Genomic DNA, 115,343 nt, shown 5'->3' on the forward strand with positions numbered 1-115,343 from the left:
CAGAAATCGCTTTTGACGGACCCAGCGGTGAAAAGAAGGCAAAGACAGAACGCTATGATGCTATTTTGCTGGATGTGATGCTTCCGGGGAAAACAGGCTTTGAGGTCTGCCGGGAACTGAGACGCACTTTGCGGCTGCCTATCATTATGGTGACAGCTAAAAAAGAAGATATTGACAAAATCAGGGGCCTTGGGCTGGGTGCGGATGATTATCTGGTAAAACCATTCAGCCCTGCGGAATTAGTGGCTCGGGTAAAATCTCATATCCATATCCACAACCTGCTTTTGGAAAACCAGGAAGAAAAAGAGGAGACGGAGATCACTTATCAGAACCTAAGCATACTTCCGAGATCCAGGATGGTATATCTGGATCAAAAGGAGGTGGTCCTTGTGAATAAGGAATTTGAACTTCTGCTTTTTATGGCGGAAAATCCCAATATCGTCTTTTCTAAAGATACGCTTTTTGACCGGATATGGGGCATGGATTCCATGGGGGATGCCGCAACCGTGACTGTGCACATTAACCGTCTGCGGGAAAAACTGGGTAAAAATGTTTCAAAAACGCAGTTTATTGAGACTGTCTGGGGGGCGGGATACCGCTTTCGGATCAATTGATAATAGAAGATAAGGGAGTGCAGAGATGATAGGAGTAAGAGAGTTTATAGAATATATGGACAGTGGGAAAAAAGTGATCGGCGGCACCAAGATACATGAGTGTATGGACAGACTGTCACAGGAAGCTTTGCAGCTGACAGCAGAATTAAACGGTTGCTATCATACCCCGGAAGAAATCCGGGTTTTGATGGAACGGTTGACCCAAAAGCCGGTGGATGAAAGTTTCAGGCTCTTCCCGCCCTTTTATACAGACTGCGGGAAAAACCTTACTATTGGAAAACATGTGTTTTTTAATTCCGGATGTAAGTTTCAGGATCAGGGCGGGATCACTATCGGTGACGGTTCACTGATCGGTCACAATGTAGTCCTTGCAACCCTGAACCACAATCTGGATCCCGAGCATAGGGGGGATATCATCCCTTCACCGATCCATATTGGCAGGAATGTCTGGATCGGTTCAGGAGCCACTGTCCTTCCGGGGGTTACGATTGGTAACGGGGCAGTGGTTGCGGCAGGGGCGGTGGTCACGAAAGATGTCCCTGATAATACCATTGTGGGCGGTGTGCCGGCTAAAGTAATGAAAACAATTACGGCGGGATCGGACTTTGACCACGTGTATACGGAAGAACCGGCGATATCAATGAGTGATGTATGAAAAGAACCTGGCGTGAAGGAAGATATGCTGGACGACCTTGTGAAGAGCACTCTCATGATGGAAGGCGGTTATAAAGTGCTGACACAGTCCCTTGTTTCCATGCTGGCAGTGGTTCATATACCCGGGCTGGAGCTTGATATTCATGGGGAAGAAGCCGAAACATTCGCTGACATGCTGGAACAAGAGGGATTCTGTGAGACATTTCATGAATATAAAGAAAAACAACATATGGGGTAAAGTAGGAGCATCTGGAATTATAAACGGACCATTCCAGATGCTCTGTTTATAAGATGATTCCATAAATATATATATGGAAAAACTATGCAAATGCATTATTTATAAATATTTGTTATTCTATATAGCCAATGATATGATAAAAGCAGTTAAGGAATGTGAAAGGATCAGTTTAGAAATTGTTTATCTTTTTGTTAGCGCCATGTTATCCGCAGATATTACAGTATAACTTGAAAGCAGCGAGGCTGCTGTAAAGTCAGCTGCAGACAGCGGTATCGTTTGTGGGTATCTGCTTTGATCAGATGAGGAAAGGAAGTACAGGAAATGAAGAGAAAAATATACATGGCATTCCTGATGTCACTGGCAATTGGCGCGCTTACCGGATGCGGACAGAATGTAAAGACATCTGAGAGTACCGTACAGTCCGAAAACGCAAGAGGAGAAAACATGGGAAAGAATCACATTGAGCCGGACACAAAGATCCAGGTACTGGAAGAAGGGCTGTCGGTAGTTCGCTTTGAAGGCAATTATGGATTTGATGAGTTTTTAGGGCAGGGAGGTGCGTCTTCTGATGATGAAGTTGTAGAGTATTTAAGCAGTGCACTTCTGTCTGATATACCGGGACTGCTCATGGGTCAAAACCCATTCGGATGCAGCACCCTGTCTGTAAAAAATTCAGAAGGGGGAAACCTCTTTGGAAGAAACTTTGACTGGAATACCTGCAATGGGTTGATCGTAAGCTCCAGACCGGAAGAAGGATATGCCTCTGTTTCCACAGTCAATACGGACTTCATACAGGCCGGTGGATTGGATATTTCAAGTCTGCCCGATACTGCGCAGGCCATCATTGGACTATATGCACCTTTAGACGGCATGAATGAAGAGGGGTTTGCAGTGTCCGTCAACATGATCGAGGATGACCAGACTATAGAGCAGGATACGGATAAACCGGATATTACAACCACAACAGCCATTCGCCTGCTTCTTGATCGGGCAGCAAATGTGGAAGATGCCATAGATCTCCTTTCTCAGTATGATTTCCATGCCTCCATGGGGATGATGATACATCTGGCACTATCTGATGCGGAGGGCAACAGCGTTGCTGTAGAATATGTAGACAATGAGATGGTGGTGATAGAAACCCCGGTTGTTACAAACTTCTTTCTGGCAGAGGGTGAGAAATACGGCATTGGAACTGCCCAGTCCCATACCCGGTATGACATTTTGAGTGAAACACTAGAACAGGAAACCATGACAGAAGCAGAGGTCAGGGATGCGCTTAATAGCGTGAGCAAAGAGAACTTCGGTGAGTTTGAATCAACGGAGTGGAGTATTGTCATGAATCAGGAAACAAAGGAACTGACCTATTATCATAGGGAAAATTACGATCAGGGGTATACCATATCGGTGGAATAAAGGAGGAACGTGATGAACTATGTAAAAACACTGTTGGATCTATACCGCTTAAAGAGGCAGGCAAAGCTGAATGCAAAACGGATGCGTGTTCTGCAGGAGAAGAAACTCCGGACGATGCTGCACTATGCATGGGAAAACTCCGCCTATTATAAAAGGACCTTTGAAGCAGCCGGTATCACAGAGGAGCAATTGGATGATCTGCCTCTTTCCTGTTTTCCAACCATAGATAAGAAAGTTTTTTTGGAGCATTTTGACGAATTGGTAGTACCGCAGGATTTATGTTTGAGGGAGCTTCGTGAATTCGATGCAGTAGTATCGGCAGACCGCAAGCCATACAAAGGGAAGTACCATGTGGTACATTCCTCCGGAAGTACCGGAAAGCCCGGTTATTTTGTATATGACGAGGCAGCATGGAACAGTATGCTGTTAGGCATGATACGGGCCGCGCTCTGGAACATGTCTATGCCCCGGATCCTGTCTCTCCTGGCAAAACGCCCCAGAATTGTTTATATTGCAGCGACCAACGGCCGCTATGGAGGCGCGATGGCAGTGGGGGATGGAATCGACGGCGTAGGGGCGAAACAGATGTATCTGGATATCAAAACGCCGCTGAACGAATGGGTCCGGCAGATAAAAGCATTTCAACCTAACATTATAATTGGTTACCCTTCAGCAATCAAAATATTGGCAGAGCTTGTAGAAAAAGGAAACGTGGAGGTAAATGCAGTACGGGTCATTTCCTGCGGGGAGCCTCTTGGAGCAAGCCTTAGGAATTATCTGGAGAAAAGCTTCCGGGCAGAAGTAGTCAATTTCTATGGAGCCAGTGAATCCCTTACACTAGGCGTGGAAATGAATGCAGAGGACGGCATGCTCCTATTTGATGATATGAATTTTATTGAAGTGGAAAGCGGCGTGATGTATCTAACCTGCCTGTATAATTTTGCGCAGCCATTGATCCGTTACCGAATTTCCGACAGCCTGGTTCTGAAGGCGGCAGAAGAGGGCAGCCCGTATCCATTTACAAGAGCCGTTGGTCTGCTGGGGAGAAATGAAGATATCCTCTGGTTTGAAGACGGTTCCGGGAACAAGGAGTTTTTGCATCCGCTTGCGATTGAAGGTTTTTGCATGGAAGGACTTTTAGACTACCAGTTCCGGCAGGCAGGGAAGGACGCATTTGAGATGTATGCGGAAATTTCTGGCTCTGTCTCCAAAGAAGCGATCCGCACAGAAATGCTTGAACAGATGAGACAGATCCTTTTAGAAAAGAATTTAGACTATGTACAGTTCTATGTGGTTTTTGTGGATGAGATCCTTCCGGACCCAAGGACAGGCAAAAAGCCCCTGATCCTTCAGAAAGGAGAGACTTGGCAGGATGAAAAAAGCGTTATTGCGGGGTAGGCGGCTGAGCAAAGTATTTGCACAGGGACAGGTAAAAAATAAAGTGTTAGACCGGGTGGATGTGGATATTTATGAAAAGGACTTCACCATCATCATGGGTTCCTCCGGGGCAGGAAAATCTACTCTTTTATATGCCTTAAGCCGAATGGATACAGTGACGGAAGGAACCGTCACATATAAGGATAAGGAACTCGCCCGTATGAAGGAGAAGCAGATGGCAAAGCTTCGGGCAGAAGAATTTGGCTTTGTATTCCAGCAGACCCATCTGGTCAGCAGCCTGACACTCTTTGAAAATGTGGCGGTGGCAGGTTTTTTGAGCAAAAAGGGCAGTAGCGGGGAGATACAGAAACGGGCACGGACTTTGCTCACCCGGATGGGAGTGGAAAAAGCGGAGGACCGTCTTCCCGCTCAGGTATCCGGCGGTGAGGCACAGCGGGCAGCGATCGCAAGAGCTATGATTGGGACCCCGGGTCTGTTGTTCGCGGATGAACCTACGGGTGCCCTAAACAGATCACATTCCGGGGAGGTTTTAGATTTGCTTACAGGATTAAACCAATCCGGACAGAGCATCCTGATGGTAACCCACGATTTGAGGGCAGCGGTCAGAGGGAACCGGATTTTGTATCTGGAGGATGGAAAAATCCTGGACGAACTGGAACTGCCTGCCTACAAGGGAGCGGAGGACAGACACAGGGAAAGCAGAGTCAGCCAATGGCTCTCGGAATTACAATGGTAGGAGGGGGAATATGGAAAACAGAATCTTATACAGGGCCGGAATCAGAAAGCATAAAGGCAGCCTTCTGGGAATTGCCGTTCTGCTGTTTTTGGTTTCACTCTCCTTGTCCACCGTCCTCACCATATATCTTGGAGGTGGCAGTTATATCCGTCAGGAGATGCAAAGAGCAGGGTTTGGAAACCTGACCGCATGGGTGGCCGGCGTGCCGGACATGGAACTGCTGACAGGCAGTATAAAGACACAGGAAGGGATCGAAAGGACGGAAGTACAGAACCTGATCTTTTCTGATTATGAGGCAAACGGTGTGGAATCAGACAGTGAAGGACAGTTGATCCCGTGGACCACCGGGGAAAAAACATATCGTTTCTTTCGGGATGATTTCTCCGGCTACAGGGAGGCTCCAAATGAGGTCGCGGCGGGAACGGTCTATGTATCGCCTTCTATGGTTTCCATTATGGACCTGCAGATTGGAGACAGCATCACATTTTCCATTGCAAGAGGCGGACAAAACGTAAGCTTTACGGTTGCAGGATATTATGAGGACCCCTTCATGGGAAGTTCCATGATCGGGATGAAAGGGTTTTTGATTGCAGAGACAGATTATACAGAAATCCTTCAGAGCATTGCAGAAAATGGCATGGACAGCCTGGCCAGAGACGGTGCGATGATCCATATTTTTACCGAGGACGAAAGCAATGCCAGTATATCTGACATCAGCCGGCTCCTCAATGAAAACACCCCGATTTCCCGGTATACGGAATCCATTCACAGTGCGGATGCCATCGAAGGTTTCATGGGGATCCTTCAGAATGCATTCTGTGGTCTTTTGACAGCGTTTGCCCTGATTCTCCTGATTGCGGCCATGGTGGTTCTGGGGCATAGTATTACCGGTGTGATCGAACAGGAATATAAGAATCTCGGAATACTAAAAACCGTTGGGATGACGGGAGGCCGGCTGATCCGGCTGCAGCTTGTACAGTATCTGACGATTATGCTTGTGGGAATTTTACCCGGGATCCTGGCAGCATTTCCGGCAGCCAAGGTGGCAGGAAGGATGACACTTACCACAACCGGCGTCCTTCTGACTGCAGATTTACCGGTACTGCCATGTCTGGCAGCTTTTGCAGTAATCCTGCTTCTGCTTATAGGATTTACAATCCTGAAACTGAGAAAGATCATCTCTGTCACACCCATGAAGGCCATTCGGGGTGAAATAACAGAAATAAAGTGGAAGCCGGGAAAGACATTCCGGATGAAAGCAGAAGGGCTTCCCTTCCGGTTAGCCCTGCGTCAGCTTCTGTCAGGAAAAAAGCGGTATGTGAGCGCCTGCCTGATTGCCGTACTGCTTGTGTTTTTTGCTTCTCTGGCCGGGCGGATGAATGGCTGGCTGGGGCCGGAGGGGAAGGGGATGATGGATGCTTTTAACCCGGCGGATCTGGACATTGGCGTGCAGGCTCTGGGCGAACTTGACCCGGAGGAGATGGAGAATATGGTACGCTCTTTCACTGAAATTACGGACAGCTATCTTCTTGCTATGCCAAGCGTATCCGTAAATGGTACGAATTATACCGCAAATGTGATCACCGAGCCGGAACGTTTCCATATCAGTCAGGGAAAGACCAGCAGAAGGGCAGATGAGGTGGTACTGACAGAGACAGCCGCCTCCGATCTGGGGGTATCCATTGGCGGGAAGGTGACGATCCGTGGTGATGCGGGAAGCGGGGAATTTACGGTTTCCGGAATCTATCACTGTGCGAATGACATGGGAGCTAACATCGGCATGAACCGGGAAGGATATCTTTCCATCGGGCAGGATTCCCCCCAGCTTTGGTGCCATCATTATTTTCTTGCAGACACATCACAAAGGTCGGCAGTTACGAAGGGGCTGACGCAGGCTTACGGCGGTGATGTGCATGCCCATGAGAACTCCTGGCCGGGGCTTTTCGGGATCATCTCGGCTATGCGGGGGCTTCTGGTATTTATGTATGGGATGATCGCAGTATTTGTCTTCATTGTGACGCTCATGACCGGAAGCAAGATCCTGGCGGCAGAGCAGAAAGATATGGGCATCTATAAATCCATTGGATGTTCTACCGGAATGCTGCGAGTCACATTTGCACTGCGGTTTGGGATTGTGTCATCCATTGGAGCGGCAGTGGGGACCTTATTGGCAGCAATCCTTACAGACCCGTTTGTTTCCGCAGTGATGCGGCTTGCGGGAATCAGTAATTTTGCTTCGCACCCTTCAGTTTTTAAGATGATCATACCGGGTTTGATCGTTATCCTCTTATTTCTTGGATGCTCTTACCTGGCGGCAGGCAGGATCAAAAAGTCGGATATGACAGTATTGACAGCAGATTAGAGAAACAGATACTATCCCTCTCGAACAGGTCAAGCGGGATTTGCAAACTGTTTCATGGAGCGCAAAATGCGCAGAAAGGAGACCTTATTGAACATTGGCAGTTCAATAAGTATAGATCATGAAGAATAAAACAGTAAAAAAAACGATAGCAATGGCAGTTGGAATCATGTTATCCGCTGCAGTTCTTGGAGGCTGCGGGCAGGATGAAGAAGTCCGGGATACCGGGAGTAATGGTCAGAGTGCTGCAAATGCAGGTACAAGTTCAAACGCAGGAACAGAGTCCGGCACGGAAGCTGACGATTCGGCAGACGATCAGGCAGTAAGCGGGGTATCAGAACTGGAGGTTCGGTTTGGGGACGACGGAGAACCGTTCATGATGCGGCTGGAAGAGAATGAGACAGCGGAGGCAATCGCCCGCTATGTGGGAACATCGGACTGGAGGCTTCCGATCTATGAGCGGGATGACGATGCTGATTATGATGTCATGCAGTATTACGATGTCTCCAGCAGATACGACATTCCTTCCAATCCGGAAACGGTGACTTCTGAAAAAGCAGGAGAGGTATATTACTCCGACCCCAACCGTATCGTACTTTTTTACCACGATGCAGAGATTACCGGGGAATATACCAAAATAGGAACGTTTGATGCAACAGACGAGTTTGTGACGGCAGTAGAGGAAAACCCGGTGTTAGAGGGATGGGGAAACAAGATCGTACAGATCGCCCAGCCATAATAGGAATTGGAATATGAGAAAGGAGGGCAGGGATGGGCATTGACTGAGTTGGGGGCAGGGCATTAAGAAGAATGGAAAAAATAATGCAGAAAAATAAAATAAATCATATTGCAAATAAAAAGGAGAATAAAAATGCAGGAAATGAAAGAAATCAGACAAGAGTATTTAACAGGAGAACGTCCGCTTTTCAAAGGCCGGAATTTAAAAATATTTAATACCATATTTACGGACGGGGAATCACCGCTTAAGGAAAGCGATACTATTGAACTTTATGGAAGTATGTTTAAATGGAAATATCCGCTCTGGTATGCGAAGAATATTTTGGCTGAAGACTGTACATGGTTTGAGATGGGCCGTGCGGGAGTTTGGTATACCGACAATATCACGGTGAAAAATTCAATCGTTGAGGCGCCAAAGAATTTCCGCCGTTGTCATGGAGTGACACTTCAGAATGTGCATTTCCCTAACGCAGCTGAGACTTTATGGAACTGTGACGGGGTAACCATGGAGCAGGTTAGCGCAAAGGGTGACTACTTTGCCATGAACAGTCAGAACATGAAGATTTATGATTTCGAGTTGGTTGGAAATTATTCCTTTGACGGGGTGAAGAATATGGAGATCCACCGTGCAAAGCTGCTCTCCAAGGATGCTTTCTGGAACAGTGAGAACGTTACGGTATATGATTCCTTCATATCCGGGGAATATCTCGGCTGGAATGCCAAAAATCTGACCCTGATCAATTGTACCATAGAGAGCCTGCAGGGCATGTGTTATATTGAAAACCTTGTCATGAAAAACTGCCGTCTGCTGAATACCACGTTGGCTTTCGAGTATTCCACTGTGGATGTGGAAATCGACGGGAAGATTGACAGTGTTATGAATCCGTCAGGCGGGATTATTAAGGCAGATCATATAGAAGAACTGATCATAGACAAAGATAAGGTGGACCCTGATCAGACAGTCATTACCTGCCGCATGAGTAAAACTGCAGAACAAATGGCGGGATAATTACAGTGACAACAGGATAAACACAGAAAGAATACATATGGGGATTACAGACTTTACAGGAGGTGTTTTGCCATGAAAAAAATAGTGTCCTTTCTTTTGGGCGGAATGCTGCTGCTCTCGCTTTCCGCCTGCGGCAGCAATTCCGAGCATGTATCTGATAACACAGATTCCGCTCAGACAGAGCCAACGATAGAATCTATTTCTGAAACCCAGACGCCGGAATCGGAGGAAATAAATTCTGAACCAAAGGAAAACCATGCCGACGAACGACAGATCCGGGTGAATGGCAAAGACGGACAGAATATCGTATTCCGGTTAAATGACAGCACAGCCGCAAACACACTGTATGAACAACTGCCTCTTTCTATTCAGATAGAGGACTACAGCGATAATGAAAAAATATTTTATCCTCCGGCTGAACTGGATACCAGCGGTACTCCGCTGGCCGAAGGTCCGGCCGGAACGCTTGCATACTATGCGCCCTGGGGCAATGTCGTTCTTTTCTATGGTGAGTGTGGAGGCGCCAGCGGTCTGTATGAACTTGGAGAAGCAGTGTCAGGTGCAGACCGGATTGAAACCCTGTCCGGAGAGATCCGGATAGAAATTGTAGAAGATAACTAAGATAATTGTTTGTCCGATGAATATACAACAGGACAAGGAAGGAGAACGGCAGATGGGCAGTTTTATTTTAAAAGGGATTCTTATCGGTCTTCTCTTTGGCATGCCGGCCGGAGCGGTTGGGGCCATGACCGCACAAAGAACCCTGAACTACGGCATGAAAGCAGGATTGTTAACGGGTCTTGGTTCCTCTGTGGCAGATTGTCTTTACGCCTGTATCGGTGCTTTCGGACTGACCCTGATATCCGACTTTCTGCTCCAGTATCAGAACATCATAAATCTTGCCGGAGGTTTCCTGATACTGGGAATGGGTATCCGTATGTTTCAGGTAAAAAACGGCGGGCAGAAAAACCCATCGGACGGGGCTGGAGGCATTCGGATGTTTGTCACCTCCTTTGCCGTGGGAATCACAAATCCGGCCGCCATTCTTATGTTTCTGTTTGCCTTTTCCTGGTTTGGCATCCAGGGTCAGACCGGCCTAAAACACGGGATATGTCTGGTATGCGGCGTATTTATCGGAACATATTTTTGGTGGGGGTTGCTGTCCGGCATAGTCACAGTGCTGAAGAAAAAAGCGAAAAGTAATCGTTTTCCAATCATGAACCGTGTATTTGGGACGGTCCTAAGTATTTTCGGTGCGGTGGTGCTGGTGGGAAATTTTATAGACTAGAGATATATCCCATGAAGTTTACCAAAAACTATACGCAGTTGGCAGCATTGAGCATACTCAATTCGTTTGGAGTTTATTACGTCAGTACTCTCACTAACGGAGGAAAGTCCGCAGAGCATAGAAAACACAGACGAGAGTGAAGAAGAGGATATGCAGGAAACGCCTGAGGACAGCCCTGAGAAAAGGGAAAGCCATCCACAGAAGAAAACGAAGGCAGCAAGGAGGAAACAGGAGGTACACAAATGCAGGAATTAGTGATCGAGATAGACGGGAAGCGGTTCCCGGCCACACTATATGACAATGAAACGACGCATGCACTTATGGAGCGACTTCCCATGACACTTGACATGGAGGAACTGCATGGAAATGAAAAATTTAATTATCTGGACCAGAGTCTTCCGACGAATCCCGAAAATGTGGGCAGCATACGGACAGGAGATATTATGCTGTTTGGCTCCGACTGTCTTGTTCTGTTCTACGATGATTTCAACACTTCCTACAGCTATACAAGAATCGGTCACATCGAAGACGAGGATGCTTTTGTCAATGAACTCTCAGGTGGTACGGTAGGAGTTACTTTTAAAGCAGGAGAATAGGAGGGGAGACAATGGATTTTCAGTTTGATGAAAGCGTGGACCGCAGAAATACAGGTTCTATGAAATGGGATGTGGCAAAAGGGGAACTGCCCATGTGGGTGGCTGACATGGATTTTAGGACAGCACCTGGAATTATAGAAAAAATTACCGAGAGGGCAACACAGGGAGTATTTGGATATACCGTAGTGACGGATGAATGGTATCAGGCCTATCAGACATGGTGGAAAAAGCGGCACGATTTTGAGATCCGGAAAGAATGGCTGGTTTTCTGTACAGGTGTGGTGCCCGCCATTTCCAGCATTGTCCGGAAAGTTACGACCGTCGGGGAGAATGTTGTAGTATTGACTCCGGTTTATAATATATTTTTTAATTCTATTCTAAATAATGGAAGAAATGTGCTGGAAAGCAGACTCAAGTATGATGGGAGCCGGTATCGGATCGATCTTGACGATCTGGAAGAGAAACTTTCCGATCCCCAGACGACCCTTTTTATTTTATGCAATCCCCACAACCCCGTGGGGAAGATATGGGAAAGGGAAACATTGGAAAGGATTGGAGACTTATGCAGCAAACATCATGTGTTGGTGCTTTCTGATGAAATCCACTGCGACATAACGGAACCGGGATGGGAGTACACACCGTTTGCTTCGGTATCTGAAAACTGTCGCACAAACAGTATTACCTGCGTGGCACCCACAAAGGCATTTAATCTGGCTGGTCTTCAGACAGCCGCGGTCATCGTCCCGGACGATCATTTAAGACATAAGGTCAGCCGTGGGCTTAACACGGACGAGGTGGCAGAACCAAACGTATTTGCTGCCATTGCGCCGATTGCTGCATTTACCTGCGGCGGAGAGTGGCTGGATTCCCTGCGTAACTATCTGTGGGAAAACAGAGCCTTCGCAGAGGAATATATCAAAAAAGAAATAAAAGGCATTTCCCCGGTTTCTGCCAGGGCGACCTATCTGCTTTGGCTTGACTGCCGGAACATGAGCGGGAGTTCAACCCAATTCTGCCATTTTATCCGCAGTCACAGCGGCCTTTATCTTTCTGACGGAAATGAATACAGAAATGGGGAGGGATTTCTCCGCATGAACCTTGCCTGCCCGAGACAGCAGGTGGAAGATGGACTGAAACGTCTGAAAGAGAGTGTGGCTGCTTATGAGAGTTTGGCAGAGAAGCAGTTCTAAAAAAGGAGGCAGAGGAAAATGAGAAAAGGGATTTTTGCACTGATATTTTTGACCTATTTGGGAATCAGCAGCCTGTCAGGCTGTGGCCGCACGGGGCAGGAGCAAAACTTAGGGAAAAAAGAACAGGAGACGGAGCACGGAGAACCTGACGATCAAAAAGCCCGGCAACAATCCCCACAGGATGGGAATACAGAGACAGAGCGTAACACAACCGGAAAGGAAGCTGATATCACGACTCCGGCTGTATATATGACTGCCGCCATCAGCCCTGACGGGTTAATGGGCGTTTATCAGGCACTTCAGGCATCCCCGGAGGGAAAGGTTGCGGTTAAATTATCCACCGGCGAGCCGGGCAGCAATTATCTCAGGACAGACCTGATCGCTGATTTGGTACAGTCTCTGAATGCCTCCATTGTGGAATGCAATACAGCCTATGGCGGCTCCCGGGCAAATACAGCTATGCATTATCAGGTGGCAGAAGACCATGGATATACGGAGATCGCGGATGTGGATATTATGGATGAAGATGGCTCTATGATACTGCCTGTAACCGGTGGAAGCAATCTGACGGAAAATTATGTGGGAGCGAACTTTGCCAATTACGACTACTATGTGATTCTGTCTCATTTTAAAGGGCATAGCATGGCAGGATATGGTGGTGCAATTAAAAACATTTCCATTGGAATCGCTTCGGCGGAAGGGAAAGAGCATATTCACAGCGGAGGTACGGGTGGCAGTATCTGGGGCGGAGAACAGGATGCCTTTTTAGAATCTATGGCAGAAGCGGGAAAATCAGTTGCAGATTATTTGGGTGGAAATATCCTCTATATAAACGTGATGAATCGGCTGTCTGTAGACTGTGACTGTGACGGGAATCCGGCAGAACCTGATATGCATGACATCGGGATTCTTGCATCCTTTGATCCGGTTGCACTGGATCAGGTCTGCGTGGACTTGGTTTACGGAGCAGAAGACGGAAGCTCCCTCATAGAGCGTATTGAGCCCAGAAACGGTCTCCATACCTTGGAGCATGCAGAGGATATGGGGCTGGGAAGCCGCCAGTATCAGCTTATTTCTATTGATGAATAAGAAAACACCCTATTTTATAGAAGCTTAAGAGGTGATGGCTTATAGAAATGATAAGAAGAGAATTTATATATCTGTGGTATTATTTCAGCGTTCAGTTGGAACAAATCTTCGGTTACTGGGTGCTTGGCATAGTTCTCGGTTCTTTCATCTCAGTCTTTGCCAAAGATAAAATCCATTCTGCATTCTCCGGGATTTCAGAGAAAAGGCTGGGGGTTCTTGGGCTTATCCCGGCCAGCCTGCTGGGGATTGCTTCACCTCTCTGCATGTATGGCACGATCCCCATTACTGCCTCTTTTTCACAAAAAGGGTTAAAAGATGATATGCTGGCGGCTTTCATGACGAGTTCTATCCTCCTAAATCCCCAACTGTTGATATACAGCGGTGCTCTGGGAACCAAAGCACTTGTGATACGTTTTGTATCCTGCTTTTTATGTGGTGTTGGTGCAGGAATCTGTGTCCGTTATTTCTTTCATGGCACAGGGTATTTTAAGTTTACGGAATTTAAACCGGCTGCCGGGCGGGATACGGACCCGAACCTTTTTACCAGGCTGCTTAAAAATATAGGCAGGAATATCAAAGTGACCGGCAGGTATTTTCTGCTGGGGATACTTCTGTCCGCACTGTTTCAGCGTTATGTTCCGGCAGATATTTTTAAAAGTCTGTTTCAGGAAGAAAAAGGATTCGGCATTCTGATGGCGGCTGCCATAGGGGTTCCACTATATGCATGCGGAGGAGGGACAATCCCTCTTCTGCAGCAGTGGCTGGATTCCGGGATGAGCATGGGTGCAGCAGCGGCGTTCATGATAACGGGGCCGGCTACAAAGATTACGAATGTAGGGGCTTTAAAAATAGTGATGAGCTTGCGTCATTTTGTTCTGTACTTCGTGTATATCGTCCTTTTTTCTTTTGTTTCAGGGCTGCTGATCGAACATTTTTGAGTATAGGGCAGGAATGGAAGAGATCAGGAATATAACGGATCAAGGGTTGATCCCTGTCCATTGGGCCGGCTTTGTTCTATCCAGACATGCATGGGATGACCCGGCAGAGCAGCTCACCACTATAGCTGCCGATCCAGAGGTATCTGTAGCTACACTGAGAATCGGAGAGATTGTCAACTTTACTGATATGTATCATTATCAGGAAAAGTGGCGGCGTGAAATCTTGTGAATGTGCGTATAGATGAAATCGAATACAGTATTTATCATGGAGTATTGATTGCTGCGAAGGGGGCATCAGAGAATAAACTTAGAATATGCGAAATCAAGAAACGAGAAAAAATGTTAAAAATAAAAAATTAGGCTTCGTTTTTGACTTAGAAGTGTGGAAATAGGTAAGAGAGGAAAATTCTCTTACCTATTTTTAAATTGTACAACTGCAGAGTATTCTAAAACATAAAAATGATTGCACAAAAGAAAATAGGTTTGAACCTTGAAAATCAAATACTCATTCATCAAACACATTCCCATTGTTTTTAAACAAATGTGAGCCCTTCTGTAACCACGCGAAGACCTGTCAAATATCTTTTTTGGCAGAGAGCGGTTCCCGGCAGACAGATAAAGTCAGGCTGCTCCTGACAAGGCGAGGACCGGCAATGGGGATAATGATACTCCCGTCCAGTCATAGCCCGAGCGTTAAGAGCGTCCCCGGCAATGAGGGCGGCGGCCGGAGAACCTGGCCGGGGTAAAAATACTCGTGGAGCTGATTCGCAGCCAGCCGTTTGATGTTTTACTTGGAGTGATCCGATGACAGCTTGGAAAGTCGGGGACAAATTAAGCTGTTAATACATAAAAAAACAGGGAGGAGGAACATTCTATGGAAAAATTCAGGCGCGGAGATATCTTCTATGCGGATCTGAATCCTGTAACAGGGTCAGAGCAGGGAGGTACACGGCCTGTATTGATCATTCAGAATGATAAGGGGAACAAGTGCAGTCCAACAGTAATTGTAGCGGCCATCACCGGCAGCAAAAAAGCAAGGCAGCCCACCCATGTATTTGTACACGGACTGCCATACCCGAAACATGATTCCACAATATTACTCGAACAAATCCGTACAATTGACAAGCACAGACTGCAAAAATATCTTGGGAAGATCACGCCTGCGATTCAGAAAAAAGTAGACAAGGCATTGACCGTCAGTATTGGAATCCGGGTTTCGTAAGCAAGGGAAGCTATCATACTGTACAAGCAGAACATCATAAATTTTATCAAGTGAGCTGTATTTGTTTTTGGCTGATAGGTAAGAGGGTGAATTTTGTGGCGGAGAAAAAAGAAGTTTATCAGGTTGAATTGAGGTTTTCAGGAAAGCAGGCTTTGAAAGAACTGCTGATAGAAATACTGCTGGAAAAAATTTGTACATTTGATGGCTATGTTAGAACAGATTATAATAAAATATAGCCACTGCAGGTAGTCTGATTTTGGAAAGGAGAATATATGGAAGGCAAAAGGCTACCTGATTCCAAATATTATTCAGCAGCACTTTATATGCGTCTTTCCAGGGATGATGATGGAGACAGCGAAAGTTCAAGCATTACAAACCAGAGAAAGATGCTCAGGGCTTATGCACAGGAAAATCGGTATTTAGTCTATGATGAATATATAGATGACGGTGTTTCCGGTACGACCTTTGAGAGACCGGGATTCAAACGGATGATTCGGGATATTGAGGATAAAAAGGTCAATATGGTCATTACGAAAGATCTATCCAGACTTGGCCGTGATTATATTCTTGCCGGTCAGTATACGGAGATATATTTTCCGGCAAAAAAGGTGAGATATATTGCAATTAATGACGGGTATGATTCTGAGAGTCCCTATACGGATATTGCTCCTTTTAAGAATATTATCAATGAGATGTATGCCAGAGACATCAGCAAAAAGATCCGTTCATCATTCTTGACCCACATGAAAGAGGGGGCCTATATAGGGGCATATGCTCCTTATGGATATCAGCGGGACCCGGAGGATAAGCACCATTTGATCATAGATGACGTGTCCGGTGAGATCGTGAGAGAAATCTTCCAAAAAGCGGGAAACGGGGAACTGCCGGTACAGATAGCAAGGGATTTAAACAGACGAAAGGTATTAACACCGGCACAATATCGTTGTCTCCGGAATCCTGATCTGAACATAGAAAATTTCTCGAAACGGCAGGAATGGACCTCTTCTACCATAATAAAAATGCTGAGAAACGTTGTCTATGTAGGGGATATGGCTCAGGGGAAAACCACAAAAGTTTCATTCAAAAGTGATATGACAATAGCAAACTCCAAAGAGGACTGGTATATAGTGAAAAACACCCATGACCCATTAGTCAGCCGCGACTTATTTGAATTGGCTGCACGGAGGAGTAAACTGCGGACCTGCTGCCAAAAGGGAAAATTCCACAATATCTTTACCGGTATGGCAAAATGCGCGGACTGTGGAAGAAATATGTCTGCAGTCGGCACACGTAAAAAAGGTGCAGTTGCTAATCTTGCCTGTGGCGGATATAAGCTATATGGGAGCAAAGAATGCAGCAATCATTTTATTGATTATGATACCTTGTGCAGTATTGTCCTTACCAGTATTCAGGAGCTTGTTCGGGTGTCACAGCAGGACGAAAAAGACATACTGGAAAAGGTACAGAACCGTATGAAAAAGCAAGTTTCCTTCACAGATAAAGGAAAAGAAACTGCCTCTTTGAAGAAACGCAGCCGCGAACTGGATATATTAATTGAGAAATTATATGAGGATTATGTTGCAGAGATTATTAACGCAGACAGACTGAAAAAGATGCTTCGGAAATATGAGTCTGAAAGTGAAGAGATTTCGGAAAGACTGGAGGCTCTAAACAATCAGGATAAAAGCAGAGAGCAGGAAAATCCAATCAGTAAATTAAAAAAATTACTGAATGATATTGCAGAGCCCACCGAACTTACCGAAGACCTGTTGTACCGGTTGGTTGATCATATTGAGATTACCCAGGGAAAATATGAAAAAAAAGATAACACAAAGATAAAGAAACAGGAAGTGAAAATCTATTTTCGTTTCAATCATGCACCATTGAGCAGGACCTATACCATGTGATACTGTACTTGAGATTGTTACGGTTTTAGAGCGCTTTTTGTAGTATATTGTGCAAAACTGTACATGATTGTATAAAAATAAGGGGTTTTACAGCGGAAATAGCATACAGATACCAACCACCCACATGGTAAGCGCCTGTTTCCCGCAGGCACGGCATTTCTGAAAACAATGGTCCAGGTTAAAGGCTACACGGGGAAGGTATCCGTAATCCTCCAGCAGAGTAAAAAGCGGAAAGAAAATGGCCATGGGGGGAAGCATGACACTTACAACCCAGGCAGCAACCCGGTATACTCCGTAAATCAGAACCTGGCAGAAAATTTCGGGAAGGCCAAGCGTAATAAGCCCACGGTAAAAATGCGGTTCCAGCCAGAACAGCCCTTTGTTCAGCAGATCAGACGGGACATTGGCCCCCACAATGGTGATCCAGAAAATGCAGAGAAGGAAAAGCAGCATAATGGGAAAACCAGTACATTTACTGGTGAAAACCCTGTCCAGTTTCCTGTCTTTTCTGGCATAATCGGGATTTTCCAAAGTGACGCAGGCTTTGCAGATACCTGCTGCCTGCTGGACATAGGTGCCGCAGTATTCCGCGGATGCACAGCACATTTCCGCATTCTGACAGTAAATATCAGGAATTGGGGTGACGGCTTTTTTGTTGGACAGGGCGTCTTCAATCCCGCCGAATATGCGTTCAAGGCCCTTTCTGCTCCTGGCAGCTATGCCGATCACAGGAATCTTCAGCTCCTTATGAAGACGCTGAAAATCTATCCGGATGTGCTTTTTCCTGGCCTCGTCCATGAGATTTACGCACAGCAGCACATGTGGTGTCACGGCACAAATCTGGAGAACAAGATTGAGGTTCCTTTCCAGACAGGTGGCGTCGCAGACAGCGACCACCACATCCGGATGACTCTGCAGTATATAATCCCTGGAAATCTCCTCCTCACTGGAGCGGCAGGAGAGAGAATAACACCCGGGCAAGTCTACAAAACGATATTCTTTTCCGTGAAAGACGCGGTTCCCGGCAGCACATTCCACTGTCTTGCCGCACCAGTTTCCGGTATGCTGATGCATGCCTGTGAGTGCGTTGAATACAGTGCTCTTGCCTACATTGGGATTGCCGATCAATGCTATATTACGGAGTGGAAACTCCTTTTTCATTTCTTTTTTCAGAACTAATCACCTCTTAATTCATATCAACTCAAGCATGTTACAGCACGCTTTTGTCTTTGATCTTTTCAACAAGGATCAGAGAAGCCTCTTCTTTTCTCAAGGCCAGGACAGCTCCCCGGATCAGAAAAGCTCTGGGACTTCCAAAGGCGCTCACTCCAACACAGGTAACTTTGGTATTTTCGATCAACCCCAAATCCATAAGGCGTTTGATGGTCTGCTGCTGCGCCGTACTGGCGTTGTCTGTCTGAATTGTTTTAACGATCCCTGACTCGTCGGGAGACAGGGTAAAGAGCGGAGTAAGAGACATTTTTTCCTCCATTTCAGGCCGGGAAATCCCGGACGGGAGAATCTATTGTATAGTATGCAGAGGGAAGAAAGAAGTTCTGTTTATAGATTCTTTTCTTGCGCTTGTTTCCTGTAATTCATTGGTGACTTACCAGTGATCTCCCTGAAAATCTTAGAAAAATATGCAAAATTCCCATACCCAACCTGAATTGCTACTTTATTGACAGGCATACGGCTTTCTGCCAGAAGACTGCATGCTGCAGAGATGCGTTTTTTTGTCATATACTGCATGAGTGACATCCCTGTTTCTTTTTTAAACAGCCTGGACAGGTGATCAGGGCTGATGAATACAAGATCTGATAAATCATTCCGCTGGATATCTTCCGCATAGTGGGTATCCAGATAATTCCGAATGATATCTACAGCACTTTTTGAGTTATCTGTGATATTGGCATAGCAGAGTGCGCGTTCGATCAGATAGCTGCAGTAAGCGTACATATGATCAATACTTCTGACTGCGTTTTGATACATCTGGTCACTGTCTCTGTCACCGAAAAGCCGATGGGCCTGGATCTCCTTCTGTTTTAAAAAACTGTAGACCATCTGGGCAAAATCCTGACGGATTTCCTGCATATTTTCCTGTGTGAGAAGGGATGCTTTTGACTGCAGAAATGTGTACAGGCTTCTTTTCAAATCTTCTTTGTCTGCTGACTGCAGCAGTGTTTCCCAGAGTCTGATTTCAGACTGGGTACAACTGGTGCCCCGCGGGAGGGTATGGGTTTTGTGCAGGATTCTGCCTTTTCGGTCCATGGTGCTGTCCAGCAGATTTCCGAGTTCGGATATTTCCTGATATATATTCTTATAAGTAACGGCACTGCCTGCGCTGATGCAGAGTTTCATGTGCATGAATTTTTCCGCAGTTTCCTGCAGGACTTCAAGCTGTTCTTCCAGAGGGGAGATGTCAGTCTCCGGTCCGTTTATAATACTCACCACTGCCAGCCAGCGGCCCGGATGCAGAGCAATGACACATCGGGGCAGCAACTGTTCCTGTTCCAGAATCTCGTAACCTACATTTTTAACCGCGTATTCCCACATGGGGTCATCTATTTGGTTGTGCTTTGCATCCTGAAAGGCCTCGATCAGAACAGGTATGAAAAGCTGTGTTTCTTTGTAACCCAGTTTCCGGGGCAGGGAATAAACTTCAGCCAGAGAACCTCTGGCAGATTTGCTCCAGAAATATTCCGCTGTGTTTTTTTCTTCATCCAGCCAATATTGGCGGTACTTCTTGGCATCACTTAACTGATGGGATAGTTTCAGTCGGTGCACTGCTTTCTTTACAGCATTTTGCAGAGGTTCTGCAGAGACCGGCTTTAACAGATATTCCACTACATTCAAGTCTATGGCACGGCGGGCATACTCAAAACGGGCAAAGCTTGTCAATAGAATACAGGGAATGCCTGTTCCTGATCTCTGCAGTGTTTCCATGAAATCCAGTCCGCTGCTGCCCGGCATTTCAATATCACATATAATGATATGCACAGGAACCTGTGCGATCATTTTCAGTGCAGAGGCGGAATTCTCTGCGGTATAAACTTTGTCAAATCCAAGTGCACTGTAATCCAGTATTTCTTTTAGATCCTGCAGCATCAGGATATCATCATCAACCAGCAGTATATTCATTCTTATCCTCCTTACAGGGGAGATGCAGTTCTGTAACAGCGCCTCCCAGTGGGCTGTTGTATAATTTCATTACGGCATTTCCATGATAAAACAGCTTCAGACGTTTTGACGCATTGGCAATTCCAATATGGGAACTGCCGTTTCTTTCCAGGTCTTTTCCCTGGTTCCATATACGCAGACAGTCTTCGGGGTATCCTGGGCCGTTGTCTGTGATAAATACGGTCAGCATTTCCTCCTGAGCGGATGTTTCCGTGAATTCGATCAGAGCGGAGATACTGATTTCCATTTTTTTATCTGACGTGATTCCATATTTTACGGAATTTTCCACAAAGGTTTGAAGTAGAAGAGGTGGTACCGCCTGACACAGGGCTTCATCCTCTGCAAAAATTTCATACCGGAAATGCTCCGGGTAACGGATTTCCATAATAGACAGATAATCCCGAAGATGATCCAACTCTTGGCTGAGTTTTACGAAAGATACATCACTTTGGAAAATATATCTCAGATAGCTGGCAGTAACTTCACTTAACCGCACCACATCCTGACAATTTCCATGACAGGCCATGGAGTGGATCAGATTCAGGCTGTTCAGGAAAAAGTGTGGCTTGATCTGCATCTGCATATAGTCCATCTGTATTTTCTGTCGTTCCAGTTCGTTTTCGTAGGCATTGATCCGCAGACGGTTAATTTCTTTTGTAAGGTTATTGAACTGCCGGCTGGCTGTGGATAATTCCTCCAGTTCTGAACTCATTTCCAGCAGCACGGGTTTATCCGGGTCATAACGTTTCAATCTTTCCGTAAACTGGCTGAGGGGCTTCAGTATTTTTTTCTGTGTGTAGGACATGGTGAGTATCACAGTGCTTAACAGTACAACAATAACCACCAGAACACCGGTCTGAAACAAGACAGCCTGCTCAAACTGTCCGTAATCTTTGATAAACAGCTTTAATTGAAAGCCGGTGTCCGATACAGAAGAATCTACAGCCAGCCACCGTTTTCCTTTGTACCAGAAGGGGCCGCTGCCGGCGAGGGCTTTTTGAGGAGGAAGGTTTTCACGGGACAGGTTTTCAGTACCTGCGGCAAGTGTTCCGTTTTCAGTAAACAATACAGGAAAGCTGATGCTTTCGGGATAAATATCCAACAGAGGTTTTATGAGGGCTTCGGCGGGTATACAGCTTCCGTTCCACACATCATGATACTGGTACAGGCGGACAGCATAATAAGTATCACCTGCCGGAAGCAGAGTCCACTGATCAGATACACTGCTTGGATGGTAACCGGAATCCAGGAGACGTATTATGGCGTTTTCAAGTTCTTCCCTCTGGGAATAGGCAATATACCTGGAGTGTACAGCGGTTAAAAATTCCCTGCTGTCTGAAAAATAATAGAAGAGAGAGTATTCGTTGCCGGAGTTACCTGAGAGATAGAACATGCTGTCAAGAAGGGTCTGTCGTGCCTGTATTCTGGCAAGGCTGTCTTCGCTTTGCGCTTGAGACAGAACCATATCCTGACCCTGTGTTACCAATGTCTGCTTCAAATGCTGATTCAGTAAGAAAAAGTTATTCTCCACCTGTTCCATACGATTCTGTACCATAACACTGGCACTCTGGGCAGTCTGCGTTTGGACCATGTGGATAGCCCACAGACTGACACTGATTTCCAGAGCCGTGGCAGCCATGATCATAAAGAGCAGAAGTTTGTGCCGTCCAAATGCGGAATGTGTTTTTTTCTTACGTTCTTTTTTCATATATACCCTTCCCGGATTTATGCCTGTAATTCTATATGGATTTATAGTAATGTTTAATTATACACGTTTGAAAATGTGAATTCAATCACGAAAGCGATGGAAAATTATAAGAAAAACGACGTAATTTTGTGCTTTGAAAAGGAGCACGGTTTTGTGATAAAAGGATGTCGGTTTTATAATTGAAAGTAAAGAAGACCGGAAGTACAATGAAGTCACAAAACAGGCAGACGCCTGGAATTACAAAAAGGAGAATGAAGATGAAAACGAAATGGATCGCAGGACTTATGACTTCCGTGCTGGCAGTTTCCATGCTTGCCGGATGTGGCAGCTCTTCGGATACAGGGGAGAAAAGTAAAACGGAATCAGCCGGAAATGAACAGAAGGACGGGGAGGAACCTTATACGGTGACCATGATGTTCATAGGAAATACCCAGGATGATGAACAGAAAGTGGAGGAGGCCATCAACAAGCTGACGGTGAAGGACCTCAATATGAAGCTGGATATTATGCTGGTACCCTGGGCAAATGCCAATGAGCAGCAGCGCCTGATGCTGTCAGGAGGGGAGAAGCTGGACCTGATGGTGGGACAATCATATCAGGCAGCTAATTTTGTTTCCACCCAGGCGGTGTATGATCTGAGTGAAATGATAGACAAGTATGGCACTAATATCAAGGAAAATATGGGTGACAATGCAAAAGTAGCCAATATTAATGGATTTGTCTACGGAATTCCAAATGTCTGTGATTGGTACCGTCAGGCATCCATCATGGTGAGAAAGGACTGGCTGGAGGAAGCCGGATTCAAAGAAGAGGATATCAAAAGTGTTGATGACCTGGAAGGGATTTACGAGGTGGTAGCCAAAAATCACCCGGAAGCCGCTATGCTGGCTATGGGTAAAGGACAGAAATTTGATTCAGACTGGTATCAGTGTGATCCATTAGGGGACGGCTACGGGGTACTGCTTAATTACGGGGAGAAACCGGTGGTGGAAAACTGGTATGCCAGTGACGCTTACAAAGCCTTCCTGGACCGCCAGTACCGCTGGGCACAAAAAGGATGGATAGGAAAAGATGCGGCAACGACCACAGATTCTATTGAAGTACAGATGAGCAACGGCAAGGCGTTCAGCCTGGTTTCCACCTACCAGCCCGCCATTGCCAATGAGGCTTCTGTTGCCTATAAGACAGAGATGGCAGTGGTTCCGCTGTATGATGCTTTCACAACCAGCAGCTTTACCGCAGGATTCTACTGGGCAGTGGCGCGCAACTCCGAGCAGCCGGAAAAAGCGTTCCGGATGCTGGATTACATTTACGGAAATCCGGAAGTGGCTAACCTTCTGAACTGGGGTATTGAAGGGGAGCATTACAAACTCACAGAGGACAAACATGTGACATTCCCTGACGGAATGGATAAAAACAGTGATCCTTATAACGCTTATTTTGGATTCATGCTCCCCAATCAATATATATCTGATGTGTGGGAAGGGCTTCCCCTGGATGTGGGAGAGCAGGTCACCAAACTGAACGAAGAGGCAAAGAAGTCCTGTGCTTACGGATTCACCTATGACGGAACCGCCCTGGCTAATGAACTTGCTGCTTTGGACAATGTGAAGGGTCAGTATATAGATGCTTTGAATACCGGTTCTGTTAACCCGGATGAGGTTCTTCCACAGTTTCTGGCAGATTTAAAGGCTGCGGGACTTGACAAAGTCATGGAAGCCAAACAGCAGCAGTTGGACGACTGGCTGGCAAAACAGTAGGCCTAAAAGCAGCAGTCACCTGGAAACCTAATACTGAGGCGCCGCAGAAAAAGGCGGCGCCTCTTTGAACTACAGGAGGAAATTCTTATGTCGAATACTGCTGTCTGTCACCATCGGACGGGAAAAGGCTGTTTCAAAAAATGGAAACGCTGGATTCCCCTTTATCTGATGATGCTGCCCGGACTTGCATATTTGTTTATTAATAATTACATACCTATGGCGGGATTGATCGCCGCGTTTAAAAATGTGAATTTTGCGGACGGAATCTGGAACAGTGAGTGGGCAGACCCACTGCTGAAAAATTTTGAATATCTGTTTGTGACAAAAGACGCATGGATCATCACCCGCAATACTATTTTATATAACCTGGCTTTTATTGTCATCAACACAGCTGCGGGAATTTTTATCGCAATCCTTATCTGCGATATTGCATCCCGCAAATTAAAGCGGCTGTACCAAAGTTCTATATTACTGCCGTTTTTAATGTCATATGTTATTGTTTCTTACATTGTGTTCGCTATTTTATCCAATGAGAATGGCCTTCTGAATAAAAGCCTGCTGCCTGCCCTTGGTATGGAACCTGTGCAGTGGTATGCCTCTGCGCAGTATTGGCCCTTTATTCTGATCCTGGTAAATTTTTGGAAAGGTATGGGCTATAACTGTCTCATTTATATAGCTTCCATTAACGGGATAGACCCCTCTCTCTATGAGGCCGCCAAGCTGGACGGGGCAGGGCGCTGGCAGCAGATCAGGAATGTAACACTTCCGGGAATCAAAAGCAGTGTCATTACCCTGACCATGCTGAATATCGGACGGATCTTTTATTCTGATTTCAGCCTGTTTTACCAGGTACCGCAGAATTCCGGACTGATATATTCCACCACGAATACACTGGATACCTATGTTTACCGCGCGCTTCTGAACTCAGGTAATATCCCCATGGCGGCAGCCGCAGGATTCTATCAGTCTTTGATCGGCTTTGCAGTTGTGCTGGCGGCAAACCTGATAGTCAGGAAGATCAGCCGAGAAGACGCGCTATTTTAAGAGGAGGAAGGAACAGATGCATATCAGCAAAAACGAAAGAGTTTATCAGATATTGGCTAATATTTTTTTGATTTTACTAGTAATTGTGATCATACTGCCTTTCCTCCTGTTATTCCTATCATCCATAACAAAGGAAGGGACCTTGGTACGGGACGGGTACACTCTGTTTCCAAAGGAACTGAGCCTGGAGGCGTACAGGTATATTTTTGTTAACAGTAATAAAATTTTCAGGGCTTATGCCATAACGATAGGCGTGACCATAGTGGGAACTGCGCTGCATGTGTTTTTATCATCCATGCTGGCTTATCCCCTGTCTCTGAAAAAACTGCCGGGGCGTAGCTTTTTTTCCTTTTTTGTTTTTTTTACCATGCTGTTTAACGGAGGTCTGGTGCCCACTTATATGATGTATACCGGCACCTTTCACATCAAAAATACGATTTTTGCTATGATCGTCCCCGGATTTTTGATGAGCGCTGTGAATGTACTGCTGATTCGGACTTATTTTTCCAATAATATCCCGGAAGCTCTTTTTGAAGCCGCAGAGGTGGATGGAGCAGGGCATTTTACAGTATTTACAAGAATTGTGCTTCCCCTGGGAAAGCCCATTTTGGTGACGGTTGGGTTGTTTGCAGGCCTTGGGTACTGGAACGACTGGACAAATGGCCTTTATTATATATCCGATCCGGATCTGTGGGGAATACAGAATTTGTTAAATAAAATGATCAGCGACATTCAGTTTCTGCAGAGCGGCAACTCCACAATTACCACAGCCATGTCTATGGGCCCCCTGCCAAGCACCAGTGTCAGAATGGCTATTGCGTTTATTGCCATGGTGCCTATTTTAATCTTGTATCCGTTTCTGCAGAAATACTTCGCAAAGGGAATTGCAATGGGAGCTGTAAAGGGGTGAGTGCGCCCGGAAAAGGGAGGAATAGAAAGGAGAGCATCAGATGAAAAAAATATGTTTGATCCCAAAGCCTCAGGTATATATACAGGAGGCAGGTTATTTTACCGGCAGGGCGGCAGTGCAAAGGGAAAGCCTGCCGGGGGAACTGCTGGCACCGCTTGCTTCTGTCTGGCCGGAGATAGTAGGCACAGAAGGGAATATAAAGTTTACAGAAAAGAGGGAAATGCAGAAAGAAGAGTATGTTATGGAAATTGCGGAGGAGGGAATGGAGATTTCTTATGGTTCACCTGCCGGAGCCTTTTATGCCATGATGACTCTGCGCCAGATTGTGCTTTCCTGCAAGGGAAAAATAGAGTGCTGCCGTATAGAGGATCATCCCGGACTTTCTGACCGGGCTGTGATGATAGATATTTCCCGGGGTAAAGTACCTTCTGTGGAGGGTTTGAAAGCAAGCATCGATTTATTCGCAAGTCTGAAGATAAACCAGCTTCAGCTCTATGTGGAGGGCTTTTCTTTTGCTTATCCTTCTTTTCAAAAGCTTTGGGAAAAAAGGGCAAAAGATTATCTGACGCCGGCGGAAATAAAGGAACTGGACGCCTATTGCGCGGAGCGCTTCATAGAACTGGTTCCCAATCAGAACTGTCTGGGACATATGACCGCCTGGCTGGAGACGGAAGATTTTGGGCGGCTGGCGGAGAATCCGGGAGGGCTTCAGATTAAAGGAACCGTACTTCCGCCTACTACTATGGACCCCTCGAACCCGGAATCCCTGGAGCTGATCGAGCGAATGCTGGATGATTTGTTACCCTGTTGCTGCTCACATATGTTCAATGCGGATTTAGATGAGACATTTGACCTGGGATATGGAAAAAACAAAGAAAGAGCAGAAAAAGAAGGTGTTGTAAGTATATACCTTGACTATGTAAAACGGCTCTGTGAAAAAGTCCGTGAGCGCGGGCATAAGATGATGATGTGGGGGGATGTTCTCAGCAAGGAGGAGGATGCTGCCGGAAAATTGCCGAAAGATATAATCGTTCTTGACTGGGGATATGAGACGGAGCATCCGGTGCGTAAAAGAGCTGAAAGACTTTGCGACGCAGGTCTTGAATTTTATCTTTGTCCAGGTACAAACAGTTGGTGCAGTTTTACCGGAATCACCGACAATATGATGAAATGCATCGAGAATGCAGTGTCTGCTGCCTATGATTATAACGCCAGGGGACTGATGATCACAGACTGGGGAGATTTCGGACATCTCCAGTATTCCCTGTTTTCCCTGCCCGGATTTCTGTATGGGGCTGCAGGGGCCTGGAACAGGGAGCTTGTAAAAGAGGAGGAACTTGCGGAAGCACTGAGTCGGTATGTGTTCATGGATGAGACAGGTACTTTCGGGCAGATATGTCTGGATGCAGGTCGTTACAACAGGAGAGAAGAGTTCTTATTCCCGTGCCGGACCCTGGCATTTATGACACTCCAGACCGGTTGTGTCAGCCGGGAGCAGTTTGATATTTCTATTAAAAATATGGTGGATTCCATGCGCTTTTTTGTGGAACCATGTGTGTATCTTCCCTGTGAGGAGGCGTACGCAGGGCGCAGGGAGATGGAGGAGAGAGCTATTCTGGAATACTTGGATTCTCTGACAGAACAGGCGGAGAAGTCACTCCCCGCATGTCGTGATGGTGAACTCTTAAAAGAGGAGATGAAAAACGGACTTGCCATGGCACGGGCCGCCACTCGTACCAGAGCATTTTGTTATGGACTAGAACGCGGCACCGGACTGGAGGCGGAGATTGAGGCGCTATGCAAAAAGCACAGAGAATTGTGGCCAAAGAGAAATAAAACCGACGGTCTTGAGGACAGCCTGCGGGGATTTACGTCTCTTCTTGCGCAGATAAAAGAAAAAACAGAGACAACGGAGTCATAAAAATATGAAAACAGAAAAATTGAAAAGTCTTTTGGACAGCATGACGCTGCAGGAAAAGATTGACCAGATGCTTCAGCTCACAGGGGCCTTTTATCAGGATGCAGACAGTGTTCTGACGGGACCGGATGAGCAGCTGGGGATTACCGGGGAAGATGTGAGTATGGCTGGCTCCATATTGGGAACCTGCGGAGCGGAGAAGCTGATGAAAATACAAAAAAATTATATGGAAAAACATCCGCACCACATTCCGCTGCTGTTTATGATGGATATTATACATGGCATGAAGACCATATTTCCCATACCACTGGGGCAGGCAGCATCCTTTGAGCCGGAACTTGCAAAAAGATGTGCAGCGGCAGCGGCAAAAGAGGCGGCAGTAGCGGGTCTTCATGTGACATTTGCACCAATGGTGGATTTAGTCCGGGATGCCAGGTGGGGGCGGGTCATGGAATCTACCGGGGAGGATCCATGGCTCAACAGCCTTTTTGCAAAGGCTATGGTGGAAGGATTTCAGGGGGATGATTTAAGCAGGCCGTATAAGGTGGCAGCCTGTGTGAAACATTTCGCAGCCTACGGGGCGGTCCAGGCGGGAAGAGAATATCACACGGTGGAGCTGTCTGAACACACACTCCGTGAGTACTATCTTCCGGCTTATCAGGCCGGAATTGATGCGGGAGCTGCAATGGTCATGACATCATTTAATACCATTAATGGTATTCCGGCCAGTACAAACAGATGGCTGATGCGGGATGTTTTGAGGGAAGAGATGGGATTTGACGGGGTGCTGATTTCAGACTTTTCCGCTATTTTAGAGACGATTGCGCACGGAAATTCCAAGGACTGCCGGGAGGCAGCGGTGAAAGCAGTCCAAGCCGGTGTTGATATTGATATGATGACGAATGTCTATACCGCCAATTTGAGGGAGCTGTCAGAGGAAGGTATGGTAGAGAAAGCCCGGATCGACCAATCTGTCATGCGGATTTTAGAACTTAAAAATAAACTGGGACTATTTGAAAATCCTTACAAAGATGCAGATGCCAAGAAGGAAAAGGAGATACTTTTGTGTGAGGAACACCGGGCGCTTGCAAGAGAGGCTGCTGTAAAGTCCTTTGTTCTCCTTGAAAATGATGGTATTCTGCCTGTGAATACGGAAAAAAGTACTGCGTTCATCGGACCATATACAGACAGCAGACAGATAAAAAGCAGTTGGGCTTTTACCGGGGATGATAAAGACTGTGTGAGTATAGAAGCGGCTGCCCGGGAGGTTTTTGACCGCAGCCGTACGGAATACAGAAAAGGTTCTCCTGTGCTGGGAACTGATAGTAAAGGGAGTGAGAAGAGACTAACTGGATTTACGGGGGATGAATTTGGAATGCTGACCCGGGAAGAAGAAGAGGAAATGCGAAAGGAAGCTGTGGAGGCAGCAAAAAAAGCTGAGACAGTCATTATGCCTTTGGGAGAACACTATCTTCAGAGCGGTGAGGCTGCCAGCCGTGCACAGATATCAATCCCTGAGGTGCAGATGGAGCTTTTCCGCGCAGTGTATGAGGTGAATAAAAATATTATTGTGATCCTGTTCTGCGGCCGCCCTCTGGATATCAGGGAAATCACTGAGAAGGCCAGAGCCGTGCTTGTGGTGTGGCGTCCCGGAACGGAGGGGGGAAATGCCGTAGTGGATGTACTGACCGGAAAAGAAAACCCTTCGGGCAGGCTGCCTATGAGTTTTCCATACTGCGTGGGCCAGGTGCCTGTCCATTACAATGAGTTCTCTACAGGAAGGCCGAATCAGAAAGGGGTGCAGGAACGTTTCCGCTCTAAATATCTTGATATTCCCAATGAACCTCTTTATCCTTTTGGCTATGGCCTCGGATATACCAGGTTTTCTCTGTCACAGATAAGACTGGATAAACGGAAGTTTAAGGCAGGGGAAACTATCCAGGCAAGTGTAAATCTGAAGAACGTGGGGACGTGCAAAGGGACGGAGACCGTTCAGTTTTATATCAGAGATGTGGCAGCCAGCGTTGTGCGTCCGGTAAAAGAACTGAAGGGATTTGAAAAAGTGACCTTGGAACCGGGAGAAGAGAGGACGGTCAGATTCTCAATAGAGGAGCCAATGCTCAGATTCCATACAGAGAACCACCAATTTGTCAGTGAGGCCGGAGAATTCCTGGTTTTTGTAGGGACGGACAGCAGGACAGAAAATCAGGCAGGTTTTATACTCTGCTGAGAGGGGAGCCAGATAGGTGCGGAAGAAACCTGTTACAGAAGAATGTAAACTTAAAAATAATAAATAGTTGACAATTAAAGACGGATTGTTTATACTTCTCCTATGTGAAGAAAAAAGTATTTCTTAACGGAGGAAAAGTATATGGAAACAGCAATGCCCAATAAAAACAAAAAAATAAGCATCAGACAGATGACCATGATCGCGCTTATGACAGCGGTGACCTGCATCTTAGGTCCTCTTGCCATACCGCTGCCGTTTAGTCCCGTGCCGATTAGTTTTACCAACCTGGCAGTTTATTTCAGTCTCTTTGTGCTTGGAGCCAATTCGGCAACGGTCAGTTATCTGGTTTATCTGCTCATTGGAATGGTGGGACTACCGGTATTCTCTGGTTTCACCGGAGGTTTTGCGAAAATGGCAGGACCTACAGGGGGATATCTGGTCGGTTTTATTTTCATGGCATGGATCGCCGGATTTTTTGTGGACAGATTTCAGGGAAAAAGAGTGCTGCAGGCAGCGGGAATGATACTGGGAACTGTGGTAGCATACATATTCGGAACCGCATGGTTGTGCGTGCAGTCGAATCTGACATTTGGTGCGGGTCTGGCTGCGGGCGTGATTCCTTATATACCGGGTGATCTCATTAAGATCGTGGCAGCATTGGCTGTGGGGCCGGCACTTCGGCAGGCTGTGAGACGAGCAGCATAAGTCAAAGACCCCACAGCAAGTTCACGGGGCATCAATCTTGTAACGCGGCAGAGCTGCGGGGTATTTGATCCTCGCGGCAGTCGCCAAATATCCATGCAAGCATGGCTGCTTGGCTCGTTGCTCGCGGGAATAAAAAGATCAGGATTTAAAAGACAGTGTGATACAGGCACTGTCTTTTTTTTATGCGGTGCGCAGAAAATACATGGATTTTCTTAAATAACTGTAAAAAACACATGAAAAATATAAGGGGAATTTTCTGAATATGCGTTATAATAGACAATAATATTATGGGCGGAGGGAGAAAATGTATAAGGTATTGATAGTCGAGGACATGGACCTGACAAGAGAAGACTTAATTAGCCTGATTGACTGGGAGCGATACGGTTTTGAACTGCTTCCCGACGCAAGGAACGGGAAAATAGGGTTGGAATACGCCAAACGGTATCGCCCGGACATTGTAATAACAGATATCAAAATGCCTGTCATGACAGGCCTTGACCTTGTGGAACAGATGAAAAAAGAAAATATAGAGGCGGAAGTCATACTTCTGACCGCTTATGAAGAATTTGAACTTGCCAAAAGAGCACTTCAGATGGGTGTCAGAACGTTTGTACTCAAATATGAGATTGATGAGGAAGTGCTTCTGCGAGAACTGAACGGCTGTATTGAAGCATTGAAAACAAAGGAAAATATGCGAAAAGTCCGAATGAAACAGTATTTGGAAACAATTCTGGCGGGTAAAAATGAGATAAGCAAAAGCGATGAGAGCATATTAGAGTGCATAGGAAAAAGTGTCTTGATCCTATTGGAACAAATCGGAAAGCCTCTCATGTACCCCGACGAGGAGGGGATAAGGGAACTGATCGAAACGGAGATACCCGGTTCAAAGCTCCGGGTGATGAAGAATGCAGGAGGCGGGATCCTGATATTTTACAGGGTGCACTCTTTCGTCTCGGAGATGCACCTGGATAGCCAAATAAAGGAATTTGTGACAAAGGTGCAAAGCCTGTTTTCTTCACATATGGGGTTGTCAATGGCAGCATCCGTAGGCGGTATGATAAGAAAAAATAAGGATATACTGCCCGCAAAAGAGGAAGCAGAAAAAATCATGAAAGGCCGTGTCTTTCACAAAGGAATCTGTATTTTGGATCAGGTGCCAAAGGATGAAAAAGCGGAATTTCCGGTGGAAATAAAAGAGGTAATGAAACTTATCGAAGAAAATCTTGAGAAGGATTCCTATGAAAATCTTTCAAATTCTCTTGAAAATACCCTGTGCCGGAGTGTGATCAGAACCGGTAATCTCTATATTTGGCGCAAAGTATCCGAAAAGCTGCTCTATTTCATTATGCACCGGTGTGCAGTGATGGAACAGCCGGAAATAGAAGAGCGGCTGGATAAATTCAAAAGAGAATTTCAGAAAATGGATATCTATAGCTTTATAAAAGAATATGAGGGGATCATTGGAATGCTGGAGACCAGTGCGGATCATAAATACTCCGGAAAGGTCCGTTATATCAAAGCTTTCATTGAGCAGCATTACAGCCGCGATATCAGTCTGGGTGATGTGGCGGATGATTTGGGTATGAATGCCATATATCTGTCCCAGCTCTTTAAAAGAGAGACAGGTTCCACCTTTTCCGCTTATCTGACCAGGGTGAGGATTAACCATGCGATCCGTCTGCTGAGAACAGGAGAGTACAAGATTTACGAAGTCAGTGAAATGGTGGGGTATCAGACTGTCCAGTATTTCAGCAAAGTATTTAAAAAAGAAACCGGAAAAAATCCTAAGGATTATTAAAGGACGCGCGCAATGCAAAGGATTATTAAAGGAACGCGCGCAATACAAAGGGGAAAAGGTTATGTTTTATCAAAAAAAGTCTAAAATATACAAAAGGCTTCTGCTCATGGTGCTGAGCGCCATTATGATCTGTGTGGTTCTGTGCAGCGGTGCGGTATATCTGTATCTGAAGCCATTGATCGAAACTTCACTGGTTGAGAAAAACAGGTCCATGATATTAAAAATGGCGGAACAGGTATCTAATTCACTGGAAGAGATCAGTTTGTACGCAAGCAATATCACATTTGACGAGACTGTTCAGAAAGCCTTTGATGAGAAAACACACCGCCGGGAAGGCAGTTATGAATACTATTCCGTTATACAGACACTGGAGAAAAAATTAAAGGAATACCAGATCTTAAGAGACAATATCATTCTGGATATCTTTGCTGTGGACAGTGACGGTATTGTAATGGAGACCAGATACCAGTACGAACAGCTCATGAAGGAAGACTTGTATGAAAGGCTGCAGACAGACCATATAAGCGGAGAATTTCTGGTGCCGCATATGGTGAATTATTACAGGTCCTACGGTGAAAAAAATACAATTGCCTATGTAAATGATATTTTTGATAAGTCACAGATCGGGGTGAAGAGAGGTAAATTGTTCATCCTGGCGGATGTGGAAAAGATCATTTCACCCCTTGTATTTGACGAAGATGAAATCGGAATGGAGCTTCATGACCAAAGCGGCAGAGTGATCTACAGCAATGTAGATTCCGGCTTGGAAGGGGTACTTTCAGAGAAAGAATATTATAAAGACAACATAGGAAGCCACGGATGGTACATCTGCTACCAGGTGGCAAAAGGGGACATTTCAGGCACCATGCGGCAGATGAATAATATTGTTATCAGTATTATAGTCATCAGTCTTCTGGTCATGCTGAGCCTGGTGGCAGGTCTGGTGCAGAGGATCATCACGCCTCTTGACACCCTTGTGAGAGGGATGCAGAGCGTAGCCGGAGGCAGCCGTGAGGAGCGGATCGAGATCCATACAGGGGATGAATGTGAGCAGGCTGCCAATGTTTTTAATTCTATGGTGAAAAGTATCAATGAACACACAGAAAAACTGCTGTTAAGTGAGAAAAAGCAATATGACTCTCAGCTTAAAATGCTGTCCTATCAGTTAAACCCACATTTTATCTATAACACACTGAATGCCGTGATCTGCCTTGCCAGAAAACAGGATTATCAGGAGATCATCCGCCTGACCCGTTCATTTATCCTGCTTCTCCGTTCCCTGCTCCTCACAGACTTGCAAGCCATGGCATCAGTTGAGGAGGAGAAGGAATATATCTGCCGCTATGTGGAGGTACTGCAGATTTGTTATAAAAATATTCCCAATATCAAGTGGGAGATTGACGAAACCTTGCTGTCCAGGCAGATCCCGCGGATGATTCTCTATCCCCTGGTGGAAAACAGTATTTTTCACGGTATCATTCCAAGCAATACCTCGTCACTGCTCAGAATCGTGATCGCCCAAAAGGACGACCGGATAAACATAATCGTTGAGGATGACGGGGTAGGATGTACGGAGGAGGAGAGGGAAAGCATCAGACTTCGTCTGGAAAGCGAGCGCACCGGGGGGCACATCGGCATGTTTAATGTAAATGGAAGACTGAAGCTGATTTATGAGGAAGTGCAGCCCTTGAAAATGGAGATGCGCCCGGGAGGCGGAACTATTATTTCCTTTGCGTTCAGTAAACCAAGAGAAGAAAGAGATGTGTGATGATATATGTATAAAATTACAAAAAATATATAAAAAATGACAAAAAAGCAGATGATTTACAGTGTAAAAGTAATAGAAACTAAGAAAATAAGTGTAAAAAGTATAAAAAATCCAAGGATACCCATATTTTTATGTGCGGGTTATACAGTTATACTGAGGATGTAAAAAAGATGCGTGAACAATAAAGGAGGAAAAGGAAATGAAGAAAAAGATGATCACTATTTTCATGGCATCCATGTTGGCAGTTACATCTCTTGCGGGCTGTACATCTTCAGAAAATGAAAAGAGCGGAGAAAGCGGAGCAAAAGAAGAAAGCAAAAGCGAAGAGGGAGACCGGGAAATTACCATTTGGTGCTGGGATACCAGTGACAATGGGAAGAAGATGAATGCCGGATTTACGGAAGCTACCGGAATTAAGGTAAATATGGTTGCCGTGGAAAGCAAAGATATGACACAGAAACTGCAGACCACGCTTGCCAGCGGCGGGGAAATGCCGGATGTTGCGTGGCTGGAGGCTACCTACAGAGGAAAACTGCTGTCTCTGGATATCTGGGAAGACATAACAAAGGACCCCTATAATTTTGACACCAGTCAGGTGCTGGACTACCTGATCCCTCTGGAGACATCAGAGAGCGGACAGTATGTGGGGCCGGAATGTCCCTCCGTGGCCGGCATGGCCTATAAACGTGAACTGGCCAAAGAATATCTCGGAACCGATGACCCGCAGGAACTGGAGGCAATGCTCTCAGACTGGGATTCCTTTATTGAAAAAGGAAAAGAAGTGAAGGAAAAATCAGGAGGCCAGGTATTCATGCTCTCCAGTATCGGAGCCGCAGGGCAGATGCTTATGGGACAGTCCACAGAACCTTTTGTGGATGGGGATAAGATCAATCTGGAAGCATCCATGAAGCCTATTTTTGAAAAACTCATAGAAATGAAAAAGGCCGGGATTGTAGACGTGCTGGATTTCAGCTCCGCGGAGGAAGGTGCTTCCTATGCCGGGGAGAATGATATTTTCTATCCATGCGCTAACTGGTCCGTTGAATTTACCATCAAACCCAATGATAAGGACGGACAGGGACGCTGGGGCTTCATGCTTCCTCCGGGAGGTCCGTTCCCCTGGGGAGGAACTGTAATGGGTGTTCCAAAGGCAGGTAAAAATAAAGAGGCAGCAGCAGAATACGTGAAATTTATGTTTGGTTCTGAGGAGGGAGCAATTCTGCAGAGGGACTGCAAAGGTAATTTTTCACCCTATAAACCGGTTTATGAGCAGACAGATTTCTACAGCAGAGAGGACGAGTACTTTGCCGGTCAGGATGTACTGCAGGCAATTGCCCAGGAGGTTCTGCCAAATATAAAGGGAGTAAGGGAACCAAGCAAATACGACCAGGATATCAATGATGCATACAATCTTGCCCTGAAAACCATCAACGCATCCGTGGACGGCAGTATCACCGCAGATGAACTGATCACGTCCATGACAGATGAGCTGCTCATCAAACAGCCGGATCTGGAAAAGTAAAAGGACTGCCGGAAGTGATCTGCCGGCGGCTATGAGGCTGTGAACCATTACAGTATAGGGAAAAGGGCCTGAAAAGCAGGTCCTTTTCTGATAAAGGGGGAAAATTAACATGTCTAAAAAAAGTGCACCGTATGCAATGATCCTGCCGTATTTTCTGCTCTACATTGCATTTGGCCTGTTTCCCATTCTGTTTTCTCTTGGTGTCAGTTTTACAAGCTGGGACGGAATCGGAGAGATGACTTTTGTGGGGCTTAAGAACTATGTGCGGGTATTTACACAGGATAAATATTTTTATAAGTCACTATGGAACACCTTGATCCTGCTGGGCATCAGTACACCTATACAGATTGCCCTGGGACTCCTGACTGCAACCTTTTTAAAGGACTTTTTCAAAAAAACACAAAACGGGCTGCAGCTGATCAACTTCCTGCCATACATAACCACACCCGTTGCGGTGGGTATCATATTCCAGCTTATGTTTGACTGGAAAAGCGGAGTTGTCAATGCATTTTTGAACCTGTTCGGTGCAGAATCTGTCTACTGGCTGGGTCACGCGTGGACAGCACGGGCAGTGGTCATCTTTATGCTCATATGGAAAAATTACGGGTATAAAATGATCATGTTCCTGTCAGGTCTCTCCACGATTCCGGACGAATTATACGAGGCGGCTAAAATTGACGGGGCTTCCTGGTGGGCCAGATTTACAAAGATCACCATTCCGCTTCTAAAACCTATTTTCGTTTTTGTTATCATTACCAGTGTGATCAACGGGTTCAAACTGTTTGATGAGCCGCAGCTCTTGTTTAACTCGGCCGGGCAGCCCACAGGAGGACCGGACCGCTCTGTTATGACCGTTGTAATGAAATTCTATGACAGTTCCTTTAAGAACTTTGAATTCGGTTACGGTTCCGCACTGGCATACTGTCTGTTTCTGGTGATCGCTGTGGCATCACTTGTGTTATTCCGTGTGGTTAACGGTAAGAAAAAGGAGGATTGAGAGTATGAGAAAAACTTCCTGGATACGGAAAATACCCATGTGCCTGTTTATGCTGGTCCTGTCAGTCTGTGCTCTGCTTCCTTTTTACATGATGATCATCATGGGCACACACTACAGTGAGGATTTGTATACGGGTGTAAAACTGTTTTTTGGTAAATATTTTGTTCAGAATTTTCATGCAGTCATGCGGCAGAATTTCCTGCTCTATTACGCAAACAGCCTGATCGTAGCATGCTGCAACACCATCGGCGGCCTGCTTGTCAGTGCTCTTGCGGGATATGCCTTTGCAAAATACGATTTCAAAGGAAAGAAGCTGCTTTTCGCCGTAGTTGTGGCGACCCTGGCAATCCCTCAGCAGCTTGGCCTTGTGGGATTTGTAATGGAGATGAGATGGATTGGGATGAATAACACGCTGTTCCCGCTGATCGTATCAGGAATGGCAAATGCTTTCGGTGTGTTCTGGATGCGCCAATTTATAGAAAGTTCGGTTCCGGATGAGATCATTGAGAGCGGAAGAGTGGATGGATGCAAAGAATTCGGTATTTTTTTCCGGCTGATCATGCCCATCATCAAACCGGCCTTGATCACCATATTCCTTCTGTTCTTTTTATGGTCCTGGAACAATTATATGACACCTCTTGTCATGATAAGCGACCAGAAATATTATACCATTCCTCTTTCCATTGCCCTGATCAGCAGTGAGTACAGAACCGATTATGCGGCAAGGATCCTGGCGCTGTCCATGGGTACCATCCCCATTTTGATCCTGTTTGCCTTTGGCTCCAAACATCTGATTCGCGGACTGGTAGCCGGCAGTGTAAAGGGGTGAGCGGCGGTATGAAAAGAGAAAGAATACTTACAGATAATTGGTTCCTTCAGGAGCAGGGAAGCAGGGAATCTATGAGAATACCCAGCATGCCTATGCAGGTCCATGATATTTTATATCATTACGGAAAAATAAGCGATTCCTATCAGTGGGGAAAGACCGAAGACTGCCGATGGGTCAATGATAAGACCTGGATATACAGTACAGATTTCCGGATCTTATGGTGCAGCACGGATCATGCATCCGAGGAGAAGGTGAGCGGAGAATATGTTCTGCTGCTGGAAGGGCTGGATACGTTTGCGGAGATCCGGGTAAATCAGGAATTGGCAGGCAGACATAATGACTGCTATCTGCCGTGCAGACTGGACATTTCCGCACTGGTAAGGCCGGGACGGAATACACTTGAAATTATATTCCGTCCTGTTGGGGAGGTGCTGAAAGAAACAGAAGAGAAGTATAAGGATGTTTTGGCAAAGGGAACGGTGGAACCCTGTCGTTTTCTGAGAAAAACCTTTCATGATTTTACTACATATTTGGGAAATGATCCGGATTTTTATAAGGTTGGGGTATTTGGAAAGTCTGTGTTATATGAAATACCTGACAAACTGCGGCTGGAAGAAATGGATGTGGATTATGCGCTGAATGAAACGCTTGATACGGTGAAGCTCCATGTCTATCCTGTAGTGGCGGGAGAAGAGGACAGCATTATTACAGACCGCGTCAGGGTAAGTATCCTGTACGGCAAAGAACGGATATGGGAACAGGAAAAGAACGCCGGCGAGGGCTTTTTTACAAGGATAGAGAATGTGCATCTGTGGTGGCCGGCCGGTTACGGAACCCCTGATCTGTATTGTGTGCAGGCGGATTTAATAAGGGGCGGACAGGTCATAGACACATGTCAAAAACAGATTGGATTTAGGAAGATCACGGTGCAGGGTATGCTGGATTTCCAGGTTAACGGAAAGACGGTTAAGTTATGGGGCGCCAATCTGACACCGGATCAGGGTTATACACTCTGTGAAGATACAGAGAGAATCCGGCGGCTCCTGAACCTTGCCAAGGATGCCCATGTGAATACGCTCCGCATTTGGGGGGAAGGGACAGCTTTTGGGGAATTTCTCTACAACTTCGCGGATGAAAACGGTATTCTTTTGTGGCAGGAATTTTTCTGCGGACATGCTCAGTACCCGGATGTGGAATATGTGAGAGAAAAGATACTGCAGGAAGCAGAACATATGATCAGGAGCAGGAAACACCATCCATCCATACTGCTCTGGTGCGGAGGGAATGAATGCTATCTGAGCCGTGATTTTGCAGCACCGCAGGAGAAATATCTCATGGCAGATTTTTTTGAATATGATTTGAAAAGGCTGTGCTTAAGGCTGGATCCCGACCGGTATTACCATGTGAATTCCCCGTTTTTCGGCAGCTATTCCAACGAACCCGGAAAGGGTGACACCCACAGTTATACCAATTCCTGGTATGTGCCGGGGAGCGATCATCCTATCTTTGCCAGTGAAAATCTGAGAGTATCGTTTCCGGGTGTAAAGACCCTGAAACGTTACCTGAAAAAGGATACACTTCCAACACCGACTGTGCAAAGACATGGCGGCCTCCCATGGCCCAAGGAATATGAATCTATTACCTCTGCAGAATCCTGGAAAAAGATACCTTCCATAGAGGCGTTTTACGAGGCAGAAAGCCCCGAGGAAATGGTCTATCAGTATGGGGCAGCGGCGGGACAGTATATCAAAGATACAGTAGAACGGTACAGAAGAGGAAGAAAAGCAGAAGCGGGCACAGAAGACAGAATTTGCAAAGGACATTTTATATGGAAGTGGAATACTACATTCCCCCATATATACAGTTCTGTGCTGGACTTTTATCTGGAGCAGAAAATGCCTTACTATTATCTGAAAAGAGCGTATGAACCACTCAGTGTACAGGTAGAGGCAGCGGATCATCTGCATGTATGGCTTGTAAATGATACAGGGGTATCTGCAAAAGGACGGATCACGGCGGAACTTTTTGATATGCAGACCAACTGTTATGTGAAAAAGGAAGAATTTCCGGTAATATGTAAGCCGGGTGAAAGTGCTTATGCGGGAAGGTTGGATTCTTTCGGCCAGTTTACACGGGATAAGATCGTGAAAGTTACTTTCTTTGATACAAAGGGAACGGTGACAGCCCAAAACCATACTTTTGTTGATATTGAGAGGCATCTTGCATTCCCTCAGTCAGGACTTGAAATATGGAAAGAGAAAGATGAGATCTGTCTCAGAGCAAAGCGGTTTGCCAGAAGTGTGGAATTGTGCGGGGAGGAAGATGGAGATGCCTATTGGTGGGATTTTCAGGATAATTATTTTGATCTGTTTCCCGGTGAAGTTAAGAGGGTTGGATATGGGAAAACGCACAGAAGCGGAAGAATTATGGCAAAAGCTGTATATGACGAAAGGTATGTGGAACTGAATGTTTAAGACTTCCGCAAGGCGTTCCCGGCGGGATGCGCAAGAGAAGGATGATCGCAAGCGGCCGCGCTTCGGCGCGGGAATGGCAATCCGGGCGTATCGTTCGGAAATGCCGCCTGTTATGGAGTATTGTTCGGAAATGCCGCCTGTCATGGCGTATTGTTCGGAAATGCCGCCTGGCATTAGAGTACAATTTAAAAAATAAAAATCTGGAGGAATGAACTATGGAATATACAAGATTTGGAAAAACGGAGTTGAAGGTATCAGAAATCGGGTTTGGCGCGTGGGCTATCGGCGGCTCCGGATGGGGAGAAGGCTGTGATGATGCCCTGTCCATGGAGGCACTTGCATGTGCATGGGAGGAAGGTGTGAATCTGTTTGATACCTGTGATTCCTATGGAAACGGGCACAGTGAGGAGCTGATCGGTAAATTTTTAGCAGGGAAACGCCACGAAGCGGTGATCGTAACAAAGGGCGGTACTAATTTCCGGGTGCCCGAAAGAAGTAAAAATTTCACCAGAGAATATCTGAAAATGTGCCTGGATGAGAGTCTCAAAAGACTGCAGACAGACTATGTGGACGTCTACCTTCTTCATGTACCGGATGCCGGATGGCAGGACAAAGAACAGGTGCTGGATACCATGAAAGAGCTGAAGCAGTCAGGAAAAGCCAGATTCTGCGGGCTTGCCATGTGGGGCGCTGCGGATACCCTTCATGCCTTCGAGAAGGATAAAGAAGGAGTCATCGAGGCGCTGGAATGCCCCTTCAATATCCTAAATAAATCCAATCTGGAAGTAGTGGAAATTGCCAGACAGAGAGATATTCCGGTTCTCACCAGCCAGCCTCTGGCAAGCGGTATTCTGACCGGAAAATATGCAGTGGACACTAAGTTTTTACAGGGAGACAACAGGGCAGGATTCTGGACGGCAGAGCGTTTTGCAGCAGTGGAAAAGGATATGGAGATCATCCGTGCCTGTGTCAAAGAGCCTGTACAGAACATGGCACAGCTTGCCCTGGCCTATGCCCTGAACTATCCGGGAATCTCCTGTGTGATCCCGGGTGCAAAAAATGCATCCCAGGTCAAAAAGAATGTATCTGCCAGTGGGATTGTGCTGGATGCCAGCGTGATGGAAAAATTAAAAGGGACAGAAGGGTTTGTGTTCTGATTGGGTGTAATATTTTATGAAAAACGTGGAGCTGGTAAGCGGGTGGAGTCTGAAAAAGGTTGGTAAGGAAACGGACCGGATATCGGTTGAAGAAATATTTGAAAGGAAACCGGATAGGACGTTTGTTGAGGAACGGTCAGTTTGGGAGAGGGACTGGATATCCATTGAAAAGATGCCTGCACAGGTACAGGATGTTTTGTATGACCATGGTTTCCTGCCGGAAGAATTCAGGCTTGGATGGTGTGAGAAAGCGCTTTTTATAGGAGAATCGGACTGGATATACCGATGCAGCTTTTCAGGAGAAAAAGGCAGAAAATGCCGGATACGGTTTCAGGGGCTGGATACCATAGCTGATATTTATCTTAATGGCATAAAACTGGGAAGGTGTGAGGACTTTTATCTTCCTGCAGAGTTTGATATCACAGATATACTGGAACAAAAGAATACCTTGTATCTGCATTTTATCAGTCCTATTTCTTATATGAAGGAACAGGAGTGGGAGGATAAATGGAACGGTTCTGTGCTGCGCTGCAAAACGGTCAGGAAACCGATCCACGATTTTCCGCCGGAAAAAATAGAAAAGGGAAGTAACTATCAGGGGGCCGTACCTTACTTTACACCGGTAGGCGTTTATGGTCCGGTTTTTCTGGTGTATCATGAGGAGGAAGAGATAAAGGAAGATTTCATAGAGGCCGGGCTTAAAGAGGATGGAAACGGCGTGCTCACTATAGAGATGAGAGGCACAGGCAGACCGGATACCCTGACGGTATACTGGGAGTTTCCCGGGGAATGCGGAGTCGAAACACAGAGCAGAAACGGGAGACAGAGTTTCAGTCCTGATATAAGTTGTGACGGCTGGCATATCCGGGAAGAAATAGCAGTGGATACGCCGCCTTTATGGTGGCCCAGAGGGTTCGGGGAACAGAATCTGGCTGAAATAAGTATCGAAATCCAAAAGGATGGGAGAGTCTGTGACCGCATACTGAAAAGGATAGGATTTCGCAGAATCCGGATGGAAGTACCTTTTGCATATTGTATCAATGGCAAAAGGGTCAGATTATTTGGCGGAAGCCTGGATCCTCTGCAGGGGTACACCCACTGTTATCAGCCGGAGCGGGAGCAACGTCTGTTCGAGATGGTGGAGAATGCCAATATGAATACGCTTCGTATCTGGGGAGAAGGCATACCGTTGCCGGATGAATTTTATGATGAATGCGACAAACGGGGAATCCTTGTCTGGCAGGAGTTCTTTCTGGGACATGGCGCCTATCCTGACAGTGAAAAAATAAGGGATTTCTGCAAAAAGGAAGCAGAATATCTAGTGAGACGGCTCAGGCATCACCCTTCCCTGCTTCTGTGGTGTGGAGGGAACGAAACCTTAATGGGAGCTGAATTTCAGGGATGTTTTCCCTATGGAAAAGAGATTTTTCTGGAGGATTTTCCGGAGATTGTGGAGCGCCTTGACAATAGCAGATATTATCATCCCAATTCCCCGTATGGGGGAGAGTGGGCCAATGACCCGAGGGAGGGAGATTTGCATACCTATGATTGTGTGTGGGAATACCCTTATAAATCCTATCCGAATTTTATCAGTGAGCATATCAGAACGGCGCCTCCGGTGAGACACAGTCTTGAAAAAATGATCCGGGGAAGCATTTGGCCTGAAGGATTTACAGGACAGGTTTTGCCCGGAAACGGAAATATTATGCCGGATACCTGGGTGGAACGGAGTCATATCTCAGCACAGGGACAGCGGAAAACCGGAGATTACTGGGAGTTTTACGATGCAGAGAATGCAGATGATCTCCTGTATCGTTTCGGTGCCGCTTATGGAAAAGAAATCAGGAGGTACGGCGTGCAGGTAAGGATCGGAAGCAGAAATCCGGAAGTGTTTTCCGGGCGTTCTAAAGGGTATTTTGCCTGTAAACTGGTGGATACATGGCCTAAGATCTACTGTGCTGCCATTGATTTTTTCCAGGAAGGTTATATTCCCTACTACACTCTGAAACGGGTATTTTCACCGGTGCTGCTGTGTTTTCAGAAAGAGGAGAGCATTCGTCTGTGGGGTGTCAATGACTCTGCAGCAGACGTATCAGGAACTGTTAAATATGGAATTCTCAACTTGATAAGCGGGCAGACAGAAAAGATAAAAGAGAAAAAAATAACCGTGACTCAGGGTGATGCAGTACCGGTTGATGATTTGGCGGATCTTCACTTTTTTTCAAAGGACTGTATTTTGTTTGCGGTTCTCTGCAGAGAGGATGGAGAGGAGCCGGTGGTATGTATTGATTATGTAGATATTGAAAGACATCTGGAATTTCCGGAACCCAATTTAAAATTGGAACTGAGCGGGGATGAATTGGTGATCACAGCAGAACGGTTTGCGCGCTGTGTACAGATTGCCGGTGAACAGGATGGAGACAAGTTCGGCTGGCTGTTCACAGATAACTATTTTGATATGCTTCCGGGACAAAGGAAAAAGGTGAAAGTTCTGGGGAATAAGGAGTACGGGACGCTTTATGTGAAATCCCAGTATGGGTGCTGCAGAAAAATCGTAACAGTTCAGACAAGCTGAACCGTTACGCATCCAGCCATTAAGAATCGTTTCACGATGGGCCGGATAAAGCTGGCACTACTTTTTCGTACGGTCAGCACAGTAAATGCGCAGACCTGTCTGAACTGTTACGAAAAATCAGCTATAGGAAAGAACATATAGGGCAGCGGCGGGATTGTCGACTGTGGAGAGGGGAAGCAGATGAAACGCATTTTAATAAGGAAAGAATGGAAACTACAGGGGCCGGATGAAAAAGAGCTGGAAATAAAAGAAATGCCGAGTCAGGTCCATGATATTCTGCTGGATCATCAATTGATTTCCAATCCGAATATTACAGGGATCAATCAAGATCAATGGATTGGGGAGACACAATGGTGTTACAGAACAGAGTTTGAGGTGGAAGATAGTTCGGGAGAATGGAACCTTCGTTTTCAGGGGCTTGATACATTTGTTGATATATATCTGAACAATGAACTGGCAGGGGAAAACAAAAGTGTGTATATGCCCTTGGTTATTGAAAAAGTTCCCTGTATGAAGAAGGAAAATGTCCTGGAATTGAGAGTGAATCCACCCAGGCCCGAGCTTGAGAAGATTTCACTTCCGGAAAAATACAAAGACAGAGTACCGGAATTCTGTAAAGCCAGGGTTTTCCGCTCCGGCTATCATGAGTTTTCCGGACCAAAACCGGATCTGATCCGAATGGGAGTTTACGGAGATATTTATCTGGAAAAGGTGGAGCAGGATGGAATCCGGGAAGGGGTTATGGATATCAGCTTGGGAGAAAATTGGGAGGAGGGGCGCGTGCGGGTCGACTTTTCTTATTTTCATCCCCAGACGGATCGGATGCTGGAGTATAGGATAACAGATATGCAGGGAGATCTTGTATGTGAGGGTACAGAAAAAGCACATACGGAATATTTGGAGATCACTGTGCCGCATCCGAAATTATGGTGGCCGCGTTCTCACGGGGAAGCCAATCTTTACCATTTACATGTGACAGAAAAGGTGGGAGAGGCTGTTCTGGATACTTATGAACGGCAGTTTGGTTTCCGAAGGATTGAAAAGAAAGGGGATATGGAATTTACGGTCAATGGCAGGCCGCTGAAACTATGGGGGGCAAACCTGGCACATGCAGATACCATGACCGGATGTTACGGCAGAGTGAAAGAGAAGCTGTATGGACTGCTGGATTTGGCTGAAATGGGGAATTTCAACTGCCTCCGCATCTGGGGTGAGAGTGAGATCCTGGATGATGATTTTTATAATGCGTGTGACCGAAGGGGAATACTGCTGTGGCATGATTTTTACCTGGGTTTCCATATGTACAGTGAGGAGGAGGAAATGCTTTCCATGTGCAGACGGGAGGCGGAATATTTGGTGAAAAGACTGAAGCATCATCCATCTATCCTTCTCTGGTGCGGGGGAAATGAAATGTACTGGTCCCGGGATATGCAGTATGAGGGAGCGTATTGTTTTGGAGAAAAAATCTTCTGTGAAATTTTTCCGGAGGTTTGCCGGGAACTGGATGCCGGAAGATATTATCATATTTCCTCGCCGTCCGGAGGTGCATTTTCCAATGATCCGTCCGGAGGAGATACCCATGGATATACCCATCTGTGGTTTGTACCGGGAAGGGAATATCCGGTATTTCTAAGTGAAAACTGCAGAGTTTCGGCCCCTGAACTGAAAACCATGAAAAGGATGATGGTGCCGGAGGAATTATGGCCTGCCGGGTATCAGAATATCAGTACCAAAAGAAAGCCCCTGGCCTGGCCAGAAACGTGGAATCTGCATAATACCAATGACGGGGCAGTTAAATTAGGGCCTGTGGAGCATTATTATGATGCGGAAAATGCGGAGGAACTTATTTACCGTATCGGCATGGCTCACAGTGAGTATATCAGAAGAGATGTGGAGCGATTCCGGCGGGGAAGATCGGAGACCGATGCAGACAGGAAGCGGCAGACAAAAGGGCATCTGCTTTGGAAATTCAATAATAACAGCAATATTATTTCTTACGGGGTTGTGGACTATTTTAATGAGCCTATGCGGGCATATTATGCTTTGAAGAGAGCCTACGAACCGTTTCAGATTTCTTTTTCTATTGGAAATCATATTACTTTGTGGGCTGTAAACGACACAGTCGGGAAAAAAGAAGGAAGTGTGAAAGTACAGCTTTTCAGCCTGACAAAAAACAGGGTGGAACGTGAAATGACAATGCCATTTTTCTGCGGTCCCGATGAGTCAGTGCAGGTGGGGGATCTGGATGTTTTTGGACAGTTTAAAAAAGATTGTGTTCTTGCAGCGCGTGCAGTGGACGGGCAAGGCGAAATGCTGGCAGAAGCAGTGGATTATGCGGAAATGGAAAGAAGGATTTCTTTTCCGGACAGAGGAGAATTATCCTGCAGAGTTGAGGCGGGAATGCTTGTGCTGGAATCAGATACCTTTGCAAGATGTGTGGAACTGTGCGGAGGAGAAGACGGCCAAGAGTTTGGCTGGCTTTTTGAGGATAATTACTTTGACCTGCTTCCGGGAGTGGAGAAGAAGATTAAGGTTTACGGGAGACATGAGAAAGGAATCGTACAGGTCAAACCGTATTATTGGGAGAAGGGGATCACTGTCGATTATATGAAAAATTAAAAAAGGTTATTGAGCCGGTGCGTGTTTCTGTGATGGGATGCGTATCGGTTTTTTTCTATGTTTTTTTGTATGGGTTTAATTGAGAGAAAATATCGGTTTTTGCGAAAAATACCAGGATATCATACTATTTCTGACGTAATATTCTAAGAAATGCGGCAAGATGAATCGCAAAAAAAGTATTAACAAAATACTTATTTTTGTTTTTTGTCGTATCCTAGTTTAACGCTAAAAGCTGATAAAGTCAATATGCAAAAAAAATATAGCAGATTTTCAGTTGGCCTGGTGTTGTCTTTGGTAAAAATATATTTACGGGAGTTTTGGTTTATATGATTTCTTTTCGTAATCCATGATTCTAAGGCAATTAAGGCAATTCTAAGGCATAAGAGAATGAAAGTTCCTTTAAAGCTCAAAGAAATTCTCTATAAGTGGTCAAAATAATGGTACATATTTATTAAATTCTCAATCTTATTTTATCTGTGTCTTATTTCCAAATGGAACTGGAATTAGATGTCTTTTTATACATCCACTTCTCTTTTAAGATCCCCTTAATTTAAAATAAGTGGTCAGTAAAATGGTCAGATGCTTTAAAAGTGCCATTTTAGCCGGCTTTTTTCTATAATGCCGCATTTCTTAGAAAAATGCGACATATGGAAAAACAGGTAAATGGATGAAAACAGGATACTGCATTAAGACAATAAAATATCAGCTTCGATGTGCCCATCCGGAATGGTTTGCCAGTACAGAGAGGTATTATCGGGAGGTTCTGAATTTTTATTATCACCTGCTTTTGCAGCGGGAGGAACTTTGGAATTTGAATTCTTTCCAGACACAGAGGGAATTGGAATGTCTGACAATAGAGGGCAGAGATGGAAGGCAGCCAGTATACCCCCTTCCGTTTACAAAAGTTCCGCTCTATTTCAGACGCTCTGCCATCAATAAAGCCATAGGATGTCTGAAGAGTCATCTTGGCTTAAGCAAGTCTGTGGATAAAAAGGAAGAATTTAACCTGGTTCTGCCGGAAACCATAGAGGCGTCTCTCACCTATTTTAAAGGGATGTATCGGGAGTTTACGGACACAGGAATCACACTCAAAGTGTGGGACGGCAGCAGTTGGCACTGGATGGAATGCCGTTTGAAGGGAATTTCATTTCCGGAAAATGCAGTGATCTTATCCCCGTCAGTTGTTCTGGACGGCAAATTTAACTGGCTTCATGTTCCCATAAAACAGGAAACAACAGATGCCAGAAATGCCAAAGAACGCATGAATAGCGGTGACAATATCTGCAGCATTCAATTTACAAATACAGATATTTTTGCCATGTGCTGTGTGCTGGACGGAGAAGGAAAACAGTTGGCAGTCCGCACCTGCCGGGGCGGTGATGCATACCGCCATCAATGCAGACGTCTTCTGGATAAAATAAATTTTTCCAGACAATATACGGACAAAGACAATGTAGAACTGCCAAACAAAAAATATTATATACATCTAAAGAACCTGTCTGAATACTATTCACACAAAGCAAGCCGTGAAATTGTGGACTTCTGTGTGGAAAAAGAGGTAAAAGTGATAGTCCTGCCCTTGTATGATGCTGATTTCAGCAGAATGGTACAATACCGTTCCGGAAATTTTACACCGTTGCATCTGAGCAACAGGATAAGAGAGTATTTGAAGTATAAGGCATGGGAGGCAGGGATTATTGTACTGGAACACAGCGCAGATCATACAAGCAGCCAATGTGCCATATGCGGCGGAAATGTAAAAAAACAGGGAAGCCAATACTTATGTGAAAATGGTCATCAAGGCAGCCGCTTTCTGAACAGCGCCAGAAATCTCGGGAGAAAATGTCAGGAAGATTTCAGGAAAAAGAGAGGCTGTTTAAATAAAATTAAAAATTGATAAGTAATAATATTTATTAGGATGTATAAGTTGTTTTTGAAAAAAACAGATGAAGTAATTGGATATAGGTGTGTTTTTCACTCTTATATAGATACCGGGAAACCGGAAAAGGGCAGATGCCAATGGCGTTTGTTCTTCGGTGGAATATCGCCGGCTGGCTTCATAAGGGGTCAGCAGAGAATTGTCCGTTCGCAGTTGGACAGACAATATTCAAAGTAATAAAAGAAAGATATGAAAGTAAAGCAATAAAGATGACGCAATAATAGTAAAGCGTTATAGAAGTAAACCAACAAAAATAAAGCAGTAAAAGTAAATGAAATAATTAAAAATCTGTAAAAAGAAAAGTTTTAAAAGTTTTGGAAATACGAGGGGAGATAATATGTGGCAGATAATCATTGTGCTGCTGCTTCTGCTGGTACTGTTCCTGTTTGTGATGGTATTTGCTTTGGCAAAGATCAATTCCGGGAACAGAAGGAGAGAGGATGATGAGCAGGAGGCGTTTATTCGAGGCGGTAAGGACGCGGGAAATGACATGGGGACAGGAAATGCCCCTGGCATGACCAGCGAAGAGGAGAGGAAATGGAAAGCGGCGCAGGTGAATGAGGAAAGAGACAGAGTACAGGAAGAACTGCTTCGCAAGGCCGGTAAAAAGAAAAAGGTCATGGAACACTGGCAGGCCATCGCCCTGTGGCTGATGCTATACGATATTGTAGCTGTGAATGCGGCTTATCTTTTGGCTTTATGGGTCAGGTTTGACTGCCGGTATTCTCTGATCCCGGATGTTTATCTGGGGGCGTTTTTGAAATTTGCACCATGGTATACGTTGTTCAGCATTGTGGTTTATTGGACGCTGAGGCTGTATAAGAGTGTCTGGCGGTTTGCCAGCTTCAGTGAGCTGTTCCGGATTGGGGCGGCTAACGTGGTCACCGGGCTGTTCCAGATTATTGGGATCACCCTGATCTTTAAGAGGATGCCCATTTCTTATTATCTGTTTGGGATTATGCTGCAGTTTGTGTTTGCAGTGGCGGTGCGGTTTTCTTACCGGTTTATCCTGCTGGAGCGTAGCCGGAACAAACAGAGCGAGGAGGACGCAGTCCTTCACCGGGTCATGCTCATCGGAGCAGGGGCAGCGGGACAGATTATTATACGGGATCTGAACCGGGCCAGCGAGGTGAAGGCAAAGGTCTGCTGTATCATAGACGATAACCCGAACAAGACGGGGCGTTACATAGAAGGGATCCCCATTGTTGGAAACCGGGATGACATCCTGCTGAGTGCAGAGAAATATAAGATCGACCAGATCCTGCTTGCGATCCCCAGCGCGTCCGCTGAGGAGAAGAGGGATATTTTAAATATCTGCAAGGAGACAGGATGTGAGCTGAAGATACTTCCAGGCATTTACCAACTGGTGAATGGGGAAGTGGCGATCAGCAAGATGAAGAATGTGGCGGTGGAGGATCTGCTGGGAAGGGATCCGATCAAGGTCAATATGGAGGAGATTTTTAACGCGCTGCAAAATAAGACGATCCTGGTTACAGGCGGAGGAGGGTCTATTGGCAGTGAGTTGTGCCGGCAGATCGCAGCGCATGGTCCGAAGCGGCTGGTCATCTTTGATATTTATGAGAATAATGCCTATGACATAGAGCAGGAGCTGAGGAGAAAGTATCCTAAGCTGGATCTGGTTGTTTTGATAGGGTCGGTGAGGGACAGTCGAAGGATCAACAGCGTGTTTGCCGAGTACAGGCCTGATGTGGTCTATCATGCGGCGGCCCATAAGCATGTGCCTTTGATGGAGACCAGCCCTTGTGAGGCTATCAAGAATAATGTTTTGGGAACATATAAGACTGCCAGCGCTGCTCTGCAGAGTGGGTGCGAGAAGTTTGTGCTGATCAGTACGGATAAGGCGGTCAATCCTACAAATATTATGGGAGCCAGCAAGAGGCTTTGTGAGATGGTGATCCAGACCATGGACAGGCTGAGCAAGCAGGGGATGCCGGTTGTTTTGCCGGATTTGAACGGACATGATGGTGATGCAGATTATGGAATGGCTGCAGCTACCAGGGAAAGATTTTCCGAACAGGAAGAGAACCAGAGGAAGCCTACGGATTTTGTAGCGGTTCGGTTTGGAAATGTTTTGGGAAGTAACGGATCTGTGATCCCGCTTTTTAAGAAACAGATCGAAGCGGGCGGGCCGGTCACGGTCACCCATCCGGATATCATCCGGTATTTTATGACCATACCGGAGGCGGTGAGTCTTGTATTGCAGGCGGGAACCTATGCCAAAGGCGGAGAGATATTTGTACTGGATATGGGGGCGCCGGTAAAAATCGATACGCTGGCAAGGAACTTGATAAAGCTGTCGGGGTATAAGCCGGACGTAGATATATCGGTTGTGTATACGGGGCTGCGGCCTGGGGAGAAGCTTTATGAAGAGAAGCTGATGGCGGAGGAAGGGATGAAGACTACGCCGAATAGGCTGATACATATTGGGAAGCCGATTCTGTTTGATCTTGAGAAGTTTTTGGGGGACTTGGAGGAGTTGGCGGAGGCAAGTTATAACAATATGGAAGATGTTTGTAAGTTGGTGGAGAAAGTGGTGCCAACTTATAAACAGGATAAAGATGGAATGAGACTAGCTCATTCGTTGAGTTTGAAACGATGGGCTCAGCGAGGTTGAGAGTCTTGTTTATAAAAAGGCAATCATGCAGTTGCTTTGTCTGTGAATACTGTTACTTTGCATCTGACAGAAGAAATTGCTGGAGAGATGATAAACGGAAAGTTACTGTTCACCCCATTGCACGGCACCCGAGCAGTTAAAGTGATGGAGCCTAGTCATATCTGGGTCCTCGCTGCAGGTGACTTAAAATGACCTAGATGCCGTTACTAGCGCGGCCCCAGGATCGTGAATAGTAACAACGGAAAGCCTGATACTGGTAAAGGAGCGCTTGATGGATGAAATGTTACATAAAAGGATATGGCCTTTGGAGGAGCGGTGAATCAGGCGGTTTATGAAATGCTGTTTTGTGTTTGATGATACAGAGTACGGGAATTGAAATATGGATTTGGGAGCATTTGAAGAATTTTGAATTGTTCCCCAATATTAGAGCTGGAGTAATAGGTCGCATCTATAGAAGTCCCGTTAAGATTGATGAACGTAGAGCAATTTACGTAAGTATGATGCAGTGATAATTAAAGATGCTGCGGAATCTCGGGAGTTTCTTTTTAATGAATATAGACGGGAAGATGTTGTGTAAGAACACAGCGCAACCATATAGGAAAGACCCCCATGTGGGTAACCATACAGATATAGATAGAACATCGCAAAGGATAAAAACAATGAAAAGTTTACTGATTATAGGTACAGGCGGTCATGGAAAGGTAGTGGCTGAGGTTGCCAAAGATATCGGATATGAAGAAGTCGCTTTTCTGGATGACAACGTTCCTGAGTCAATCGGAAAAGTATCTGAAATTGAAAAGTTCAAAGATGAATACAGCGAAGCTTTTGTAGGAATTGGAAACAATAAGCTGCGCGGAGAGTTGATTCAAAAGCTACAGGACTACGGTTTTACCGTTCCGGTTCTGATTCATACGAGCGCTTATATCAGCAGAACAGCAAAGATAGACATCGGTACAGTTGTGGAGCCGAAAGCTATTGTGAATGCGAATAGTCATATTGGTGCAGGCTGTATTATTTCAGTTGGTGCTATTGTGGATCACGATGTAGAAATAGGTGCTTGCTGTCACGTTAATGCAGGAACAATCGTAAAGGCTGGCGGTAAGATTGAGAGCTTTAGAAAACTGGAAGCCGGAGAAGTTGTACCGGGATATGGTTCAGCGCTTGTAAGGGCGAACAGTAGTAGTGGATTTGTGAAAGAGTATGAAGAACAGACCGGGAAAGAGGTTAGTTTCTTTTGAATAGATGGAGTACACATCCTTATAGAGGATTGTCGATTCCAGAATTATTAAGGGGTACGAGAGGAAAGAGTCTTTATGTATAGGAAATATATTAAAAGATTAATTGATATTGTTTTAGCCCTGTTGGGATTAATTGTGGCCTCTTGGCTGTATCTGATCATCATGATTGCGATTGAGATTGATGACCCGGGGCCTGTGTTCTTTACACAGAAGCGTGTAGGAATACATAAAAAGCATTTCCAGCTAGCTAAGTTTCGTTCAATGAAAATGTCCACACCGCACGATATGCCTACCCATCTGTTGGAAAATCCTGAGCAGTATATCACACGAGTGGGAAAATTTTTGCGTAAAACGTCCCTAGATGAAATTCCGCAGCTCTGGAACATTTTGAAGGGCGATATGAGTGTAATCGGTCCGAGACCGGCTCTGTGGAATCAGTATGACCTGTTGGAAGAAAGAGGTAAATACGGAGCAAATGATGTGAAGCCGGGACTTTCAGGTTGGGCACAGATTTGTGGTCGCGATGAGTTGGAGATTAAGGACAAGGCGAGACTAGATGGAGAGTACGTTCAGAAGATGAGTTTCCTTTTTGACTGTCGTTGCTTTTTTGGTACTGTGATTAGCGCATTGAGGGGTGATGGTGTTGTTGAAGGTGGCACTGGCGAGATGAAGAGGGAACAGGCGATTGATAGTAAAAAGTAAGAAAGATGGAGTTGTATGGATACAATAAGGACAACGCAAGATGTACTGGTTAGTATAATTATTGCCACATATCATAGGGATAATGAATTGCATGAGGCTCTTATTTCCTTAACAAAGCAGACCTATAAATATATAGATGTCATTGTTGTGGATGATAATGCAGATACAGAATGGAATGCAACGGTAGCCTCACATATTGAAAGAATCCGACGGGAAAACGACCTCTCTATTCTCTACATCAAAAATGAGTGCAATCTAGGATCTGCTGCGACGAGAAATAGAGGTATTAAGGCAGCAAAAGGAAAATATATTACTTTTCTGGATGATGACGATGTATATCTTCCAAGGAAAATTGAAATGCAACTTAAGGATATAATAGCCGTGAATGCAGATTATGGATTAACTGATTTATATCTGTATAATGAAAAAGAAGAAGTTATTGATAAACGCATTCGTTCTTATATTAAGAATACAAGCACAAAAGAACTTATGAGGTATCATCTTTTATATCATATGACGGGAACAGATACTTTAATGTTCAAAACAGAGTATTTAAGAAAAATAGGTGGATTTCCTGGAAGTGATATAGGTGACGAATTTTATCTTATGAAGGAAGCAGTTCTTGGTGGAGGAAAATTCGTATATTCTCCTCATTGTTATGTGAAAGCCTATGTTCATACTGGAGAAACAGCCGGACTCTCCAGTGGGCAAAGGAAAATAGATGGAGAAAATAACCTTTATGAAGAAAAGAAAAGGTATTTCAATTTCTTGAGCAAAAAAGATATTAGGTATGTAGAGATGCGGCACTATGCGGTAATTGCGTTTGCTGAACTGCGCACGAAAAGATATGGAGCCTTTGTTTTAGATGCAGTTAAAGCATTTTCTTCATCTCCAATAGCGTGTGTTTATATGTTTTTAGAACATAGATAAGGGGATATAAGTAATGAGAGTCTTATTATTAGGTGGAGTTTTTGATGACTCCCACAATGATGAAATTGTATCGAAAACACGTACATATGTTGAATATGCGGCTAATAATTTTCAAAAAAAAATAATAGGCGGGTTGCAGGAATGTGGAATTGATCTTGAGGTAATTTCTGCACCTTTTATTGGAGCATATCCTAATGCATATGCAGACTGGTATTTTGATGGATTTGATCCTCGCGTAATAGATAATAGCGGTTATAAATATGTTAATTTTATTAATGTGTGGGGGATAAGAAATCTATCTAGGTCAAGGGCAGCTAGACGAGCGTTAAAGGATTTCATCGATTCAAATGATTCAGATAAACTTATTATCGTTTACACGTCTCATACACCATTAATTCAAGCTGCTAATTATGCTAAGAAAAAAGACAGTAGAATTAAAATTTGTTTAGTGGTTCCAGATTTGCCACAATATATGAATTTGGCAGATAACGTGTCAACTGTTTACAAGATTATGAAAAAGTTTGATGTTAAAGCGTTTCAAAAAGAAAATGCGTTGGTGGATTCCTACGTTATTTTAACTGAACCAATGGCTGAAGATTTAAAAATTGGGAAAAGGCCATATTGTGTGGTTGAGGGGATTTATCAGGAAGTATGTCGAACAAACTTGGAAAGAGAAAACACGGATATTAGAACAATTGTATATACAGGAAAACTGGATAGAAGTTTTGGAATCATGAATCTAGTAGACGCGTTTATGAAAATTGATGATGAAAATCTCCGACTTTTGATCTGCGGTAGTGGAGAAGAAAAAGAAAATGTCATAAGATGTATAGAACAAGACAAGCGTATCCTATATAAAGGTCAGGTTACGTCGGATGTGGCCAGACAGTATATTCTGGAGGGTGATGTCCTTGTAAATCCCAGACAAAATAATTCGGACTATACGAAATATTCATTCCCTTCGAAAATTATTGATTACCTTGCTACCGGTAATCCGGTTGTTGCATATAAATTGGACGGCATGCCGAAACAGTATCGTGATTTTATTTACTTTGTTCCAGATGATACGGTCGAAGCGCTGAAAAAAACAATTATGGAAGTTTTATACGGTGATGAGGAAATAAGAATTATAAAATCACAAAAAGCATTACAATATTTGCAAAGTGGCATTTCTCAGAAAGAAGTAGCAAAGAAAATTCTTTTTATGAATGTTGAAAAGGATTTTACAGGAGTATGAAAGCTAAGAAGAGGGGAAATAAATGATTTGGATGGTTGGTATGTTATTCACAAAGATAGAAAATTTGATTGAGCGATTCAAGATGCAATATGTTCTTTATTGTTTATCTGAGCATGGAACAAACTGTCATCTAGATGGTAAAAGTACAATAACAGCTCCTACTATTCATATGGGCAATAATGTTTTTATTGGGGGGGGGGCTACACTCATTTCTACCGGTGCGCATATTTATATTGGTAATAATGTTATGTTTGGCCCGAATGTTTCAATTGTTACTGGAAATCATCGAACAGATGTCATTGGAAAGTATATGATTGACGTAAAGGAAAAAAGAGAAGTGGATGATCAAGATGTCATTATTGAAGATGATGTTTGGGTTGGCATGGGAGCGGTTATCTTAAAAGGTGTTACGATTGGAAAAGGTTCAGTAATCGGTGCAGGTGCTATTATAGCAAAAAATGTTGAACCGTATTCAATTGTATCAAACAAACAAGAGCTAAGGATTAAAAAACGCTTCAGTGATGATGAAATTGTGGAACATGAAAAGTGTTTAAGGAAGAGGTACAGTGATGAGTGAAAAAGGCAGGTATAAATGGATTGATTCATGTAAGAGGATACGGAGCACTCGCTGTATTAATGTGCCATTTGATACAGTGGCTTATATCAAAAAGCATGATATCAGCTAATAGTGTGACAGACAGTCTGTTGAATGGTGCGCGGGCGGTTCAGATGTTTTATATTATTTCAGGTTTTACCGTATTTCTTTCGCTTGCAAGAGCACAAGAATGGGTGGGGGGGGGTACGGCCCGTATTTGAGGAAGAAATATCTGAGATTATTCCCTACATATGCCCTGATGGTTTTGGTTTATTATTTAGTAGGAAATGGATATTCAGTTAATTCATTTACACAAGACAGTGTCTTAATAAGGCCCATAGGAATTATATTGAATATCCTTGGATTGCATGGATTCAGCCCAATCTGGATAAACGCGGTTGTACCAGGTGGTTGGTATGTCGGTATTATTTGGATATACACTTGTTTGGCCCCTTTGTTGTTCAGAATTATTAGGACGACTTCGTCAGCAGTGAAATGTGTATTTGCGGGTCTTTTATTTAGAATTGCTTTTCACGTAATATGTAATCATTTATTGTTAGATGCTATCATTAGCGAATGGGCGGATATGTTTATTATAAATCAGTTTGTATTTTTGGCATTGGGGCAACTCCTGTACTTTTTTATCATTAAACGCGAGTTTCGTGTTCACATGACAGACCATATATTGTTGGCAGCTATGCTGATATATGTTGCGCTTCAAAAAGACACACTGATGGTATGGGCATTTGTTATTATTCTTATAGTAGTTTTGTTGACTGTTTTAGAAGACACGATTTTTGTGAATAAAGTGGCTTTATGGTTAGGAAAGTATTCGTATGAAATTTATTTGAGCCATATATTTGTTATGTATTATATATGCCAGATTCCATTTTTGAAATTTGAGAATCGGTATATAACGATAGGGGTGGCGTATATTGTCTGTGCAGTGGTAACGATTGTGTTTTCGGTAATACTGCATAAATTAGTTGGAATTATAATGAACAAATTAAAGAGTTTGTCTATTGTAAAATAAAATGTGGGAGCTATGCAAATGAATAGATTGGAATACCTCATTGCAAAACTGAAAAATCTTTTCTGGTGTACGATTCGAAAAATAATGGGGCATCAAAAATTTAAAAGAAATAAATATTATGACAAGCCGATTAAGGGAGTCGATGAATCTAACAGGTATATTTTTGAAATGTTGAAATCGGGAGATCCGTTTTTGGCTGCCAGATTTGGGGATGCCGAGTTAAGGGTCCTTGTATATACTCTTGAAAACGACTTGAAACTTCGCAAAGGTTACCCGGATTATATCAAAAAAGCAATGCATTTGAATGCAGGCTTTTTTCCGACAGACGAAGAGAATTTGTTGAAGTTTGGGCATCTTTTGTGGGAATCGAGCAAATCGGTTGATGTTTTCGGAGTATGGTTTAACCTGCTTGAGGATTATGTGATTCATAAAACAAGTCCAGATGCAGAATTGGTAGAATTAATAGGTCTGGAGCCTTATAGAAGCAAAAATCCGTGGAGTAAGGCATTAGAGCACAAAAAGGTACTCGTGGTACATCCATTTGAGGAATCAATACAGCATCAATATACTATTCATGATAAGCTCTTTCAAAATCCAGAGGTCTTGCCAGATTTTGAACTGCTGACTTATAAGGCTGTTCAGACCAATGCTGGGGGAAGTTGTGAATATGCGACATGGTTTGAAGCGTTGGATCACATGTTCGAAGAAATCAAGCAACTTGATTTTGATGTGGCTATTATAGGATGCGGAGCATATGGATTGCCGCTAGCGGCAAAAATGAAAGCATTAAATAAACAGGTTATCCATCTTGCTGGGGCAACACAAGTGATGTTTGGAATTCGCGGTGCTCGGTGGGATGTACGTCCAGAGATGCAACAGTATTTTAACGAATATTGGATTAGACCTTCTAAAAGTGAGAAGCCTAAAGATGCGAAAAGTGTAGAAGGCGGTTGTTATTGGTAAGATGAGTAAAGTAAAAGTATTGCATCAAGTGTTAGATCCGTCTGGAACGGGTGGAGTTAGTGCTGAATATAGAGCACTTAAGAATTCTAAATTGACAGAGATATATGATTTTGAACCAATGGTCTTGAATAACTTTTATGCTGGACTGAATTTGCATGATATTATGTTCTATTATAAGTATATAAAGAAAGTTAATCCGGATATTATCCATGTGAGAGGTGCTGCAATTGATGGTTTGAATGCTATTATTGCGGCAAAATTGACACATAAAGGAAAAATACTTGTAACAGTTCACGGTATGTATAGCGATTTGGTTTATATTAGTCCGCTAAAAAAATGGATTTGCAAAAATATAATCGAACGCCTGTCATTCCAATTGGCAGATGGCATTTCATGCGTTTGCCGACATGCAGCGGAGCGTGAATATTTCAAACCGTATGGTAAAAAAATGCTTCCTTTTGTATATAACCGGATGCCTCATTTTGATTTAAATATGAAAGAACAATATCGAGACGAAATTCGAAGACAATATAATATTCTGAAAGATGACATTGTTGGAATTTATGTTGGTAGAATGACCCGGGAAAAAGGCTTGGAGACCTTACTTGAGAGTTTAAATCGGCTGAAACAAGACTGGCCTGAGAAATTTACAGTTTTATTCGTGGGAGATGGAGACTTTAGAACAAAAATGGAACAAGCCTGTGTACAAATTTCGAATCGTATCCGATTTGCTGGTAATCAGAGTGATGTTGAAAAATACTATGCGGCAGGTGACTTTTTTCTTCAACCGTCTTTGCATGAAAACCATTCGATTTCGTTGCTTGAGGCCTGTGCAGCTGGTTTGCCGTGTATAGCGACGGACTGTGGTGGAAATGCTGAAATTGTAGAAGAAGGTATTACTGGTATTGTTATTCCGATTAGAGATGAGAAGGCATTAAGTGCAGCGATTTACACGATGTGTCAGGATGAAACAAGAAACTGGTATGCAAAGAATATATATAAATCAGATTATAGTAGATTTTCGGACGAAGCGGTAGATGATGTGCTGGGTGAAGTATATAAAAAATTGATGGAGAAATGAAGATGCTTGATAAAATATCTATCATATACAATACATGCGATAAGTATGAAAGCTTATGGCCAGGTTTTTTTACGCAATTTTACAAATACTGGCCGAATTGCACGAATGACATTGTTTTAAATACAGAGACAAAAACATATGAACATGAAGGTTTGAATATCAAAAGACCCAACACATATAGTGATGGATGCTCATGGAGTCAACGATTGATAAATTCGTTGAACAGTGTCAAAACACCATACATAGTAATGATTTTAGATGACTTTTATTTGAAATCGCCGGTCAACTTGGAAAAATTAACTCAATGTGTACAGCGAATGGATAAGGACCCTGATATTAAGTTATTTACATTTGGATGGCAGCCAGGCCCTAATAGAGAGGATATAGCAGATTTTGACTTTGAATTGCGTGGCAGGTTTGCAAAATACAGAGTGAATGCACAGATTGGTTTATGGCGAGTTAGCTACTTAAAGAAAATAATGAGGACATATGAAAATCCTTGGCAGTTTGAGTTGAATGGAAGCTTTCGTAGCTCTTTAGTCGGTGGAAAGTTGTATGCACTAAAGAAAGATGCCCCATTAGTCTTTGATTATGATTGGGGATTTTTAATTGTTCGCGGAAGGTTAAATCGTAAGGTTGCTAATTATTTTACTGAATATGAAGGGCTAAATATGAGCTTACCTTTTGAAGATTTTATAAAAGAAGAATATGTTCCACCATCTGGGTCGCGCTTTCTGAGAATGGTGAAATACTTTACTGAAATGGTAGGTTCCATTTTTAGAAAGTAGGAATGTGTTCTGCATAGGAGTAGTCGCTATGACAGCAAAGAATAGAGTTATTACATACCTGTTAGCATTATACTGTTGCTTGATGCCTTTTGAGGAGGCCTTGGCCTCTTCGTTTGGTAGCATATTGAAAATTATAGGAATGCTTCTGATTGCATATGTTATTATTCAAAATAGAGGAAACTGGTTTCTGTCAAAGTATCAAGGGTCTCTGATTTTGTGGACTATATATATGTTTGTATCTGTTACATGGGTAAGTTCTGTACAGTGGTGGCAGTATTTCTTTAGAATTTACATCGTTCAGATTATTTTTCTGTGTGCGATGGAAATGGTTCCAGTAAAGAGCATAGATATGAAAGTGGTGCGGAAATCCCTAATTTTAGGAGGATGCATAGCTTCGGCGATTATGATTTTGTTTCCTACAAGCTCAGGATTTACGGATGAGGGGCGAAGGACAATTATGCTGTTGGAATCCGCTCTGGATCCTAATGTGGTGGCATCAATTATTTTGCTTGGCGCACAAGTTTCAATTGGAGAATTTTATAAGGCTCAAAGGCGTTCTATTAGATTTGTACTATTAGCAATTTGGCAAATTTTGGGTATTCTTTTGACTGGATCCAGAGGTGCATTACTTGCTTTCGTTGTCGGGTTTTCAATTGAAATAATTTTGAATTTGTTTAACGAAGGTGAAAGAAGGAAGGCATTAAGGGTATTTCTTCTTGGCATTGTTGCGGTTATATTCATTATTGGTATTTTACCAGAAAATCTCTTACAAACAAGATTTTCAAAAGAAAATATTTTGGGCCTAAATGAATTAGCTTCTGGATCACATAACAGATATACGATTTGGATGTATGCAGGAAAATTGATAAAGAATAATCCGGTATTCGGCTATGGATGTGGTAATTTTTTCTCGGCTATTGCAACGGTATATAGGACATGTGCTTCTCACAATTTATATGTTCTTTTGATGGTTGAAGGTGGTCTTATTGGAATGCTGTTATTTGGGCGATATGTGTGGAAGATTTTGAAGGGTCTATTTCGACAACAGGATTTTTCCACATTCGCATTGTTACTAACAGTTTTGATTATGGCTTTTTCGTTGGATAGTATAACCTACAAATATTTTTGGATGGCTTTGATCTACTCAAGATTGATTATCAGGGAAAATATAGAGCACAAATATGATGAGGAGTGACGAAAGAAAGTGATGGCAACGAAAATATTAAAAGATTATATGAAATGCGCATTAAAAACATTGAAGGGACGCATTGCCACGGAATACTATAGAACAAAAAAATGCAACAAAGATTTGTGGCTTGTATCTGAACGCGGAGATGATGCACGAGATAATGGCTATTTTTTCTTCAAATATTTGCGTGAACAGCATCCAGAAATAAATGCCGCATATATCATTGATAACTATTCGGCAGATTATGAAAAGGTGAAAAATCTTGGAAGAATTGTACAGTATGGTTCTGCTGAACACTATGCGCTAATGTTCACAGCCTCAAAATTAATAAGTTCACATATTATGGGTTTTACTCCTTGTCCAGGCTTTTTTGTTGGTGTAGATAAACGAGTAAAACTTTTTAAAGGCAAAAAAGTATTCTTACAGCACGGAATAATAAAAGATAATATCGAGGGACTAAAATATCCTAATACAGATGTGGATTTGTTTATCTGTGGAGCAAGACCAGAGTTTGAATATGTTGTTAAAAACTATTATTATCCAGCAGGTGTAGTTTGCTATACTGGATTAGCAAGATATGATAACTTGTTTGATTTCGATACGAAAAAACAGATATTATTGATGCCCACTTGGAGAAAATGGATTAATGCATATAGTATAGAAGAATTTAAAAAAAATGAATATTTTAGAATATACCAATCTTTTTTGATGAATCCAAAGATGAATGAGCTTTTGGAGATAAATGGATATAAGCTTGTTTTTTATCCTCATTATGAGATACAAAAATTTCTTTCTATGTTTACTGGAGGAAAGAATGTTATTATAGCCAGCTTTTCGGATTTTGATGTTTCTACGTTGCTTAAAGAATCAGAGGTATTGATTACAGACTATTCAAGCGTATATTTTGATTTTGCATATATGGAAAAACCAGTTTTATATTATCAGTTTGATAGAGAAAAATTCTTTTCAGAACATTATCAAAAAGGCTATTTTGACGAGTCAACTTTTGGTCCGGTTCTAATTCAAGAGCAGCAGGTAGTCGATGCGCTATCACAGATTCTGTGTGGGAAATTTAAGAATGAAGGGTATTTAAAAAATATCAGGGAATTTTTTGAATTTCACGATTGCAATAACTGCGATCGAATATATAATCTGATTTCAGACGCAATTCAGGAGAACATATGAGGCTGAGAAGAAATATATTTTACAATGTTTTTTATCAAATTTCCGTAATAATTATTCCACTAATTACTGCGCCATATATTTCTCGAGTCGTAGGAAAAGAAGGTGTGGGGGTCTACTCTTACTCCACATCAGTGGCTAGTTACTTTGCACTTTTTATTCTGCTAGGGGTAGGGAATTATGGAGCAAGATCAATTGCAAGAAACCGCGATGACAAGTTACTATGTAGTAGAAAATTTTGGGGTATATATTTTTTGCAACTTATATGTTCGGCGGTTGTAATGACGGCGTATGTGGGATTTATTATCTTAACAAAGCAGAAGTATCACACTGCACTTCTAATTCAGATTTTATACCTATTGTCTGTGGTGTTAGATATTAATTGGTATTTTATCGGTACTGAACAATTCAGGATTACAGTAACGCGCGGAATGATTATCAAATTTGTGCAAGTTATTGCCATATTTACTTTTGTCAAATCAGATGCTGATGTGTATAAGTATATTATCATAATGACTGGTGGAGTTTTGCTAGGACAGATATTACTGTTTCCAGTGCTGTTAAAAAAAGTTTGTTTTGTAAGAGTTAACACCCGAGAAATTTTAAGTCATTTAAAACCAAACTTGATTCTTTTTATTCCAATTCTTGCTACAAGTGTTTTTACTATAATGGATAAAATTATGCTCGAATTGATTAACCATGATATTGCAGCGGTTGGAATATACGAATATAGCGAGAAAATTGTTAAATTACCTTTAGGGGTTATAACTGCGATTGGTACAGTTATGCTTTCGAAAATATCAAATCTTCTTGTTAATAATAAGGAAAGTCAAAGCAATACATATTTTCAAATGTCAATGAAATATATAGGAATAATAGTAGTTGCTATGGCTTTTGGTATAGCAGGTATTGCGCCGATTTTTTCAGTCGTTTTCTACGGACAAGATTTTTCGGAGTGCGGAAGTATAATAACGATGCTGGCTATTATTTTAATGACAAGTTCTTGGGCGAATATTATTCGCACACAATATCTTATACCACACGAAAAAGATAAGATATATATTACAGCTGTAGTTAGTGGAGCGATTGTAAATCTGGGATTGAATTATCTTTTTATTCCTAAATTTGGAGCCACGGGAGCTGCAATAGGAACAATTGGAGCGGAATTAGTATTATGTTTTGTGCATACTGTTGCTGTATGGAAAAAACTCAATCTCAAAGTGTACTTAAAAGATTGGATATTATATGCATGTTGCGGAATCGCAATGTTTTTTGGGGTACGCTTGGTCGAAATAAAGATGGGGATATCTATTCTCACATTGATTATTCAAGTGTTATGTGGCGTAATTATATATATATTGTTGATGAGTATTATTTTGCTTATAAAACAAGATGAAATATTTTTAAAATTTAAGCGTAGGCTATCGGGAAAGCCCTAGAGTTCAACAAATGCACAAGCATATCGCAGTGTTTGCGAGAAAATACTCTTTATTTTATTCTGATTGTGGGTATTATGATGTTTTAGCATGTTATGGACAATTCCTTGGCATCTTTCTGAAATGAATTTTTTGTTTGAGGATACGTATATGTAGGCATGATAGTAACTATGTACTTGATGTTTAATAAAATACTAAAAAGAAATTTTATAATTTTTTAGGAGGGAAATAAAATGTCTCTATTTACAGGAAAAATTTTAATGATAACCGGGGGCACCGGTTCATTCGGTAACGCCGTCCTGAACCGGTTCCTCCAAACAGACATCGGAGAAATCCGCATATTCTCTCGAGATGAAAAAAAACAGGACGATATGCGTCATGAATATCTGGCAAAGATGCCGGAAGCAGCGGACAAGATTAAGTTCTACATTGGCGATGTCCGTAATCTGGCATCTGTAAAAAACGCCATGCACGGCGTTGACTACATATTCCACGCAGCAGCCCTAAAGCAGGTTCCATCCTGTGAATTTTTCCCAATCGAAGCGGTAAAGACAAATGTCCTCGGTACAGAAAATGTCCTGACTGCAGCCATTGAAGAAGGCGTGGAATCCGTTATCTGCCTTTCCACCGACAAAGCAGCCTATCCGGTCAATGCAATGGGAACATCAAAAGCCATGATGGAAAAGGTTATTGTTGCCAAGAGCCGTACTACGAAGAAAACGAAGATATGCTGCACCCGTTACGGCAACGTTATGTGTTCCCGCGGTTCTGTTATTCCGCTGTGGATTGACCAGATTCGCAATGGAAACCCGATCACACTGACAGAGCCAACCATGACACGTTTTATCATGTCCCTGGAAGAGGCAGTTGATCTTGTTTTATTTGCATTTGAACATGGTGAACCAGGTGATATTCTGGTGCAGAAAGCACCGGCATGTACGATTCAGACACAGGCAGAGGCAGTGTGTGAACTGTTTGGTGGAAAGAAAGAGGATATTAAGGTCATCGGCATCCGCCATGGTGAGAAGATGTATGAAACACTTCTGACTAATGAAGAATGTGCGCATGCTATTGACTTAGGCAATTTCTATCGTGTACCATGTGATAAGAGGGGCTTGAATTATGACAAGTTCTTTACACAGGGCAATACGGAGAGAGCAAAACTGAGCGAGTTTAATTCCAACAATACGAGGCTGCTGACTGTGGAGGAGACGAAAGCGAAGATTGCATCTCTTACATATATTCAGGAAGAACTTGCAAAGTAAAATTTGCATTTATTGAGGTGACATATGAACATATTAGTAACCGGCGCCAGGGGGATGGTGGGAACCGCCCTTGTTGCTAACTTGAAAAATATCAAGGAGAATAAAAACCGTACCCGTCCGAATCTGTATATTGAAGAGATTTATGAATATGATCTGGATTCCACACCGGAGCAGTTGGACGAGTACTGCCGAAAAACAGATTTTGTTTTCAATCTGGCAGGTGTAAACCGACCTGAAAATCCGGAAGATTTTATGAAAGGGAACTTTGGTTTTGCATCCGATCTTCTGAATACTCTGAAAAAATATAATAATAAAGCAACCATCATGCTTTCTTCTTCCATTCAAGCAACACTGTCTGGACGTTTCGGAAACAGCGAATATGGTAAAAGTAAGAAAGCCGGAGAAGAATTATTTTTTTCTTACGCAGAAGAAACAGGCGCAAAGGTTGCTGTTTACCGCTTTCCAAACCTCATGGGGCACAGCCGTCCGAAGTATAATTCTGCGGTGTCTACTTTCTGCTGGGCAGTAGCAAATGATGAGGAGTTTACGGTCAATGACCGCAGCACAGAACTGGAACTGCTCTATATTGATGATCTTATAGATGGAATGTTTGATCTTCTGGAAGGCAAAGAGCTGCACTGCGGGTTTGACGGTGTGGAGACCGTTCTGGGTGATAATGGACGTTATTGTTGTGTTCCGGTAACACATAAAGTAACGCTTGGAGAGATTGTGGATCTGCTCCTGCAATTCAAAGCACAGCCGGAAACTTTAATGATGCCGAAGATGCCGGAGGGAAGCTTTGCAAAGAAGCTGTACAGCCTGTATCTGACTTATCTTCCGGCTGAGAAATTTAAATATGCGCTGAAGATGAACTGTGATGACAGAGGTTCTTTTACTGAACTGGTGCATACAGCAGACTGCGGACAGGTCAGCATCAACATCAGCCGTCCGGGAATCACGAAAGGTCAGCACTGGCATAATTCCAAGTGGGAGCTGTTTATTGTGGTAGCCGGACATGGCCTGATTCAGGAACGAAATATCCACACAGGTGAAACTGTGGAGTTTGAAGTGAGCGGAGATAAGATTGAAGCAATTTATATGATTCCGGGATGGACCCACAATATCATTAATTTAAGTGAAACAGAAAATCTGGTGACAGTCATGACCTGCAATGAGATTTTCAATCCGGAGAGACCGGATACATTTTTTGAGCCGGTTTAAGGAGGAAGTGGGAGATGACAGAGATCAGAACTGATTATTCAGATATACATTTTAAAGAAAACGGGAAGCTGAAACTTCTCATTATCGTTGGTACCCGCCCGGAAATCATCCGTCTGGCGGCGGTCATCAATAAATGCAGGAAGTATTTTGACGTAGTTCTTGCCCATACGGGACAGAATTATGATTATAACCTGAATGGTATTTTCTTTGAAAATTTAAAGATTGAAAATCCTGAAGTGTACATGGATGCGGTTGGAGATGACCTTGGGGCAACAGTCGGAAACATCATCAACTGTTCTTATAAGCTGATGGTAAGCATCAAGCCGGATGCATTGCTGATTCTTGGCGATACCAACTCCTGTCTGTCAGCGATTGCGGCAAAACGTCTGCATATTCCAATCTTCCATATGGAAGCTGGTAACCGCTGCAAAGATGAGTGTCTGCCGGAGGAGACGAACCGCCGGATTGTGGATATTATTTCCGATGTGAACCTTGCATATAGTGAACATGCCAGAAAATATCTGCATGAGTGCGGTCTGCCAAAGGAGCGTGTTTATGTGACCGGTTCCCCCATGGCGGAAGTGCTGCATCAGAACTTATCTGAGATTGAGAATTCGGATATTCTGGGTAAACTTGGATTGGAACCGCAGCAGTATATATTGTTGTCTGCGCATAGAGAAGAAAATATTGATACGGAGAAAAATTTCCTGTCTCTGTTTACAGCAATCAATAAGATGGCAGAGAAGTATGATATACCAATCCTGTATTCCTGCCATCCCCGTTCAAAGAACCGTTTAGCTGCATCTGGTTTTGAGCTGGACAGGCGTGTGATTCAGCATGAGCCCCTTGGATTCCATGATTATAATCATTTGCAGATGAACGCATTTGCTGTTGTATCTGATTCCGGTACATTGCCGGAGGAGAGCAGTTTCTTTACAAGCGTCGGTCATCCATTCCCTGCTGTGTGTATCAGAACATCCACCGAACGCCCGGAAGCTTTAGATAAAGCAGCATTTATACTGGCAGGGATTGATGAGAAATCCCTGTTGCAGGCGGTGACAACTGCTGTGGATATGTATGTAAAGGGTGATCATGGCAATACAGTACCGGACTATTTAGATGAGAATGTAAGCACTAAGGTAATAAAGATCATTCAATCTTATACAGGAGTCATTGATAAGATGGTTTGGAGGAAATATTAACAGGACATTTTTAAATAAAGATATTTCCACAGTAACGGTATTTTCCCTAATCTTATTACAAAACAGTGAATTTTTTTGAAACACTGTACTTTACATTGCAATTTGTATATGGATATATTGAAGGGATCATTGCTGCGGAAGGAGAAGAACAGGATGTTTATTTTCTAGGGATCAGTGAACCGGTAGAAAGTGCTGAAGGGGTCATTATTTCTGTGATCCACCGCAAGAATGATGCAGAAGATGAGTGGGTGGCAGCACCGGAAGGTATCTGTTTTACCCGTGACGAAATAGAAAAAGCAGTATATTTTCAAGAACAATATTTCGATTATGAAATATTAATGTAGAAAATGTCAGAACTGTGAATTGACTCTGCGCCTTTTCTGTGCTGGCCGTAAGGAAGTTCCCGGAGGGAAAAAACTTTCAGCCGCCAGGCAAAAATTCTAGTTTCTTAGATTCCATTTTCCAAGGCGGTTCTGCATGCATTTTACTTGCGACTGTGAAGCAGACGGAATAGTTTCTAATATTCAAAATTTCTAATAAAGAAAGAAGGGAAAACCATGGGTGACTTATCAAAACTTCCAAACATTGGCCCGGTAGTAGAAGAACAACTCAACCAGGTCGGCATCACTACCTTTGACCAGCTAAAAGAAACAGGAAGTAAACAGGCATGGCTAAAGATCAAAGCCATTGATGATTCAGCCTGTATCCATCGTTTATACGGTCTGGAAGGTGCAATCCAGGGAATTAAAAAAAGCCAGCTCTCATCCGAAGTAAAAGCGGAACTAAAGGAGTTCTATGATCACTGCAAATAAAAGATAACTATTGGCTTTATCGGGAAAGCCATCCAAAGTAAAAAGCCTGCTGCAGCAAAGCCATCCAAACCGGAAAGCCCGCCGCAGCAAAGCCTGCCACAATAATGTCAATCCCTCCACTCCTGCAAACATAAACCGTAAATCACGAAAATATTACGAGGCGGCAGAGTGGAATCGGGGTCATATGGACATTTCAAAAGAAAATACAGCCGCACAGTATACGGAAGAATCATACCGTGCGGCCGTTTTATGTCATATGCTTAAGAGGGTGCATGAGACATCATTTTTCTTTTTTCAACACATGGATCATATCCGATAATTCCCGCTCATCACATCCAAAAGGAACCGTAAGCGTATTTCCTTCTTCCTTATAAAGCGAAACCGTTTCCAGCGCATGTGGATTCCCAGCCCAGGCGCGTCTTGCCACGCCGCACATAACATCATAATTTACAGCCCGGCAGATAATCTCATCCACCTCCGACGAGCCATCCAGGAGCAGCCCGTAGCCACAGCTTTGTGAGTTGCCGATTCCTGTTCCGCCGCCGTTGTGTATGGTCATCATGGTCATGCCCATAGCGGCATCCCCGCCGTAAACCAGTGCGGACATATCAGCAGTTATGTTGCTCCCGTCATGGATATTGGAAGTTTCTCTTGAAGGTGCATCCACACCGCCTGTATCCATGTGGTCACGGCCCATCATGATAGGGCCGGTTTTGCCTTCCCGCACCAGACGGTTGAAGGCAAGGGCGATTTTCTTCCTGGTCTCCCCGTCCTGATAAAGTATCCTGGCCTGTGTACCCATAACAAGATGGTTTTCTCCTGCATGTTTGATCCACAGATAATTGTCGTAATCCTGGAACCTTCGGTCTTTGTCAATACAGTCCATTGCGGTCTGGTCTGTCAGTGCCAGATCCTCCGGCTTTCCGCTCAGTACAACCCAACGGAATGGCCCGTAACCATAGTCAAAAAGAGTAGGACCCATGAACTCTTCCACAAAAGATTTATAGATAAATCCGTCCAGATCGTTTTCTCCGTTCCTGCACACGTCCTTGATCCCAATATCATACATAGTGGTCGTCAGGCTGTTTCCATAGTCAAAGAAATAAGTGCCTCTGGAACGCAGGATCTCGATCAATTCATGATGCCGGAACAAAGTTTTCTTTACCTTTTCCTCAAATAATTCCTTATTCTCAGCAAGCATTTTTGTCCGTTCCTCAAATGTCATTCCCTGAGGACAGTATCCCCCGTCAAATGCCACGTGACAGGACGTCTGGTCTGTGAGCAGATCAATATCCTGCTCCGTTTCCACAGCATATTCCAGCAGATCCACAATATTTCCATGGAACCCAATGGAAATAGGCTCCCCCCTCTGCTGGTATTCTCTTGCCAGTACAAACGCTTCTCTGGGTGTATGCACCATAGCCTTGATCCAGCCAAGACGCATACGCAGCTCTATTTTAGAGGCATCCACCTCCGCGATGATCCCCACACCCTGGCACAGTTCGATTGCCTTGCCCTGTGCCCCGCTCATCCCTCCAAGACCGGCAGAGACGAGGAGATTTCCCCTGAGAACTTCCTCACTGCTTTTGTGGAGGATCTGCCTTGCTGCTGCCAGAAATGTGGAATATGTGCCGTGCACGATTCCCTGGGACCCGATATAAAACCATCCTCCTGCCGTGAATTGTCCGTAATTGGTAACCCCAAGGGCAGCGCACCGGTTCCATTGTTCCAAGTTGTTATATTTCCCCACCATGAGACCGTTGGCCAGTATGACTCTGGGACAGGAACGGGCCGATTTGAATAGGCCCACCGGATGACCGGAACTGACCACAAGCGTCTGATCCTCTGTGATCTGCTCCAGGTATTTTTTTATGAGCCGGTACTGCATCCAGTTCTGGCATACCTGTCCGGTTTCCCCGTAGGTGACCAGTTCGTAGGGATATAGCGCCACATCAAAGTTCAGGTTGTTGTCTATCATAACCTGAATGGCTTTTCCGGCCAGGCATTTTCCCTTGTATTCATCTACCGGTTTTCCATAGATTGCTCCGTGAGGCCGGAAACGATAGCCGTAGATCCGGCCATGTTCCATGAGTTCCTGATAGAACTCCGGAATGATCTCCCGGTGATATTTAGGAGGAATGTAGCGCAGGGCATTTTTAACAGCCAGTTTGATATCAGCTTCGCCAAGCGCTGCCTCCCGCTTCGGAGCCCGGCGCACTGCCGGGTCGAAGGAGTCGGGAGTGGGCAGGGGCCCCTCCCATGCATATAAAATAGTGTCCATATAGTATCCTTCCTTGCCTTTACAGACTGCGCGCCAGTTCGTAGGCATCCCAGACTGCGTACATGATGTTCCGCACTCTCCGGGCATCCCCCAGCAGGTATATCTCATTTTCCTCCAGACTTAACTGTTCATAAAGTGCGTTGTTGGAGGTATATCCAATGGCACAGACAAAGGTGTCAGCTTCCAAAGTGTGTTCTTCCCCGTCCTTTGTATAAGTGACAGTCCTGTCTTCAATGCATTTGACGCCTGCGCCTGCTATCTGCTGCACATGATGGAACTTCAGCAGATCTTTCAGCATGATCTTATTCATATGAGGCACCGGAGCGCCGGCGGATAATATTTCCGGCAGGGCTTCCAGTATGGTGACTTGTCTGTTGTTTTTAGCAAGGTCAAGAGCAAGTTCACAGCCTACCAGCCCGCCCCCGATGATAACCGTATGATCGCCGGGAGTGATCTCACCGGAAAAGATGCGTTCTGCAGGGTACATATCATGGTTTCCGGGCAGACGCAGGGTCCGCGGAGTGGAACCGGTGGCTACAATGACCGTGTTGTGGGGATAGGATTTCAGGGTATCTGCTGTCGCAGCGGTATTGTAATGGATCTCTACACCCAAATCTTCCAGTGTTCTTTGATACCAGTCAACCAGTTTCAGATCATCGTGTTTGAAGGACGGTGCCCCGGCCAGATGAAGGGAACCGCCGGGACGGCTGCTCTTTTCCAGGATGACAGGTAAATGTCCTCTGAGTTTCAGAACTCTTGCTGCCTCCATTCCTGCCACGCCTGCCCCGATAATGAGAACTTTTTTCTTTACATATGCAGGCTGCAGATAATAGGAGGTTTCTCTTCCGCAGGAGGGATTTACGGCACAGGAAACAGGCTTTGCAGTGATCAGCCGGTTCATGCAGCCCTCATGGCACCCAAGGCAGGGACGTACGAATTCAAATCTGCCGCTCCTTATTTTATTTACTGTGTCAGGGTCTGCAAGAAGGCTTCTGCCAAGTGCGATCAGGTCGGTTTTTCCGTCCCGCAGGGCATCGGAGGCCAAATCCGGATCTTCCATGCGCCCGGCAACCAGGATTGGTACATCCATTTCTTTTTTCAGGATTTCACCAAAGGGTATGTTCATGCCTTTTTCAAAATACATGGGCGGATGGGACCAGTACCAGGAATCATAGGTTCCGGCGTCCACATCCAATGCGTCATAACCTGCTTTTACCAGGATTTTGGCAGATTCAATGCCTTCCGGGATATCACGGCCCAGTTCTTCAAAGTCTTCTCCGGGAAGGCCGCCCTGGCGCATACCTTTTATGTAGGATTTTAAACTGTAGCGGAGGATGACCGGAAACTGTTCTCCGCATTTTTTCTTTATATTCTGCACTACTTCGCAGGCAAAACGCAGGCGGTTTTCCAGACAGCCGCCGTATTCATCTGTCCGTTTGTTAAAGAGGGGCAGGGCAAACTGATCCAGAAGATATCCTTCGTGGACCGCATGGATCTCTATTCCGTCAAAACCGGCCTGCTGGCAGATCTTTGCCGTATCTCCGCAGCGCTCCACGATCCTGTGGATCTCGTCCACAGTCAGTTCTCTGCACATAAGTGTTTCATCCCAGTAACTGCTCACCGGGGAGGGCGCTATTGGCGGCTGCCCGCAGAGCAGATGGGGTTTCAGTACACGGCCGAATCCTGCAGTGAGCTGGGTAAATATTTTAGACCCATAGGCATGGACACGCTCACACATTTCCGCTGTGTTCATAATAAAGGTAGATGGATTATCTGTTGGACAGGGCATGGTTCCGTCCACTGCTTTTTCGATATCATTTTCCGCATAAATGGTGCCGGTGATGATGAGGCCAACCCCGCCTTTGGCCCTTGCCACATAGTATTCAATGCCCCGTTCATTGAAGGTGTTTTCCGCGGTGACCATTCCGCCGGTACCCATAGCGGCCATCACATATCTGTTTTTCAGGGTACAGCCTGCAAGCTGGTAAGGTTCAAATAAAATCTTATGGTTATCTTTCATGGTTTTCACACTCCGAATCTGTTTTTTGCCGGCATGATGCGATCACACCAGTATTTTAGCCATCAGCGCTACCATCGGAATCAGGATAATGGTACGGATGAAAAAGATTTTTACCAGGTCGCCGAAGCCCACAGGAATATCAGATTCCAGCATGGCATTGGCACTTTCCGTGAAGAATATGATCTGTGATGTGGACAGTACAACTACGAAAAATGCACTGGCCGCAGCCACAGCTTTGCCTTTGATCAAGGTAGCCGGTATGGATAGGGCAAAGATTCCCACAATAGAGGAGGCAGCGATCTGCTGTGCGTCCTGCAGGCCTAAAAGGCTTAAGATCGGAGCCATGGGAATGGCGATCCATTTGGCAATGGGCGTATAATTAAAAATTAAAAGGCAGATGACGGAAAGAGATACAATAAATGCATTTACTTTGATGCCGAACATAAAAGAAGATTTTAACTGTTCTAAAAATACAGTAAATTTCGTTCCGGATGATTTTTCCAGGGCGTCCCGGTATGCTGCCGGAAATGTTTTGCTGCTGTAGTGTTCCGGTTTTCTCTGGGTCTCTGTCTGTGCAGTGCCGTCAATGTAGGTGTCCGGTTTTTTGGACAGAGGAGGGATACGGATCATAATGGCAGCCAGTACAAATACACAGATGAATGCCGCCAGAACCACCTCACTGTAGAGGTTTTCTATTCCGGCTATGGAAGACAGGAAGGCAAATCCGCCCAGGCTGGCAATACTGAAGTTGGTGGTGATGGAACTGGCTTCTCTTGCTGTGTATACTTTTTTCTGGTACAGATCATTGGTGATCATAACGCCGGCGGCGGGAGCTGCCACAAAGGAAGAGATGGCATCCACAGCGGATTTACCGGGCACCCTGTACACACGGCGCATAATAGGCTCAAGCAGTTTGCCCAGGAATTCCAGAAAACCGAATTCTGTGATAAAGGCTACCAGAGTTCCGGCTACCATAATGGCAAAGAAAGAGTCCGCGGCTATACTTAAAGAGGTTTCACCGATCTCCGGGTCGATGATAGCGGCAGGTCCCACCTGGAAAATGGCCATAACACTGAATATGGCTGCTGTGCCATAGGTAAAATAGGAAAACAGATTGTCTTTTTGATAGGTGCTTTTCAGGATCCCGGGCACATTTTTTCCGTATTTTACATAGATGCTGGCTGCCAGCACTGCCAGGCAGGAAATCATAACAAAAATGTACTGGGCCTTAGGCCCCAGGGCGTTTTGAATGATATCCATGATATGTACCATAGGTACTTTTTTGTTTCCGTTATAAGGAATGGTAACAAAGAAAAGGAAAACGCCGATTATGCTGCAGATGAAAAAACGTATTTTGACACTTGAATTATATGCTGTCTTATTTTCCATAATTAAACTCCTTTATTCTTTAAAAGGTGATCGGGCCGCAGGCGGTCTCCACTGCCTCGATCAGGCTGTCATCAGCAAGCAGTTCCTCACAGGCATTGATCTCAGGGTAAAGCTCCCGGTCTTTGTCATAGAAGGGGATTTTGCTCCGCACCGTGTCATAAGCTGCTTTTGTTCCCTTTCCGAGCACTCCTTTTTTGCCTGCATCGGACCGGCTTCTCAAATCAATAGCTTGGCAGGCACAGAGGATTTCCATAGCCAGCACACGGCGGACATTATCCGCAATATCCCGGGCTGTCCGGGCAGAAATGGTACCCATGGATACATGATCTTCCTGGTTGGCGGAGGAGGGGATGCTGTCCACACAGGCCGGGTGTGCCAGGATCTTATTCTCAGAAACCAGGGCAGCAGCACAATACTGCACGATCATATAGCCGGAATTCAGCCCGCCGCCTTCCACCAAAAATGCGGGAAGTCCGTAGTTGAGAGCCGGGTTCACCAGGCGTTCAATGCGGCGTTCAGCCACATCAGCAAGTTCAGCTACTGCAATCCCGAGAAAATCAAAGGTGAGGGCCATAGGCTGTCCGTGGAAGTTTCCGCCGGAGATGACTTCCTGGGTCTGTGGGAAAATGATGGGGTTGTCTGTGACTGAATTCATTTCCACTTCGATCTGTTCCATGATGTAATTCAGGGCATTTTTGGAAGCACCGTGTATCTGGGGCAGACAGCGGAGGGTATAAGGATCCTGAACGCGCAGCTCGCCCTGTTCGGTAGTCATTTTGCTTCCTTCCAGAAGTTCGTTTAAAATGCGGGCTGTGTCAATCTGTCCTTTGTGAGGACGGGTGAGGTGGACCTGCGGTTTCAGGGCTGTGGTGATGCCGTTCAGAGCTTCAAAGGTGAGGGCTGCTGCAATGTCCCCGTATTTTATCAGCCGGATGGCGTCGTATACGGTGAGCGCACCCACTGCGGTCATAACCTGTGTACCGTTGATAAGCGCGATTCCTTCTTTTTCATGGAGATCAATAACAGGGATCCCTGCCTTTTCCATTGCCTCCCTGCCCGGATAAATATGCCCCTCGTATTCGGCAAGTCCCATACCCATCATAGGAAGGACCATATGGGAAAGGGGAGCCAGATCACCGCTGGCGCCCAGAGAGCCTTTCTGCGGGATGACGGGATGCAGGTGTTTGTTCAGCATGGCTGCCAGGGTTTCCACGGTCTCAGGGCGCGCACCGGAAAAGCCTTTCGCCAGATTGTTCAGACGCAGCAGAATGATACCGCGGACCACTTCTGTGGGAAATGCTTCACCGGCGCCTACGGCATGGGTCATAATGACATTTTTCTGAAGCTGCACACAGTCTTCTTTGGATATGACCACATCACTGAATTTGCCGAAACCGGTGGTAACGCCATATACGACCTCCTCACGTTCTACAAAATCGTCAATGATCTTTCTGGAAGCACGGATGCGCTCCATGGCCTCTTTGTCCAGTTCTACGGGAGCATGAAAACGGCAGACTGCTGCCAATTCATCCAAGGTTAAGGTCTCGCCTGTAATGATTACGGTTTGCATAAAAAATCCTCCTCTTTTTATATAGTTTCTTCATATATGCTTTCTTTGTAACGATTCAGCAGGACTGCGCATCCACTGCGCTGACCGTAAGAAAGTGTACCACGGCCAAGCAAAAATCCCATCGCCACAGGCGATTCTGCATGGATTTTTGCCTGTAACTGTGAGGGTACTGAACAGTTACCTTTCTTTTTATTATAGACTGCTTCTGTCAGTTTATCGTCACTTTTCGACTTGACATTATGCACAAATTAAAGTTTTAACAAGAAAAAGTAAAAAGGGAGGAGATGTTTAGGATGACGATTGCATGATTCCTTTACGGAATGAGAAAATTCAGATATAATGTAAGGCAGATATCTAAATGCGAAAAAATTAACAAAGTTTATGGGGCATGAATTTTATCAGTAAAGGGGAAAGACGGAGAGATGAAAATTACAGTTCGTTTTTTGGGAAAACCTGAGATTATCAGGGATGGCACCCATGTGATGATTCCGCAGAAAAAGATCCAGGCACTGCTTTTATACCTTCTTTTTAATGAGAGCTGTTCCAGGGACGAGCTGGCAGCCTTGTTCTGGGAAGAACAGAGTGAGGAGGGGGCAAGGCGCAATCTGCGGAACAGTCTGTATAAGCTGCGCACCCTGTTGGGGGACGGGGTGCTGGTCACCATGGGAAAGGAGTATATTAAGCTGGACCCGGCGGTGGAGATTGCCAGGGATACGGATGTATTTCTCATGGACAACGGAGAAAAATATCTGCTGCAGATGGAGAGCTGCTGTTTCCTGGATAAATTTCATCTGAAAAATTGTGCCGGATTTGAAAAATGGGTGAGCAGTATGCAGAACGTATATGAAAAACTGTTTGTGGACCGTTTTTGGCCGGCTATGAAAAAGTGTATGGAGAGAGAGGATTTCACAGCCGCGGAGGGATATGCAAGGAAAATACTGCTGCTGGACCCCTATCAGGAAATGGCCTGCTGCGCGCTGATGCAGATTTACGCCGCCCGCGGGGATTATAATAAGGCTGTGCTGGTCTATACCGGTTTTGCGGAGGCGCTGAGAAAAGACGTGGGTGTGGAGCCGGAACCGCGCACAAAAGACCAGTACGAAAAAATTCTGTTCATGCGCAAAAGGCGGCGGGAGGAAGGGGACGGCTGTCTCTACGGAGGACACCTGCAGGCTGTGGCAGAACTTTCAAAGGAGTATCTTAAATACAGCCGCAGAGAGGAGGCGGATATCTGTATTCTCTGCGGAAGTGTGGGCATGGGGAAATCCATGGTTCTGAAAACTTTTATAGAGAGTATGGATACCAAAGTCATCTCCGTGGAATTTCAGGTATCAGACCAGCAGGTCAGATATCTGGCATTGGAGAAAGTCATGGAGCAGATTTGTGACAGGTGCCGTATTGCCCTTCCTCAGGAAAATATGGAGTTTTTTGGAGGGAACAGTGACATCTGTTACAGGAACCGTTTGGAAACCATGATGAAGGCTGTGAGAAGAAAGGGCAGCAATCATATTCTGCTTCTCAGAAACATGGAGTCTGTGGATGAGCAGAGTCTCAACCTGCTTATCTCCTGTTTTTTTGAGCGTTACAGGAGGGATTTTTTTATTCTAATGGAATACTGTCCGAATTTTCAGGCGCAGCCACAGCTTTTGGCGCGTCTGGAGTCTGTCTCACGGGTCCGGGTGGTGAGACTGCATCATCTGACAGAGGAGGAGAGCAGGGCGTATCTGGTGGACGCACTGGAAGAAAAGTTTCCGGAAAAACTGTCCTCCCGCAGTATCTATGAATATACCGGAGGAAATCTCAGGTTTTTGAAGGATGTGGCGGAAAATATCCGTGTGGGGGCAGAAGAATATTTTCAGTTTTTGCCGGAGACGGAGAGAACCCTGGAGAGGATGTTTTCCGGTTTCCGCCAGGAAGAGTATGAGTATCTGGAATATCTGTCCGTGATGGAGCACGGTACGGATGTACAGCAGCTTGGCAGTATTCTGGACGAGAACTCTGTGAAGGTAATGAAGATCCTGGATTTTCTCATGCGCAGAAGGCTGCTTGCCGAGACAGGCGGAGGAAAGCGCAGAATGCTGAAGATACGGGAGAAAATGGTCCGGGACATGATCTATGAGCGCACTTCCCAGTTTAAACGCCTGGAACTGCACAAACTGGCGATCCGGTATTATGAAAAGATATACCAAAAGAACAGAAGCATATATTTCTATTTGTCCGAACTTCGGTACCATTACAGTTTTACAGACTGTGAATATGAGAAGCTTTACTATGACATTATGCATCTGCAGTATGTGCTGGACTATTATGATGAATTTTTTCCCACAGTGGTCAATGACGAGGATACAAGAAACAGTATAAGGCTTGACAGGGAGAGGATCTACCAGGATATGGAGGAATATACCCAGCGCCTGGAAGCCATGGAAGATGAGGTGGAATTCCGGAATTATGAGGAACTCCATATGGTGCTTGATTTTCTTGCGGGTCGTTCCCTGACCAGAGACGGCAAACGGAAGCGGGGGATCGTGTGTATCCAGAAGATGATGGATCGTGCCGGGGAGCTGGAGCGGACGGATATGCTCTTGAAAGGCTATGTGGAATTGATCTGCTACGGCCTGAAGGAAGGCAGTGTGGAATGGATGGAAAAGTATTTGAAGGAAGCAAAATCCACAGAGAACCTGAACGCGTATGCCAGAGAAAGAGGGGTGCTGCTGCGGCTGGAGGGGTACTGTAATATTCTGAAAGGAGAGTATGACAGGGCAGAACATCTGCTGCTCTTATCTATCCAGCTATTTGAAAGTCCGAAGATGAAACGGGCCAATTATTTTAATGTGGCCGGTGCTTATGATTATCTGGCCCTTATCTACAGGCGGCGGGGAGAATATGAAAAGGCCGGAAAGATCATGGAGAAAGCAATTTGTCTCTGCCTGGAAAAGCGGGTGATAAAAAGCCTGGATCTGTTCTATGAAGATTACGGCTATATTTTGTATCTGCAGGGGAAGTATGAGGAGGCAGAGCGGTATTTTAAGAAAAGTGCCAGGATCTACGAGGAATTCGGTACCTATTGGCTCCGTTCGGTGGGGGAATGCTGTATGTCCGTGATCGCCCTGTCCAGAAACGAGGAGGACAAAGCGCTGGAACATTTCCGTATGGCCGAGATATTTTCACAGAAGGATATGACAGCGGAGGAACTTAAGATGCTGGAGGAGACAAGAGCCAGACTGAAGGCGGCAAAAGTATTGAGGTGAGATAAAAATGATACCAAAGATCAAAAAAAGAATGAAGGATATGCGGATCTTCGGCAAGATGTTCCTGTCCTGCCTGCTGGTCACACTGCTCATATCTCTGATCTCAGGAGGCATTACATACTATATCGCATCTGAGATCATTCTTAAAAAGACAGTGATGCAGACAGAGGAGACCATTAAGCAGATATCCGAGAATTACGATTCGTTCATGAAATTAGTATATAATAAGCTGGATTATCTGGCATTTAATCCTACGGTGCAGGAGGAGCTCATATACGGCAGGCCGGGGGAGGACGAGGAGGGATATTACAGCGGAACCAGAAAATTAAAACGGCTGATGGTCCAGATGTTCAACAGTATCCATATGGAAGACATGGAGATATACGGAGAAAACGGAAAGGAATATTTCTGCTCCATTCTCTATCAGGCGCCGGATCTGCCAAATACGGAAGAATTAAAGCAGACAGCCCGGGAAGGTATGGGCGCGATCGTCTGTGTCAATGACATTGGGACAAGCGGCAGTCTGCAGGCGGTGAAGGAAATCAAGGACATTTTGTCCATGCAGTCCCTGGGAGTCCTGCGCACCTCCATCCGCCTGTCAGCCCTGGAGCGCATACAGCACAATGTGGATTTCGCGTCCTCAGGAAAGATGATCCTTTTGGATGACAACAATGAGATCATACTGGGGGAGAGATCAGAACTAACAGACCGGGCGGACGATCTGTTTGTAAAATGGGATGATTCCTTTCGGTATGAAATGGACAACGCCGCTTATCAGGTGGTATATCAGGTCTCAGAGTACACAGGCTGGAAAACCATAGGGATCCTTCCGGACAAAGAGATCAGTAAATCCATCATGCCGCTGCAGACCGGAACCGCTGTGGCGGCAGTGCTGGGCATTCTGCTGAGCCTTGCCTTATCAGGGATCATGTCCTATGTTCTTGTCCGTCCTATCAAAAGTACGGTGGGGGCATTGAAAAAGTTTTCAAACGGGGATTTCAAAGTCCGTCTGGAAGAGGAGCGGAAGGATGAATTCGGTGAGATGAACCAGGTGTTTAACTCTACAATTCAGAAGGTGGAAAAACTGCTGGAGGAGATTGCGCACAGCCGTGTATTGAACAAAGAAATGGAATTTAAGGCTCTCCAGGCCCAGATCAACCCCCATTTTCTGTATAATGCCCTGGATACCATCAACTGGATGGCCCATAAAGAAGGCAAGGATGATATATGCGATATGGTCAGTGCAGTCAGCAGCCTGCTCCGTATCAGTATCAGTAATAAGGAAGCTGTTTTTACCGTGGAAAAAGAGCTTCGGTATGTGAAAGATTACCTTTATATCCAGAAGACGCGGTACCGTGACCGGTTCGAGGTGATCTTTGATATAGATCCTGAAATCTGTCAGCAGCTCATTCCCAAGCTTACCATACAGCCCCTGGTGGAAAATGCCATTGTGCACAGTGTTGAGGTGAGCAGAGAGAAAGCGGAGCTTACGGTGGAAGGGCACAGGGAAGGGGAAACCGTTCTGATCTGCGTATCTGACACAGGCGTGGGAATGACAGAGGAGACCAGAAAGGCACTCCTCATGGAGCCGGGCAGCACAGACAGGCAGGATATCAATACCGCCCATACAGGGCTGGGTGTCTACGCAGTGCACCAGAGGCTGAAATACCTGTTCGGAGAAGGGTATGGACTGACCATCCGGTCAAGCCCGGGGGAGGGGACTTGTATCACGATACGGATCCCCTTTCAGATGGACCCGGAGGAAGTCTATGCACGTGCAGAAAATTTAGTGGAGAGGAGACCTGAAAATGGACTTGAAAGTTCTGATTCTTGATGATGAATATATTATACTGGACGGATTATGTTCTTTCCCCTGGGAATCTTACGGCTGCTGTGTGGTGGGAAGCGCAGGGGATGGGGCAGAGGGCTTGGCGCTTGCAGCCAAGCATCATCCGGATATTATACTGAGTGATATAAAAATGCCGGGAATGGATGGTTTGGAATTTTCCAAGCAGATAAAACTGGAGGATCCGGACACAGAGATCATCCTGCTGACAGGCTATGATAATTTCTCTTTTGCACAGCAGGCCCTGCGTATCGGGGTCTGCGAGTACCTGCTCAAACCTGTGAATTTCAGAGAGATGCATGCAGTGATCGAAAAAGTCTGCAGCCGCATCCGCCTGCGCAATAAGAAGAAAAAAGATGATTCGGAAATGCGTAAGAAATACCAGCAGACCCTGCCCCTGGTGAGGAGTAAGCTCATCTCTGATCTAATATACGGCAGGCTGCGGGACCCGGGGGATATGGCTGTGCGTATGGAACTTTTGGGCATCAGGATGGAGCAGTATGTGTTTGTCTATGCCCGTATGCAGAACTGTGCAGGCGGGCAGGCAGCGGATATGGAACCGGGACTATACGATTTTGTGGTATGCAATATCTGTGAGGAATCCTTAAGACAGACCAGTGTACAGGTGTATTCCGAGACAGATACTCTGGGTTACTGTTTTATTGTGGTCTATCCAAGATCCGTGGACGGCAGGGACTGTGTCAGCCACTGTGTGCAGGCCTGTGAGGAAATTCAGAAAAATATAAAGGATATCACCATGGGGGAGATATCTTTTGGGATCAGCCTCGCACGTACAGACCCCTATTCTGTAAATATGTCTTACAAGCAGGCCGTGGAAGCTTGTGAGCAGTGCGTGTATATGGGGGAAGGATCCAGTATTCTGGAATATACAGATGTGGCGGATGTGCAGATAAATACCTGGAACATCACAGAGGGAGAGCGGAAACGGCTTTTTTCGGAAGTTGCGAGAGGAAATATTGAGACCGCTAAGAATTTTGCGGGACAGATATTCGAGGGTTGTGATGATTTGGATGTTATGCGGTATGCTGCCATGGAGCTTTTGATAAGCTGTTTTCAGTATCTTGGCCACGAATCCCAGAAATTCCGGTCCGCTGTGGAAAAGACCTCCGTACTGACCGAGAGTATTGAGAAGATGTTTTCCTGCCATACAAGGCGGGAGTTGCTGGACTATCTGAAAAAGTCCCTGAGTTTTCTGGCGGACCAGAACAGAGGGGTGAAACTGGACCGGAACCAGCAGACAGCACAGCGTATTTTAAAATATATAGAGGAACATTACAGGGAGGATCTTTCCCTGGATTTCCTTGCCGAGTATTTTAAGATCAGCAAGACATATATCAACAGGCTGCTGAAGAACAACACAGGGAAAAGCTTTCTGGAAATCCTGCTGGACTGCAGACTTGTAAAGGCAGAACAGCTTATTTCAGAGAACAGGTATAAGATTTACGAGGTGGCGGAATTAGTGGGCTACCATGACCTGAGCTATTTTATCCGGGTATTCAAGAAAAAATATGGGGTGACTCCCAATGTATACCGCAGAATATGATGCTCCATCCGGCCGGAAACAAGACCGCCAGTGCAGAATGGGGCATAACAGAAATAGAAAAAATGCGCACAAGCAAAAGCAGGAGTGCGCATTTTTTTTATGGTTTCGTTTCCATATGTCCGGTTTTTACCATATTTTTGCATATGGATTTTCTGCGGAGAAATTTATAATATAAGCATAACAACGTAACGATTCAGCAGGTCTGCACATTCACTGCGCTGACCGTAAGAAAGCATTCCGCAGCCAAGCAAAAATCCCATCGCCAAAGGCGGTTCTGCATGGATTTTTGCCTGTAACTGTGAGGGTACTGAACAGTTACATAACAACAAAGAAATGGTATTTCAAAGGAGGAAAAGTATGAAAGTAAAAAAGATCGCAGCACTGGCACTGGCCGGAGTGATGGCAGTTTCCACACTGCTCGCAGGGTGCGGAGGGGAAGGAAGCTCCCAGACCAAAGAGTCGGGAAAGAAAACTTCAGATGCAGGGGAGAAGTCATCCGGGGAGCGGAAGAAGATAACCGCACTTCTCCGCTGTAGTGAGACATCCACAAAGTACATAATCCTGAAAAAGCTGCTGACAGATTTCAGTGAGGAGAAAGGGCTGGAAGCACCTGAATTTGAGCTTGTGAGCAGCGATGCGGACTATGTGACAAAGCTTCAGCTTTATATCAACAGTAATGCGCTGCCTGACATTTACGGCTGTGCCAATGGTGCCCTGTCCAAAGCGGCAAAGGACATTAATGCCATTGTGAATATTGGGGACGAACTGGAACGTATCGGCATGAAAGATGATATGAATGGGGCTGTGTATGACTTTTTCAAGGATGCTGAGGATGAAAATGTATATCTGTTTCCGGAGAGTCTGAACTGTGAATTTTTCCTGTACAGAAAGGATATTTTTGAGAAATATGATCTGGAGGTGCCGAAAACCTGGGATGATTTCCTGAATGTCTGCCAGACATTAAAGGAGAAGGAAGAGATTCCGCTTATTGTGGCAGGAAAAGAGAATTGGCAGCTGATGAGATATCTCTCTTTTGCGCCGTGGCGTATGACAAAAGACCAGTTTATTATGGATTACATTGGTCAAAAGGAGACCTTCTCTGAAAATACTGCAGCTAAAGAGGGTGTGGACCTGCTTTACACACTGGGAACAGAAGGATATTTCCAGGGCGGATTTTTGAGCACAGACTACACCGCAGCCACAGATCTGTTCTTTGGCGGCACAGGCTGTATGTGGTACAGCGGATCCGGACAGATCTCACAGGCAAGTGAGATGTACAGCAAAGGCGAGCTTGGATTTTTCCCGGTACCGGATGTGGAAGGCCAGGAGAATATGGAGACCAATATCCCCATTCACGGCGGGTTCGGAACAGCCTTTAATGCCCAGACCTATGATGATACTATGAAGGAATTTTTCCAGTATATGTGCGAAAATTATTCAGATTCCTGTTATAACGATGCTAAAGTCTTTTCACCTTTCAATGATGAGATCCCAGAGGGCTTAGACCAGATGTTCTATGATCTGCAGCCATTGTTTGAGACCGCTACGGACGCCTGGGTGTCCTGGGATGACAAGCTGGATTCCGCTACCCTTACCAATCTGGTAGATGAGCAGCAGAAACTGGCACAGGGTAAGGAAACGCCTGAAGATTTCGAGGCGGCAGCAGACCAGTTCATTATCAATAACAGTAAATAAGAATTGCAGGAGACAGGTGTTTCCGGTGCCTGTCTCCTTTTCTGTCTTGAAATGCTGAAATGCATATTTGTTTGCAACAGTTCAGACAGGTCTGCGCATTCACAGCGCTGATCATATGAAGGCGTGGCGGCAGCAGGTATCCGGCCGTCGCGAAGGGAATGGCAGAACGGTTATGTTTTTCGGCGCATGACAGAGAAAGGAAGATATTATGCAAAAATCATTTGGACGTAAAAAAGTAATTATGATGTTCTTGCTGCCGGCTTTTCTTGTGTACACATTGTTTGTGGTAGTATCTGTTGTCTGGGCGGGATATTACAGCCTTTTTGACTGGAGCGGAGTAGGAGAAAAGAGTTTTCTGGGATTGCAGAATTATACCCAGTTATTTACAAATGACCCCACCTTTTGGGCAACTGTTGCACACACACTGATCTACACAGTGATCTGTGTTCTCATACAGGTATTCGGTGGGCTGCTGTTTGCCATTTTTTTGAGCAGGGTGACAAAATTCAGAGCAGGTCTGCAGACTTTGTATTATGTGCCTGTGGTGATCTCTTCCGTGGCCATCTGCCAGATATTTACAAAGCTTTTGTCCGTGACACCGCCCGGGGTGATCAATTCTGTACTGGGATTTTTCAATGCGGATCTTCTCTATATGGAGTGGATCTCCAATGATTCCCTTTCCCTTTTGGTGGCGTCCTTCGTGGAAGGTTATAAATATCTGGGACTTTATATGGTTATCTTTTATGCAGCGCTTATCGGTGTTCCGAAGGAACTGGAGGAGGCTGCGATCATGGACGGCACCAATGTGGTGCAGCTTTACAGACATGTGAAGATTCCGTATATCAGGCCTGTTATCATTGCCAACTGCGTACTGGTGCTGAACGGATCTCTGCGTTCCTTTGATATTTCTTTCCTCCTGACAAAAGGAGGACCCGGCAATTCATCGGAGCTTATGTCCACATATATGTATAAACAGGCATTTTCCAGTATGAAATACGGATATGGAAGCGCAGTTGCCATGGCGATCGTAGCGATCTGTCTGTTGGTTGGGTTTGTATTCAGGAGAGTTACGGAAAGGGGTGAGGAAGCATGAATATGAGGACAAAAAAGAATTTCTTTACCGGATGTAAGTTGCTGGCAGGGGGGCTGCTGCTGGTCCTCCAGGTATATCCGATCTTTTATGTGATCATGTCCAGTATGAAGACAACCGATGACTTTAGGCACCTGGCTTCCTATGCCCTGCCGAGAGCAGTTGATTTCAGCAACTATATCAAAGTATTTACAACAAGCCCCATGCTGACTTACTTTAAGAACAGCATCATCATTACGGTAGGCGTGCTGGTCCCACTGCTTTTGATAAGCTTTATGGCGGGATTTGCTCTGAGCAAGATCCAATTTAAGGGAAATAAAAAAATACTTTCCTATTTCCTTCTGGGACTGATGCTGCCGTTTCAAGTGGCGCTGATTCCCCTGTTTACGATCTTCAGTAAAATGAACATGTTAAATACATATCCGGCAATCATACTTCCGCAAATTGCATTTTCCCTTTCCTATTCGATCCAGCTTTTTTACTCCTTCAGTAAATTTTTGCCGGATGAGATTGTGGAAGCTGCCATCATTGACGGCTGTACGCCCATGAAGACATTCTTCCGGATCATTTTTCCCATGTCTACGAATTCCATCCTGACTGTGGCTACCATGCAGGGGGTATTTACCTGGAACGACTTCATCAATGCCTATACCTTTACCCGATCTACGGACATGAAGACCGTGACACTGGGGCTGAATGACTTTGTGGGATTTATGGGGACTACAGACTGGGGCGCCACGTTTGCGGCTATCACGGTCACAGTGCTGCCAACGTTCCTGTTTTATTTTTTTACCAATAAATATATGCTGAGCGGACTGACCGCCGGGGCGGTCAAGGGCTGACACGGTACCGCTTGCTATGAGAAAGAGAGGATTTTAATATGAATAAGCTTTACTATCAATTTCCGGAAACCTGGTTTGGTGACTGTATGCCTTTTGGGTATAAGGACAAATTTTTTCTTTACCACCAGAGAGATACCAGAAAACCCGGTCCTTTCGGAGAACCCTTCGGATGGGACCTGGCTGTCACTTCAGATTTTGTGAAGTATGAGGACTGCGGTGTGGCTGTGCCGCGGGGAACCGACGAGGAGCAGGACCAGTTTATATTTGCAGGCAGTGTGTTTGAGGCAGAAGGGCAGTTCCACATCTTTTATACAGGCTATAACCGGGATTATCCGGCACAGGGAAAGGCCTCCCAGGTGTTGATGCACGCAGTGAGTAATGACCTTTATCATTGGACAAAGACACAGGAAGCACTCACGTTCTGCCCCCAGGATGGGTATGATCCGGATGACTGGAGAGATCCTTTTGTCATCTGGAATGAGGAGGCACAGGAATACCTGCTCATATTAGGCGCCAGAAAGATCGGACCAAAAACAGAGCAGACTGGGCGCACCGTAAAATTCACTTCAAAGGATTTGAAGAACTGGGAATTTAAAGGTGACTTCTGGGCACCGGGATTGTATACCATGCATGAAATGCCGGATCTGTTTCAAATAGGGGACTGGTGGTATCATATCATCTCCGAGTACAGCGATAAAAATAAGATCATCTACCGTATGAGCAGAAGCCTTGACGGCCCGTGGATCGCGCCCGTGGATGATGCCTTTGACGGAAGGGCGTATTATGCGGGAAGAACCTTCTGTCTGAACGGGCAGAGGATCCTGTTTGGCTGGGTACCCACAAAAGAGGACTGTGATGACAGGAAAAATTTTGAGTGGGCAGGCACATTTGTGGCCCATGAGGTATATCAGCGTCAGGACGGGAGCTTAGGGGTAAGGATACCGGATACCGTATGGGAGGCATTCGGAACACGGGAGAGTATCCCGGATGTGAGGCTTGAAAGTCCTTATGCCAGAATGGAGAAGGTACTTGCAGAAGAATGTGGTGACCTGTACTCTTTTGAAGCGGACATTACCTTTTCAGAAGACACCCGGTCATTTGGGATCCGGGTACTGGAAAACGAGGAGACGGCACAGTCTTATCAGTTTATCTTCCCGGTTGGGGAAAACAAGTATGTCTTTGAAAAGAATCCAAACTGGCCCTGGTTCGGATGTATGAACATCGGGTTGGAACGCCCTATTACGCTTCAGGCAGGTGAAACTTATCATGTGCGGATGATACTGGATGACACCATCGTGACCTTGTATGTGAATGGGGTGGCTCTTAACAGCAGAATCTATGAAAAACCAGGGGATGCACTGAGTATATTTGTGACGGACGGTACAGCGGAGGTCAGTAATATCTCCATTGCCAGAGGGTTGTCGGGGAAAGAAAAATAAGATCTGCGCAGTTCCGGTGCAAATCTCTCCAAAGCAGCAGTTGTGCCAGTGTTACCGTTCAGACAGGTCTGGGCATTCACTGCGCTGACCGTATGAATGCGTTGTGGCAGTAAGCATCCGGTCCATCGCGAAGCGGTTTTAATGGCTGGATGTTTGAAACAGTCCAGACAGGTCTGCGCATATACTGGGCTGACCGTATGAAAAAATAGTGCCGGCAGGTATCCAGCCCATCGCCAAGAGATTTTTAATGGTTGGATGTGTAATAGTTCAGCTTGTCTGAACTGTTGCAGATCAGTAGTTAATTTATCATAAATAATTTGCATATGCTGACTTCTATATGGTATAATGAAACAAGAATTCCTCTGCCTGTGCGGAGGAGACGTATGAATCAAAACAGAAAACTGGCAAAACTCTTATTTAAAGATAATTTTATGTTTGGCGCAGTAATGGTAAATGAGGAGATCTGCCGTGATTTCCTGGAAATGGCAGTGGGGTTTCCCATTGAAAAGGTGGAGATCAGTAAAGAGAAAAGCATGATCTACCATCCGGAATACCGTGGTATACGGCTTGATATTATTGCCCGGGATGAAAACAGGACCCATTATAAAGTAGAAATGCAGGTTGCCAAAAAATCCCATATGGAAAAAAGAGCCAGATACTATCACAGTCAAATGGATATGGAACTGCTGCTGATTGGAGAGGACTACAGAGAACTGCCCGCAGCCTACGTGATCTTTATCTGCGATTTTGACCCATTCGGACAGAAAAAATACCGCTACACCATCCGGAACACCTGTGCGGAAACAGGGTTACCCATTGCGGACGGCAGTACCACCATTTTTTTAAGTACCTGCGGAAAAAATGAGTCGGAGGTACCAACAAAGCTGGTTAAATTTCTTAAATTTGTCAAGGCTGATCTAACAGATTGTTTCCGGGACTATCAGGATGACTTTATCCGAAAGATCCAGGAATTCATGGAACATGTCAGGAGCAGCCGGGAAATGGAGGAGAAGTTTATGTTGCTGGAAGAGTTATTGAAAGACGAACGAGCGGAAGGCAGACTGGAAGGCAAAGCAGAAGGTAAGCTGGAAGGTAAAGCAGAAGGCAAAGCTGAATCCGTTCTGCTTCTGCTGCAGGATTTAGGTTCGGTATCTGAGGAACTCAGGAATAAGATTCTGAAAGAGCAGGATATGGATATTCTTCTAAAATATCTGAAACTGGCAGCACGCGCGGAATCCATGGCGGATTTTGTGAAAGAAATGGATAAAATCTAAGCAGCTTTTCTAAAAAGTATAAAAGTGGATGCTGCAGGCATATCATCTGCCTGCAGCACCCTGTCTTACAAATCTATGCCGTATCAGGCATAAAACCAATCCTACAATCAATCATAGGTAACTGTTCAGTACCTTCCCAGTTACGGGCAAAAATCTATGCAGAATCGCCTTCGGCGATGGGATTTTTGCTTGCAGCTCAAGGTTTTCTTACGGTCGGTGCAGTAAATGCGCAGACCTACTGAATAGTTACGATCATAGATTCAAATAACAGACAGAGGAATTCTAATAGCCAGTTTCCCTGAAATATGATAGTATAAAACTACATGAATGCGTGTTCTGCAAAATCATATTACTCAATCCTGATATATGCAGAAGCGTCAAACATTATAGTAAGAAAGTGTACCACGGCCAAGCAAAGATCCCATCGCCAAAGGCGATTTTGCATGGATTTTTGCCTGTAACTGTGAGGATACTGAACAGTTACCCTATCACATAAAAAAGGAGAATACATCGGATGAAAAATTATGTAACAGGACTGCAGCACATCGGAATCCCAACAAATGATATGACAAAAAGTCTGGAGTTCTACGAGAAATTGGGGTTTGAAAACATTTATCAGGTAAAGAACGGAAAAGAGACTGTGGTTTTTCTCAGATATGAGAACCTGACACTGGAGATTTATGAAAACGGCGCCGCTCTGGGGCGTGACGGCAGTGTGGACCATTTTGCCCTTGATACAAAACATGTGGAAGAGCTATACCTGCAAATGAAGGAGGAGGGGTATACCATGCTCACACCCGGAATCAACAGCCTTCCTTTCTGGGAAAAAGGAATAAAATTCTTTATTATAGAAGGGCCGAACAAGGAGAGGATTGAATTCTGTGAGATTCTGTAGGAGGAGACATATATGAGGAGAGCAGTATTTGGAATCGTGGGTGCTGGTTGGAGGGCTGAATTTTTCCTGAGAGCAGCAAAAGAACTTCCGGAATTTTTAAAGGTCAGCATTGTGGTGGAGCGAAACCCGGAAAAAGGGAAACGACTGGAAGAGCAGTGGGGTGTTAAAGTTCTGCCGGATCTGGATGCAATGGCAGCGTGCAGAGATGAGGTGGAATTCCTGGTTATGTGTCTTTCACCCGGGGTGATGCCAAAGATGCTTGCAAGGGCTTCGGAACTGGGGTTTTATGTGCTCAGTGAAACCTTTGCACTGGACTGTGTGGACGCTATTGAAGAATATTATCATAAGATCAAGGAACCTTCCAGGGTACAGTTTGCAGAGCAGTATTGGCTGCGGCCTGCCCATATGGCAAGGCTGGCAGTCATCCAATCCGGGAGGATCGGCTGTGTGACGCAGGCGCAGATTTCCGTAGGACATGGGTACCATGGGGTCAGTCTTCTGCGGAAATATCTGGATGTGGGGTTTGAAAACTGCGAGATCAGGGCATGGGAATTTGCGAATCCCATTGTGGAAGGCCCGGGACGAGACGGATACCCTGAGAAAGAGCACATCGTACAGGAAAAACAGCAGTTTGCAGTGCTTGATTTTGGCGGGAAATGGGCGGTGTTTGATTTCACGGAGGAACAGTATTTTTCTAAGATTCGTGGCAGCAGAGTGTTGATCCGGGGAGATAGAGGAGAAATCGAAAACAATACCATCCGCTGTCTGAGAGATTGCAAAACCCCTGTAGAATACACCATGACGAGAAGCGGATCAGGGATAGATGAGGGGCTGGGTGCCCCTGTGATCGAGGGGATACAGGCAGCAGGAGAATGGCTGTACACCAACCCGTTCAAAAGGCCAAGGCTCAGTGACGAGGAGATCGCCGTAGCGGATGCAGTCTGGAAAATGCACCAATATGTATGCGGTGGGGAGAGCTTTTACTCCTTGGAGGAGGGCTGCCAGGACCAGTATCTGGACTGCATGATCCGAAATGCCATAAAATCCGGGAAAAGCGTGAAGACAGAAAGCCCAAGCTGGGCAAAGAGACGATAAAGGAAGTCATGACAAGTATCACGCGGGCAGCGTGAAGATCCTTTCCATTTTAGATTCAAGAAGGAGACACAGCAATGGAAAATAAAGAACAGCAGCATAAGCGCCGTGTCCGCTACAAAGGCACTCATCCAAGAAATTATAAAGAAAAGTACAAAGAACTGCAGCCTGAAAAATACGCGGATACCATCCAAAAGGTCATTGAAAAAGGCAGTACGCCGGCAGGAATGCACATCTCCATCATGGTAAAAGAGGTCCTGGATTTTCTGCAGATACAGCCTGGACAGCGGGGACTGGATGCCACCCTGGGGTATGGCGGCCATACGTCAAAAATGCTGAATTGCCTGCAGTCCAAAGGCCATATCTATGCTCTGGATGTGGATCCCATTGAGATGGAAAAGACAAGGGCGCGGCTGCAGAAAAAAGGGTATGGCCCGGAGATCCTGACCATTTTGCAGAAAAATTTTGCGGACATTGACCAGGTGGCAGAGCAGGCGGGAAAGTTTGACTTTGTTCTGGCAGATTTGGGCGTATCCTCCATGCAGATAGACAATCCGGACCGTGGATTTTCTTATAAAACAGACGGTCCTTTAGATTTAAGGCTGAACCCGGAAAAGGGCGTTTCCGCTGCACAGCGTTTGGAAGAAGTGACCCAGGAAGAACTGGAGGGAATGCTCATAGAGAATGCAGACGAGCCTTTTGCAAAGGAGATCGCAAGAGCTGTTATGCAGGAATCAAAAAAAGGGAACCATATATCCACCACCACACAGCTTCGGGGAGTGATAGAGAAAGCGCTGTGCCGCGTCCCTGAAAAGGAGAGGGAGGAGGCAGTGAAAAAATCCTGCCAGAGGACCTTTCAGGCGCTGCGGATAGATGTGAACAGTGAGTTTGAAGTGCTGGAAGCATTTTTGGAAAAACTGCCGGATGTTTTGGCGGAAGGCGGGCGTGCGGCAATCCTGACCTTCCATTCAGGGGAAGACAGACTGGTAAAAAAATCCTTCAAGCAGTTGAGTAAGGCAGGGATATACAGAGAAACGGCCACAGAAGTCATCCGGCCGTCCGCGGAAGAATGCAGAAGAAATCCACGGGCAAGGTCTACGAAAATGCGCTGGGCCATCAAAGCATAACAGGAAAAGATCATGCTGACAGACATCATACAAAAGAAGCTGAAACAACTCCCGGACGCCCCCGGTATTTACAAAATGCTGGACGCAGAGGGCAGGGTCATCTATATTGGAAAGAGCAAGTGTCTAAAGAAGCGTGTCAGCTCTTATTTTGCACCGGAACCCAAGTGGGAGAAAGCGAAAAAAATGTCTCCCTTTATCCGGGATATGGATTATACGGTAACGGATACACACCTGGAGGCAATGCTTTTGGAGTGCAGGTTGATCAAGCAGATACGCCCTTATTTTAATGTCATCATGAAGTCAGATGAAAAGTATGTGTATCTGGAACTGGGAACGGACAGGAGGAAAAGCCCTCTGGCAGTCAGTTATACAAAGACAGAAAACAGTTACGGACCGGTGAGGAGCCGGAGGAGCCTGGAAGAGATAGTGGATAGCATGCAGAACCTGTATCCGCTGGAGGAAAGAGAGGGGGAGGGGATAGACTTTTCCTACCACCTTTTTCCGGAGAGCCTGTCAGAGGAGCGTTTTCTCTCTAACCGCCGGATCCTGCAGAAAATATGTGAAAACCCCTCTGTGATGCAGGCATTTCTGCGGACTGTGGAAACCCATATGCACAGCGCCGCAGAAAAACAGAAGTTTGAGATGGCAGTGCGGTACCGGGATCTGGCGGACAAACTGAGATATCTGGATAAAGGCCTGCATGCTTACCGGGAGCTGACAAGCAGGGATATCATTTATACGGTGGCACTGGAGGAGGGGTACAAACTGTTCTATATCCGGAACGGACTAGTCATCCATTCCCGGAAAACCACGGAGAATAGCAGGCGCCAAAGAAACCGGTTGATCAAGGAAACAGAGAAGACAGCAGACGGTACAGAGCAGCAGATATCGGAAAAAGAAAGCGTGGATTACCGTTCTATTGTATATTCGGAACTTTCAGAGGCAGATGAAAAAGCCATTACTTACATAGGAAAAAGCACAGCAGACATAAACAGAAATGAGGAACCATATGAGCACAAACACGGACCGGAATCTGAAAATAGTAAAAGGTATCCATGAGTCCGCACATTTTCATCCGGAGATGGAACTTATTTTCGTCATCGAAGGGAATATGACTGCGGAGATCAGGGATAAGCGGTATCATTTGAAAAAAGAAGATTTGATCCTGATGAATTCCGGGGTTACCCACAGCCTGGAGGCCTTTCAGGATACCATCTTCTGCTGTGTCAGATATTCTTATGAGATCCTGTCAGAGGTCATGGAAAATGAAAACTGCATCTTTACATGCAACAGTGTGAATGATACAGAGCGCAATTATGAAGAGCTTAGAAAGATATGCAGAGAACTGATGTATCAGTATGTAAAACAGACGCACAGCACCCAATGCCTCCTAAAGAGTCTGCTGTTTAAACTGCTGGATTGTCTCATTGAGAACTACCGGCTGGACAGTAATATGGAAAATATGAGCAAAGCGGACAATGATGTAAGGCTGCAGCAGATCTTTCAGTATGTGAGCAGAAATTTCCGGTACAGCCTGAGTCTGTCTGAACTGGCAGAGCGTATGTTTGTATCCACCGCCACACTGTCTCGTTTTTTTAAGAAGCAGACAGGTATCTATTTCGCAGATTATGTGAAAAATGTCCGTGTAAGGTATGCCATGCAGGAACTGCTGTATTCAGACAGCAATATTACCAAGATAGCTGTGGACTGCGGTTTCTCCAACCCCTCTGTGTTCAACAAAGCATTTCGTGATATTTACGGACTGTCTCCCTCGGATTACAGGCGCCAGAAAAAAGCACAGGCACAGGAAAAAGAAGACCGGGACAGGAAACTGCGGGAAGAACTGCTCCGGGAATTGAAGGAAAGACAAATAGGAGAAAAAAGGCTTTCCCCGGCAGGCAGAATTTCTGTGGCTGTGGATCCGGAGCAGGGGGCTCCTTACAGAAAGAATTGGAACAAAGTTTTGAACATTGGCTCTGTATATAACCTGACACTGGCAAACCTGCAGTATCATACGCTGCATCTGATGGAACAGCTTGGATTTGGGTATGTGAGAGTTTGGAATGTATTTTCCAGGAAGCTGATGATAAGCGACGGAAAAAGGATTGGTGGTTATAATTATGATAAACTGGATGTAGTTCTGGATTTCCTGGTATCCCACCACGCGCTGCCGTTTTTGGATTTGGGAAGAAGACCGGACACGGCCATCAAATCAGAAGGGCAGTCCATTTTCTATGAGGAGGAATATATTGATTTTGGGTCCAGGGAAATATGGGAAGCTCAGTTGAAAGATTTTATCCACCATATCGTGAAACGTTATGGCAAGGAGGAAGTCAGCCAGTGGATCTTTGAACTTTCCAGGGACAGTAACCATGAGCGGAACAGCCCTTATTACCAGGGGGAGGGATATGATTATTTCCGGGTCTTCCGGTATGCATATGGAGTGATAAAGTCTGTTGTAAAGGATGCCCAGGTTGGCGGGCCTATGGGGATCATTGAAAAAGACCAGGTGTTTTTGAAGAGATTTCTGACGCTCTGTGTGGAACATGACTGTGTGCCGGATTTTGTGTCATTTCTCCTGTTTCCCTATGAGACGAAGGAGACGGGCGGAACTATTGTATATAAACGGGCAGTGAGAGAAAACTTTGAAACAGAGCAGATAGAGATGATGCGGGAGATCCTGGACAGTCTGGATATTCCAAAATGCAAGCTTTACATCACAGAGTGGAATAATTCCATCTCAAACAGAAATTATCTCAATGACAGCTGCTTTCGGGCCGCCTATATCGCGCGAAAGCTGTCTGAGATAGGGGATTCGGTGGATCTGATCAGTATTTGGATGGGGTCTGACTGGGTGAGCAGCTATTATGATACCGTAGGGATCGCAAACGGCGGCAGCGGGATCCTCACAAAGGATAGTATACGCAAACCCGCATATTTTGCCCTTCAGTTTATGAATGAACTGGGGGATACGCTTCTTTCTAAGGGAGACCATTATATTATCACCAGAAAAGGAAAACAGAGCTACTATATGATCTGTTTTAATTTCAAATGGTATAGCAGCAACTATTTTCTGCGGGACGAAAACATTCAAAATCCGGAAGTGCTGGCAGATATATTTGAAGATGACCAGCCCGTTAAGCTGGAGATCGAGCTGGAGGATATGCCTGTCAATGAGAAATTTATTATCAAAAAGCGGACAGTCAACCGGGAGAAGGGCAGTATTCTCAGCGAATGGAAGAGATTCCAGTATGAAAATGACCTGGATGGCAGTGATGTAAAGTATTTACGGGAAACCTGCATTCCGGGCCTGAGTATGGAGAAAAGAGAAACGGGAAAAGGCAGACTGCAGTTTGATGTGACTTTACAGGAACATGAGATTTCCATGATCCATATCTATCAGGATCTAGCATAAGGAAGAACATGCTCTGGAGCGTGTTTGAAAACTCATTCCGACAATCTGCACGCCCCACTTTGCGGTATATTTGCCCCCATTCGGTCAATCTAGCCCGCTGCGCCTCCCTCATCGGGGCCAGATTTCCCACAAAGCGCGACGCACAGCTTGCCGAAAACAATTTCCAAATATGCTCTTAGACAGGAACAGCCAGTCCATAAAATTTATGGGCTGGCTTTTTTGAGGCGTTTTAGTGCAACATATATACTACGATTGTTGCGGCTGAGAGAAAAGAGAACGAGAAGACGCAATAAACGACCGATTATACGAAACCAGAGAAAGGTACGGATGCCAAAAAGCCTGTATAGTTAAACCATGAAATACAGAGATATCTCTTGGAGCCGGGCAGACCGGGTTATGCAGGCTCATTACTGAAAAGGAGAAAAAAGATGGAATATAAGAAAAGAGCATCTAGGGCGGCAGTCATATGCTACGGATTTGGGGATTTGGCATCGCAGTTTGTCTGGACTTTTGTGGGTTCCTACCTGACCGTGTTTTATACGGATGTGGTAGGTCTGGCACCGGTTGTTGTTTCCGTGATCATGATGGGGGCACGTATCTGGGATGCGGTGAATGATCCCATGATGGGGGCTATAGCTGAGAGGACACGCTCCAAATTCGGACGCTTCAGGCCGTACATAGCGTTTGGCTGTCCCATTCTGGCAATTATGGGAGTGCTGACGTTTACCAATCCCTTTGGAGGAAGTTCCAAAGCAGGAATTATCTGGGCGGCAGTCACTTATATTGTGGCAGGAATGATATACACGCTGACCAACATCCCGTACGGGGCCTTGGCAGGCGTCATGACGGAGGATGCAGATCAGAGAAACCAGATCAATACATCAAGAAATATCGGTATGAATCTTGGCATGGTGATCGTCAATGCCTGTTCCGCCACCCTGCTGCTGAAATTTTCAGGCGCCGGTGCGGAGGTGGCAGACGGACATGGATATATGATGACAGCAGTGATCTACGGATGTATATCCATTCCCCTGTTTTTGATGGTATTTTTCACTGCAAAAGAGAATGTTCAGCCGGTCTCAGGCGTACAGAAATTTTCATTTAAAGATACCATCAACAACCTGATCAAAAACAAGTATCTGATGATCGTCACCCTTATTATGACCCTGCAGATGACAGCATTTATGGGGAGGATCGCAGTGACAGCGTACTATGTGATCTACTGTCTGGGTTCTTTTACCATGATAGCACTGATCATGACCATTCCATCCATCGGCGGCATTATAGGATCCCTGTTTGTGCCGGCAGCAGCCAAGAGATTCGGCAAGAGGAATGTGCTGATGGGCTCTATGATCGTGCAGGGGATTGGTCTTTTAGTCATCTATTTTGCACCCTTTGACAACATGAAAATGGTACTTGCCGGATGCTGGATCTTCGGTCTGTTCAACGTTGGTTTTCCCATGACACTTTCCATGGTGGCTGACTCAGTGGACTATATGGAACTGAAAACAGGCATCCGCACAGACGGGACCGCCTATGCTACATACGGACTGGCAACAAAAATAGGAAATGCCATCGGCGGTGCGGTGGGAGTCCTTCTCTTGGGATTTTTCGGTTACGTTGCCAATGCACAGCAGACCACCCAGGCCATGAGAGGGATCAATATCGTAGTCAATCTGATTCCGGCTATTATCTTTTTCCTTGCAGCGGCAGCATGTCTGCTTTGGAAAATGAGTGACAAAGACGCGGACCATATCCGTGGACAATTAAGAGAAAAAGCAAAACAGGAGGAAATAAATCATGAAAAATAACAAATTACAGGTAGCAGTGATCGGATGCGGGGGGATTGCAAACCAGAAACATTTTCCGGCTCTTACTTCCCAGGCAGACAAATGTGAGATCGTCGCATTCTGCGATATCCAGGCGGAAAGAGCTGAGAAAGCAGCAGAAAAATACGGGGCAGAAGGTGCAAAAATATACACAGATCATAAGGAGTTATTAAAAGACCCGGAAATCGACGTGGTGCATGTGTGCACGCCTAATGTAGCACACTGTCCCATTACGGTAGACGCGTTTGAGGCGGGAAAACATGTATTATGTGAAAAGCCTATGGCAGCCACAACCGAGGATGCACAGAAGATGATGGATGCCTGGAGAAAATCCGGAAAGAAGTTTACCATTGGATACCAGAACCGTTTCCGCACAGATGCCCAGGCTTTGAAACGGGCCTGTGACGAGGGGAAGCTGGGTGAGATCTACTTTGCAAAGGCCCATGCAGTCAGAAGAAGAGCGGTTCCCACCTGGGGGGTATTTCCTGATAAAGCAAAGCAGGGCGGCGGTCCCCTGATCGATATCGGAACCCATGCGCTTGACATTACGCTCTGGTGTATGGATAACTACAAACCGGCCACGGTGACAGGCTCCGTGTTTGAAAAATTAGGCCATCTGCCGGAGGCAGCGGAGGGCAATATGTTCGGTCCCTGGGACCCGGAAACCTTCCAGGTGGAAGATTCTGCGTTTGGATATGTGAAGATGGAAAACGGTGCAACTATTTTTCTGGAATCTGCCTGGGCGCTGAATGTGAAAGACTCCAGAGAAGCTGCCACAACCCTGTGCGGGACAAAAGCAGGTGCGGAGATGGTTGGCGGGATGAGCCAGGAGGGATATGACCTGGTATTCAATGAAACCACAGGCGGTCTGCTCACAGAGGAACATATATCCGATACAGGCGCTATCGCGTTTTTTGAGGGGAACGGTGGTGGTTCCCCTGAGGTGAAAGAGTGTAAACAGTGGCTGGAGGCGATCCTGGAGGACAAAGAGCCGCTGGTGAAACCGGAACAGGCATTTGTTGTGACACAGATTTTGGATACCATTTATAAATCCGCAAAAGCAGGAAAAGAGATCAAACTGGATTAAGGAGAGAGGAATATGTCAGAGATTAAGACTTGTGTAAGCCTCTACAGCTTACAGGACGAGTATTTGAATAAACGCATGAGCCTTAGGGATATCATGTATTTTGTTAAGGAGAAAGGGGCCGAGGGGATAGAGATCCTCCCGGACCAGATGCTGAAAAATGCGCCGGATATTGCAGATGAGACTGTTTCGGAATGGCATGCACTCCTGGCCGAAACCGGTCTGAAACCTGTGATCGCAGATGTATTTCTGAACACCAATCTGTACAAAAACAGAAGTCTGACCCAGAGGGAATGTGTGGAGCTTCTGGTAAAGGAAATCAAACAGGCAGACAGGCTGGGGATCCGCTTGATCCGTCTGGTGTCCATGGTCCCTTACTGGGTGCTGGAGCCTCTGCTCCCCTTCTGTGAACAGTACGACGTGTCGGTGGCGTTGGAAGTACATGCAGGCATGGCTTTTGATATCCCTGAGACAAAGGCATTTATTGATGAGATGCGGCGGCTGGACAGCAAATATATTGGACTTGTCATTGATACGGGCATATTCTGCCGCCGGTTTCCCCGGGTGGTAAGGGAATATGAGACGGCAAACGGTACAAGCCCTGAGGTGTTTGATTATATTGACACCTTGTTTGAAAAGGGCACGGACCTGCACCGTGTTTTAAGAGAGAACAATTTTGTCTATCCAAAAGAACTGGAGGATGCCATCAGATCAGAGCACGATAGAATGTTTGTGCCTCTGTGTGACGGATATGAGAATTATGACTTTGATGTACTGGACGAATATATGCCTTATATCAAACATTTCCACCTCAAGCTGTTCGAGATGACAGAGGAGGGGCCGGAGTATTCCATGGATTATAAAGGGCTTTTAACCTACCTCCATGACCATGGCTACAAGGGGTATGTGGCGGCGGAATATGAAGGGAACCGCTTTACACTTCCCGGCAGACCAATGGCGGAAAAAGAACAGGTGGCAGCCCAGCTTGCTTTCATAAAACAGTGTTTAAAAGAGATTCAGGGACAGGAGGAATCATATGTTTGACAATAATGTTTTTTTGGAAAATACATGTGTGAACGTGGTGGAGAGCGGACAGATCACAGGATATGAGCTACAGACAAACATCACCTATTACAGAGGAATCCCCATGTCCATGATAGAATACATCCGGATTTCGGAGGATGGAAAGGAAGTCAAAAAGGAAGATATACGCATTTCTGTGGACAAAAAAGACTGGTTTACTTTACAGGAGGCAGAGACGGTCACATCCTATAAATGGGAGTACGGAGAGCCTCTGTATATCCGGGTCATGAAGACGGATGGCCTTACAAAAGGCGTCCATAAAGTGAAACTGACAGTTGCCACCAGAACCGCCTATATCCCGGTTCCCCTGGAAGGCATCCGGGAGCGGGAAGTGACGATATCATAGAACAGGATGAATAAAATGAGAAAGAAAAATGTACTGGGCCTGTCCTTTGGAAGAAGGCTGGCAAACACAGATATTATGGTAAAAACAGCACTGATGGAGTGCGAAAAGGCAGGTTGTGAAGTGCGGTTTATCCGTGTGGATGAGCTGGAGATCAAGCCGTGCACGGGCTGCATTTCCTGTGTTGTGGGAATGACCACAGGACGGGGAAAAGGGGGCTGTCCCATAAAGGATGATTTTTATATCCTGGATGAAGCGCTTATGGCGTGTGATGCTGTCATAGTGGGTTCCCCTGCTTATGTGCTGAGCCCAACAGGCAGATTTAAAACTGTCTGTGACAGGATCGGACCTTCTCACGATATCACATTCAGAAAAGCGGCGTTTGAGGAAGGACTGGGTGCCGGAAAAGACAGAGAAAAACTGCCGGATGAGAGAAGCTTTAAAAAGAGAGTGGGCGGACTTATTTCCGTGGGTGGGGCCATGACAAAGAACTGGCTCTCCTTCATGCTTCCCACCATGTATGAATTCACCATGTCCATGGGGATTGATGTGATCGACATGCATGAATATCACGGCGCCATGGCCTGTGAGCATGTTCTTGGTAATGAAGCACAGATAGAACGCATGAGAAAAATGGGAAAGAACATTGCCGCGGCCCTTGCCGCCGGGAGTGAGGAAGAACGCACTGCATGGCGGGGAGAGGAGGAGGGCATCTGCCCGGTCTGTCACTGTAACATGCTGACAGTGTCAAAGGACAGCACTGCCGTAGAATGCCCGGTCTGCGGGATTTCCGGTACGCCTGCATGGGTGAACGGCAGGATGAACGTACATTTCAGCCAGGAAGAACAGAACCGTTCCAGGCTTCGGTGGAACGGGAAGCTGGAACATTCCACTGAGATCAAGACAAGAGCAGTGGGGCCGGGTCAGATACAGGATCTGAAAGAACTGCTGGAACCGTACAAAGGGTATGGGGAATGATATTCCCGGAATGAGAGAGGAGAAAATAGTATGAAATTAGGCTTTATCACAGCAATCTGTGATGGAATGACATTTGAGGAAGTGGTGGACTTTGCCGCATCTCATGACCTGGAATGCCTGGAAGTGGCATGCTGGCCCCGGGGAAAAGCGCAGAGAAGATATGCCGGTGTAAGCCATATTGATGTGGAGGCAATGAATGAGGAAAAAGCAGCATACCTTACTGCTTACTGTCAGAAAAAGGGGGTGGAGATCTCCTCCCTTGCCTACTATCCCAACACACTGGACCCGGATCCTGAGAAACGGGCTTCCTATGTAAAGCATCTGTATAAGCTCATAGATGCATCTGCCATGCTGGGTGTGAATATGGTCACAACCTTTGTAGGCAGGGACCCCAAAAAAACAGTATCGGAGAATCTGGAAACCGTAAAAGAGGTGTGGCCGCCTATTGTAAAATATGCGGAGGAGAAGGGCGTAAAAATTGCAATTGAGAACTGCCCTATGCTTTTTACCGAGGATGAATGGCCGGGCGGGCAGAACTTGATGACAAGCCCTGCAAACTGGAGAAAAGTGTTTGAGATCCTGGACAGTCCCAACTTTGGGATCAATTATGATCCCTCCCATTTTGTGTGGCAGCAGATTGATTATATCAAGCCAATCTATGAATTCAGAGATAAGATCTTCCATGTGCACTATAAGGATATCAAGGTATATGAGGATAAGTTGGCAGATGTGGGGACCATGGCCGTGCCCTTAGAATATATGTCTCCGAAACTTCCGGGGCTGGGAGATGTGGACTGGGGAAACTATTTATCAGCCCTGACAGACATCGGATATGACGGATACACCTGCATTGAGGTGGAAGATAAGGCATTTGAAAAAGACCTGGAGGATGCGAAAAAAGCGGTGGTCCTGAGTGCCAGGTATTTAAGGAACTTTGTGATTTGACCAAAAGGCAGTCCGGCAGGTACGGGACCACATGTCTTAGGTCATGAGCAGTAAAGGGGACAGAGATGTCCGTCTGATAAAGGGGATTTTAATATGGAAGATATCAGGATAGGTATTGTGGGTCATGGGTTTATGGGGCATGAGCATGAAAATATGCTGACGAAAATGGAAGGATTCCGGGTGATAGGGATCTCCGACCTTGACCAAAAACAGTTAAAGGATGTAAAGGATGGCATCAAAAGATATGCGTCCAATGAAGAATTGATGCAGGATCCGGAGGTCCAGGTGGTACTGATCGCTGCCAACAACAACCGGCATCACGATCTGGTCATTCAGGCAGCCAGAGCAGGAAAGGATATTATCTGTGAAAAACCGGTAGCCATGAATGTGGAGGAACTTGACCATATGGTCAGCGTGGTGAAGGAGTGCGGCGTCAGATTTACTGTGCACCACCAGCGGCGGCTGGACAGGGATTTCCGCATTATGAAAGAAATCTATGACCAGAGGAAGCTAGGTGAGGTATATACATTAAAAAACAGCCTGTACGGCTTCAATGGCAACATGCACGACTGGCATGTATACATCAGTGAGGGCGGCGGTATGCTTTACGACTGGGGCGTTCATCTTCTGGATCAGGTTCTGTGGATGATGCAGGGCGCCAAAGTAAAGACTGTTTTTGCGGATCTGAGAAATATCATCAATTTTGAGGTGGATGACTATTTTAAGATCCTAATGAAATTTGACAATGGGATCACAGCTGAGGTGGAACTGGGCACGTATTTTCTGACGGATAAAATGCATGAGAAATGGTTTGAGCGCCATTGGATCATGGGAGGGAATAAAGGCACCGCGTATGTGGACGGTTTTGAACCCCAGGGGAAGATCGTACGGACCGCGCATCTGCTGAAAAACGTGGATGGAAAACGCACCATGACGGCAGCAGGGCCTACCCGTTCGTTTGGCCCGCCGGCAGAGGGCACCATCCTCACAGAGGATATCCCGGCGGTTTCCACCTGTCATGAGGATTATTTTGAGAACTATAAAAAAGCTTATTTCGGTGAGGAAGACTTTCTGGTAAAAATTCCGGAGACGAGAAGAGTCCTTGCGCTGATGGAAGCAGTAAGAGAATCCGCCCGAACAGGGGAATCCGTCAGATTTGAGTCTTGATGTAACAGTACAGACAGGTCTGCGCATTCACTGCGCTGACCAGCCCATCGCGAAGCGATTTTTAATGGCTGGATGCGTAACAGTTCAGCTTGTCTGAACTGTTACGTCTTGAAAATAAATGCTTTGGTTTAAGAAAAGCCCCGGTTTACATGTCCGTCCGGCAAGAGTATAATAAATACAAAACATTGTAACTGGCCGGGAAACAGCCGTGACAGGAGGTAAATATGGACGAGTATTACATTCCGGATAAGGAGTACAGCAAAGAGTACAGACGCCAGTGCTGGGAGATGGCTACGGGGCTTCAGGCTGTGGATGGTCTGGTACCCAGTAAGTATTTATATGAGCTTGCCAAGGACAATATTGAAGGAAACTATACAAATGAAGAGATAGAGGAATTATTGTACCGGAAATATGAAAATGAGACAGAGAAAGAAAAGAGATCCAGACAAAAAGAAGCGGATCTGGTTTCAAACAGGATTGTCCGTCTACTTTCAGATGAGGCTTTTTCCTTTTCTCCGGTAATGCTGAAATATATACACAGGTCATTGTTTCAAGATATTTACTCCCATGCCGGTACGTTCAGAAACTATAATATCAGCAAGGATGAACCTATTTTAAATGGAATTTCAGTCAAATATGCCAATTACCAAATGATAGAAGAAACTCTTTCGTATGATTTTCGTGAGGAGGAAAGAACAAAATATGCATCTCTTGATACAAAGCAGATATTGGAGAAGGTTGCCGTATTTACATCTTCTATTTGGCAAGTACATCCTTTCGGAGAGGGAAATACCAGGACAACAGCTGTTTTTATGGAATGCTATCTTAAAACCAGAGGATTTTGTGTAGATAATAGTATGTTCAAAGAGAATGCGCAGTATTTTAGAAATGCCCTGATAAGAGCAAACTTTGCTGATTATCAGAACAGAATAGATTCAGATATGGTTTTTTTGATTCGTTTTTATGAGAACCTGCTGTTTGAAAAGAAGAATGAGCTCAGAAACCGCGATACTGTTTTAAAGCAATTGTTTTGAGACATAAAAATCCAGACGGAAGAAATAATAGGCTGACTGCCGGAAATAATATCAATGCCGGATAACTGCAGATTGGCAGTCCTCCGGCATTGGTTTCATTATTCGTTTATCTCCCCGCCGATTTCAAAAAGACGGTCCTTAAAATAGTATTTCTTATCCTCATCCGTGATCTCTTTGATCACTTTAGCCGGATTTCCCACAGCAACACAGTTGTCAGGGATATCCTTTGTGACAACGCTTCCGGAGCCGATCACCACATTGCTTCCGATATGCACGCCCGGATTGATCACCACGTTTCCACCCACCCAAACATTGTCGCCGATGGAAATTGCAATCCCATATTCCCAGCCTGAATTTCTTGTTTCCGTGTGAAGGGGATGGCCCGCTGTGTAGAGGGAGACATTGGGGGCAAACATGACATTTTTGCCAATGGTCACTTTTGCCACATCTAAAATGATACAGTTGGCGTTGGCGAAGAAATTCTCGCCCACTTCCGTATTACTGCCGTAGTCAAAGTAGATAGGCTGTTCCATCCATACGTTTTCGCCTGTCTTTCCCAGCAGCTCCTTTAATATAGAAACTCTTTTTTCTCCCTCGGAGGGACGGCACATATTAAAATCATAGCACAGCTCTTTTGCCTGTGCCCGCTCTTTGGTAAGTACGGCATCTGCCGGGTAATAGAGCATTTCTTTCAGCATACGTTCTTTTTGCGTCATAATTTATTGCCTTTCATAAATTCTTGTGATTTTCTTTATCCGGTTCTGTAAGTCCTGTGAGAATTCACCCGGCAGAAGCCGCCATTTCCAGTTTTGGCCCAGTGTGGACGGGGTATTCATACGGCATTCATTTCCAAGGCCCAGGTAATCCTGCATGGGAATAATGCACAGGCGTGCCCCGCTTCCCATAACCCGGCAGATGATTTCCCAGAACAAACTTCTGTCCGCAGTGGTGTAGTCATGCAGATAATCCCGCAGCATTTTTTTTTCTTTCTCTGAGATATCCTGATACCATCCGTTTAGGGTGGCATTGTCATGGGTGCCTGTATAGACCACGGAATTAACAGGGTAGTTGTGGGGCAGATAATCACTGGCGCACCCGGTATCTCTGGTGTCAAAGGCAAATTCAAACACTTTCATACCCGGAAATCCGCTCTCCCAAACCATATGGCGGACAGAGTCCGTTACATACCCTAGATCCTCCGCGATCACATCTTTCCAGCCCAGGACTTCCTTCATCCTGTTAAAAATTTCAATTCCGGGGCCTTTTTCCCAGTGTCCGTTCCAGGCTGTGGTGTCCCCGTAAGGTATGGAAAAATACTCATCAAATCCCCGGAAGTGGTCGATGCGCACCACATCATAGAGGCGGAAGGTGTAGGACAGCCGTTCCATCCACCAGGCAAACCCTGTGTTTCTGTGATGATCCCAGCGGTACAGGGGATTGCCCCAAAGCTGCCCGTCCGCGGCAAACCCATCCGGCGGACAGCCTGCCACAGCCACAGGGACATTATCTTCATCGAGCTGGAAGAGCTCGGGATGCGCCCAGGTGTCCGCGCTGTCATATGCCACATAGATGGGGATATCTCCGATGATCCGGATCCCCTTTTGTCCTGCATAGGATTTCAGCTTCTGCCACTGGCAGGTAAACTGAAACTGCATATATTTGTAAAACTCAATATCAAAATACAGTTTTTCCCTGTAATAGTCCAGGGCAAATCCATAACGCTTTCGGATATCCTCCGGCCATTGGTCCCAGCATTCATCTCCGAAGAAATTCTTTACTGCCATGAAGAGTGCATAGTCTTCCAGCCACCAGGAATTTTCGGAACAAAAGGCCAGGAAATCCGGGTTCTGTGTGATATGGCTCCGCTCATATGCCATGCGGAGAAGTTTGAAACGGGCCTTGTATACCTTTCCGTAGTCCACAGCCCTGGGGTCCTGGCCGAAGTCGGCGGCATCACACTCTTTTTGTGTGAGCACACCCTCCCGGATCAGCACTTCCAGGTCTATGAAATAAGGATTGCCCGCATAGGTGGAAAAAGACTGGTAAGGAGAATCCCCGTAACTGGTGGGGCCAAGAGGCAGGATCTGCCAGTATTTCTGTCCGGCAGATGCAAGCTGGTCCACAAAGGTATAGGCTTCTTTTGAAAAACAGCCGATTCCGAAGCCTGACGGAAGGCTGGATATGGGAAGTAAAATTCCGCTTTCTCTCATTGGTAAAACCCCCTGATCATATTCAGCGCTTTAGAGTGAGCCTGAAAATCCCTTTCGGCATTTGTGGCCCACGCTAAAGCTTATGGGGTTATTTTATCATAGATACAGCGGAAAGGGAAATTTAATTCTCCAATTCCAGTACCAATACCTGGTAGCCGTGTAAGGTTATGGCACCATCTGCAAGGTTCATGTCCGGATAGTTGTTGATCAGGACTTTTTTGCAGGCAGCAGGCAGTTCCACGGTCTGCTCCTCATTCTGGTAATTGCCCATAACAAGCAGAGTTTTGTCACCCTTGCGGAAATAAGACATAAGGTTGTGACGTTCCTCAAGATAGGGAACTAATTCTCCGTATACTACCGTTTCCTGATATTCCGGGTTCTTTCTCAGGGCGATCAGCGCTTTATAGAAGGCGTAAACAGAGGTTTCGTCATGGATCTGGGACTCCACATTGATGCTTTTGTAATTGGAGTTAAGGATGAGCCACGGCTTTCCTGTTGTAAATCCTGCGTTTTCGGAGCTGTTCCACTGCATAGGGGACCTGGCATTGTCACGGTTATAGGTAGCCATGATCTTCAGTGCCTCTTCCTCAGAGTAACCGGCTTCCAGTGCCACATGATACTGGTCAAGAGCGCTGATATCATCAACTTCCTCCAGAGGGATCACACCCAGATTCTCCATGCCGATCTCCTGTCCCTGATAGATGAAAGGAAGACCTTTGAGCATAAAGTACAGGGCTGCCAGCATTTTTTTACTGGTATCACAGCAGTCCCCTTCCGGGATATAGTAGCTCACACCGCGGGGTTCGTCATGGTTTTCAATGATATTTGACAAAAATCCAATATCCCCCACACGTTTCTGGGAGTGGAAACAGCATTTTTTATAGTCTTCCGGTGTGATGCGTTTGCAGTCATACCATCCTTTTTCGCTTTTGCCGAAAGAGGTTTCAGCAAAGTCAAACATGGAGGAAAAGTAGCCGTTGTCACCGATGAAATCAGGGATCTCCTCTTCTTTTTCGTTGAATACTTCCCCAACGGTAAATGCGTCGTGGGGGAGGAACGTACGGTCGCGCATTTCCCCCAGGAATTCGCCTACGCCAGTGGCATCTTCCAGCATGTGGTCAATAAGGCTCAGGCCGTCTGCGCGGTCAACCGGGTAATCTTTATAGGGAAGCTTTTTCTTGATATTGATGATGGCATCAATACGGAAGCCCCCGAGACCTTTGTCCAGCCACCAGTTGATATTTTTGTAAACTTCCTCCCGGACAGCTTCGTTTTCCCAGTTGAGATCCGGCTGTTTTTTGTGGAACAGGTGCATATACTGTTTGTCCGGACAGCCGGGAAGGGGTTCCCATACGGAGCCGCCGAAATAACTTCTCCAGTTGCAGGGCAGTTCTCCTTCTTTTCTGTCCTCTATGTAGAAGAAATTGCCGTACTCCCCGTCCGGGTCAGCGCAGGCTTTCTGGAACCACTCATGTTCGTCGGAACAGTGGTTTACCACCAGATCCATAAGAATATACATGCCGCGTTTTTCTGCTTCTTTCAGCAGAAGGTCCATATCTTCCATGGTGCCGAAGGAGGGGTCTATCTTATAGTAATCTGAGATATCGTAACCCTGGTCTGCAAAAGGAGATGCGTAAATAGGGGAGATCCAGACAATGTCCACGCCCAACTCCTTTAAATAGTCCAATTTGCTGATGATGCCCGGCAGATCACCGATGCCGTCCCCGTTGGAATCATAAAAACTTTTAGGATAAATCTGATATGCCACTTTGCCGTGCCACCATTTTCTTTGCATGTTATATATACCTCCGTCTGATCGTTTAATTTTGTGCGGTTATCTGTTTCCGCCTGACGAGGATAATTATACTGACATTTGGCACGGTTTGTCCTCCGAATATTTGATTAAAAACTACGAAATTATGACTTTTCACTGCGAAAGGTTTTTCTGTACTGCAGAGGGGTGGCACCTGTCTTCTTACGGAATTCTCTTAAAAAGTTCCCCAGATTGTTGAAGCCGCAGTCCAGGCAGATGTCCATGACCGGCAGGTCCGTATCCTGCAGCCGGGTGATGGCCCGGCCGATACGATACTCGTTAATATATGTGACAGGGGTCCTTCCGATGGCTTTTTTAAAAAAACGACAGAAATACTGCTCATTCATGCCTGCCTGCCGGGCCAGATCACGGATATAAAATTTTTCCTGGTAATGCTCATGAATGTAGGCCAAAGAGTTTTTAATGATCTCCACCCTGTAGTCATCTGTCTTCTCCTGGGTAGTCAGCAGCCCGGCACCGGCCAGGATCCCCAGGATCTTCAGCAGCCCGGCCCGGATAAAGAGCTGGGAGGGCAGGTCTTCGGTCACAGTCTGTCCCTCTTTGGAAAGGTAGGAGCCGCTCTGATAAAATACATTTACGATATCCAGGTACTCTTTTTTGACAGCAGCAAAAGCCGTATCCTTTGGGGTAAGGCACAGGGGGAAAAACAGTTTTCGCTTTAAAAGTGGCTGGAGGATACGGCTCTGAGCAATGTCATAATTGTCGAAGCTCAAAATACGGGGATGAAAGAGCACGGCAGATTCCAGGCAGGCGGATCCGGGCTGGATGGAGTGCAGTTCTCCTGCATTGACAAAATAGAAACACTCTTCCTGAATGGTGTAAGTCTCCATATTGACGTCCAGTGTAAATTCTCCCTTCATAAAATAAAGAATCTCCACCTCATCATGCCAGTGATGCTTTACCCCATCCCATTTTGTAACCTCAAAAATTTCATAGAGGCCGCAGGGAAAAGAGGCTGTGCCATGGTCTTTCTGTTCCTTCAGATCCATGTCGGAATTGTCTGAAAGTTTCATATCTTCTCCGCCTTTCCTATTTATTTCCGCGAGCAGCGAGCCAAGCAGCATGCTTGCATGGTTATTCAGATAAAAAAAGCATAGCACAGAACATTTGCAGCAACAAGAAAAAACTTGTAAAATATACTTGACTCTGACGGAACGTCATAGTGTAGGGTAAAAATCAGGAAAGACAGGAGGCAGAAATGATGAGGACTGTAAAACAAGTTTCTGAAATAACGGGTATCAGCGTGCGCACGCTTCACTATTATGACCAGATCGGGCTTTTGAAGCCCACGGTCTGCAATGAAGCGGGATACAGGTTTTATGACGATAAGACCTTGGAAACTCTGCGCCAGATTTTATTCTTTCGGGAGTTTGATATGCCCCTGAAGGAGATAAAAGCCATTCTGGACAGCCCTGATTATGACCGGGAGCAGGTTTTAAGAAGTCAGAAAAGACTTCTGGAGCTGAAAAAGGAGCGCCTGGAACGCCTGATTTCCAGCATGGATGACATTTTGAAAGGAGAAGATAAAATGGATTTTGAAGTATTCAGCAAAGCGGAGATCGAAGAGTTATATAAAAATATAGTCTCCCATATGAGTGAGAGTCAGAGAAAGGTACTGGAAGAACAGTACGGCAGTATGGAGGCGTTCAGGGAGCATTATATGGAGAACGCCTCCGGTGAAAAAGTACAGGCAAATTTCAAAAAAGTGACTGAATGGTACAAAGGCAAGGAAGGTGCCCTGGAGGCGGCAAAAAACGGAGCGGGTGCTGATGTGGTCCGGGCATACCAAAACCGCCTGGATCAGATCTGCCTTAGACTGGCAGAGAAAAAGGAGATGCCTCGGGATTCCTTTGAAGTTAAGTCCCTGATCGGGGAGTATGAGTTTGTATCAAAACAGCTTTACCAGATATCCGACGCGGAAAAGCTGATGCTGGACCTGGCAGATTACTATGAGGAAGACCGGACGGCAAAAGAAGCCTTTGACGGACAGTATGGGGAAGGGACGGCACAATTTTTCGCGGGGGCCGTACGGGAGTATTTTCAGTGACGTTTTGACGGCTTTTCAGGCGGGAACGCAGGCAGATGCGTATGAACGCGGGGATTCTGCCTGCAGCCTGCGGAAGCGTGCTTACAATTGTTTACAGGTCAAAATCAGCCTAATATGTGTCAAAAACGTCATATTGTCTTTTATCCGGAGCGCAGGTAAAATGAAAAGAGAATGTAACTGTGAGTGGTATGGAACAGTTACAAAAGAATAAATCATACGGATAGGAGAAGTACAGTGGATAATAAATATGTGATCAACTGGGAAAAATATGCGTCCCTTGCACGCCAGGCTGCGGCAGAGGGAGCGGTACTGCTTAAAAATGACGATCAGGCCCTGCCGCTTGGGGAGGAGACGATTTCCGTATTCGGCAGAATCCAGTTTCATTATTACAAGAGCGGAACCGGTTCAGGAGGCCTTGTAAACGCAAAATATGTGGTCAGCATAAATGACGCCCTGCAGGAGGAGGAGAAACTGACTGTAAACGAAGAACTGGCGGAAGTTTACCGTTCCTGGATCGCAGAACATCCTTTTGACCAGGGAAGCGGCTGGGCACAGGAGCCGTGGAGTCAGGAGGAAATGCCTCTGGATGAAAAGCTGGTCAGGGAGGCTGCATCCAAATCCGACGCGGCCGTTGTTGTGATCGGGCGTACAGCCGGGGAGGACCGGGATGCATCTGCCAAGAAGGGCAGTTATCTTCTGACAGATTTGGAAGAGGATATGCTGGACCAAGTGTGCCGTGCATTTAAAAGGGTCATTGTAGTTCTGAATGTGGGAAATATCATTGACATGAAATGGGTGGAGAAATACAACCCGTCTGCTGTTCTGTATACCTGGCAGGGCGGACAGGAGGGCGGGCGCAGTGTTGCGGATGTACTGACCGGCAGAGTGAATCCCTGTGGTAAGCTGGCCGACACCATTGCACGTGATATTTCCGATTATCCTTCCACAGAAAATTTCGGAGGCGAGACCTCTGATATCTATGCAGAGGATATCTATGTAGGTTACCGCTATTTTGAGACCTTTGCCAAAGATAAGGTGCTTTATCCTTTCGGGTTTGGAATGTCTTACACTGACTTCCGGGTAGATTGCAGCTCTGCAGTGCATCTGGACGGGGAAACCACAGTCCGTGTAAAAGTTACCAATACAGGAACCTCTGCGGGAAAAGAAGTGGTGCAGCTATATGTGGATCCCCCGCAGGGTAAACTGGGCAAGCCTTTTAGAAATCTTGCCGCATTTGCCAAGACGAAATGCCTTAGCCCGGGGGAAACACAGGAGCTTGTCTTAACATTTACCGATTATTATATATCCTCTTATGATGACAGCGGTGTGACAGGGCATAGATCCTGCTATGTGCTGGAGCAAGGCAGATATGAGATCTTCATTGGCACGGATGTGAGAAGTGCCAGGGCAGCAGGAAGTTTTGAAGCTGCAGAGACTTTGGTGACCTCTGTTTGTACAGAAGCTGCCGGACCGGTGCAAAAATTTAAGAGAATGCGCTCAGGGGAGGGCGGCGCTTTGGCCTGGGAGGAGGTGCCTGTCCGCAGGTACAAAATGCAGGAACGCGTGCAGGAAGAAACACTTCCTGATATTACATACACAGGAGATAAGGGATATACACTGGGGGAGGTTTTTGACAGGGAAATATCCATGGAGGAATTTTTGGCCCAGCTTTCCGAGGAGGATCTGTGCTGCATTGTCAGAGGGGAAGGCATGTGCTCACCGAAGGTTACGCCGGGTACAGCGGCAGCTTTCGGCGGTGTGACAGAGTCTCTGCAGAAGTTCGGCATCCCCTGCGGCTGCTGTGCGGACGGCCCCTCCGGCATCCGTATGGACTGCGGGACTCCGGCATTTTCCATGCCGAACGGTACTTGCCTGGCCTGTACATTTGATACGGAACTGTCAGAAAAGCTGTACGAAATGGAGGGGGCTGAGCTTAGAAAGAACCGTATTGACACTTTGCTTGGACCTGGGATCAATATACACAGAAATCCTCTGAACGGCAGAAATTTTGAATATTTCTCAGAGGACCCATATCTGACGGGAGTTATGGCATCTGCCCAGTTAAAGGGTATGTCACAGTATGGCGTGACGGGAACCATAAAGCATTTTGCAGCCAACAACCAGGAATATCACAGAAGGCTTTTGGACTCCGTCATGTCCGAGAGGGCACTGAGGGAGATCTATCTCCGAGGATTTGAGATAGCAGTGAAAGAGGGAAACGCTTATTCTGTCATGACAACCTACGGCGCCATAAACGGTCTGTGGACCGCCAGCAATTATGACCTTCTGACCACGATTCTCCGAAAAGAATGGCACTTTGACGGTATGGTCATGACCGACTGGTGGGCTGATCTAAACGACGAGGGAGGCCCTGCATCCACGGACAATCTGGCTGCCATGGTCCGGAGCCAGAACGATGTCTATATGGTGACCAAGGATTCTCTGATCAACAGAGACAACCTGATGGAAAGCTTGAAAAAGGGAGTCTTAAAACGCGGCGCTCTTTTGAGATGCGCCGGAAATATCTGCCGTATGCTCATGAAGTCCCCGGTTATGGAAAGAACCCTGGGCAGAATGTCAGAGGAGGAGCAGCTGGCAGGTGAAGTTATGGCTGGGGAGGACAAGGTGGATTTTGACATCACCTATCACAAAGTGGATGGCAGCCTTACGCTAGATGGCACTCATATTGACACCTCCAAGGGGAAAAGTGTGGTATATGGAATCCTTCTGGACACTTTCGGGTCTTATACGGTCCGTCTGAAAGCAAAGGCGGAAGGCGGAAAGCTGGCGCAGATACCGGTTTCCGTGTTCGCAAACGGACATCTGGAGGGAACTGTGACCATCAACGGAACTGACGGGGAGTGGATAGAAATAGAAAAGACCATTGGTCCGCTTTTTGGTCCGCATAATTACGTGAGACTGTATTTTGCCCAGGGAGGTATGGAGATTCAAACTGTTACGATCCGATTGCAGGAGGAAATGGACAGGGGATTTTAAGGGGGCAGCGCAGATGCTGCCGGAAGTTAGAAACTGAAAAGTGAGTAGGAAAAAGCCCGGAGACAAATTCTCCGGGCTTTTATAGAGTAGCGGGAGTAGGATTTGAACCTACGACCTTCGGGTTATGAGCCCGACGAGCTTCCAGACTGCTCCATCCCGCGTTACATATTTAAGTATATTCAGTATAGTCCCTTTTTATACTAATGTCAAGAAAAGAAATGTGACGGGTCTTCCGCAGCCACAGCCCTCCTCAGGTGAAGGGCACCGGGAGACGGGACGGTTTCACCGCACACATTTGAAAAAAACATTCAGTTTCCCCCACAACTATGGTACAATAAAATAAAAAGCTACCAACACACCAACAGCAGAAAGGCAGGAAAACAGATGGCGGGAAAATGTATCCTATGCGGTGGAAAACTAAGAAATGGAATCTGCACAGAATGCGGTATGGACAATAATAAAACGGATTCCGCATACCGTTCCCAGCTGAACCGCAATCAGTGCGAGAGTGCCCCTCTCACCCATGTCCATGGGGAAGAGAACGCAGAGCCTTACAAAAAGCCGGCTCTGAACCACCCTCGTCAGCAGGAACGCAGCCCTTCGGACCAGGACGGGAACACAGCAAAAAAAGAAATGGGAGCCGGCACAACTCCAAGAAAATATACTTCAAACAATGGAAACACCAACAACACAGTAAACTTCAACAGCTACCGGGAGATGTCCAAAAGGCCGGGGGGGACAGGTATGTCTGCATTTCATACCCCTCGGGACGGCAGCAAGACAGGGCTTACCGTAGTTGTGATCGCTGTCCTTGTCGGTATTTTCCTGGTGGCTATCGGCTATGAGAACAGGACAGAAGAAAGTATAACAGCGGAAAAGATTATTGAGGACCCGGATTACCAGGACCCTTTTGACTACCAGCAGCCTTATGATTACCCGGAATACACCTTTGATCCCTATCAGTACACCACGAAGGAACTGGCCCCGGAAGGGGAAAACTGGGAGACGGATTTAGGTGCCGGTGCATATGTGGTGGGATATGATATCCCGGAAGGCCAGTATATAGCCAGTGCAGGGGAAGGAATGCGCCTGGAAGTGGCTGATATGGACAGCAACGTATGGTTCAGTGAGTATTTCGGAGAGAATGATAATGAAGTGCTGCAGTTAGATGATGTGAGATTATTCACAGGTGCCATCGTCATGGTAAACGGCGGCGGAAATATACATATAGTATCAGAGAACGCACAGGCGGCAGCGGTTTTAACACCTCCCGCAAACCCGCTGACAGAGGAGATCACCCTGACAGACAGCATGGTTGCAGGAGAAGATTTCCCGGAAGGGACCTATGATATTGTTATGGCAACAGACGATTTCGGAATCGTATCCTATGAGCTTCCAAAGGAACAGGGGATGGACTATGGGCTGAACTTCAGCTTTCTGATGGATGCGGAACCGAGCGCGGATTATCCGGATTATACCAAGGAATATAAGAACGCGGTACTTCCAAAAGGTACCACGGTTACGGCGGATGGGCTCACCGTAAAACTGGTTCCCAGCGCCAGGATCATTTCTGAGGACTACCAAGCATTTTACGATAACTACAATTGATAGGAGACACTCATGAGCAAGAAGAATAAAAAGAAGACCACATTCGGGGGTGTACTGCGGAATATCATCTTGATCGCAGCTGTCTGCGTATTCCTTTTTTCTGCATACCAGCTTGTCAATATTTACCTGGAGTATAAAAAAGGAACAGACGAATACGACAAGATCAGGGAATATGTAAAAGAACCGGAGACGAAAAAAGAAGACCCCAAGGATGAACCGGAAGCCAAGGAGGAGGAAGAGGAGGAGCTGATCGGCCCCCAGATTGACTTTGCCGGTCTCAAAGAGATCAATCCTGATATTGTGGGGTGGATCCAGATGGAAGCCCTTGATGTGAGTTATCCTATTGTGAAGGGGAAGGATAATGACCATTACCTCCACTATACCTTTGAGGGGCAGCAGAATGCAGCGGGCGCCATTTTTATGGAGCACACAAACAACAGCAATTTTGAAGACTGCAATACCATCATTTACGGACATAATATGAAAAACGGCTCCATGTTCGGTACGTTCCGCACATTGCACGAGCCGGAAAACCTGACCAGTCCATATCTGTGGATCTGTCTGCCGGATAAGAGCTACCGCTATGAGATCTTCACGGTACACACCACATCCGCCACCGGTGACACTTATACACTTTTCAGCGCTCCGGATGACCAGTTTGCACAGTATTTGAAAAAAATGCGGGATGCCTCAGAGTTTGAGGTAGGTACAGAGCCCACAAAGGATGACAAGATCGTGACCCTTTCCACCTGCACCGGAAATGACGCAACCAGATTTGTAATTCAGGCCAGGCGCCTGCCGGAGGTATATAAATAATGGAAGAGACAGAAAAGCTGCAGGAGATTATTTCAAAGAGCAGCAACATTGTATTTTTTGGAGGGGCAGGAGTTTCCACGGAGAGCGGGATCCCTGATTTCAGAAGTGTGGACGGCCTTTATCACCAGCAGTGGGAATATCCGCCGGAGACTATTTTAAGCCACACCTTCTTTATGAGAAGACCGGAAGAATTTTATCGTTTTTATAAAGCCAAGATGCTCTGTGATACCGCAAAACCGAATGCCGCACATTTAAAACTTGCGGAGCTTGAAAGAGCAGGAAAACTGAAGGCTGTCATCACCCAGAACATAGATAATCTCCATCAGATGGCAGGCAGCGGCAATGTGCTGGAACTGCACGGGAGTGTGTACCGCAACTACTGCATGAAATGCTGTACATCCTATGATTTTGCCTATATGAAAGCTGCAGAGGGAGTGCCAAAATGTGAGAAATGCGGCGGTATTATCAAACCGGATGTGGTCCTCTATGAGGAGAGCCTTGACAGCAAGACGCTCAACAGGTCTGTGCAGGCCATTTCAAACGCGGAAGTTTT

93 protein-coding genes and 1 tRNA gene (2 of these 94 running past the window's edge) are annotated in these 115,343 nt (G+C 45.5%); 80 read left to right on the plus strand and 14 right to left on the minus strand.

The genetic code is table 11. The annotated features are described in order from the left end of the window. The 19 genes from CI595_RS12655 to CI595_RS12740 all read left to right on the plus strand — a co-directional run. Nucleotides 1-614, plus strand: the 3' portion of a protein-coding gene (locus CI595_RS12655; protein ID WP_095173624.1) for a response regulator transcription factor. Its footprint begins 82 nt before the window's first position; only the last 614 of its 696 coding nucleotides appear in the window; its start codon lies off the left edge, out of view; the stop codon is at nucleotides 612-614. Between the two features lie 28 nt (nucleotides 615-642). Then, a complete protein-coding gene (locus CI595_RS12660; protein WP_187144027.1) occupies nucleotides 643-1,269 on the plus strand; it encodes a DapH/DapD/GlmU-related protein in 627 nt (208 codons plus the stop codon). Nucleotides 1,270-1,281: 12 nt separating this feature from the next. Next, nucleotides 1,282-1,506, plus strand: a complete 225-nt coding sequence (locus CI595_RS12665) for a hypothetical protein (protein WP_147737719.1) — start codon at nucleotides 1,282-1,284, stop codon at nucleotides 1,504-1,506. A gap of 321 nt (nucleotides 1,507-1,827) precedes the next feature. Further along, nucleotides 1,828-2,919, plus strand: coding sequence for a carcinine hydrolase/isopenicillin-N N-acyltransferase family protein (locus CI595_RS12670; RefSeq protein WP_095173627.1), 1,092 nt, complete (start codon nucleotides 1,828-1,830; stop codon nucleotides 2,917-2,919). Between the two features lie 12 nt (nucleotides 2,920-2,931). Then, entirely contained in the window at nucleotides 2,932-4,317 is a 1,386-nt protein-coding gene (locus tag CI595_RS12675) for a phenylacetate--CoA ligase family protein (protein ID WP_095173628.1), read from the plus strand. Continuing rightward, nucleotides 4,292-5,053 (plus strand): ABC transporter ATP-binding protein, encoded by a 762-nt coding sequence (locus tag CI595_RS12680; protein ID WP_095173629.1) that lies wholly within the window; start codon nucleotides 4,292-4,294, stop codon nucleotides 5,051-5,053. The genes CI595_RS12675 and CI595_RS12680 overlap by 26 nt, the downstream gene beginning before the upstream one ends. A 10-nt stretch (nucleotides 5,054-5,063) precedes the next feature. Then, entirely contained in the window at nucleotides 5,064-7,415 is a 2,352-nt protein-coding gene (locus CI595_RS12685; RefSeq protein WP_095173630.1) for an FtsX-like permease family protein, read from the plus strand. A gap of 118 nt (nucleotides 7,416-7,533) precedes the next feature. Then, nucleotides 7,534-8,151, plus strand: coding sequence for a cyclophilin-like fold protein (locus tag CI595_RS12690; protein WP_095173631.1), 618 nt, complete (start codon nucleotides 7,534-7,536; stop codon nucleotides 8,149-8,151). Nucleotides 8,152-8,292: 141 nt separating this feature from the next. Continuing rightward, nucleotides 8,293-9,159: a DUF3737 family protein gene (locus CI595_RS12695; RefSeq protein ID WP_187144028.1), complete on the plus strand. Its 867-nt coding sequence runs from the start codon at nucleotides 8,293-8,295 to the stop codon at nucleotides 9,157-9,159. A 72-nt stretch (nucleotides 9,160-9,231) separates the two neighbouring features. Further along, nucleotides 9,232-9,780, plus strand: coding sequence for a cyclophilin-like fold protein (locus CI595_RS12700; protein ID WP_243135161.1), 549 nt, complete (start codon nucleotides 9,232-9,234; stop codon nucleotides 9,778-9,780). Nucleotides 9,781-9,832: 52 nt separating this feature from the next. Then, nucleotides 9,833-10,447 (plus strand): LysE family translocator, encoded by a 615-nt coding sequence (locus CI595_RS12705; protein WP_162291873.1) that lies wholly within the window; start codon nucleotides 9,833-9,835, stop codon nucleotides 10,445-10,447. 242 nt (nucleotides 10,448-10,689) lie between these two features. Beyond that, complete coding sequence (locus CI595_RS12710; protein WP_095173634.1) at nucleotides 10,690-11,043, plus strand: cyclophilin-like fold protein; 354 nt, start codon at nucleotides 10,690-10,692, stop codon at nucleotides 11,041-11,043. Nucleotides 11,044-11,054: 11 nt separating this feature from the next. Then, complete coding sequence (locus CI595_RS12715) at nucleotides 11,055-12,233, plus strand: MalY/PatB family protein (protein ID WP_095173635.1); 1,179 nt, start codon at nucleotides 11,055-11,057, stop codon at nucleotides 12,231-12,233. 249 nt (nucleotides 12,234-12,482) lie between these two features. Next, complete coding sequence (locus CI595_RS12720; RefSeq protein WP_243135174.1) at nucleotides 12,483-13,322, plus strand: DUF362 domain-containing protein; 840 nt, start codon at nucleotides 12,483-12,485, stop codon at nucleotides 13,320-13,322. Nucleotides 13,323-13,369: 47 nt separating this feature from the next. After that, entirely contained in the window at nucleotides 13,370-14,260 is an 891-nt protein-coding gene (locus CI595_RS12725; RefSeq protein ID WP_095173637.1) for a permease, read from the plus strand. Nucleotides 14,261-14,273: 13 nt separating this feature from the next. Then, nucleotides 14,274-14,489, plus strand: a complete 216-nt coding sequence (locus CI595_RS12730; RefSeq protein ID WP_095173638.1) for a hypothetical protein — start codon at nucleotides 14,274-14,276, stop codon at nucleotides 14,487-14,489. A gap of 645 nt (nucleotides 14,490-15,134) precedes the next feature. Then, entirely contained in the window at nucleotides 15,135-15,482 is a 348-nt protein-coding gene (locus CI595_RS12735; protein WP_095173639.1) for a type II toxin-antitoxin system PemK/MazF family toxin, read from the plus strand. 95 nt (nucleotides 15,483-15,577) lie between these two features. Then, nucleotides 15,578-15,718 (plus strand): hypothetical protein, encoded by a 141-nt coding sequence (locus CI595_RS26095; protein ID WP_156087473.1) that lies wholly within the window; start codon nucleotides 15,578-15,580, stop codon nucleotides 15,716-15,718. A 36-nt stretch (nucleotides 15,719-15,754) separates the two neighbouring features. After that, nucleotides 15,755-17,389 (plus strand): recombinase family protein, encoded by a 1,635-nt coding sequence (locus CI595_RS12740; protein WP_095173640.1) that lies wholly within the window; start codon nucleotides 15,755-15,757, stop codon nucleotides 17,387-17,389. A gap of 87 nt (nucleotides 17,390-17,476) precedes the next feature. Here CI595_RS12740 and CI595_RS26640 read toward each other — a convergent pair whose 3' ends face one another. The 4 genes from CI595_RS26640 to CI595_RS12760 form a co-directional block, all read right to left on the minus strand. Further along, nucleotides 17,477-18,550 carry a FeoB small GTPase domain-containing protein gene (locus CI595_RS26640; protein WP_095173641.1) on the minus strand — a complete coding sequence of 358 codons (1,074 nt, stop codon included), beginning with the start codon at nucleotides 18,548-18,550 and terminating at the stop codon, nucleotides 17,477-17,479. Nucleotides 18,551-18,599: 49 nt separating this feature from the next. Further along, entirely contained in the window at nucleotides 18,600-18,869 is a 270-nt protein-coding gene (locus tag CI595_RS12750; protein WP_158661429.1) for a FeoA family protein, read from the minus strand. Between the two features lie 80 nt (nucleotides 18,870-18,949). Then, on the minus strand, nucleotides 18,950-20,527 hold the full coding sequence (locus CI595_RS12755) for a response regulator transcription factor (protein WP_095173643.1): 1,578 nt from the start codon (nucleotides 20,525-20,527) through the stop codon (nucleotides 18,950-18,952). Further along, nucleotides 20,508-22,274 carry a sensor histidine kinase gene (locus CI595_RS12760; protein ID WP_095173644.1) on the minus strand — a complete coding sequence of 589 codons (1,767 nt, stop codon included), beginning with the start codon at nucleotides 22,272-22,274 and terminating at the stop codon, nucleotides 20,508-20,510. The genes CI595_RS12755 and CI595_RS12760 overlap by 20 nt, the downstream gene beginning before the upstream one ends. Before the next feature lie 257 nt (nucleotides 22,275-22,531). On the opposite strand from CI595_RS12760, the gene CI595_RS12765 reads away from it, so the two are divergent. The 34 genes from CI595_RS12765 to CI595_RS12930 all read left to right on the plus strand — a co-directional run bounded on the left by CI595_RS12765 (nucleotide 22,532) and on the right by CI595_RS12930 (nucleotide 68,028). Continuing rightward, on the plus strand, nucleotides 22,532-24,034 hold the full coding sequence (locus CI595_RS12765) for an ABC transporter substrate-binding protein (protein ID WP_162291874.1): 1,503 nt from the start codon (nucleotides 22,532-22,534) through the stop codon (nucleotides 24,032-24,034). An 87-nt stretch (nucleotides 24,035-24,121) separates the two neighbouring features. Further along, nucleotides 24,122-25,078 (plus strand): ABC transporter permease, encoded by a 957-nt coding sequence (locus CI595_RS12770; RefSeq protein ID WP_095173646.1) that lies wholly within the window; start codon nucleotides 24,122-24,124, stop codon nucleotides 25,076-25,078. Nucleotides 25,079-25,094: 16 nt separating this feature from the next. Beyond that, nucleotides 25,095-25,988, plus strand: coding sequence for a carbohydrate ABC transporter permease (locus CI595_RS12775; RefSeq protein WP_095173647.1), 894 nt, complete (start codon nucleotides 25,095-25,097; stop codon nucleotides 25,986-25,988). A gap of 40 nt (nucleotides 25,989-26,028) precedes the next feature. Continuing rightward, nucleotides 26,029-27,909, plus strand: a complete 1,881-nt coding sequence (locus tag CI595_RS12780; protein ID WP_095173648.1) for a family 20 glycosylhydrolase — start codon at nucleotides 26,029-26,031, stop codon at nucleotides 27,907-27,909. A gap of 4 nt (nucleotides 27,910-27,913) precedes the next feature. Beyond that, a complete protein-coding gene (gene bglX / locus CI595_RS12785; RefSeq protein ID WP_095173649.1) occupies nucleotides 27,914-30,136 on the plus strand; it encodes a beta-glucosidase BglX in 2,223 nt (740 codons plus the stop codon). A gap of 141 nt (nucleotides 30,137-30,277) precedes the next feature. Then, nucleotides 30,278-30,841, plus strand: a complete 564-nt coding sequence (locus tag CI595_RS12790) for a biotin transporter BioY (RefSeq protein ID WP_095173650.1) — start codon at nucleotides 30,278-30,280, stop codon at nucleotides 30,839-30,841. 304 nt (nucleotides 30,842-31,145) lie between these two features. Further along, entirely contained in the window at nucleotides 31,146-32,639 is a 1,494-nt protein-coding gene (locus tag CI595_RS12795; RefSeq protein ID WP_095173652.1) for a response regulator transcription factor, read from the plus strand. 61 nt (nucleotides 32,640-32,700) lie between these two features. Beyond that, nucleotides 32,701-34,407 carry a sensor histidine kinase gene (locus CI595_RS12800; RefSeq protein ID WP_095173654.1) on the plus strand — a complete coding sequence of 569 codons (1,707 nt, stop codon included), beginning with the start codon at nucleotides 32,701-32,703 and terminating at the stop codon, nucleotides 34,405-34,407. Between the two features lie 199 nt (nucleotides 34,408-34,606). Next, nucleotides 34,607-35,929 (plus strand): ABC transporter substrate-binding protein, encoded by a 1,323-nt coding sequence (locus tag CI595_RS12805; RefSeq protein ID WP_095173656.1) that lies wholly within the window; start codon nucleotides 34,607-34,609, stop codon nucleotides 35,927-35,929. 109 nt (nucleotides 35,930-36,038) lie between these two features. Continuing rightward, nucleotides 36,039-36,926, plus strand: coding sequence for a carbohydrate ABC transporter permease (locus tag CI595_RS12810; RefSeq protein WP_095173658.1), 888 nt, complete (start codon nucleotides 36,039-36,041; stop codon nucleotides 36,924-36,926). Nucleotides 36,927-36,930: 4 nt separating this feature from the next. After that, a complete protein-coding gene (locus tag CI595_RS12815; protein WP_095173661.1) occupies nucleotides 36,931-37,755 on the plus strand; it encodes a carbohydrate ABC transporter permease in 825 nt (274 codons plus the stop codon). 8 nt (nucleotides 37,756-37,763) lie between these two features. Beyond that, complete coding sequence (locus CI595_RS12820) at nucleotides 37,764-40,229, plus strand: glycoside hydrolase family 2 protein (protein WP_095173664.1); 2,466 nt, start codon at nucleotides 37,764-37,766, stop codon at nucleotides 40,227-40,229. A 215-nt stretch (nucleotides 40,230-40,444) separates the two neighbouring features. Then, complete coding sequence (locus CI595_RS12825; RefSeq protein WP_095173666.1) at nucleotides 40,445-41,386, plus strand: aldo/keto reductase; 942 nt, start codon at nucleotides 40,445-40,447, stop codon at nucleotides 41,384-41,386. Between the two features lie 16 nt (nucleotides 41,387-41,402). Next, nucleotides 41,403-43,961, plus strand: a complete 2,559-nt coding sequence (locus tag CI595_RS12830; protein ID WP_095173668.1) for a glycoside hydrolase family 2 protein — start codon at nucleotides 41,403-41,405, stop codon at nucleotides 43,959-43,961. Nucleotides 43,962-44,141: 180 nt separating this feature from the next. Continuing rightward, the gene (locus CI595_RS12835) at nucleotides 44,142-46,580 is read left to right on the plus strand and encodes a glycoside hydrolase family 2 protein (RefSeq protein ID WP_095173670.1); all 2,439 of its coding nucleotides are present in this window, start codon (nucleotides 44,142-44,144) and stop codon (nucleotides 46,578-46,580) included. A gap of 667 nt (nucleotides 46,581-47,247) precedes the next feature. Beyond that, nucleotides 47,248-48,477, plus strand: coding sequence for a zinc ribbon domain-containing protein (locus CI595_RS12840; RefSeq protein WP_095173673.1), 1,230 nt, complete (start codon nucleotides 47,248-47,250; stop codon nucleotides 48,475-48,477). A gap of 661 nt (nucleotides 48,478-49,138) precedes the next feature. After that, nucleotides 49,139-51,154, plus strand: a complete 2,016-nt coding sequence (locus CI595_RS12845) for a polysaccharide biosynthesis protein (protein ID WP_408608197.1) — start codon at nucleotides 49,139-49,141, stop codon at nucleotides 51,152-51,154. Nucleotides 51,155-51,702: 548 nt separating this feature from the next. After that, nucleotides 51,703-52,392: a PglD-related sugar-binding protein gene (locus CI595_RS12850; protein ID WP_095173677.1), complete on the plus strand. Its 690-nt coding sequence runs from the start codon at nucleotides 51,703-51,705 to the stop codon at nucleotides 52,390-52,392. 75 nt (nucleotides 52,393-52,467) lie between these two features. After that, nucleotides 52,468-53,094: a sugar transferase gene (locus tag CI595_RS12855; RefSeq protein WP_095173679.1), complete on the plus strand. Its 627-nt coding sequence runs from the start codon at nucleotides 52,468-52,470 to the stop codon at nucleotides 53,092-53,094. Nucleotides 53,095-53,109: 15 nt separating this feature from the next. Continuing rightward, complete coding sequence (locus CI595_RS12860) at nucleotides 53,110-54,024, plus strand: glycosyltransferase family 2 protein (protein WP_095173681.1); 915 nt, start codon at nucleotides 53,110-53,112, stop codon at nucleotides 54,022-54,024. 13 nt (nucleotides 54,025-54,037) lie between these two features. Next, entirely contained in the window at nucleotides 54,038-55,261 is a 1,224-nt protein-coding gene (locus CI595_RS12865) for a glycosyltransferase (protein ID WP_095173683.1), read from the plus strand. Between the two features lie 22 nt (nucleotides 55,262-55,283). Next, nucleotides 55,284-55,838, plus strand: a complete 555-nt coding sequence (locus tag CI595_RS12870) for an acyltransferase (protein ID WP_095173685.1) — start codon at nucleotides 55,284-55,286, stop codon at nucleotides 55,836-55,838. A 208-nt stretch (nucleotides 55,839-56,046) separates the two neighbouring features. Then, the gene (locus tag CI595_RS12875) at nucleotides 56,047-56,889 is read left to right on the plus strand and encodes an acyltransferase family protein (protein ID WP_095173687.1); all 843 of its coding nucleotides are present in this window, start codon (nucleotides 56,047-56,049) and stop codon (nucleotides 56,887-56,889) included. An 18-nt stretch (nucleotides 56,890-56,907) separates the two neighbouring features. After that, the gene (locus CI595_RS12880) at nucleotides 56,908-57,852 is read left to right on the plus strand and encodes a hypothetical protein (protein ID WP_095173689.1); all 945 of its coding nucleotides are present in this window, start codon (nucleotides 56,908-56,910) and stop codon (nucleotides 57,850-57,852) included. 1 nt (nucleotide 57,853) lies between these two features. Next, nucleotides 57,854-58,933, plus strand: a complete 1,080-nt coding sequence (locus CI595_RS12885) for a glycosyltransferase (RefSeq protein ID WP_095173691.1) — start codon at nucleotides 57,854-57,856, stop codon at nucleotides 58,931-58,933. A 2-nt stretch (nucleotides 58,934-58,935) separates the two neighbouring features. Next, on the plus strand, nucleotides 58,936-59,721 hold the full coding sequence (locus tag CI595_RS12890) for a glycosyltransferase family protein (RefSeq protein WP_095173693.1): 786 nt from the start codon (nucleotides 58,936-58,938) through the stop codon (nucleotides 59,719-59,721). Between the two features lie 28 nt (nucleotides 59,722-59,749). Then, nucleotides 59,750-60,916, plus strand: coding sequence for an O-antigen ligase family protein (locus CI595_RS12895; protein ID WP_095173695.1), 1,167 nt, complete (start codon nucleotides 59,750-59,752; stop codon nucleotides 60,914-60,916). 12 nt (nucleotides 60,917-60,928) lie between these two features. After that, nucleotides 60,929-62,095, plus strand: a complete 1,167-nt coding sequence (locus CI595_RS12900; RefSeq protein ID WP_095173697.1) for a CDP-glycerol glycerophosphotransferase family protein — start codon at nucleotides 60,929-60,931, stop codon at nucleotides 62,093-62,095. Beyond that, nucleotides 62,092-63,531 (plus strand): flippase, encoded by a 1,440-nt coding sequence (locus tag CI595_RS12905; RefSeq protein ID WP_095173699.1) that lies wholly within the window; start codon nucleotides 62,092-62,094, stop codon nucleotides 63,529-63,531. The genes CI595_RS12900 and CI595_RS12905 overlap by 4 nt, the downstream gene beginning before the upstream one ends. A 230-nt stretch (nucleotides 63,532-63,761) precedes the next feature. Further along, the gene (locus CI595_RS12910; RefSeq protein ID WP_095173701.1) at nucleotides 63,762-64,793 is read left to right on the plus strand and encodes a polysaccharide biosynthesis protein; all 1,032 of its coding nucleotides are present in this window, start codon (nucleotides 63,762-63,764) and stop codon (nucleotides 64,791-64,793) included. A gap of 24 nt (nucleotides 64,794-64,817) precedes the next feature. Then, the gene (locus tag CI595_RS12915) at nucleotides 64,818-66,014 is read left to right on the plus strand and encodes a polysaccharide biosynthesis C-terminal domain-containing protein (RefSeq protein ID WP_095173704.1); all 1,197 of its coding nucleotides are present in this window, start codon (nucleotides 64,818-64,820) and stop codon (nucleotides 66,012-66,014) included. 14 nt (nucleotides 66,015-66,028) lie between these two features. Next, nucleotides 66,029-67,216 carry a non-hydrolyzing UDP-N-acetylglucosamine 2-epimerase gene (gene wecB / locus CI595_RS12920; RefSeq protein WP_095173706.1) on the plus strand — a complete coding sequence of 396 codons (1,188 nt, stop codon included), beginning with the start codon at nucleotides 66,029-66,031 and terminating at the stop codon, nucleotides 67,214-67,216. 65 nt (nucleotides 67,217-67,281) lie between these two features. Continuing rightward, nucleotides 67,282-67,560 (plus strand): inorganic pyrophosphatase, encoded by a 279-nt coding sequence (locus CI595_RS12925; RefSeq protein ID WP_095173708.1) that lies wholly within the window; start codon nucleotides 67,282-67,284, stop codon nucleotides 67,558-67,560. A gap of 213 nt (nucleotides 67,561-67,773) precedes the next feature. Next, nucleotides 67,774-68,028, plus strand: a complete 255-nt coding sequence (locus CI595_RS12930) for a TfoX/Sxy family protein (protein WP_095173711.1) — start codon at nucleotides 67,774-67,776, stop codon at nucleotides 68,026-68,028. Nucleotides 68,029-68,308: 280 nt separating this feature from the next. Here CI595_RS12930 and CI595_RS12940 read toward each other — a convergent pair whose 3' ends face one another. Genes CI595_RS12940 through hutH form a run of 4 tightly spaced genes read right to left on the minus strand, consistent with a single transcriptional unit; the run spans nucleotide 68,309 to nucleotide 75,288 of the window. After that, nucleotides 68,309-70,309 (minus strand): urocanate hydratase, encoded by a 2,001-nt coding sequence (locus CI595_RS12940; RefSeq protein ID WP_095173716.1) that lies wholly within the window; start codon nucleotides 70,307-70,309, stop codon nucleotides 68,309-68,311. A gap of 19 nt (nucleotides 70,310-70,328) precedes the next feature. Then, a complete protein-coding gene (locus tag CI595_RS12945; protein WP_095173718.1) occupies nucleotides 70,329-72,329 on the minus strand; it encodes an oxidoreductase in 2,001 nt (666 codons plus the stop codon). Nucleotides 72,330-72,371: 42 nt separating this feature from the next. After that, a complete protein-coding gene (locus CI595_RS12950; protein WP_095173720.1) occupies nucleotides 72,372-73,718 on the minus strand; it encodes a YjiH family protein in 1,347 nt (448 codons plus the stop codon). A gap of 19 nt (nucleotides 73,719-73,737) precedes the next feature. Then, entirely contained in the window at nucleotides 73,738-75,288 is a 1,551-nt protein-coding gene (gene hutH, locus CI595_RS12955; RefSeq protein ID WP_095173722.1) for a histidine ammonia-lyase, read from the minus strand. 422 nt (nucleotides 75,289-75,710) lie between these two features. Between hutH and CI595_RS12960 the strand changes: the two genes are divergently transcribed. The 13 genes from CI595_RS12960 (at nucleotide 75,711) to CI595_RS13020 (ending at nucleotide 94,815) form a co-directional block, all read left to right on the plus strand. Next, nucleotides 75,711-78,536 carry a tetratricopeptide repeat protein gene (locus CI595_RS12960; RefSeq protein WP_095173724.1) on the plus strand — a complete coding sequence of 942 codons (2,826 nt, stop codon included), beginning with the start codon at nucleotides 75,711-75,713 and terminating at the stop codon, nucleotides 78,534-78,536. 7 nt (nucleotides 78,537-78,543) lie between these two features. Continuing rightward, the gene (locus CI595_RS12965) at nucleotides 78,544-80,370 is read left to right on the plus strand and encodes a sensor histidine kinase (RefSeq protein ID WP_095173726.1); all 1,827 of its coding nucleotides are present in this window, start codon (nucleotides 78,544-78,546) and stop codon (nucleotides 80,368-80,370) included. Beyond that, a complete protein-coding gene (locus CI595_RS12970; protein ID WP_095173728.1) occupies nucleotides 80,345-81,946 on the plus strand; it encodes a response regulator in 1,602 nt (533 codons plus the stop codon). The genes CI595_RS12965 and CI595_RS12970 overlap by 26 nt, the downstream gene beginning before the upstream one ends. A gap of 357 nt (nucleotides 81,947-82,303) precedes the next feature. Beyond that, on the plus strand, nucleotides 82,304-83,641 hold the full coding sequence (locus CI595_RS12975; RefSeq protein ID WP_095173730.1) for an ABC transporter substrate-binding protein: 1,338 nt from the start codon (nucleotides 82,304-82,306) through the stop codon (nucleotides 83,639-83,641). 208 nt (nucleotides 83,642-83,849) lie between these two features. Continuing rightward, entirely contained in the window at nucleotides 83,850-84,734 is an 885-nt protein-coding gene (locus CI595_RS12980; protein WP_095173732.1) for a carbohydrate ABC transporter permease, read from the plus strand. Nucleotides 84,735-84,736: 2 nt separating this feature from the next. Continuing rightward, nucleotides 84,737-85,573 carry a carbohydrate ABC transporter permease gene (locus CI595_RS12985; protein ID WP_242986866.1) on the plus strand — a complete coding sequence of 279 codons (837 nt, stop codon included), beginning with the start codon at nucleotides 84,737-84,739 and terminating at the stop codon, nucleotides 85,571-85,573. A 38-nt stretch (nucleotides 85,574-85,611) separates the two neighbouring features. Beyond that, nucleotides 85,612-87,012 (plus strand): glycoside hydrolase family 32 protein, encoded by a 1,401-nt coding sequence (locus tag CI595_RS12990; RefSeq protein WP_095173737.1) that lies wholly within the window; start codon nucleotides 85,612-85,614, stop codon nucleotides 87,010-87,012. Between the two features lie 383 nt (nucleotides 87,013-87,395). After that, nucleotides 87,396-88,286: an Rpn family recombination-promoting nuclease/putative transposase gene (locus CI595_RS12995; protein ID WP_095173739.1), complete on the plus strand. Its 891-nt coding sequence runs from the start codon at nucleotides 87,396-87,398 to the stop codon at nucleotides 88,284-88,286. 514 nt (nucleotides 88,287-88,800) lie between these two features. Continuing rightward, nucleotides 88,801-89,181, plus strand: a complete 381-nt coding sequence (locus tag CI595_RS13000) for a VOC family protein (RefSeq protein ID WP_095173741.1) — start codon at nucleotides 88,801-88,803, stop codon at nucleotides 89,179-89,181. Between the two features lie 12 nt (nucleotides 89,182-89,193). Further along, a complete protein-coding gene (locus tag CI595_RS13005) occupies nucleotides 89,194-90,276 on the plus strand; it encodes a Gfo/Idh/MocA family protein (RefSeq protein WP_095173743.1) in 1,083 nt (360 codons plus the stop codon). Nucleotides 90,277-90,350: 74 nt separating this feature from the next. Further along, on the plus strand, nucleotides 90,351-91,400 hold the full coding sequence (gene rsmH / locus CI595_RS13010; RefSeq protein WP_095173746.1) for a 16S rRNA (cytosine(1402)-N(4))-methyltransferase RsmH: 1,050 nt from the start codon (nucleotides 90,351-90,353) through the stop codon (nucleotides 91,398-91,400). A 12-nt stretch (nucleotides 91,401-91,412) separates the two neighbouring features. Next, the gene (locus CI595_RS13015; RefSeq protein WP_095173748.1) at nucleotides 91,413-92,459 is read left to right on the plus strand and encodes a GIY-YIG nuclease family protein; all 1,047 of its coding nucleotides are present in this window, start codon (nucleotides 91,413-91,415) and stop codon (nucleotides 92,457-92,459) included. After that, nucleotides 92,410-94,815, plus strand: coding sequence for a GH39 family glycosyl hydrolase (locus CI595_RS13020; protein WP_162291875.1), 2,406 nt, complete (start codon nucleotides 92,410-92,412; stop codon nucleotides 94,813-94,815). Before CI595_RS13015 ends, CI595_RS13020 begins: the two co-directional genes overlap by 50 nt. On the opposite strand, the gene CI595_RS27355 is transcribed toward CI595_RS13020, so the two are convergent. Then, on the minus strand, nucleotides 94,807-94,866 hold the full coding sequence (locus CI595_RS27355) for a hypothetical protein (RefSeq protein ID WP_334293910.1): 60 nt from the start codon (nucleotides 94,864-94,866) through the stop codon (nucleotides 94,807-94,809). The two genes, CI595_RS13020 and CI595_RS27355, sit on opposite strands and share 9 nt — an antisense overlap. An 8-nt stretch (nucleotides 94,867-94,874) precedes the next feature. Between CI595_RS27355 and CI595_RS27150 the strand changes: the two genes are divergently transcribed. From CI595_RS27150 to CI595_RS13060, 9 genes are all read left to right on the plus strand, one after another. After that, on the plus strand, nucleotides 94,875-94,994 hold the full coding sequence (locus tag CI595_RS27150; RefSeq protein ID WP_408608195.1) for a DUF6783 domain-containing protein: 120 nt from the start codon (nucleotides 94,875-94,877) through the stop codon (nucleotides 94,992-94,994). A 249-nt stretch (nucleotides 94,995-95,243) separates the two neighbouring features. Further along, the gene (locus CI595_RS13025; RefSeq protein ID WP_095173752.1) at nucleotides 95,244-96,626 is read left to right on the plus strand and encodes an MFS transporter; all 1,383 of its coding nucleotides are present in this window, start codon (nucleotides 95,244-95,246) and stop codon (nucleotides 96,624-96,626) included. Next, a complete protein-coding gene (locus tag CI595_RS13030; protein WP_095173754.1) occupies nucleotides 96,616-97,731 on the plus strand; it encodes a Gfo/Idh/MocA family protein in 1,116 nt (371 codons plus the stop codon). The genes CI595_RS13025 and CI595_RS13030 overlap by 11 nt, the downstream gene beginning before the upstream one ends. 12 nt (nucleotides 97,732-97,743) lie before the next feature. After that, a complete protein-coding gene (locus CI595_RS13035) occupies nucleotides 97,744-98,772 on the plus strand; it encodes a sugar phosphate isomerase/epimerase family protein (RefSeq protein WP_095173756.1) in 1,029 nt (342 codons plus the stop codon). Further along, nucleotides 98,765-99,157, plus strand: a complete 393-nt coding sequence (locus CI595_RS13040) for a C-glycoside deglycosidase beta subunit domain-containing protein (protein ID WP_095173758.1) — start codon at nucleotides 98,765-98,767, stop codon at nucleotides 99,155-99,157. The genes CI595_RS13035 and CI595_RS13040 overlap by 8 nt, the downstream gene beginning before the upstream one ends. A gap of 15 nt (nucleotides 99,158-99,172) precedes the next feature. Further along, entirely contained in the window at nucleotides 99,173-100,132 is a 960-nt protein-coding gene (locus CI595_RS13045) for a flavodoxin family protein (protein ID WP_095173760.1), read from the plus strand. A gap of 30 nt (nucleotides 100,133-100,162) precedes the next feature. Further along, nucleotides 100,163-101,077 carry a sugar phosphate isomerase/epimerase family protein gene (locus tag CI595_RS13050; protein WP_095173762.1) on the plus strand — a complete coding sequence of 305 codons (915 nt, stop codon included), beginning with the start codon at nucleotides 100,163-100,165 and terminating at the stop codon, nucleotides 101,075-101,077. 93 nt (nucleotides 101,078-101,170) lie between these two features. After that, nucleotides 101,171-102,244 (plus strand): Gfo/Idh/MocA family protein, encoded by a 1,074-nt coding sequence (locus tag CI595_RS13055; RefSeq protein WP_095173764.1) that lies wholly within the window; start codon nucleotides 101,171-101,173, stop codon nucleotides 102,242-102,244. A gap of 224 nt (nucleotides 102,245-102,468) precedes the next feature. Next, a complete protein-coding gene (locus CI595_RS13060; protein ID WP_095173766.1) occupies nucleotides 102,469-103,278 on the plus strand; it encodes a Fic family protein in 810 nt (269 codons plus the stop codon). 98 nt (nucleotides 103,279-103,376) lie between these two features. On the opposite strand, the gene CI595_RS13065 is transcribed toward CI595_RS13060, so the two are convergent. From CI595_RS13065 to CI595_RS13080, 4 genes are all read right to left on the minus strand, one after another. Then, nucleotides 103,377-103,994, minus strand: a complete 618-nt coding sequence (locus tag CI595_RS13065) for a sugar O-acetyltransferase (protein WP_095173769.1) — start codon at nucleotides 103,992-103,994, stop codon at nucleotides 103,377-103,379. 3 nt (nucleotides 103,995-103,997) lie between these two features. Further along, complete coding sequence (gene malQ / locus CI595_RS13070) at nucleotides 103,998-105,488, minus strand: 4-alpha-glucanotransferase (protein WP_095173771.1); 1,491 nt, start codon at nucleotides 105,486-105,488, stop codon at nucleotides 103,998-104,000. A gap of 121 nt (nucleotides 105,489-105,609) precedes the next feature. Then, the gene (locus CI595_RS13075; RefSeq protein ID WP_095173773.1) at nucleotides 105,610-107,283 is read right to left on the minus strand and encodes an alpha-glucosidase; all 1,674 of its coding nucleotides are present in this window, start codon (nucleotides 107,281-107,283) and stop codon (nucleotides 105,610-105,612) included. 122 nt (nucleotides 107,284-107,405) lie between these two features. After that, nucleotides 107,406-108,335 (minus strand): helix-turn-helix domain-containing protein, encoded by a 930-nt coding sequence (locus CI595_RS13080; protein ID WP_095173775.1) that lies wholly within the window; start codon nucleotides 108,333-108,335, stop codon nucleotides 107,406-107,408. Nucleotides 108,336-108,520: 185 nt separating this feature from the next. Between CI595_RS13080 and CI595_RS13085 the strand changes: the two genes are divergently transcribed. Both CI595_RS13085 and CI595_RS13095 read left to right on the plus strand, forming a co-directional pair. After that, nucleotides 108,521-109,369, plus strand: a complete 849-nt coding sequence (locus CI595_RS13085) for a MerR family transcriptional regulator (RefSeq protein ID WP_330397279.1) — start codon at nucleotides 108,521-108,523, stop codon at nucleotides 109,367-109,369. Nucleotides 109,370-109,603: 234 nt separating this feature from the next. Further along, a complete protein-coding gene (locus CI595_RS13095) occupies nucleotides 109,604-112,366 on the plus strand; it encodes a glycoside hydrolase family 3 protein (RefSeq protein ID WP_095173783.1) in 2,763 nt (920 codons plus the stop codon). A gap of 87 nt (nucleotides 112,367-112,453) precedes the next feature. Here the strand turns inward: CI595_RS13095 and CI595_RS13100 are convergent. Beyond that, nucleotides 112,454-112,527 (minus strand) — tRNA-Met (locus CI595_RS13100). 223 nt (nucleotides 112,528-112,750) lie between these two features. Between CI595_RS13100 and CI595_RS13105 the strand changes: the two genes are divergently transcribed. The 3 genes in view from CI595_RS13105 to CI595_RS13115 are tightly spaced (at most 12 nt apart) and all read left to right on the plus strand, a layout consistent with a single transcriptional unit that may run on beyond the window. After that, on the plus strand, nucleotides 112,751-113,974 hold the full coding sequence (locus tag CI595_RS13105) for a hypothetical protein (protein WP_095173786.1): 1,224 nt from the start codon (nucleotides 112,751-112,753) through the stop codon (nucleotides 113,972-113,974). A gap of 12 nt (nucleotides 113,975-113,986) precedes the next feature. Further along, nucleotides 113,987-114,790: a class B sortase gene (srtB, locus tag CI595_RS13110; protein ID WP_095173788.1), complete on the plus strand. Its 804-nt coding sequence runs from the start codon at nucleotides 113,987-113,989 to the stop codon at nucleotides 114,788-114,790. Next, a protein-coding gene (locus tag CI595_RS13115) for an NAD-dependent protein deacylase (protein WP_095173790.1) crosses the window boundary here: on the plus strand, nucleotides 114,790-115,343 show its 5' portion. It continues 172 nt past the right edge of the window; 554 of the gene's 726 nt are visible here — the first part of the coding sequence; it begins with the start codon at nucleotides 114,790-114,792; the stop codon falls past the right edge of the window. Before srtB ends, CI595_RS13115 begins: the two co-directional genes overlap by 1 nt.

The sequence above is a fragment of the Blautia hominis genome (assembly GCA_002270465.1).
In the GTDB taxonomy this organism is placed as follows: Bacteria; Bacillota; Clostridia; order Lachnospirales; family Lachnospiraceae; genus Blautia; species Blautia hominis.

Coding starts and splice junctions, on each gene's coding strand:
- CI595_RS12690 (WP_095173631.1), top strand. CDS start 7,534: ATGAAGAATAAAACAGTAAAAAAAACGATAGCAATGGCAGTTGGAATC.
- CI595_RS13075 (WP_095173773.1), bottom strand. CDS start 107,283: ATGCAAAGAAAATGGTGGCACGGCAAAGTGGCATATCAGATTTATCCT.
- CI595_RS13030 (WP_095173754.1), top strand. CDS start 96,616: ATGAAAAATAACAAATTACAGGTAGCAGTGATCGGATGCGGGGGGATT.
- CI595_RS12770 (WP_095173646.1), top strand. CDS start 24,122: ATGTCGAATACTGCTGTCTGTCACCATCGGACGGGAAAAGGCTGTTTC.
- CI595_RS12705 (WP_162291873.1), top strand. CDS start 9,833: ATGGGCAGTTTTATTTTAAAAGGGATTCTTATCGGTCTTCTCTTTGGC.
- CI595_RS12730 (WP_095173638.1), top strand. CDS start 14,274: ATGGAAGAGATCAGGAATATAACGGATCAAGGGTTGATCCCTGTCCAT.
- CI595_RS12760 (WP_095173644.1), bottom strand. CDS start 22,274: ATGAAAAAAGAACGTAAGAAAAAAACACATTCCGCATTTGGACGGCAC.
- CI595_RS12870 (WP_095173685.1), top strand. CDS start 55,284: ATGATTTGGATGGTTGGTATGTTATTCACAAAGATAGAAAATTTGATT.
- rsmH (WP_095173746.1), top strand. CDS start 90,351: ATGGAAAATAAAGAACAGCAGCATAAGCGCCGTGTCCGCTACAAAGGC.
- CI595_RS12880 (WP_095173689.1), top strand. CDS start 56,908: ATGAATAGATTGGAATACCTCATTGCAAAACTGAAAAATCTTTTCTGG.
- CI595_RS13055 (WP_095173764.1), top strand. CDS start 101,171: ATGGAAGATATCAGGATAGGTATTGTGGGTCATGGGTTTATGGGGCAT.
- CI595_RS12890 (WP_095173693.1), top strand. CDS start 58,936: ATGCTTGATAAAATATCTATCATATACAATACATGCGATAAGTATGAA.
- CI595_RS12885 (WP_095173691.1), top strand. CDS start 57,854: ATGAGTAAAGTAAAAGTATTGCATCAAGTGTTAGATCCGTCTGGAACG.
- CI595_RS13015 (WP_095173748.1), top strand. CDS start 91,413: ATGCTGACAGACATCATACAAAAGAAGCTGAAACAACTCCCGGACGCC.
- CI595_RS12815 (WP_095173661.1), top strand. CDS start 36,931: ATGAGAAAAACTTCCTGGATACGGAAAATACCCATGTGCCTGTTTATG.
- CI595_RS13020 (WP_162291875.1), top strand. CDS start 92,410: ATGAGCACAAACACGGACCGGAATCTGAAAATAGTAAAAGGTATCCAT.
- CI595_RS12790 (WP_095173650.1), top strand. CDS start 30,278: ATGGAAACAGCAATGCCCAATAAAAACAAAAAAATAAGCATCAGACAG.
- CI595_RS13035 (WP_095173756.1), top strand. CDS start 97,744: ATGTCAGAGATTAAGACTTGTGTAAGCCTCTACAGCTTACAGGACGAG.
- CI595_RS12990 (WP_095173737.1), top strand. CDS start 85,612: ATGAATAAGCTTTACTATCAATTTCCGGAAACCTGGTTTGGTGACTGT.
- CI595_RS13085 (WP_330397279.1), top strand. CDS start 108,521: ATGATGAGGACTGTAAAACAAGTTTCTGAAATAACGGGTATCAGCGTG.
- CI595_RS12900 (WP_095173697.1), top strand. CDS start 60,929: ATGGCAACGAAAATATTAAAAGATTATATGAAATGCGCATTAAAAACA.
- CI595_RS12675 (WP_095173628.1), top strand. CDS start 2,932: ATGAACTATGTAAAAACACTGTTGGATCTATACCGCTTAAAGAGGCAG.
- CI595_RS12970 (WP_095173728.1), top strand. CDS start 80,345: ATGGACTTGAAAGTTCTGATTCTTGATGATGAATATATTATACTGGAC.
- CI595_RS12795 (WP_095173652.1), top strand. CDS start 31,146: ATGTATAAGGTATTGATAGTCGAGGACATGGACCTGACAAGAGAAGAC.
- CI595_RS12980 (WP_095173732.1), top strand. CDS start 83,850: ATGCAAAAATCATTTGGACGTAAAAAAGTAATTATGATGTTCTTGCTG.
- CI595_RS12720 (WP_243135174.1), top strand. CDS start 12,483: ATGACTGCCGCCATCAGCCCTGACGGGTTAATGGGCGTTTATCAGGCA.
- CI595_RS12710 (WP_095173634.1), top strand. CDS start 10,690: ATGCAGGAATTAGTGATCGAGATAGACGGGAAGCGGTTCCCGGCCACA.
- CI595_RS12825 (WP_095173666.1), top strand. CDS start 40,445: ATGGAATATACAAGATTTGGAAAAACGGAGTTGAAGGTATCAGAAATC.
- CI595_RS12905 (WP_095173699.1), top strand. CDS start 62,092: ATGAGGCTGAGAAGAAATATATTTTACAATGTTTTTTATCAAATTTCC.
- CI595_RS13005 (WP_095173743.1), top strand. CDS start 89,194: ATGAGGAGAGCAGTATTTGGAATCGTGGGTGCTGGTTGGAGGGCTGAA.
- CI595_RS12685 (WP_095173630.1), top strand. CDS start 5,064: ATGGAAAACAGAATCTTATACAGGGCCGGAATCAGAAAGCATAAAGGC.
- CI595_RS12695 (WP_187144028.1), top strand. CDS start 8,293: ATGAAAGAAATCAGACAAGAGTATTTAACAGGAGAACGTCCGCTTTTC.
- wecB (WP_095173706.1), top strand. CDS start 66,029: ATGACAGAGATCAGAACTGATTATTCAGATATACATTTTAAAGAAAAC.
- CI595_RS12805 (WP_095173656.1), top strand. CDS start 34,607: ATGAAGAAAAAGATGATCACTATTTTCATGGCATCCATGTTGGCAGTT.
- CI595_RS13045 (WP_095173760.1), top strand. CDS start 99,173: ATGAGAAAGAAAAATGTACTGGGCCTGTCCTTTGGAAGAAGGCTGGCA.
- CI595_RS12855 (WP_095173679.1), top strand. CDS start 52,468: ATGTATAGGAAATATATTAAAAGATTAATTGATATTGTTTTAGCCCTG.
- CI595_RS13080 (WP_095173775.1), bottom strand. CDS start 108,335: ATGAAACTTTCAGACAATTCCGACATGGATCTGAAGGAACAGAAAGAC.
- CI595_RS12845 (WP_408608197.1), top strand. CDS start 49,139: ATGGAACACTGGCAGGCCATCGCCCTGTGGCTGATGCTATACGATATT.
- CI595_RS12810 (WP_095173658.1), top strand. CDS start 36,039: ATGTCTAAAAAAAGTGCACCGTATGCAATGATCCTGCCGTATTTTCTG.
- CI595_RS12865 (WP_095173683.1), top strand. CDS start 54,038: ATGAGAGTCTTATTATTAGGTGGAGTTTTTGATGACTCCCACAATGAT.
- CI595_RS12740 (WP_095173640.1), top strand. CDS start 15,755: ATGGAAGGCAAAAGGCTACCTGATTCCAAATATTATTCAGCAGCACTT.
- CI595_RS13065 (WP_095173769.1), bottom strand. CDS start 103,994: ATGACGCAAAAAGAACGTATGCTGAAAGAAATGCTCTATTACCCGGCA.
- CI595_RS12950 (WP_095173720.1), bottom strand. CDS start 73,718: ATGGAAAATAAGACAGCATATAATTCAAGTGTCAAAATACGTTTTTTC.
- CI595_RS12800 (WP_095173654.1), top strand. CDS start 32,701: ATGTTTTATCAAAAAAAGTCTAAAATATACAAAAGGCTTCTGCTCATG.
- bglX (WP_095173649.1), top strand. CDS start 27,914: ATGAAAACAGAAAAATTGAAAAGTCTTTTGGACAGCATGACGCTGCAG.
- CI595_RS26640 (WP_095173641.1), bottom strand. CDS start 18,550: ATGAAAAAGGAGTTTCCACTCCGTAATATAGCATTGATCGGCAATCCC.
- CI595_RS12700 (WP_243135161.1), top strand. CDS start 9,232: ATGAAAAAAATAGTGTCCTTTCTTTTGGGCGGAATGCTGCTGCTCTCG.
- CI595_RS12755 (WP_095173643.1), bottom strand. CDS start 20,527: ATGAATATACTGCTGGTTGATGATGATATCCTGATGCTGCAGGATCTA.
- CI595_RS13040 (WP_095173758.1), top strand. CDS start 98,765: ATGTTTGACAATAATGTTTTTTTGGAAAATACATGTGTGAACGTGGTG.
- CI595_RS12725 (WP_095173637.1), top strand. CDS start 13,370: ATGATAAGAAGAGAATTTATATATCTGTGGTATTATTTCAGCGTTCAG.
- CI595_RS12930 (WP_095173711.1), top strand. CDS start 67,774: ATGGGTGACTTATCAAAACTTCCAAACATTGGCCCGGTAGTAGAAGAA.
- CI595_RS12910 (WP_095173701.1), top strand. CDS start 63,762: ATGTCTCTATTTACAGGAAAAATTTTAATGATAACCGGGGGCACCGGT.
- CI595_RS12830 (WP_095173668.1), top strand. CDS start 41,403: ATGAAAAACGTGGAGCTGGTAAGCGGGTGGAGTCTGAAAAAGGTTGGT.
- CI595_RS12840 (WP_095173673.1), top strand. CDS start 47,248: ATGAAAACAGGATACTGCATTAAGACAATAAAATATCAGCTTCGATGT.
- CI595_RS12875 (WP_095173687.1), top strand. CDS start 56,047: ATGGGTGGGGGGGGGTACGGCCCGTATTTGAGGAAGAAATATCTGAGA.
- CI595_RS13060 (WP_095173766.1), top strand. CDS start 102,469: ATGGACGAGTATTACATTCCGGATAAGGAGTACAGCAAAGAGTACAGA.
- CI595_RS12960 (WP_095173724.1), top strand. CDS start 75,711: ATGAAAATTACAGTTCGTTTTTTGGGAAAACCTGAGATTATCAGGGAT.
- srtB (WP_095173788.1), top strand. CDS start 113,987: ATGAGCAAGAAGAATAAAAAGAAGACCACATTCGGGGGTGTACTGCGG.
- CI595_RS12895 (WP_095173695.1), top strand. CDS start 59,750: ATGACAGCAAAGAATAGAGTTATTACATACCTGTTAGCATTATACTGT.
- CI595_RS12835 (WP_095173670.1), top strand. CDS start 44,142: ATGAAACGCATTTTAATAAGGAAAGAATGGAAACTACAGGGGCCGGAT.
- CI595_RS12940 (WP_095173716.1), bottom strand. CDS start 70,309: ATGGACACTATTTTATATGCATGGGAGGGGCCCCTGCCCACTCCCGAC.
- CI595_RS12750 (WP_158661429.1), bottom strand. CDS start 18,869: ATGTCTCTTACTCCGCTCTTTACCCTGTCTCCCGACGAGTCAGGGATC.
- CI595_RS13000 (WP_095173741.1), top strand. CDS start 88,801: ATGAAAAATTATGTAACAGGACTGCAGCACATCGGAATCCCAACAAAT.
- CI595_RS12965 (WP_095173726.1), top strand. CDS start 78,544: ATGATACCAAAGATCAAAAAAAGAATGAAGGATATGCGGATCTTCGGC.
- CI595_RS12985 (WP_242986866.1), top strand. CDS start 84,737: ATGAGGACAAAAAAGAATTTCTTTACCGGATGTAAGTTGCTGGCAGGG.
- CI595_RS12715 (WP_095173635.1), top strand. CDS start 11,055: ATGGATTTTCAGTTTGATGAAAGCGTGGACCGCAGAAATACAGGTTCT.
- CI595_RS12995 (WP_095173739.1), top strand. CDS start 87,396: ATGAATCAAAACAGAAAACTGGCAAAACTCTTATTTAAAGATAATTTT.
- CI595_RS12680 (WP_095173629.1), top strand. CDS start 4,292: ATGAAAAAAGCGTTATTGCGGGGTAGGCGGCTGAGCAAAGTATTTGCA.
- CI595_RS12860 (WP_095173681.1), top strand. CDS start 53,110: ATGGATACAATAAGGACAACGCAAGATGTACTGGTTAGTATAATTATT.
- CI595_RS12775 (WP_095173647.1), top strand. CDS start 25,095: ATGCATATCAGCAAAAACGAAAGAGTTTATCAGATATTGGCTAATATT.
- malQ (WP_095173771.1), bottom strand. CDS start 105,488: ATGAGAGAAAGCGGAATTTTACTTCCCATATCCAGCCTTCCGTCAGGC.
- hutH (WP_095173722.1), bottom strand. CDS start 75,288: ATGCAAACCGTAATCATTACAGGCGAGACCTTAACCTTGGATGAATTG.
- CI595_RS13050 (WP_095173762.1), top strand. CDS start 100,163: ATGAAATTAGGCTTTATCACAGCAATCTGTGATGGAATGACATTTGAG.
- CI595_RS12780 (WP_095173648.1), top strand. CDS start 26,029: ATGAAAAAAATATGTTTGATCCCAAAGCCTCAGGTATATATACAGGAG.
- CI595_RS12915 (WP_095173704.1), top strand. CDS start 64,818: ATGAACATATTAGTAACCGGCGCCAGGGGGATGGTGGGAACCGCCCTT.
- CI595_RS12975 (WP_095173730.1), top strand. CDS start 82,304: ATGAAAGTAAAAAAGATCGCAGCACTGGCACTGGCCGGAGTGATGGCA.
- CI595_RS12850 (WP_095173677.1), top strand. CDS start 51,703: ATGAATATAGACGGGAAGATGTTGTGTAAGAACACAGCGCAACCATAT.
- CI595_RS12765 (WP_162291874.1), top strand. CDS start 22,532: ATGAAAACGAAATGGATCGCAGGACTTATGACTTCCGTGCTGGCAGTT.
- CI595_RS12945 (WP_095173718.1), bottom strand. CDS start 72,329: ATGAAAGATAACCATAAGATTTTATTTGAACCTTACCAGCTTGCAGGC.
- CI595_RS12820 (WP_095173664.1), top strand. CDS start 37,764: ATGAAAAGAGAAAGAATACTTACAGATAATTGGTTCCTTCAGGAGCAG.
- CI595_RS12735 (WP_095173639.1), top strand. CDS start 15,135: ATGGAAAAATTCAGGCGCGGAGATATCTTCTATGCGGATCTGAATCCT.
- CI595_RS12670 (WP_095173627.1), top strand. CDS start 1,828: ATGAAGAGAAAAATATACATGGCATTCCTGATGTCACTGGCAATTGGC.
- CI595_RS13025 (WP_095173752.1), top strand. CDS start 95,244: ATGGAATATAAGAAAAGAGCATCTAGGGCGGCAGTCATATGCTACGGA.
- CI595_RS13105 (WP_095173786.1), top strand. CDS start 112,751: ATGGCGGGAAAATGTATCCTATGCGGTGGAAAACTAAGAAATGGAATC.